This is a genomic window from Bacillus sp. UMB0893 (genome assembly GCF_002858905.1).
Taxonomy (GTDB): domain Bacteria; phylum Bacillota; class Bacilli; order Bacillales; family Bacillaceae; genus Bacillus_P.
Map to the genome: position 1 here is coordinate 864,602 of NZ_PKLB01000001.1, position 115,343 is coordinate 979,944.

At 39.8% G+C, this 115,343-nt stretch carries 118 protein-coding genes, 1 pseudogene and 1 riboswitch (1 of these 120 cut by a window edge); of the genes and pseudogenes, 112 read left to right on the forward strand and 7 right to left on the reverse strand.

Annotated elements, in window-relative coordinates; genetic code table 11:
* Positions 1-97: 97 nt before the first annotated feature.
* From CYJ36_RS04400 to pyrE, 8 genes are read left to right on the forward strand one after another with little or no spacing between them, the layout of a single operon-like run.
* A complete protein-coding gene (locus CYJ36_RS04400) occupies positions 98-1,018 on the forward strand; it encodes an aspartate carbamoyltransferase catalytic subunit (protein ID WP_142382675.1) in 921 nt (306 codons plus the stop codon).
* On the forward strand, positions 1,002-2,288 hold the full coding sequence (locus CYJ36_RS04405) for a dihydroorotase (RefSeq protein ID WP_101565152.1): 1,287 nt from the start codon (positions 1,002-1,004) through the stop codon (positions 2,286-2,288). The genes CYJ36_RS04400 and CYJ36_RS04405 overlap by 17 nt, the downstream gene beginning before the upstream one ends.
* On the forward strand, positions 2,285-3,385 hold the full coding sequence (locus CYJ36_RS04410) for a carbamoyl phosphate synthase small subunit (protein ID WP_101565155.1): 1,101 nt from the start codon (positions 2,285-2,287) through the stop codon (positions 3,383-3,385). Before CYJ36_RS04405 ends, CYJ36_RS04410 begins: the two co-directional genes overlap by 4 nt.
* Entirely contained in the window at positions 3,370-6,582 is a 3,213-nt protein-coding gene (gene carB, locus CYJ36_RS04415) for a carbamoyl-phosphate synthase large subunit (protein WP_101565157.1), read from the forward strand. The genes CYJ36_RS04410 and carB overlap by 16 nt, the downstream gene beginning before the upstream one ends.
* Positions 6,579-7,364 carry a dihydroorotate dehydrogenase electron transfer subunit gene (locus CYJ36_RS04420; protein ID WP_101565159.1) on the forward strand — a complete coding sequence of 262 codons (786 nt, stop codon included), beginning with the start codon at positions 6,579-6,581 and terminating at the stop codon, positions 7,362-7,364. Before carB ends, CYJ36_RS04420 begins: the two co-directional genes overlap by 4 nt.
* Entirely contained in the window at positions 7,358-8,293 is a 936-nt protein-coding gene (locus CYJ36_RS04425; protein ID WP_101565161.1) for a dihydroorotate dehydrogenase, read from the forward strand. The genes CYJ36_RS04420 and CYJ36_RS04425 overlap by 7 nt, the downstream gene beginning before the upstream one ends.
* Positions 8,262-8,981, forward strand: a complete 720-nt coding sequence (gene pyrF / locus CYJ36_RS04430) for an orotidine-5'-phosphate decarboxylase (protein WP_101565163.1) — start codon at positions 8,262-8,264, stop codon at positions 8,979-8,981. The genes CYJ36_RS04425 and pyrF overlap by 32 nt, the downstream gene beginning before the upstream one ends.
* Positions 8,978-9,610 carry an orotate phosphoribosyltransferase gene (gene pyrE / locus CYJ36_RS04435; RefSeq protein ID WP_101565165.1) on the forward strand — a complete coding sequence of 211 codons (633 nt, stop codon included), beginning with the start codon at positions 8,978-8,980 and terminating at the stop codon, positions 9,608-9,610. The genes pyrF and pyrE overlap by 4 nt, the downstream gene beginning before the upstream one ends.
* A gap of 33 nt (positions 9,611-9,643) precedes the next feature.
* Here pyrE and CYJ36_RS04440 read toward each other — a convergent pair whose 3' ends face one another.
* The 5 genes and pseudogenes from CYJ36_RS04440 to CYJ36_RS04455 all read right to left on the reverse strand — a co-directional run bounded on the left by CYJ36_RS04440 (position 9,644) and on the right by CYJ36_RS04455 (position 10,998).
* Positions 9,644-9,928 carry a hypothetical protein gene (locus CYJ36_RS04440; RefSeq protein ID WP_101565167.1) on the reverse strand — a complete coding sequence of 95 codons (285 nt, stop codon included), beginning with the start codon at positions 9,926-9,928 and terminating at the stop codon, positions 9,644-9,646.
* Positions 9,929-10,002: 74 nt separating this feature from the next.
* Entirely contained in the window at positions 10,003-10,155 is a 153-nt protein-coding gene (locus tag CYJ36_RS24015; RefSeq protein ID WP_219621065.1) for a hypothetical protein, read from the reverse strand.
* A 46-nt stretch (positions 10,156-10,201) separates the two neighbouring features.
* Positions 10,202-10,522 carry a hypothetical protein gene (locus tag CYJ36_RS24020; protein WP_101565171.1) on the reverse strand — a complete coding sequence of 107 codons (321 nt, stop codon included), beginning with the start codon at positions 10,520-10,522 and terminating at the stop codon, positions 10,202-10,204.
* A 19-nt stretch (positions 10,523-10,541) separates the two neighbouring features.
* Positions 10,542-10,667, reverse strand: coding sequence for a hypothetical protein (locus CYJ36_RS24290; protein ID WP_257962389.1), 126 nt, complete (start codon positions 10,665-10,667; stop codon positions 10,542-10,544).
* Positions 10,668-10,998 (reverse strand): annotated as a pseudogene (locus tag CYJ36_RS04455) (PadR family transcriptional regulator).
* Positions 10,999-11,187: 189 nt separating this feature from the next.
* Positions 11,188-11,293, forward strand: a riboswitch (SAM riboswitch).
* Between the two features lie 110 nt (positions 11,294-11,403).
* On the opposite strand from CYJ36_RS04455, the gene CYJ36_RS04460 reads away from it, so the two are divergent.
* The 8 genes from CYJ36_RS04460 to CYJ36_RS04495 all read left to right on the forward strand — a co-directional run bounded on the left by CYJ36_RS04460 (position 11,404) and on the right by CYJ36_RS04495 (position 17,863).
* Positions 11,404-11,547 (forward strand): YezD family protein, encoded by a 144-nt coding sequence (locus CYJ36_RS04460; RefSeq protein ID WP_101565173.1) that lies wholly within the window; start codon positions 11,404-11,406, stop codon positions 11,545-11,547.
* Between the two features lie 235 nt (positions 11,548-11,782).
* Positions 11,783-12,484, forward strand: a complete 702-nt coding sequence (locus CYJ36_RS04465; protein ID WP_101565175.1) for a phosphoadenylyl-sulfate reductase — start codon at positions 11,783-11,785, stop codon at positions 12,482-12,484.
* A gap of 24 nt (positions 12,485-12,508) precedes the next feature.
* Complete coding sequence (locus tag CYJ36_RS04470) at positions 12,509-13,561, forward strand: inorganic phosphate transporter (RefSeq protein ID WP_101565684.1); 1,053 nt, start codon at positions 12,509-12,511, stop codon at positions 13,559-13,561.
* A gap of 43 nt (positions 13,562-13,604) precedes the next feature.
* Positions 13,605-14,744, forward strand: coding sequence for a sulfate adenylyltransferase (sat, locus tag CYJ36_RS04475; protein ID WP_101565177.1), 1,140 nt, complete (start codon positions 13,605-13,607; stop codon positions 14,742-14,744).
* 16 nt (positions 14,745-14,760) lie between these two features.
* Complete coding sequence (cysC, locus tag CYJ36_RS04480) at positions 14,761-15,354, forward strand: adenylyl-sulfate kinase (RefSeq protein ID WP_101565179.1); 594 nt, start codon at positions 14,761-14,763, stop codon at positions 15,352-15,354.
* A gap of 405 nt (positions 15,355-15,759) precedes the next feature.
* Positions 15,760-16,536 (forward strand): uroporphyrinogen-III C-methyltransferase, encoded by a 777-nt coding sequence (gene cobA / locus CYJ36_RS04485; protein WP_101565181.1) that lies wholly within the window; start codon positions 15,760-15,762, stop codon positions 16,534-16,536.
* Positions 16,537-17,322 carry a sirohydrochlorin chelatase gene (locus CYJ36_RS04490; protein ID WP_142382677.1) on the forward strand — a complete coding sequence of 262 codons (786 nt, stop codon included), beginning with the start codon at positions 16,537-16,539 and terminating at the stop codon, positions 17,320-17,322.
* On the forward strand, positions 17,303-17,863 hold the full coding sequence (locus tag CYJ36_RS04495) for an NAD(P)-dependent oxidoreductase (RefSeq protein ID WP_180850068.1): 561 nt from the start codon (positions 17,303-17,305) through the stop codon (positions 17,861-17,863). Before CYJ36_RS04490 ends, CYJ36_RS04495 begins: the two co-directional genes overlap by 20 nt.
* Before the next feature lie 5 nt (positions 17,864-17,868).
* Here the strand turns inward: CYJ36_RS04495 and CYJ36_RS04500 are convergent, their stop codons facing one another.
* A complete protein-coding gene (locus CYJ36_RS04500) occupies positions 17,869-19,575 on the reverse strand; it encodes an Rqc2 family fibronectin-binding protein (RefSeq protein ID WP_180850070.1) in 1,707 nt (568 codons plus the stop codon).
* Positions 19,576-19,718: 143 nt separating this feature from the next.
* Here CYJ36_RS04500 and CYJ36_RS04505 point away from each other — a divergent pair, with 143 nt between their 5' ends.
* The 17 genes from CYJ36_RS04505 (at position 19,719) to spoVM (ending at position 38,039) form a co-directional block, all read left to right on the forward strand.
* Complete coding sequence (locus tag CYJ36_RS04505) at positions 19,719-22,430, forward strand: calcium-translocating P-type ATPase, SERCA-type (RefSeq protein ID WP_101565187.1); 2,712 nt, start codon at positions 19,719-19,721, stop codon at positions 22,428-22,430.
* Between the two features lie 236 nt (positions 22,431-22,666).
* The gene (locus tag CYJ36_RS04510) at positions 22,667-23,530 is read left to right on the forward strand and encodes a YicC/YloC family endoribonuclease (protein WP_219621066.1); all 864 of its coding nucleotides are present in this window, start codon (positions 22,667-22,669) and stop codon (positions 23,528-23,530) included.
* 244 nt (positions 23,531-23,774) lie between these two features.
* Entirely contained in the window at positions 23,775-24,038 is a 264-nt protein-coding gene (gene remA / locus CYJ36_RS04515; protein WP_029281439.1) for an extracellular matrix/biofilm regulator RemA, read from the forward strand.
* A 14-nt stretch (positions 24,039-24,052) separates the two neighbouring features.
* Positions 24,053-24,667, forward strand: a complete 615-nt coding sequence (gene gmk, locus CYJ36_RS04520; RefSeq protein WP_101565191.1) for a guanylate kinase — start codon at positions 24,053-24,055, stop codon at positions 24,665-24,667.
* A 5-nt stretch (positions 24,668-24,672) separates the two neighbouring features.
* Positions 24,673-24,870: a DNA-directed RNA polymerase subunit omega gene (rpoZ, locus tag CYJ36_RS04525; RefSeq protein WP_101565193.1), complete on the forward strand. Its 198-nt coding sequence runs from the start codon at positions 24,673-24,675 to the stop codon at positions 24,868-24,870.
* Between the two features lie 109 nt (positions 24,871-24,979).
* Positions 24,980-26,182 (forward strand): bifunctional phosphopantothenoylcysteine decarboxylase/phosphopantothenate--cysteine ligase CoaBC, encoded by a 1,203-nt coding sequence (coaBC, locus tag CYJ36_RS04530; RefSeq protein ID WP_101565195.1) that lies wholly within the window; start codon positions 24,980-24,982, stop codon positions 26,180-26,182.
* A gap of 3 nt (positions 26,183-26,185) precedes the next feature.
* Positions 26,186-28,603, forward strand: a complete 2,418-nt coding sequence (priA, locus tag CYJ36_RS04535; RefSeq protein ID WP_101565196.1) for a primosomal protein N' — start codon at positions 26,186-26,188, stop codon at positions 28,601-28,603.
* Positions 28,604-28,666: 63 nt separating this feature from the next.
* Positions 28,667-29,149 carry a peptide deformylase gene (def, locus tag CYJ36_RS04540; RefSeq protein WP_101565198.1) on the forward strand — a complete coding sequence of 161 codons (483 nt, stop codon included), beginning with the start codon at positions 28,667-28,669 and terminating at the stop codon, positions 29,147-29,149.
* A 5-nt stretch (positions 29,150-29,154) separates the two neighbouring features.
* Positions 29,155-30,111, forward strand: a complete 957-nt coding sequence (gene fmt / locus CYJ36_RS04545; protein ID WP_101565686.1) for a methionyl-tRNA formyltransferase — start codon at positions 29,155-29,157, stop codon at positions 30,109-30,111.
* The gene (rsmB, locus tag CYJ36_RS04550; protein ID WP_101565200.1) at positions 30,095-31,441 is read left to right on the forward strand and encodes a 16S rRNA (cytosine(967)-C(5))-methyltransferase RsmB; all 1,347 of its coding nucleotides are present in this window, start codon (positions 30,095-30,097) and stop codon (positions 31,439-31,441) included. Before fmt ends, rsmB begins: the two co-directional genes overlap by 17 nt.
* 2 nt (positions 31,442-31,443) lie before the next feature.
* Positions 31,444-32,535, forward strand: a complete 1,092-nt coding sequence (gene rlmN, locus CYJ36_RS04555) for a 23S rRNA (adenine(2503)-C(2))-methyltransferase RlmN (RefSeq protein WP_101565201.1) — start codon at positions 31,444-31,446, stop codon at positions 32,533-32,535.
* A 4-nt stretch (positions 32,536-32,539) separates the two neighbouring features.
* Positions 32,540-33,301 carry a Stp1/IreP family PP2C-type Ser/Thr phosphatase gene (locus CYJ36_RS04560; RefSeq protein WP_101565203.1) on the forward strand — a complete coding sequence of 254 codons (762 nt, stop codon included), beginning with the start codon at positions 32,540-32,542 and terminating at the stop codon, positions 33,299-33,301.
* Entirely contained in the window at positions 33,295-35,277 is a 1,983-nt protein-coding gene (gene pknB / locus CYJ36_RS04565) for a Stk1 family PASTA domain-containing Ser/Thr kinase (protein ID WP_101565205.1), read from the forward strand. Before CYJ36_RS04560 ends, pknB begins: the two co-directional genes overlap by 7 nt.
* 22 nt (positions 35,278-35,299) lie before the next feature.
* The gene (rsgA, locus tag CYJ36_RS04570) at positions 35,300-36,184 is read left to right on the forward strand and encodes a ribosome small subunit-dependent GTPase A (protein ID WP_101565207.1); all 885 of its coding nucleotides are present in this window, start codon (positions 35,300-35,302) and stop codon (positions 36,182-36,184) included.
* A 2-nt stretch (positions 36,185-36,186) separates the two neighbouring features.
* Positions 36,187-36,834, forward strand: coding sequence for a ribulose-phosphate 3-epimerase (gene rpe, locus CYJ36_RS04575; RefSeq protein WP_101565209.1), 648 nt, complete (start codon positions 36,187-36,189; stop codon positions 36,832-36,834).
* A 185-nt stretch (positions 36,835-37,019) separates the two neighbouring features.
* Complete coding sequence (locus CYJ36_RS04580; RefSeq protein WP_101565211.1) at positions 37,020-37,661, forward strand: thiamine diphosphokinase; 642 nt, start codon at positions 37,020-37,022, stop codon at positions 37,659-37,661.
* Positions 37,662-37,958: 297 nt separating this feature from the next.
* Positions 37,959-38,039 (forward strand): stage V sporulation protein SpoVM, encoded by an 81-nt coding sequence (gene spoVM, locus CYJ36_RS04585; protein WP_101565213.1) that lies wholly within the window; start codon positions 37,959-37,961, stop codon positions 38,037-38,039.
* A gap of 189 nt (positions 38,040-38,228) precedes the next feature.
* Here spoVM and rpmB read toward each other — a convergent pair whose 3' ends face one another.
* Positions 38,229-38,417, reverse strand: a complete 189-nt coding sequence (gene rpmB / locus CYJ36_RS04590) for a 50S ribosomal protein L28 (protein WP_101565215.1) — start codon at positions 38,415-38,417, stop codon at positions 38,229-38,231.
* A 276-nt stretch (positions 38,418-38,693) separates the two neighbouring features.
* Here rpmB and CYJ36_RS04595 point away from each other — a divergent pair, with 276 nt between their 5' ends.
* The 79 genes from CYJ36_RS04595 to CYJ36_RS04985 all read left to right on the forward strand — a co-directional run.
* A complete protein-coding gene (locus CYJ36_RS04595; RefSeq protein ID WP_070879137.1) occupies positions 38,694-39,056 on the forward strand; it encodes an Asp23/Gls24 family envelope stress response protein in 363 nt (120 codons plus the stop codon).
* A gap of 17 nt (positions 39,057-39,073) precedes the next feature.
* Positions 39,074-40,750: a DAK2 domain-containing protein gene (locus tag CYJ36_RS04600; protein WP_101565217.1), complete on the forward strand. Its 1,677-nt coding sequence runs from the start codon at positions 39,074-39,076 to the stop codon at positions 40,748-40,750.
* Between the two features lie 404 nt (positions 40,751-41,154).
* The gene (sdaAB, locus tag CYJ36_RS04605; RefSeq protein ID WP_101565219.1) at positions 41,155-41,817 is read left to right on the forward strand and encodes an L-serine ammonia-lyase, iron-sulfur-dependent subunit beta; all 663 of its coding nucleotides are present in this window, start codon (positions 41,155-41,157) and stop codon (positions 41,815-41,817) included.
* Between the two features lie 35 nt (positions 41,818-41,852).
* The gene (sdaAA, locus tag CYJ36_RS04610) at positions 41,853-42,740 is read left to right on the forward strand and encodes an L-serine ammonia-lyase, iron-sulfur-dependent, subunit alpha (RefSeq protein WP_101565221.1); all 888 of its coding nucleotides are present in this window, start codon (positions 41,853-41,855) and stop codon (positions 42,738-42,740) included.
* Positions 42,733-44,781, forward strand: a complete 2,049-nt coding sequence (gene recG / locus CYJ36_RS04615) for an ATP-dependent DNA helicase RecG (RefSeq protein WP_101565688.1) — start codon at positions 42,733-42,735, stop codon at positions 44,779-44,781. The genes sdaAA and recG overlap by 8 nt, the downstream gene beginning before the upstream one ends.
* Before the next feature lie 113 nt (positions 44,782-44,894).
* Positions 44,895-45,494, forward strand: a complete 600-nt coding sequence (fapR, locus tag CYJ36_RS04620) for a transcription factor FapR (RefSeq protein ID WP_101565690.1) — start codon at positions 44,895-44,897, stop codon at positions 45,492-45,494.
* On the forward strand, positions 45,478-46,476 hold the full coding sequence (plsX, locus tag CYJ36_RS04625; RefSeq protein WP_101565223.1) for a phosphate acyltransferase PlsX: 999 nt from the start codon (positions 45,478-45,480) through the stop codon (positions 46,474-46,476). Before fapR ends, plsX begins: the two co-directional genes overlap by 17 nt.
* 13 nt (positions 46,477-46,489) lie before the next feature.
* Positions 46,490-47,434 (forward strand): ACP S-malonyltransferase, encoded by a 945-nt coding sequence (gene fabD / locus CYJ36_RS04630; protein WP_101565225.1) that lies wholly within the window; start codon positions 46,490-46,492, stop codon positions 47,432-47,434.
* The gene (fabG, locus tag CYJ36_RS04635) at positions 47,434-48,174 is read left to right on the forward strand and encodes a 3-oxoacyl-[acyl-carrier-protein] reductase (protein ID WP_101565227.1); all 741 of its coding nucleotides are present in this window, start codon (positions 47,434-47,436) and stop codon (positions 48,172-48,174) included. The genes fabD and fabG overlap by 1 nt, the downstream gene beginning before the upstream one ends.
* A gap of 95 nt (positions 48,175-48,269) precedes the next feature.
* The gene (gene acpP, locus CYJ36_RS04640; protein ID WP_070879146.1) at positions 48,270-48,503 is read left to right on the forward strand and encodes an acyl carrier protein; all 234 of its coding nucleotides are present in this window, start codon (positions 48,270-48,272) and stop codon (positions 48,501-48,503) included.
* 108 nt (positions 48,504-48,611) lie between these two features.
* Positions 48,612-49,343 carry a ribonuclease III gene (gene rnc, locus CYJ36_RS04645; RefSeq protein WP_101565229.1) on the forward strand — a complete coding sequence of 244 codons (732 nt, stop codon included), beginning with the start codon at positions 48,612-48,614 and terminating at the stop codon, positions 49,341-49,343.
* A 119-nt stretch (positions 49,344-49,462) separates the two neighbouring features.
* Positions 49,463-53,029, forward strand: coding sequence for a chromosome segregation protein SMC (gene smc / locus CYJ36_RS04650; RefSeq protein WP_101565231.1), 3,567 nt, complete (start codon positions 49,463-49,465; stop codon positions 53,027-53,029).
* Between the two features lie 14 nt (positions 53,030-53,043).
* Positions 53,044-54,033: a signal recognition particle-docking protein FtsY gene (gene ftsY / locus CYJ36_RS04655; protein WP_101565233.1), complete on the forward strand. Its 990-nt coding sequence runs from the start codon at positions 53,044-53,046 to the stop codon at positions 54,031-54,033.
* 548 nt (positions 54,034-54,581) lie between these two features.
* Positions 54,582-54,911 carry a putative DNA-binding protein gene (locus tag CYJ36_RS04665; protein WP_101565692.1) on the forward strand — a complete coding sequence of 110 codons (330 nt, stop codon included), beginning with the start codon at positions 54,582-54,584 and terminating at the stop codon, positions 54,909-54,911.
* Between the two features lie 12 nt (positions 54,912-54,923).
* On the forward strand, positions 54,924-56,267 hold the full coding sequence (gene ffh, locus CYJ36_RS04670) for a signal recognition particle protein (protein ID WP_101565237.1): 1,344 nt from the start codon (positions 54,924-54,926) through the stop codon (positions 56,265-56,267).
* Between the two features lie 94 nt (positions 56,268-56,361).
* Positions 56,362-56,634, forward strand: coding sequence for a 30S ribosomal protein S16 (gene rpsP, locus CYJ36_RS04675; RefSeq protein WP_070877225.1), 273 nt, complete (start codon positions 56,362-56,364; stop codon positions 56,632-56,634).
* 10 nt (positions 56,635-56,644) lie between these two features.
* Complete coding sequence (locus tag CYJ36_RS04680) at positions 56,645-56,875, forward strand: KH domain-containing protein (RefSeq protein ID WP_101565239.1); 231 nt, start codon at positions 56,645-56,647, stop codon at positions 56,873-56,875.
* A gap of 92 nt (positions 56,876-56,967) precedes the next feature.
* A complete protein-coding gene (locus tag CYJ36_RS04685) occupies positions 56,968-57,348 on the forward strand; it encodes a YlqD family protein (protein WP_101565241.1) in 381 nt (126 codons plus the stop codon).
* An 11-nt stretch (positions 57,349-57,359) separates the two neighbouring features.
* Positions 57,360-57,884, forward strand: coding sequence for a ribosome maturation factor RimM (gene rimM, locus CYJ36_RS04690; RefSeq protein WP_101565243.1), 525 nt, complete (start codon positions 57,360-57,362; stop codon positions 57,882-57,884).
* Positions 57,881-58,612, forward strand: coding sequence for a tRNA (guanosine(37)-N1)-methyltransferase TrmD (gene trmD / locus CYJ36_RS04695; RefSeq protein ID WP_101565245.1), 732 nt, complete (start codon positions 57,881-57,883; stop codon positions 58,610-58,612). The genes rimM and trmD overlap by 4 nt, the downstream gene beginning before the upstream one ends.
* 167 nt (positions 58,613-58,779) lie before the next feature.
* Positions 58,780-59,124, forward strand: coding sequence for a 50S ribosomal protein L19 (rplS, locus tag CYJ36_RS04700; protein WP_029281375.1), 345 nt, complete (start codon positions 58,780-58,782; stop codon positions 59,122-59,124).
* A gap of 98 nt (positions 59,125-59,222) precedes the next feature.
* Positions 59,223-59,756, forward strand: coding sequence for a signal peptidase I (gene lepB, locus CYJ36_RS04705; protein WP_101565248.1), 534 nt, complete (start codon positions 59,223-59,225; stop codon positions 59,754-59,756).
* A gap of 21 nt (positions 59,757-59,777) precedes the next feature.
* Positions 59,778-60,635, forward strand: coding sequence for a ribosome biogenesis GTPase YlqF (gene ylqF, locus CYJ36_RS04710; RefSeq protein WP_101565250.1), 858 nt, complete (start codon positions 59,778-59,780; stop codon positions 60,633-60,635).
* 307 nt (positions 60,636-60,942) lie between these two features.
* Positions 60,943-61,719 carry a ribonuclease HII gene (locus CYJ36_RS04715; protein ID WP_101565251.1) on the forward strand — a complete coding sequence of 259 codons (777 nt, stop codon included), beginning with the start codon at positions 60,943-60,945 and terminating at the stop codon, positions 61,717-61,719.
* A gap of 12 nt (positions 61,720-61,731) precedes the next feature.
* Positions 61,732-63,039 carry a hypothetical protein gene (locus tag CYJ36_RS04720; protein ID WP_101565253.1) on the forward strand — a complete coding sequence of 436 codons (1,308 nt, stop codon included), beginning with the start codon at positions 61,732-61,734 and terminating at the stop codon, positions 63,037-63,039.
* The gene (locus CYJ36_RS04725; protein WP_101565255.1) at positions 63,036-63,317 is read left to right on the forward strand and encodes an EscU/YscU/HrcU family type III secretion system export apparatus switch protein; all 282 of its coding nucleotides are present in this window, start codon (positions 63,036-63,038) and stop codon (positions 63,315-63,317) included. The genes CYJ36_RS04720 and CYJ36_RS04725 overlap by 4 nt, the downstream gene beginning before the upstream one ends.
* 167 nt (positions 63,318-63,484) lie before the next feature.
* Complete coding sequence (gene sucC / locus CYJ36_RS04730) at positions 63,485-64,645, forward strand: ADP-forming succinate--CoA ligase subunit beta (protein ID WP_101565257.1); 1,161 nt, start codon at positions 63,485-63,487, stop codon at positions 64,643-64,645.
* Between the two features lie 18 nt (positions 64,646-64,663).
* Positions 64,664-65,566, forward strand: coding sequence for a succinate--CoA ligase subunit alpha (gene sucD, locus CYJ36_RS04735; RefSeq protein ID WP_101565258.1), 903 nt, complete (start codon positions 64,664-64,666; stop codon positions 65,564-65,566).
* A gap of 33 nt (positions 65,567-65,599) precedes the next feature.
* The gene (locus tag CYJ36_RS24025; protein ID WP_219621067.1) at positions 65,600-65,740 is read left to right on the forward strand and encodes a hypothetical protein; all 141 of its coding nucleotides are present in this window, start codon (positions 65,600-65,602) and stop codon (positions 65,738-65,740) included.
* Between the two features lie 119 nt (positions 65,741-65,859).
* Positions 65,860-66,687, forward strand: coding sequence for a DNA-processing protein DprA (gene dprA / locus CYJ36_RS04740; RefSeq protein WP_224773299.1), 828 nt, complete (start codon positions 65,860-65,862; stop codon positions 66,685-66,687).
* Between the two features lie 240 nt (positions 66,688-66,927).
* A complete protein-coding gene (topA, locus tag CYJ36_RS04745; RefSeq protein WP_101565262.1) occupies positions 66,928-69,003 on the forward strand; it encodes a type I DNA topoisomerase in 2,076 nt (691 codons plus the stop codon).
* A 57-nt stretch (positions 69,004-69,060) separates the two neighbouring features.
* Entirely contained in the window at positions 69,061-70,368 is a 1,308-nt protein-coding gene (trmFO, locus tag CYJ36_RS04750) for an FADH(2)-oxidizing methylenetetrahydrofolate--tRNA-(uracil(54)-C(5))-methyltransferase TrmFO (protein WP_101565264.1), read from the forward strand.
* A 62-nt stretch (positions 70,369-70,430) separates the two neighbouring features.
* A complete protein-coding gene (gene xerC, locus CYJ36_RS04755; RefSeq protein WP_101565266.1) occupies positions 70,431-71,339 on the forward strand; it encodes a tyrosine recombinase XerC in 909 nt (302 codons plus the stop codon).
* A 144-nt stretch (positions 71,340-71,483) separates the two neighbouring features.
* Positions 71,484-72,026, forward strand: a complete 543-nt coding sequence (gene hslV / locus CYJ36_RS04760; RefSeq protein ID WP_101565268.1) for an ATP-dependent protease subunit HslV — start codon at positions 71,484-71,486, stop codon at positions 72,024-72,026.
* 18 nt (positions 72,027-72,044) lie between these two features.
* Positions 72,045-73,445: an HslU--HslV peptidase ATPase subunit gene (gene hslU / locus CYJ36_RS04765; RefSeq protein ID WP_101565270.1), complete on the forward strand. Its 1,401-nt coding sequence runs from the start codon at positions 72,045-72,047 to the stop codon at positions 73,443-73,445.
* Between the two features lie 29 nt (positions 73,446-73,474).
* Positions 73,475-74,254 (forward strand): GTP-sensing pleiotropic transcriptional regulator CodY, encoded by a 780-nt coding sequence (codY, locus tag CYJ36_RS04770; RefSeq protein WP_101565272.1) that lies wholly within the window; start codon positions 73,475-73,477, stop codon positions 74,252-74,254.
* Between the two features lie 284 nt (positions 74,255-74,538).
* Entirely contained in the window at positions 74,539-74,928 is a 390-nt protein-coding gene (gene flgB, locus CYJ36_RS04775; RefSeq protein WP_101565274.1) for a flagellar basal body rod protein FlgB, read from the forward strand.
* Position 74,929: 1 nt separating this feature from the next.
* Complete coding sequence (gene flgC / locus CYJ36_RS04780) at positions 74,930-75,382, forward strand: flagellar basal body rod protein FlgC (protein WP_101565276.1); 453 nt, start codon at positions 74,930-74,932, stop codon at positions 75,380-75,382.
* Between the two features lie 12 nt (positions 75,383-75,394).
* The gene (gene fliE / locus CYJ36_RS04785) at positions 75,395-75,700 is read left to right on the forward strand and encodes a flagellar hook-basal body complex protein FliE (protein WP_101565278.1); all 306 of its coding nucleotides are present in this window, start codon (positions 75,395-75,397) and stop codon (positions 75,698-75,700) included.
* An 80-nt stretch (positions 75,701-75,780) separates the two neighbouring features.
* Complete coding sequence (gene fliF, locus CYJ36_RS04790) at positions 75,781-77,373, forward strand: flagellar basal-body MS-ring/collar protein FliF (protein ID WP_101565280.1); 1,593 nt, start codon at positions 75,781-75,783, stop codon at positions 77,371-77,373.
* Positions 77,374-77,384: 11 nt separating this feature from the next.
* Entirely contained in the window at positions 77,385-78,404 is a 1,020-nt protein-coding gene (fliG, locus tag CYJ36_RS04795) for a flagellar motor switch protein FliG (protein ID WP_101565282.1), read from the forward strand.
* A complete protein-coding gene (fliH, locus tag CYJ36_RS04800; protein ID WP_180850075.1) occupies positions 78,397-79,155 on the forward strand; it encodes a flagellar assembly protein FliH in 759 nt (252 codons plus the stop codon). The genes fliG and fliH overlap by 8 nt, the downstream gene beginning before the upstream one ends.
* Positions 79,156-79,162: 7 nt before the next feature.
* The gene (fliI, locus tag CYJ36_RS04805) at positions 79,163-80,485 is read left to right on the forward strand and encodes a flagellar protein export ATPase FliI (protein WP_101565286.1); all 1,323 of its coding nucleotides are present in this window, start codon (positions 79,163-79,165) and stop codon (positions 80,483-80,485) included.
* Entirely contained in the window at positions 80,482-80,925 is a 444-nt protein-coding gene (gene fliJ / locus CYJ36_RS04810) for a flagellar export protein FliJ (protein WP_101565288.1), read from the forward strand. The genes fliI and fliJ overlap by 4 nt, the downstream gene beginning before the upstream one ends.
* 11 nt (positions 80,926-80,936) lie before the next feature.
* Entirely contained in the window at positions 80,937-81,530 is a 594-nt protein-coding gene (locus CYJ36_RS04815) for a MotE family protein (RefSeq protein ID WP_101565290.1), read from the forward strand.
* A 29-nt stretch (positions 81,531-81,559) separates the two neighbouring features.
* Positions 81,560-82,945 carry a flagellar hook-length control protein FliK gene (locus CYJ36_RS04820; RefSeq protein WP_101565292.1) on the forward strand — a complete coding sequence of 462 codons (1,386 nt, stop codon included), beginning with the start codon at positions 81,560-81,562 and terminating at the stop codon, positions 82,943-82,945.
* A gap of 12 nt (positions 82,946-82,957) precedes the next feature.
* The gene (gene flgD / locus CYJ36_RS04825) at positions 82,958-83,428 is read left to right on the forward strand and encodes a flagellar hook assembly protein FlgD (protein WP_101565294.1); all 471 of its coding nucleotides are present in this window, start codon (positions 82,958-82,960) and stop codon (positions 83,426-83,428) included.
* Positions 83,429-83,440: 12 nt separating this feature from the next.
* Complete coding sequence (locus CYJ36_RS04830) at positions 83,441-83,812, forward strand: TIGR02530 family flagellar biosynthesis protein (RefSeq protein ID WP_101565296.1); 372 nt, start codon at positions 83,441-83,443, stop codon at positions 83,810-83,812.
* A gap of 78 nt (positions 83,813-83,890) precedes the next feature.
* Positions 83,891-85,396, forward strand: coding sequence for a flagellar hook-basal body complex protein (locus CYJ36_RS04835; RefSeq protein WP_101565694.1), 1,506 nt, complete (start codon positions 83,891-83,893; stop codon positions 85,394-85,396).
* 44 nt (positions 85,397-85,440) lie between these two features.
* Positions 85,441-85,662 (forward strand): flagellar FlbD family protein, encoded by a 222-nt coding sequence (locus tag CYJ36_RS04840; RefSeq protein ID WP_101565299.1) that lies wholly within the window; start codon positions 85,441-85,443, stop codon positions 85,660-85,662.
* Positions 85,655-86,089 carry a flagellar basal body-associated protein FliL gene (gene fliL / locus CYJ36_RS04845; RefSeq protein WP_101565301.1) on the forward strand — a complete coding sequence of 145 codons (435 nt, stop codon included), beginning with the start codon at positions 85,655-85,657 and terminating at the stop codon, positions 86,087-86,089. The genes CYJ36_RS04840 and fliL overlap by 8 nt, the downstream gene beginning before the upstream one ends.
* A 34-nt stretch (positions 86,090-86,123) precedes the next feature.
* Positions 86,124-87,122 (forward strand): flagellar motor switch protein FliM, encoded by a 999-nt coding sequence (gene fliM / locus CYJ36_RS04850; RefSeq protein WP_101565302.1) that lies wholly within the window; start codon positions 86,124-86,126, stop codon positions 87,120-87,122.
* Positions 87,112-88,272, forward strand: coding sequence for a flagellar motor switch phosphatase FliY (gene fliY / locus CYJ36_RS04855; protein ID WP_101565304.1), 1,161 nt, complete (start codon positions 87,112-87,114; stop codon positions 88,270-88,272). Before fliM ends, fliY begins: the two co-directional genes overlap by 11 nt.
* Before the next feature lie 21 nt (positions 88,273-88,293).
* The gene (locus CYJ36_RS04860) at positions 88,294-88,656 is read left to right on the forward strand and encodes a response regulator (RefSeq protein WP_101565306.1); all 363 of its coding nucleotides are present in this window, start codon (positions 88,294-88,296) and stop codon (positions 88,654-88,656) included.
* Positions 88,657-88,677: 21 nt separating this feature from the next.
* Positions 88,678-89,325: a flagellar biosynthetic protein FliO gene (gene fliO / locus CYJ36_RS04865; RefSeq protein ID WP_224773434.1), complete on the forward strand. Its 648-nt coding sequence runs from the start codon at positions 88,678-88,680 to the stop codon at positions 89,323-89,325.
* 6 nt (positions 89,326-89,331) lie between these two features.
* The gene (fliP, locus tag CYJ36_RS04870; RefSeq protein ID WP_101565308.1) at positions 89,332-89,997 is read left to right on the forward strand and encodes a flagellar type III secretion system pore protein FliP; all 666 of its coding nucleotides are present in this window, start codon (positions 89,332-89,334) and stop codon (positions 89,995-89,997) included.
* A 16-nt stretch (positions 89,998-90,013) separates the two neighbouring features.
* Entirely contained in the window at positions 90,014-90,283 is a 270-nt protein-coding gene (gene fliQ, locus CYJ36_RS04875) for a flagellar biosynthesis protein FliQ (protein WP_101565310.1), read from the forward strand.
* 3 nt (positions 90,284-90,286) lie between these two features.
* Entirely contained in the window at positions 90,287-91,072 is a 786-nt protein-coding gene (gene fliR / locus CYJ36_RS04880; protein WP_101565312.1) for a flagellar biosynthetic protein FliR, read from the forward strand.
* Entirely contained in the window at positions 91,059-92,141 is a 1,083-nt protein-coding gene (gene flhB / locus CYJ36_RS04885) for a flagellar biosynthesis protein FlhB (RefSeq protein ID WP_101565315.1), read from the forward strand. The genes fliR and flhB overlap by 14 nt, the downstream gene beginning before the upstream one ends.
* A gap of 38 nt (positions 92,142-92,179) precedes the next feature.
* Positions 92,180-94,213: a flagellar biosynthesis protein FlhA gene (gene flhA / locus CYJ36_RS04890; protein WP_101565317.1), complete on the forward strand. Its 2,034-nt coding sequence runs from the start codon at positions 92,180-92,182 to the stop codon at positions 94,211-94,213.
* Positions 94,210-95,319 carry a flagellar biosynthesis protein FlhF gene (gene flhF, locus CYJ36_RS04895; protein WP_101565319.1) on the forward strand — a complete coding sequence of 370 codons (1,110 nt, stop codon included), beginning with the start codon at positions 94,210-94,212 and terminating at the stop codon, positions 95,317-95,319. The genes flhA and flhF overlap by 4 nt, the downstream gene beginning before the upstream one ends.
* A gap of 4 nt (positions 95,320-95,323) precedes the next feature.
* The gene (locus CYJ36_RS04900; protein WP_101565321.1) at positions 95,324-96,202 is read left to right on the forward strand and encodes a MinD/ParA family protein; all 879 of its coding nucleotides are present in this window, start codon (positions 95,324-95,326) and stop codon (positions 96,200-96,202) included.
* Positions 96,195-97,262 (forward strand): protein-glutamate methylesterase/protein-glutamine glutaminase, encoded by a 1,068-nt coding sequence (locus tag CYJ36_RS04905; RefSeq protein WP_101565323.1) that lies wholly within the window; start codon positions 96,195-96,197, stop codon positions 97,260-97,262. The genes CYJ36_RS04900 and CYJ36_RS04905 overlap by 8 nt, the downstream gene beginning before the upstream one ends.
* A gap of 6 nt (positions 97,263-97,268) precedes the next feature.
* Complete coding sequence (locus CYJ36_RS04910; protein WP_101565325.1) at positions 97,269-99,275, forward strand: chemotaxis protein CheA; 2,007 nt, start codon at positions 97,269-97,271, stop codon at positions 99,273-99,275.
* A 22-nt stretch (positions 99,276-99,297) separates the two neighbouring features.
* The gene (locus CYJ36_RS04915; RefSeq protein ID WP_101565327.1) at positions 99,298-99,759 is read left to right on the forward strand and encodes a chemotaxis protein CheW; all 462 of its coding nucleotides are present in this window, start codon (positions 99,298-99,300) and stop codon (positions 99,757-99,759) included.
* A 9-nt stretch (positions 99,760-99,768) separates the two neighbouring features.
* The gene (locus CYJ36_RS04920) at positions 99,769-100,401 is read left to right on the forward strand and encodes a chemotaxis protein CheC (protein ID WP_101565329.1); all 633 of its coding nucleotides are present in this window, start codon (positions 99,769-99,771) and stop codon (positions 100,399-100,401) included.
* Positions 100,401-100,898: a chemotaxis protein CheD gene (locus CYJ36_RS04925; protein WP_101565331.1), complete on the forward strand. Its 498-nt coding sequence runs from the start codon at positions 100,401-100,403 to the stop codon at positions 100,896-100,898. The genes CYJ36_RS04920 and CYJ36_RS04925 overlap by 1 nt, the downstream gene beginning before the upstream one ends.
* A 49-nt stretch (positions 100,899-100,947) precedes the next feature.
* Positions 100,948-101,715 (forward strand): FliA/WhiG family RNA polymerase sigma factor, encoded by a 768-nt coding sequence (locus tag CYJ36_RS04930; RefSeq protein ID WP_101565699.1) that lies wholly within the window; start codon positions 100,948-100,950, stop codon positions 101,713-101,715.
* Between the two features lie 117 nt (positions 101,716-101,832).
* Positions 101,833-102,312 (forward strand): DUF6115 domain-containing protein, encoded by a 480-nt coding sequence (locus CYJ36_RS04935; protein ID WP_101565333.1) that lies wholly within the window; start codon positions 101,833-101,835, stop codon positions 102,310-102,312.
* Positions 102,313-102,463: 151 nt separating this feature from the next.
* Complete coding sequence (gene rpsB, locus CYJ36_RS04940) at positions 102,464-103,162, forward strand: 30S ribosomal protein S2 (RefSeq protein WP_101565335.1); 699 nt, start codon at positions 102,464-102,466, stop codon at positions 103,160-103,162.
* Between the two features lie 115 nt (positions 103,163-103,277).
* A complete protein-coding gene (gene tsf / locus CYJ36_RS04945; RefSeq protein WP_101565337.1) occupies positions 103,278-104,159 on the forward strand; it encodes a translation elongation factor Ts in 882 nt (293 codons plus the stop codon).
* A gap of 277 nt (positions 104,160-104,436) precedes the next feature.
* Positions 104,437-105,159: a UMP kinase gene (gene pyrH, locus CYJ36_RS04950; protein WP_101565339.1), complete on the forward strand. Its 723-nt coding sequence runs from the start codon at positions 104,437-104,439 to the stop codon at positions 105,157-105,159.
* Between the two features lie 2 nt (positions 105,160-105,161).
* Positions 105,162-105,719, forward strand: a complete 558-nt coding sequence (frr, locus tag CYJ36_RS04955) for a ribosome recycling factor (protein ID WP_101565341.1) — start codon at positions 105,162-105,164, stop codon at positions 105,717-105,719.
* 131 nt (positions 105,720-105,850) lie between these two features.
* A complete protein-coding gene (locus tag CYJ36_RS04960; protein ID WP_101565343.1) occupies positions 105,851-106,630 on the forward strand; it encodes an isoprenyl transferase in 780 nt (259 codons plus the stop codon).
* 15 nt (positions 106,631-106,645) lie between these two features.
* Positions 106,646-107,440, forward strand: a complete 795-nt coding sequence (locus tag CYJ36_RS04965) for a phosphatidate cytidylyltransferase (protein ID WP_101565345.1) — start codon at positions 106,646-106,648, stop codon at positions 107,438-107,440.
* Positions 107,441-107,546: 106 nt separating this feature from the next.
* Positions 107,547-108,692: a 1-deoxy-D-xylulose-5-phosphate reductoisomerase gene (gene dxr / locus CYJ36_RS04970; protein ID WP_101565347.1), complete on the forward strand. Its 1,146-nt coding sequence runs from the start codon at positions 107,547-107,549 to the stop codon at positions 108,690-108,692.
* Positions 108,693-108,707: 15 nt separating this feature from the next.
* Positions 108,708-109,970 (forward strand): RIP metalloprotease RseP, encoded by a 1,263-nt coding sequence (rseP, locus tag CYJ36_RS04975; RefSeq protein ID WP_101565349.1) that lies wholly within the window; start codon positions 108,708-108,710, stop codon positions 109,968-109,970.
* Positions 109,971-110,070: 100 nt separating this feature from the next.
* Positions 110,071-111,789, forward strand: coding sequence for a proline--tRNA ligase (locus CYJ36_RS04980; protein ID WP_101565351.1), 1,719 nt, complete (start codon positions 110,071-110,073; stop codon positions 111,787-111,789).
* Positions 111,790-111,908: 119 nt separating this feature from the next.
* Positions 111,909-115,343, forward strand: the 5' portion of a protein-coding gene (locus CYJ36_RS04985; protein WP_101565353.1) for a PolC-type DNA polymerase III. 870 nt of this gene lie beyond the right edge of the window; only the first 3,435 of its 4,305 coding nucleotides appear in the window; its start codon is at positions 111,909-111,911; the stop codon falls past the right edge of the window.

The following is a 115,343-nucleotide window of genomic DNA, read 5'->3' on the forward strand; positions in this document are numbered from 1 at the left end:
TTGGCAAATCAGCTTGTTGATTTGTCATGCTTCCTCACACCCTGAATCTAATAATCAGGGTGTTTTTTTGCAGAAAAAAAGATGGGGAGAGATGACTTTGAGGCACTTACTAAGAATGAATGATATTCCTGCAGATGAAATCATGAAGATATTAAAAGATGCGGAACGATTTAAAACCGGAAAGACGATGCTGCAGGAGACACCGAAATTTGTTGCTAATCTGTTTTTTGAACCTAGCACACGAACAAGATTCAGCTTTGAAGTAGCAGAAAAAAGACTGGGCCTGAATGTATTGAATTTTGACGCATCTCACTCAAGTGTTCAAAAAGGAGAGACGTTATATGATACTGTCCGTACGCTTGAAGCAATAGGGACAAACGCAGTTGTTATCAGACATCCAGAGAATGAGTATTTTACAGATCTGCAAGAGAAAGTAAGCATTCCGATATTGAATGCCGGTGACGGATGCGGTCATCACCCAACACAATCTTTGCTTGATCTTCTTACGATTCAGCAGGAGTTTAATCATTTCGAAGGGCTGACAATCTCCATTCATGGTGATATCAAACATAGCCGTGTAGCAAGGTCTAATGCAGAGGCGCTTAACCGTCTTGGAGCAAACGTATTACTTTCAGGGCCAGAGGAATGGAGAGATCCATCCAGCGAGGTTGGACAGTATGTGTCGACAGATGAAGCCATACAGACATCTGATGTGGTTATGCTGCTTCGGATTCAGCATGAGAGACACCATGGTAATAATGAGGAGCTTTCAGATTATCATCGCCGGTTCGGTTTAACTCTTGAAAGAGAAAAAGCCATGAAGCAGAGCGCTATTATCATGCACCCTGCACCGGTTAATCGCGGAGTTGAAATTGCAAACGAGCTTGTTGAAAGCAGAAGATCAAGGATTTTCAAGCAAATGGAAAACGGTGTTTATGTCAGAATGGCTGTACTGAAACGGGCGTTTGAAAGTGCGAGATTAATTGAGGGGGAAAATACTTATGAATTTTATCATTAAAAATGGACGTATTTTAGATTCCAGCGGCGCAGATAAAAAAGCAGATATTCTGATTCAGGACGGGATCATCACTCAAATAGAAGAAAATATCCAGAAGGAAACGGCACAGATTATTGATGCCAAAGGCAATCTTGTGTCCCCTGGATTTGTCGATTTACATATCCATCTGAGAGAACCAGGCGGAGAGCATAAAGAAACGATTGAAACAGGCACAAAAGCTGCTGCCGCTGGAGGATTTACAACTGTTGCTGCGATGCCGAACACTAAACCAGTGCCAGACAACCCTGAGCAAATGAACTGGCTTCAAAACCGAATAAAAGAAACGGCGTCTGTACGCGTTCTGCCGTATGCTTCTATTACAACAAGGCAGGCTGGCAAAGAGCTCACAGACTTCGAAAGCCTAAAACAGGCAGGTGCTTTTGCTTTTACAGATGATGGTGTAGGAGTTCAATCTGCTGGAATGATGTTTGAAGCAATGAAAAAAGCAGCAGGAATTGGAGCAAGCATTGTTGCACACTGTGAAGATAACTCGCTGATTTATAAGGGGGCTTTGCATGACGGGGAATTTGCAAAAAGAAATGGAATAAACGGTATTCCCTCTATTTGCGAGGCTGTGCAGATTGCAAGAGATGTTTTGCTTGCAGAAGCAGCAGGCTGCCATTATCACGTCTGTCACATCAGTACAAAGGAATCTGTCAGAGTAGTAAGAGATGCAAAGAAGGCAGGCATAAACGTTACGGCTGAAGTAACTCCTCATCACCTTTTATTATGCGATGTGGAAATTCCTGAATTGGATACGAACTACAAAATGAATCCTCCTTTGCGAGGCAGTGATGATAAACGGGCTTTAATTGATGGATTGCTAGATGGGACCATCGATTTTATTGCCACAGATCATGCTCCACATACTGAGGAAGAAAAAGCAGAATCAATCAACCTTGCCCCTTTTGGAATAGTAGGATTGGAAACAGCGTTCCCGCTGCTGTATACACGATTTGTAGAATCAAACGAATGGACACTGAAGCAGCTTATCGACTATCTGACGATTAAGCCGTGTGAAGCTTTTAACCTTCCATTTGGAAAATTAGAAGTTGGAAGTCCGGCAGACCTTACAATCATTGACTTAGAAGAAGTAAAAGAAATTGAGCCAGAAGCATTCCTTTCAAAAGGCAAGAACACGCCGTTTGGAGGATGGAAATGCAAGGGATGGCCAATTGCAACAATCGCACAAGGACAGCTAGTTTGGGAAAAGGAGAGAGTAAACTCATGAACAGACATCTAATTCTCGAAGACGGAACCATTTTCACAGGACATGGATTTGGCAGCGAAGAAGATAAAATTGGAGAAATTGTATTTCATACAGGAATGACAGGTTATCAGGAAATCTTATCTGATCCATCTTATTGCGGGCAAATCGTAACTCTTACTTATCCGCTAATCGGAAACTATGGAATCAACCGTGATGATTTTGAAACAATCTCACCCTTCATAAATGGGTTTATCGTAAAAGAATTATGTGAAGTGCCATCAAACTTCAGAAGCGAGTATTCACTGGATGAATATTTTAAACTCAAAAAAATACCGGGATTAGCAGGAATCGACACTCGCAAACTGACAAGGATTATCCGGACATATGGAACATTAAAAGGTGCATTTTGTTCAGAAAATGCAGATACGGATGCAGTGCTTGCAAAATTAAGAGCAGCAAACTTGCCGACAAATCAAGTAGAAACCGTTTCAACGAAAACATCTTATCCGAGCCCTGGACGAGGCTGCAGAGTTGCTCTAGTAGACTTTGGGATGAAGCATGGTATTTTGCGCGAACTCAATAAGCGCGATTGTGACGTCGTCGTTGTTCCTCACACAACAACAGCAGAAGAAATTCTTCAATTAAATCCAGACGGCATTATGCTATCAAACGGACCTGGGGATCCAAAAGATGTGCCGCATGCACTTGATATGATTAAAGGAGTGCTCGGAAAAATTCCGTTATTCGGAATTTGCCTTGGCCACCAGCTTTTCGCACTTGCGGGAGGTGCTAACACAGAAAAAATGAAATTCGGACATCGCGGTTCAAATCATCCTGTGAAAGATTTAGCAACAGGAAAAATTGCGATTACCTCTCAAAATCACGGCTACACCGTTACACTTGATTCGGTTGACTCAACTGATCTTGAAGTAACTCATATTGCGCTAAATGATGGGTCAGTAGAAGGCCTTAAACATAAAGAACTTCCTGCATTTACCGTTCAGTATCATCCAGAAGCATCACCAGGACCGGAAGATGCAAACGGACTTTTTGATCAATTTATCGACATGATTGAAACTCACAAGAAAGAAGGGATCAAAGTATGCCAAAACGCGTAGATATTCAAAAAATCCTAGTAATTGGTTCAGGTCCGATTATTATTGGCCAGGCTGCAGAGTTTGATTATGCAGGCACACAAGCTTGCCTTGCTTTAAAAGAAGAAGGCTACGAGGTCATACTTGTAAACTCCAATCCAGCAACGATAATGACGGATACGGAGATGGCGGATAAAGTCTATATTGAACCATTAACTGTTGAATTTTTAACAAAAATTATCCGCAAAGAACGCCCGGATGCCCTTCTTCCTACACTTGGCGGACAAACTGGATTAAATATGGCAGTGGAACTTGCAAATGCAGGTGTGCTTGAAGAGTGCAATGTGGAAATCTTAGGAACAAAGCTCAGTGCCATTCAAAAAGCGGAAGACCGTGAATTATTCCGTCAGTTAATGAATGAGCTTGGTGAGCCTGTCCCAGAGAGCGACATCGTTCATAACCTTCAAGAAGCGTTTACTTTTGTCGGTAAAGTCGGCTATCCCGTCATTGTTAGACCAGCTTATACACTTGGCGGAACAGGCGGAGGTATTTGTGCGAACGAGGAAGAATTGATTGAGATTGTAACAAGCGGATTGAAATACAGCCCGGTGACCCAATGCCTGCTTGAGAAAAGCATCGCAGGCTTTAAAGAGATTGAATATGAAGTGATGCGTGATAAAAACGACAGTGCAATAGTGGTCTGCAACATGGAAAACATCGATCCAGTAGGAATTCACACAGGCGACTCAATTGTCGTTGCGCCAAGTCAGACATTAAGTGACCGTGAGTATCAAATGCTTCGAAATGTATCGCTGAAAATTATCCGTGCCCTTCAAATTGAAGGCGGCTGCAACGTTCAGCTTGCACTTGACCCTAACAGTTTTCAATACTATATCATTGAAGTAAATCCCCGTGTCAGCAGATCCTCTGCTCTAGCATCAAAAGCAACAGGCTATCCAATTGCGAAGCTTGCTGCAAAGATTGCTGTCGGACTAACGCTTGATGAAATGATGAACCCGGTTACAGGCAAAACATATGCTTGCTTCGAACCGGCACTGGATTATATTGTAACAAAAATTCCGAGATGGCCTTTTGACAAGTTTGAATCAGCAAACCGGAGACTTGGTACACAAATGAAGGCGACTGGTGAAGTCATGGCAATTGGCAGAACATTTGAAGAATCATTGCTGAAAGCTGTCCGCTCTCTTGAAGCTGACGAGTTTCATATTGATTTGAAAAATGCAGAAGATTTCAGTGATGAATTGATTGAAAAGAGAATCCGCAAAGCTGGGGATGAGCGTCTTTTCTATCTTTCAGAAGCGATCAGAAGAGGGGTAAGAATTGAAACGATTCACGAATGGAGTGCCATTGATCTCTTTTTCTTAGTCAAAATTGAAAAAATCATTAAGTTCGAAAAAGTGCTGAAAGAAGCTAAACTTGATCAAGAAATTCTGAAGAAAGCGAAAAAAATGGGCTTCTCAGATATCACTATTGCAAGACTCTGGAACATGACTGAACGTGAAGTCTATGATTTCAGAAAAAAACTGAACCTAGTGCCTGTTTTTAAAACAGTTGATACATGTGCAGCTGAGTTTGAATCAGAAACACCTTATTTCTACGGTACGTATGAAGATGAAAACGAATCAGTTGTCACGTCGAAAGAAAGTGTCATCGTCCTTGGGTCTGGTCCGATCCGAATCGGACAGGGAGTTGAATTTGATTATGCAACAGTACACTCTGTTTGGGCCATTAAAGAGGCTGGATTTGAGGCCATTATTATCAACAATAATCCAGAGACCGTTTCTACGGATTTCAGTATTTCGGATAAGCTTTATTTTGAACCGCTGACAGTAGAAGATGTCATGCATATCGTGGAACTCGAGAAGCCCCGGGGAGTAGTCGTGCAGTTTGGAGGCCAAACGGCTATCAATCTTGCAGAAGAGCTTCAGGCGAGAGGCGTTCAAATCCTTGGCACATCACTTGAAGATTTGGATCGCGCTGAAAACAGAGACAAATTTGAGTACGCATTAGGCAAGCTGGGCATTCCGCAGCCACTTGGAAAAACAGCAACTTCTGTAGAGGCAGCTGTTAAAATTGCTGCAGAAATCCGCTACCCTGTATTAGTCAGACCATCTTATGTTCTTGGCGGCCGGGCGATGGAAATTGTATATGAAGAGAAAGAGCTGCTGCATTACATGAAAAATGCAGTTCGAGTGAATCCGCAGCACCCAGTTCTGATCGACAAATACTTAATAGGAAAAGAAATTGAAGTGGATGCCATTTCAGACGGCGAAACAGTCTTTATCCCGGGAATTATGGAGCATATTGAACGGGCAGGGGTTCACTCAGGTGATTCAATTGCCGTGTATCCTCCACAGACACTATCTGCAGAAGTGAAGCAAACGATAGTGGAAAGAACAATTGCACTGGCAAAAGGTTTAAATATTAAAGGCCTGCTGAATATCCAGTTCGTCCTATATAAAAACGAAGTATATGTACTCGAAGTAAACCCAAGATCAAGCCGCACAGTCCCATTTTTGAGCAAGATTACTGGAGTTCCAATGGCAAACTTGGCTACAAAAGTAATCTTAGGCAAAACATTAAACAAGCTTGGTTATTCAACAGGTATTCAGCCTGAAAGCGACGGCGTGTATGTAAAAGTCCCGGTATTCTCCTTCGAAAAACTGCGAAGAGTTGATATTACTCTCGGACCTGAAATGAAATCAACTGGTGAAGTAATGGGCAAAGATACGACGCTTGAAAAAGCACTGTACAAAGGCCTAATTGCATCAGGCATGAAAATAAAGAACTATGGTCAGGTTTTGCTGACAATTGCAGACAAAGATAAAGAAGAAGGGCTTGAAGTTGCGAGACGCTTTAGTGCAATCGGCTACCAAATCATGGCGACCAGCGGAACTGCGGATTATCTTCATGAAAATGGTGTTTATGCAAAAGTAGTGAATAAGATTGGCAGCGAGGCACCGAATATGCTTGACATCATCCGCACAAGCGAAGCACAATTTGTCATCAACACCTTGACGAAAGGCAAACAGCCGCAGCGTGACGGATTCAGAATCCGCCGTGAATCAGTTGAAAATGGAATTCCTTGTTTAACTTCGCTTGATACAGCTAAAGCGATATTAAGTGTCCTTGAGTCTATGACTTTTTCAACGGACGAAATGCCAAAACGTGAATTCAGTCAAGAGGTGACATACGCGTGATACAAAAAGAATGGATGATGATTGCAGATCATAAGGAACTGGCAGCAGGTATATATGAGCTTACTTTAAAAGGAAGCTTAGTAGATCACATGAATCAGCCAGGACAGTTTGTACATTTAAAAGTGTCTGAGACGGCCTCTCCTCTGTTAAGGAGACCGATCAGCATAGCAAAAATAAACAAAGAAAAACAAGAATTCACCATGATTTACAGAGCAGAAGGAGCTGGCACTAAGCACCTTTCTGCCAGAGCAAAAGGTGAGCTCGTTGATGTATTGGGACCGCTCGGAAATGGATTTGATCCATCTCAGCTGCATGCAGGTGATACTGCGCTGCTGGTTGGCGGCGGAATCGGAGTACCTCCTTTATATGAATTATCCAGGCAACTTGTCAAAAGAGGGGTCTTCGTCAAACACGTACTCGGCTTTCAGTCAATTGAACACGTATTTTATGAGAGAGAGTTTCAAAAGCTTGGGGATACGTATGTAACAACTGTAGATGGATCTCATGGAATGAAAGGCTTTGTAACGGATTTAATTAAAGAATATGAACTTTCATTTGATGCACTGTTTTCTTGCGGGCCAACTCCAATGCTTGCAAACATTGAAAGACTTTTTCCTGACAAGCCTGTATTCCTCTCGTTAGAAGAGCGAATGGGGTGCGGAATTGGAGCATGTTTTGCATGTGTGTGCCACACTGCTGATGACCCAGAAGGCACTTCTTATAAAAAAGTATGCAGCGATGGACCAGTATTTAAAGCAGGGGAGGTGCTTCTATCATGTTAAACATCGAATTGCCTGGTTTATCTTTGAAAAATCCGGTTATGCCAGCTTCAGGATGTTTTGGATTCGGAAAAGAATATGCGGACCTGTATGATCTCAGCAAACTTGGTGCCATCATGATCAAAGCCACAACATCGGAGCCTCGATTTGGGAATCCGACACCAAGAGTTGCCGAAACGGAATCTGGAATGCTGAATGCGATTGGATTGCAGAATCCAGGGCTAAAGGGAGTGCTTGAAAATGAACTTCCATGGCTTGAGTCATTTGACGTTCCGATCATAGCCAATGTCGCAGGCTCCATGCAGGAGGATTACGCTGAAGTTACAAAAGCGATCAGCAAAGCGAAAAATGTTCACGCGATCGAATTGAATATTTCATGTCCGAATGTAAAAACGGGCGGAATCGCATTCGGCACAAACCCTGAGATTGCAGCTTCTTTAACTAAAGCTGTGAAAGAAGTTTCAGAAGTACCGGTTTATGTAAAGCTTTCTCCAAATGTAAGCAATATTGTTGAAATCGCAAAAGCAATTGAAAACGCTGGTGCTGATGGCTTAACAATGATCAATACACTCTTAGGTATGAGATTGAATATGAGAACGGCAAAGCCTATCCTTGCCAATCGCTCCGGAGGTTTATCGGGTCCTGCAATTAAACCTGTAGCGATTCGAATGGTTTACGAAGTCAGCCAAGCTGTTTCCATTCCGATTATCGGCATGGGCGGAGTGCAGACAGCTGAGGACGTTATTGAGTTTATGTATGCGGGGGCAAGTGCAGTGGCAGTCGGAACAGCAAACTTTGTGAATCCGTTTGTATGTCCTGAAATCATTGAACAATTACCGGAAACATTAAAAGAATATGGATTTGAGCATATTTCAGAATGCATCGGAAGGAGCTGGAAGAATGAACGAGAGACCGCTTATTATCGCGCTTGATTTTCCAACCGGAAAAGAAGTCAGCCGATTTTTAGACATGCTTCCTGAGGAAAAACTCTATGTAAAAGTAGGAATGGAGCTGTTTTATCAGGAAGGTCCCGAGATTGTTCATCAGCTTAAGTCAAACGGTCATCAAATTTTCTTGGATTTGAAGCTGCATGATATTCCTCAAACAGTGAAGCAGTCTATGAGAGGTCTTGCAAGGCTTGAGGTAGATCTCGTGAATGTGCATGCTGCAGGCGGAAGTGCAATGATGCAGGCAGCCATCGAAGGCTTAGAAGCAGGCACTCCAGCTGGCAATAAACGGCCTGATTGTATAGCTGTGACTCAATTAACGAGTACTTCTGAGACTATGCTGAAAGAAGATCTGCTGAATGAAAAGGGATTGAATGAGACCGTACTGCACTATGCCAAACGTGCTTATGAAAATGGTCTTGACGGAGTTGTATGTTCAACGCTTGAAGTTCCGGAAATCTATAAGCATATGGACCGTACCTTCCTTACGATAACACCTGGCATCCGTATGGCCAGTGATTCACTTGATGATCAAGTCAGAGTAGCGACGCCTGAGAAAGCAAGAGGGCTTGGATCAAGCGCCATCGTAGTCGGAAGAAGCATTACGAAAGCTGAAAATCCTCATAAAGCATACTTGGAAATGAAAAACGCCTGGGAGGTTCTATCTGTATGAAACATCAAATTGCTGAACAGCTGCTGAAAATTGAAGCCGTCTTTTTAAGTCCGAATAATCCATTTACGTGGTCAAGCGGGCTTAAAGCACCAATCTATTGCGACAACCGTTTAACTTTATCCTATCCAGAGGTAAGAAATCAGATTGCAGCAGGCTTAACAAAGCTCATTCAAGAACATTATCCCGATGCTGAAATGATTGCAGGCACTGCAACAGCAGGTATTCCGCATGCTGCTTGGGTGAGTGATCTGCTTAATCTGCCGATGTGCTATGTCAGAAGCAAGCCAAAAGGCCATGGAAAAGGCAATCAAATCGAAGGAAAAGTACATGAAGGACAAAAGGTTGTAGTCGTTGAAGATTTAATTTCCACTGGCGGCAGTGTTGTTAAAGCTGTTCAGGCTTTAAGAGAGGCTGGGTGCGAGGTTGCTGGTGTTGTTTCAATCTTTACATATGAACTGCAAAAAGGAGCAGAGCAGCTTGCACACGAAAAAATAAATTCTGTCTCTTTAACCGATTATTCTGCATTGATCGAAGTAGCTTTAAACAATGGATCCATTGAAAAAGAGGATCATGAAAAACTAAAAAAATGGCGTGATAACCCGGCAACGGAAGAGTGGATGACTCTATAAAACAGTAAAAGCAAAGTCGCTGACTTTGCTTTTTTAATTGATCCAGATCATGATTGAGCTTGTAAATGCCGCCATACCTAATAGCAGGTATCCGGATCTGAACACCTTTTCCTTCCATTGTTCAGAAAAGACCTTGCTGCAAAACGACAAGCTAATGCTGCCAATCCATCCAAACAGATAAAACAGACCTGTCTGTTCTTCTTTTATTGAATGAAAACAGCCATGATCAACTTGTTTAATAAGAGCATAAGCAAGAGAGTAAGCACCTGCAATGAGACTGCAAATTGTAATGACAAAAGGAAATAGGATACAGATCACCTCAGAATAGTTTATAAATCTAGGCTGTTTTCACATTGATTGTAGTTTTTAGCAATATAAGTTTTCAGGTTATATTATGCATCTCTTAAATTGAAAATCCAGGCAAAAGACATGGCTATTAGCACGACTTCAGTCATGACGTATATCCATTGAGGCATAGGCGGGTTGGAAACAGCTGGGAAGTCAATAGCCGCAAAAAGAAAAACAGGAATCGTTATTACCAGCATACTTAATGCCAGCGGGAAAAGAATCATTTTCACTTTGCCATTTTTCTTAAATACAAAATGCTTGAATAAGAAAAAGATTGCTGTTGTAGCCATATGTTATAAAAAACAGAAAAGCAACAGAAAGTAAATTAGTTTCACCAATCATTTCAAGAAAGAATGGCAGGAACAGTCCATTTAGAATACCTTGTGTTAGAGAAAAAAATCTCACTGCTCCCATTCCAAAGAAAACAAAATCAAGTAATTTCAATTTCAGGTCAGGTTTTGTCATGTTTGAAATTAATTCCTTGCAGCAGGCTTCAAGATTGTCTTCAAATACGTCATTTGCTGACTTTCCATCCCTTTGTGCAAGAACTAAATGCTCAAGCAATTCTAATAATAGGTCCTTTTTATCTCTTTTTAGAACGTGAACTTGCTGAAATAAATAGGGACATATTTTCAAAAGCTGTTTTATTATCTTTTGTAAGCTTTTGCTGCAGAAGAGCCATTCTTTGTCTCATTTCCATTGTAGTCATTTATTCCTCCCCTTTTTGAAATAGCAAATTTGTAACAGGTTTCCTAATGTCAAGCCAGTCTTTTCTGATTGTTTTCAGCGAAGATCTCCCATCGTCAGTCAAAAAATAATACTTGCGGTTTGGTCCGTATCGGATTTTCTCATTTCACCTTGAATAAGCTTTTCCTATTGAAGACGCAGAAGCAGAGGATATATGCTTCCTTCACTAACAAATATAAAACCATGCTGTTCGAGCTTTTGCATTAATTCATAGCCATACACGTCTCTTTTTCATTGATGGCTAGGATACATCCCTCGAGGATGCCCTTTAAGAGCTGACTTGTAGTTGACAATCAATCACATCCTTTAATGGGTTGTATTGCAAAGCAGGTAATTTCAGCATTAGGAATAACGGAATTAATGTCAACACAAAATTTTCCATTTTGTTGTTTTTTAATGAAAAAATGAAATATTTTAATTCCTATCGAAAAACTAGGGTTGACATATAAAACAATTGTGATAAAATTTAGAAAAATATAATAAACTTATCCAGAGAGGCGAAGGGATCTGGCCCTGTGAAGCCCGGCAACCTGCTGAATGCAAGGTGCTAAATCCAGCAAAATGAAATCCCATTTTGGAAGATAAGGTAATCATGCCTGAACAGTCTTTCAAGTTGGAAGGCTTTTTTTATTTCTCAGATAATGATGCATTTCTCTGAAAACAAAACTAGCGGATAAGAAAAGAAGTGGGGGACTGCAATGGGAAATGAAGATCATCTTGAAGTCGTAATGGAAAGATTGCGTGAAATGCTGAAAACAATGAATTATGGTTCTGTTACCTTGATTGTACAGGATGGGAAAGTGATTCAGCTTGAGAAGAATGAAAAAGTAAGAATTAAATAGGCTCTTTTTGTAAACTTTGTTCTTTCATTAGTCCAGTTGGAATTGGGACTAAATTGATTCTGTATCTGCTTACTTGAAAAGAGCTGCGTCAACAAAAATCTTTTCGATCAAAAAAAGTAAATAATGTGCTGACTAGACAAACTAGAGGCATTTTAACAAAGCAGGGAATAAGGCCACTTGTTAAAATGCCTCTTTTTGCTTTGGCAGGACGTGTTATATAGAAGGGAAGTGTATTATGCTTACGTATGAAACATGGCAGGAGCCAACTATTGAGTTCGAGGTTGATGAAACATATAAAGCTGCTTTAAACGTTTTAAAATGGAGCTATGATCATTATGGCGAAGATATCGTTTATGCATGCAGCTTTGGCATTGAGGGCATTGTACTGGTGGATTTAATATCAAAGGTCCGGCCTGATGCTACAATCGTTTTCCTGGATACAGACGTTCATTTCAAAGAAACGTATGAAACGATAGATCGTGTAAAGGAAAAGTATCCTGAATTGAATATCATCATGAAAAAGCCCAGCCTCACCCTGGAAGAGCAGGCAGCAGAATTTGGAGATAAATTATGGGAAAGCAATCCAAATCAATGCTGTCAAATCAGAAAACTTACACCTCTGAATGAAACGCTATCAGAGTCAGAAGCATGGATCTCAGGACTGCGCCGCGAACAATCTGAAACAAGGAAGAATGTACAATTTATTAACCGGGATGACAAATTTAAATCCGTTAAAATATGTCCGTTAATCCATTGGACATGGAAAGATGTTTGGCGGTATGCACACAAGAATGATCTGCCATACAACCCACTTCATGACAATGGCTATCCTAGCATAGGCTGCTCACATTGCACTGCACCAGCGTTCAATGCCGATGATCTGCGTTCTGGAAGATGGAGCGGGCAAGGTAAAACAGAGTGCGGATTACATGGATAAGGAGTCTGCCTCGTGCTTGAAATAATGGCTCTTGTCATTAGTCTCTTTTTTGCAATGAATATCGGTGCAAGCGGTGCTGCAGCCTCAATGGGAGTTGCTTATGGGTCAGGTGCAGTCCCAAAAGCACGGTATGCACTTTTAATATGTGCAGCCGGCGTCTTTTTAGGAGCTGTCCTCGGAGGAGGAGAGGTCGTAAAAACGATCAGCTCCGGCATCATTCCGCAGGATATCATTAATGTAAAAATTGTGCTGATAATCATTGTTTCCGCAACAAGTTCATTGTTTTTTGCAAACTTGCTCGGCATACCGCTTTCTACCAGTGAGGTAACAGTTGGTGCGGTTGTGGGAGTAGGAATTGCCTATCAGGTTTTATATGTAAATTCATTGCTGGTCATCATGCTTTTTTGGATTATTGTTCCAGTTGCTGCATTTTGCTTAGCCTGGCTATTCGGAAAAGGGTTATATGTTATACAGAATAAGGGATTTTTGCATGATCACCCCAGGCTTACAATTGTTTTAATTCTTGCCGGCTTTTTAGAAGCATTTTCAGCGGGGATGAACAATGTTGCAAACGCAGTAGGACCTCTTGTAGGGGCAGGGATGATTTCAGTAACAAAAGGAATTTGGATAGGCGGGGCATTTGTTGCATTAGGAGCCATTTTCCTTGGAAAAAAAGTATTGGAAACAAATGGGAAGAAAATAACGAGATACTCAAAGCCGGAAGGAATATTGATTTCGGGTACGGGTGCTGCACTAGTTATTGTAAGTTCAATATTTGGATTGCCAGTTCCCCTTACTCAAGTTACATCTTCAGCTATCATTGGACTTGGCATGGCAAAGAACGGCAGTGAGATTCTTCATAAGCATATCGTGAAGAAGATTATCCGGATCTGGATTGTCTCTCCGTTATTTTCTCTTGCAATCTCTTATTTTTTAGTTAAATTATTTTTAGAAAGTGACATCTATTCAATTGTAGTCCTTGTAAGTGTCATGCTTGCAACCTTGGGAGCCATTAGCTTGATGAGGGCAATGAGGGATGAAAAGCGGGCAGTACACGAAGAAGGCGGAGGAATTTAGCATTAAAACCAATTAAAATGGTATGTTTAGGAGGAAAAAAGAAATGAGTTTACAGCCGCACGGAGGTTTATTAATACAAGCGTATTACCCAGAAGAACAATCTCAGGAGATTCATAAAGAAATTGAAATCGATGCAATGGCACTAAGTGATCTGGAATTAATCGGGATCGGAGCATACAGCCCGCTTGAAGGTTTTCTTACAAAAAAAGATTATGAGCAGGTCGTAGAGAATATGAGGCTTGCCTCAGGGACGGTTTGGAGCATCCCAATCACATTGCCTGTTTCAAGAGAAACCAGTAAGCAATTAATATCAGGGGAAAAGGTCAAGCTCAATTACAAAGGTGAAATTTATGGGCTCATCCAGGTTGAAGATGTATATGAACCGGATAAAGAAAAAGAAGCCATTAATGTATATGGAACATCAGATATTGCACATCCAGGTGTGAAAAAAATGCACGAAAGGAATGAAGTCTATGTAGGCGGGAAAATCACTCTGCTAAAAAGACCTGAAAAGCCTTTTAAACAATACACGTTTGACCCAATCGAAATGAGAGAAATCTTTAAAAGCAAGGGCTGGAAAACTGTTGTCGGGTTCCAGACAAGAAATCCTGTGCACAGAGCACATGAATATATCCAGAAATCAGCACTTGAAACAGTAGATGGCTTATTTTTAAATCCGCTTGTCGGCGAAACAAAGTCAGACGATATATCAGCTGAAATCAGGATGGAAAGCTATGAGGTTCTTCTGCGGAATTACTATCCGGAAGATCGGGTTGAGCTTGGCGTCTTCCCGGCTGCAATGAGATATGCAGGACCGAGAGAAGCTATCTTTCATGCTCTTGTCAGAAAAAATTACGGCTGCACTCACTTTATTGTCGGAAGAGACCATGCTGGGGTTGGTGATTATTACGGAACATATGATGCTCAAAAAATATTTGATCAATTTGAGGAAGATGAACTTGGAATCAAGCCATTAAAATTTGATCATAGCTTCTACTGCAGCAAATGCGAAGGGATGGCTACAACGAAAACATGCCCGCATGACAGCTCGGATCACATCATTCTGTCAGGAACAAAAGTAAGACAAATGCTAAGAAACGGAGAGGTGCCGCCAAGCACATTCAGCCGTCCGGAAGTAATTGAAGTATTAATAAATGGACTTCGAAAAGAAGTTGTTTCATAAAAAGGAGCGAACAGAGATGAGCAGCAATATTGTATGGCATGAAGCCTCGATTTCAAAAAAAGAGAGAAGAGAAAAGAATAAGCATCAAAGCTTTATTCTCTGGTTTACAGGATTATCGGCATCCGGCAAATCTTCTGTTGCAAATGCATTTGCACGCACGTTATTTGAACGCGGAACCCAGGCATTTGTTCTTGACGGTGATAATGTCCGCCATGGCTTAAATAATGATTTAGGATTTGGTGAGGATGACCGCAAGGAAAACATAAGACGGATTGGTGAAGTTTCCAAGCTTTTCGTCGAGAGCGGACAAATTGTATTAACGGCTTTTATATCTCCTTATAGAACTGATCGCGATCTTGTCAGAGGATTAGTTGAAAAAGATGAATTTCTGGAAGTATTTGTTAAATGCTCGATTGAAGAATGTGAAAAACGCGATCCGAAAGGTCTTTACAAAAAGGCACGAAATGAGGAGATCAAACATTTTACAGGCATAAGTGCTCCATATGAGGAGCCTCTGAATCCTGAGATTATCCTCGATACCGAGACGTATTCGGTAGAAGAGTGCGTCAAACAATTGACAAAAGCCCTTATCGAAAAGGGATTAATTTAATAGGCTCTTTTCGTAAACATTGCTGCTATAGCTATTTACTGGGTTCTGAATAGTCTGTATCTTTAAAATTTGAGAAAAACTATGGGAACACAGCCATTTTATTAATTCAGGCAAGTATTGCTTGAGATAATTCATGCAATACTTGTCTTGATCCGTTCTCAGGGATAAATCGAGATGAATTTTTTGATACAATAGATGATAAAGAATTGTTTGACGGCTTCTTTTATAAAAGGGTTCTCAAACCTTCCGGAAAAATAAAGTTCAAATCCCTCAAATGATAAAATTGAACTGGGAAATATTTTGGAAAGCTAAAGAATAATGAACTGTCACTCTAAAAAAAACGAAATATCCGCAGGAATACGGAATAAACATTTCGCTAATATAAAAAGGAGGGAGAGTTTAAGCGTGGGAAAAGTTTATTTAGTAGGTGCAGGGCCAGGGGATCCAGAGCTGATCACATTAAAAGCCTTAAAATGCATACAGCAGGCAGACGTTATTTTATATGACCGTCTTGTCAATAAAGAACTGCTCACTTATGCGAAAAAGGGAGCTGAACTCATTTATTGCGGAAAGCTGCCTGATTTTCATTTGATGAAACAGGAGACCATCAATCATTTTCTCATTCGCTATGCAAAAAACGGAAAAGTTGTCACAAGATTAAAAGGCGGCGATCCATTTGTATTCGGACGCGGCGGGGAAGAAGCTGAAGCTCTCGCTAAGCAAAAAATACCGTTTGAAATCGTCCCTGGAATTACTTCGGGCATAGCGGCAGCTGCTTATGCAGGCATTCCTGTTACACATCGTGAATTAAGTTCAAGTGTGGCGTTTGTAACGGGTCATCATAAAAACGATGCTAAAGAAGATGAGAAGTGGGAAAGCCTTGCAAAAGGGATTGATACATTAGCCATTTATATGGGTGTAAACAACCTTCCTTATATAAAGGAGCAGCTTCTTAAATACGGCAAAAAGGAAGACACTCCTGTTGCACTTGTTCACTGGGGAACGACAGAGGTTCAAAAAACGGTTACAGGCACTCTTTCAACTATATTAGATATCGCAAAAGAAGAAAAAATTCAAAATCCAAGTATGATTATTATTGGGGAGGTTGTTCGCTGCCGCGAGAAAATAAAGTGGTTTGAGGAAAAACTGCAGCAATCTTCTCCAATCAGCGAGGCTCTGTAAATGAAACAAGCTGTGCTTTATGTATGTCATGGAAGCAGGGTGAAAAAAGCTTGCGCGGAAGCAATCGCTTTTATTAAAAGATGTCAGCAGCATATTGAGGCAGATATCCAAGAGATTTGCTTTTTAGAGCTTGCATCCCCTTCTATTGAACAAGGATTTGCATCCTGTGTGAAGCAAGGAGCCACACATATTGCAGTCGTGCCTTTACTATTGCTGACTGCAGTTCATGCAAAAGAAGATATTCCATGTGAAGTGAAAATAGCTTTAAAAAAACATCCGAATGTTAAAGTGACATATGGGAAACCGATTGGCGTTCATGAAAAGATGGCTTCAAGCGTGCTGGAGCGTGTATCTGAACAAGGGGGAGCAGATGCGGATTCAGTGATTATCCTGATCGGCAGAGGAAGCTCTGATCCTGATGTCATCAGAGATTTACAGGCAATTGGAGAGCTAGTCAAAGATAAATCTGGTATAAAAGATATCCGAACCTGTTATTTGACTGCTGCCAAACCAAGTTTTGATGAAATGCTGGACTCTCTTTCTTCCGTAAAAGATAAAACGATCTTTATTGTTCCTTATTTGCTGTTTACAGGGCTGCTTATGCAGGAAATTGAAGCAAAGGTAACCGGAAACTGTCAGGGGAATTTAACATTATGCCGTTATTTAGGCTATGATTCAAAGGTTGAACAAGTCTTTACAGAGCGAATTATCGAAGCAGTTGATAATAAAGGGTCTTTTTTCTCATTTCAAGAAAGGGAAGATAACCATGCTGCCGTTAATGATTGATGTAAAGAATAAACCGATTGTCGTTATTGGAGGCGGGAAAATCGCTTTCAGGAGAATTTCTGTTTTCTTAACGCAAGGTGCTCTCATTGAGGTTGTCAGTCCTTCAGTTATTGATGAGATAAAGTTGCTGTCAGAAGACAAGCAGCTTAATTGGATACAAAAAGAAGCTGACAAGGAAGACTTAGCAGGAGCATTTCTAATTGTCGCAGCAACTGATAATAAAGATGTAAATGAATGGGCTGCCAAAACTGCACACCAAAATCAGCTAGTGAACATTGCCGGGCAGGCCGAACTTGGGAACGTTCAGATGCCATCCTTTCATCAGAAGGGCAGACTTACAGTTGCCGTGTCAACGGAAGGGGCAAGCCCAACGCTTGCGAAAGATCTTTGTCAGCAGTTCTTTGATCCATTTGATAATGAATTTATTTCAAAGCTGGATGAATTATTCAACGAGCGGCAGCAAATAAAAGCAAGCCCTCTTAGTCAGGATGAAAAGAAGGAGTTCCTTTCGCGTCTAGCAAGAAAAAGCATAAACTCATAACGAGTTTATGCTTTTCTTAAATTAATCACTAAATCCGGATCTGGAGTAACATAGACGGTTTGCTGATTATCATAAATGACAAATCCCGGCTTTGAACCATTTGGTTTTTTGACATGCCGGATCTTCGTATAATCAACGGGTACAGAGCTTGAACTTTTTGCTTTGCTGAAGTATGCAGCAAGATTGGCGGCTTCTAATATCGTATCGGCACTGGGTGAGGAATTCCGAATGACAACATGTGAACCAGGGATATCTTTTGTATGCAGCCATACATCATCTCTTGCAGCCGTTCGGTTTGTCAGATATTCATTTTGTTTATTGTTTTTACCGACTAAAATCTCAGTGCCGTCACTGGATACATATTTTTCAAGAACGACTTTTGCAGGTTTATTTTTCTTATTGCCTTTAGCCTGTTTTTTCTTAATATATCCGCCATCCATCAGTTCTTCCCTTATTTCTTCAATATCCTTGGGAGAGGCAGATTCAATTTGCTGATAAACATTCTCGAAATAAACAATTTCGTTTTTAGCCAAAGATATTTGCTCCTCAACGAAAGCAACAGATTTTTTCGCTTTGTTGTATTTCTGAAAATACGACTGTGCATTTTCAGAAGGTGTTTTTTGTGGATTCAAGGTGATATTGATCATCTCACCGTCATAATAATTTATGACCTCTGCTATCTTATCTCCGCGCTTGATCGTATACAGATTGGCTGTGACGAGTTCGCCCTGAAGTTTATATTTTTCAGCTTTTTCAGCGTCCTTTAACGTTGCCTCAAGCTTTTTAATTTTTGTTTTATTTTTTTTGAGTTCATTTTGAACAAATCGCTCTAAGTCATTTCCTTGCTGCTTGACACGGTCTCTTGCTGCTTTACCGTAGTAGTAGCGATCAAGAAGCATAGAAATAGAGGGAAATACCTTCTCAGTCCCTTTTAAATGGGAAAGTGGAAGGATGTAAAAGTATTCCTTTGCTTCACTTTCAATCATAGTAGGTGAAATCTGATTGTTTTTGATTTTAGATACTAAGTTCAAAAATGAAGCCGGCAGTGTTGATCGATTGGCTAAACCAGATTGAAAAAGGATTTCACTCGCAAATAAAGGAGAGATTCCGGCAAATTGCTGCATGATCTGCTGATCCAATTTCCCTGAATTGAAATCGATTTTCTTCAGGATGGTTTCTTCTTCTGCTTCAAACGGGTTCAGCTTGTTTTGTTCAGGAGGAAGAACATATTCCTGCCCGGGCATGATTGTCCGGTGACGGTTAACGGCAGGAGAAATGTGTTTAATGCTGTCTAAGATCATGTTTCTGTCCCGGTCAATCAAAATAATGTTGCTGTGTCTTCCCATTACTTCAATGATCAGGCGTTTATAGGTGACATCCCCAATTTCATTTCTTCCTTTTACATCAATATAGATAATCCGCTCTAACTCAATTTGCTCTATCTTTTCGATGACCGCGCCTTCGAGGTGCTTTCTGAGAAGCATACAGAACATCGGAGGCTCACTTGGATTTTCATAGCTTTCAGTTGTTAAGTGAATTCTTGCGTAGCTTGGATGAGCTGAAAGCAAGAGACGATGATTTCCTCCATTTGCCCGAATGACAAAAATGAGTTCGTTTTTATATGGCTGATGGATTTTTGAGATTCTTCCATTTTCCAGCTCTTTCTTTAGTTCTTCTGTTATTGCATATGTAAACATGCCATCAAAGGACATCGCAAACACCCTTTTCTATAGGTAAGTTGGATCAAATCTCCACATTCAAATTATTATAGCATTTTTTGGGACGGGGCTGAATAAATTGACATTATAAGAGATTGTCCTACTAATCCATGTATTGAGAGGTGTAAAAATAATTCATGAAATGGCATGAAATTGGACCGGAAGAAGTACTTCAGTCAATTAATACGAGCAGGGAAAACGGATTATCTGAAAAAGATGTCCTAAAAAGGGTCAAAAATCACGGATTTAATGAACTAAAGGAAGCTGAGAAACCGTCAGCGCTTTTATTATTTTTGGAGCAGTTTAAAGATTTTATGGTTCTCGTTTTATTAGCGGCCACTTTGATTTCAGGCTTGCTCGGCGAATATATCGATGCGATTGCGATTATTGCTATCGTCTTGATAAATGGAATTCTGGGATTCTTTCAAGAGCGTCGTGCTGAAAAGTCACTTGAAGCATTAAAAGAGATGTCAGCGCCTCAAGTACAGGTTCTTCGGGAAGGCGAATGGACAAGGCTTCAATCGAAGGAGCTTGTTCCAGGTGACATCGTTAAATTTACAAGCGGTGATAGGATTGGAGCAGACGTGCGTTTAATTGAAGCAAAAAGCTTAGAGATTGAAGAATCAGCTTTAACAGGAGAGTCTCTCCCTGTGTCTAAATTTACGAATGCACTCACAGAAACTCATGCGGGTATTGGCGATCTAACCAATATGGCTTTTATGGGAACTCTTGTTACTCGCGGAAATGGTGTAGGAGCTGTTGTCGCAACTGGTATGAATACAGCGATGGGACAAATCGCAGACTTGCTTCAATCAGCAGAAACAATGGAAACGCCGCTGCAAAGAAGGCTTGAGCAGCTTGGCAAAATTCTCATTGTGGTTGCACTTGCCTTAACCTGTTTAGTCGTAGCGGCAGGTGTTCTGCAGGGCCACCAGCTTTATGATATGTTTTTAGCCGGTGTTTCGCTTGCAGTTGCAGCAATTCCAGAAGGATTGCCAGCTATTGTAACGGTTGCTCTATCACTTGGCGTTCAAAGGATGATTAAGCAGAGATCGATTGTAAGGAAGCTGCCGGCGGTTGAAACACTCGGCTGTGCATCTGTCATTTGTTCAGACAAGACAGGGACAATGACTCAAAATAAAATGACAGTAACGCATATTTGGTCAGGAGGTAAAGAATGGCATTTAAGCGGAACGGGATATCAGCCAAAAGGCGAATTTTTCATGAACGATCAAAAGATACTGGTAAAGGAAAATAAATCACTTCAGCAAATTCTTACTTTTGGCATGCTTTGCAATACAGCAAATGTTTATGAAAGAGATGATGACTATATTTTGGACGGAGATCCAACGGAAGGAGCCTTAGTCGTCGCTGCAATGAAAGCGGGATTGTCGAGGGACACATTATCAGGTCAATTTAAGATTGTTGAGGAATTTCCATTTGATTCTATCAGAAAAATGATGAGCGTGATCATTGAGGATAAAACCGGCAAACGCTTTGTCGTTACAAAAGGTGCACCTGATATCTTGCTGAAACAAATAGATTTTGTATTATGGGACGAAAGACAGCACTATTTTTCTTCTAAATATGAAACGAAAATAAAGGAAGCAATTGACAAGCTGGCTTCTCAAGCATTAAGAACCATCGCAGTCGCGTTTAAGCCTATATCCGTTCAATCGGTATACCACCAGCATGAAGCTGAGAAAAACTTAGTTTTCTTAGGATTGCAGGGAATGATCGATCCGCCGCGTCCAGAAGTGAAACAAGCTGTCAAAGAATGCAGACAAGCGGGAATTAAGACGGTCATGATAACTGGTGACCATGTTAATACTGCAAGAGCGATTGCGCAGCAGCTTGATTTATTGCCTGTGAATGGAAAGGTAATCGATGGTGCGGCACTTGAGGCCATGTCAAATGAAGAACTTGTCGATGTTGTGGATGATGTCTATGTATTCGCAAGGGTATCGCCTGAACATAAACTGAAAATCGTAAAAGCGCTTCAGAGCAGAGGACATATTGTTGCAATGACAGGTGATGGGGTAAATGATGCACCCGCCATTAAAGCTGCTGATATTGGCATTTCAATGGGGATTACTGGAACAGATGTCGCGAAAGAAGCTTCAGCTCTTGTATTAGTAGATGATAACTTTGCAACTATTAAACTCGCCATAAAAGAAGGACGCAACATCTATGAAAACATCCGCAAGTTTATCCGGTACCTGCTAGCATCTAATGTTGGGGAAATATTAGTGATGCTCTTTGCTATGATTCTCGCTCTTCCGCTTCCTCTTGTTCCTATCCAGATTCTCTGGGTAAATTTAGTTACAGATGGGCTGCCGGCGATGGCGCTTGGATTAGATCAGCCTGAAGGAGATTTAATGCAAAGAAAGCCAAGACATCCTAAAGAAGGAGTTTTTGCACGGGGACTTGGATGGAAGGTCATTTCGCGAGGCTTCCTGATTGGGATCGTCACGCTTGCAGCCTTTATGATTGTCTATAACCGGAATCCTGAAGACTTAATCTACGCACAGACAATCGCTTTTGCTACATTGGTTATGGCACAATTAATCCATGTTTTTGATTGCAGAAGCGAGCGCTCCGTGTTTTTAAGAAACCCATTTGAGAACCTTTATTTAGTAGGAGCCGTGATTTCTTCAGTGCTTTTAATGCTCGCCGTCATCTATTTTGAGCCAATGCAGCCGATCTTTCATACGGTGCCAATCCAGACAAGAGACTGGCTGCTTGTGCTTGGATTATCCGCCATTCCTACTTTCTTACTGGCAGGTTCATTTCTAAGTACAAAAGCGCAGGCAGGAAGAAAAGGAGCTGACAAAAAAGTGCAGTTTTGACGTTACTGGCAGATCCGTTCTGACCAAGGAGCTTGACGTAAATAACTTTATATCATGATCCAAAACATTTTTACTTGATTAATTTCCTAAACGACAAGAAATAAGAGTAAAAATATGCTATAATTCGAAAGGTAATAGCTCAGTCTATTACCTTTTCTTTTGTCAGGTGTTTTTTAAATCCGCATTACAGATTGATTTGTACATAGAATTGGATGTGAAAACAAATGGTTTGCAGTATGACTGGATATGGGAGATCATCGATTGGAAACGAAAATCTGACAATTACGACTGAAATGAAATCGGTTAATCACCGTTTTTTTGAAATAAACGTAAGAATGCCTAGACAATTGATGTCCATTGAGGATAAAATCAAAAAAGTGGTTTCTTCTGTCATTCACAGGGGCCGCGTAGAATTATACATAACAGTTGATGGCGGAGCATTGGCAGACCAAGTTATCGAGGTAGACTGGAAGCTGCTTGATCAGTACGTTCATGCTGCCAAAGAAATGGAATCCCGGTATGGATTGAGGAATGGGCTGCAGGTGTCTGATCTAATAAAGCTTGACAATATAATAAATATTGGTGAACAAACAAAGGGACATGAAGAAATTCATTCCTTACTCTTTGCTTCTATCCAAGATGCCACACAAAAGCTTAAAGAGATGAGGATAGCAGAAGGCGGCCATCTGAAAAAAGATTTGCTGAAACTGCTGACAGAAATGGAATCTTATGTATCCGGGATTGAAAAACAAGCTCCTCAAGTGGTAATTCGCTACAAAAGCAGGCTAGAAAAAAAGATTGCGGAATTATCGGACGGGATGATTGATGATAGCAGAATCGTAGCAGAAGCTGCTCTTTTTGCAGATAGATCGGACATTACAGAAGAGATTGCGAGAATCCGCAGCCACCTCTTACAATTCCGAGAAACGCTGCAAATGAAAGGATCAATCGGAAGAAAATTAGATTTCATCGTTCAAGAGCTTAACAGAGAAGCTAATACGATTGGCTCAAAGGCCAATGATCAGGAAATATCCAAGGCTACAGTAGAAATGAAAAGCATTATAGAAAAATTGAAAGAGCAAGTCCAGAACATAGAATAAATTGACTTTTTTCTAAAATATTGCTGATTTTCATTCACATATAGTGTATTCAATCGTTATTTACGGAAAAGCTTCAAGTGTATTTTTAGCAAGCAGTTCGAATTCCTAATGATAGACGGGAAAAAGTCGAATTGCGAGAAACTACAATCTATTCGAACACAAAGCAATAAATAGCAGTTAAATCGTTTATAATGGGCCATTTAGGGCAAAAATAGTTTTGTCGTTTACTAGGGGGAGCGAACAGATGAGTATTAAGTTAATCAATATTGGCTTCGGCAATATCGTCTCTGCCAATCGCATTATTTCCATTGTAAGTCCTGAATCAGCTCCAATTAAAAGAATCATTCAAGACGCCCGTGACCGCGCAATGCTAATTGATGCGACTTATGGACGCAGAACTAGAGCAGTGGTCATCATGGACAGTGATCATATAATACTATCTGCGGTTCAGCCTGAAACGGTTGCCCACAGGCTTTCAAATAAAGACGAGTTAACGGATGAAGGGTAGGGAAAGTTCTGAACATGAAAGAAAGAGGATTACTCATCGTACTTTCGGGTCCTTCTGGTGTTGGTAAGGGTACTGTGCGAAAGGCTATATTTTCACAAAATGACACAGATTTTCAATATTCCATCAGCATGACGACGCGCAAGCCGCGTGAAGGTGAAGTTGACGGGGTTGATTACTTCTTTAAATCAAGAGAAGAATTTGAACAATTGATTAAAGAAGAACGATTATTGGAATGGGCAGAATTCGTTGGCAATTACTATGGAACACCGGTTGACTACGTGGAGAAAACATTAAGTGAAGGAAGAGATGTCTTCCTTGAAATTGAAGTTCAAGGTGCGCTGCAAGTCCGAAAATCGTTTCCCGAAGGATTATTCATTTTCTTAATGCCTCCAAGTCTCAGCGAATTAAAAAATCGGATTGTGACGCGCGGAACGGAATCACAGGATATTATCAATAATCGAATGAAGGTTGCAAAAGAAGAAATTGAAATGATGGATGCGTACGATTATGTCGTCGAAAATGACCAGGTGGACTTAGCCTGCGGCCGTATTCGGGCGATAGTCACAGCAGAACATTGCAGACGTGATCGCATTGCACTTCGTTATAAGAAAATGCTGGAGGTTGAATAAATAATATGTTATATCCATCTATTGATAAACTCATGAACAAACTTGACTCTAAATATACACTCGTAACGGTAGCGGCAAGACGCGCCCGTGAAATGCAGGAAAATCACGATCAGCAAATTGTGAAGCCAGTTTCTTATAAATATGTCGGCAAGGCGCTTGAGGAAATTAATTCAGGTCTGCTGGATTATGAAAAACAAGACTAATTAAATTCATCTGAAAAATAACAACCTGCAGCAGCTTGGGTTGTTATTTTTTCATTCTTAATCATTCACTGGTAAAATAGGAGCAATGACTATCGTGGGGGAATGTGAAATGAAAGGTAAAAAAATTCTGCTATGCGTGAGCGGTGGAATTGCCGTTTATAAAGCAGCTGCTTTAACAAGCAAAATCATCCAAACTGGAGCCGAAATTAAGGTGATTATGACTAATTCAGCACGTGAATTTGTTGCACCGCTTACCTTTCAGGCTCTATCGAGAAATGAAGTTTACGTTGATACGTTTGAAGAAAAAAATCCTGCTGTTATCTCACACATAGATTTAGCAGATTGGGCTGATTTGGTTGTAGTCGCACCTGCAACTGCCAATGTCATCGGCAAATTAGCAAATGGAATAGCAGATGATATGCTGACGACGACATTGCTTGCGACAACTGCCCCTGTATGGATTGCACCTGCAATGAATGTTCATATGTACGATCATCCTGCAGTTCAAAAAAACATTCTCACATTGTCCCAATATGGGTATCAATATATTGAACCAAGTGAAGGGTATTTAGCCTGCGGATATGTAGGAAAAGGAAGGCTTGAAGAACCTGAGAGAATCGTTGCGTTAATAAAAACTTATTTCTCTGAACAAGAAAATCAGCCATTAAAGGACAAACATGTGATGATCACAGCAGGCCCGACTCGTGAAAAAGTGGATCCTGTCCGCTATTTTACTAATCATTCTTCAGGAAAGATGGGCTATGCGATTGCTGAAGCGGCAAAACAAATGGGAGCAAAGGTTACATTGATTTCAGGTCCTGTTAATCTAATTCCACCGGCAGGAGTGACAACGATTTTTACTGAATCAGCGGAAGAAATGTATGGAGAGGTACTTAACAGATACGGTGAGGCGGATATTGTCATCAAATCTGCAGCTGTTGCCGATTATCGACCGAGCAAGGCTTTAGATCAAAAAATGAAAAAACAGGATGGATCATTAACGATTAAAATGGAACGAACAAAAGATATATTAAAAGAGCTTGGGCAACGAAAAGAACAGCAGATTCTAGTAGGATTTGCAGCTGAGACGGAAAATGTCGAAGAGTATGCCATAAGCAAGCTGCAAAAAAAGAATCTGGACATGATTGTCGCAAACAATGTGACCCAAGAGGGAGCAGGTTTTGGCACAGATACAAACATTGTCACCATGTATAAAAAAGATGGAGAAAAAATTGAGCTGCCTGTTCTTTCAAAGCAAGAAGTAGCGAAGCAAATATTAAAAGAGATTGTTCGTCTCACAAAAGGAGTTTAAAACATGAAGTTTGCTAGCGTAATCGTCGATGTGAAAGCGATGCAAACAGACAGGGCATTCGATTATCGTATACCAGATAAATGGACAGGTTTCATAAAACCCGGAATGCGAGTGATTGTGCCGTTCGGACCCCGCAAAGTACAAGGTTTTGTCATTGGACTGAAGAATGACTGTGATTTTGATCGCGTTAAACCAATCGCTGAAGTAATGGATATTACACCAGCTTTAACAGAAGAATTGCTTGATATTGGGCATTGGCTTACCGAAAAAACGTTATGTTTTAAAATTTCTGCTTTTCAGGCGATGCTTCCAGCTGCAATGAAAGCAAAGTATGAAAAGGAAATCGTGCTTGTTTCAGAAGAAGACAAATTCAAGCTAAGCCATAAAGTCCTTCCTTGGTTTCAAAGCAAGAGAAGTGTTTATTGGACAGACATAGAAAAAAGTGATTCTGTAAAAGAGTTTCAAAAGGAAATCGAACGAGGATTGCTTGAAGTCATTTATCAGGTGAAACAAAAAAATAGAAAGAAGACGATTAAGCACATCACACCAGCTGTTTCAATCGAGGAATTGAGAAAAGAATCAGAGTTATGCACAGCTCAAGCTGCAAAACAAAAACAAGTTCTTGATTTTTTTATAGAGAATAAAGTCGGATCTGTCCCGATGCAAGATCTCTTGACACAATTGGATTTGACGGATTCTCCAGTAAAAACGCTTATTAAAAAGAAACTCTTAAGTGTAAAAGAAGTAGAAGTGTATCGGGACCCTTATGAAAATCGATCATTCCAAAAAACCGCTTCACTCGCTTTAACAGCTGAACAACAAACTGCGATCGCTCCTATATTGAATGCTGTTGAAAAAAATCAGCATGAAGTGTTTTTGATGTACGGGGTAACAGGAAGCGGGAAAACGGAAGTTTATCTTCAGTCTATAGAATCTGTTCTTAAGCAGGGAAAAGAAGCGATTGTGCTCGTTCCAGAGATTTCCCTCACTCCTCAGATGGTTCATCGATTTAAAGGCCGGTTTGGTTCCCAGGTTGCCGTTTTGCACAGCGGACTTTCTGTTGGTGAAAAGTATGACGAATGGAGAAAAATACATCGCGGTGAAGTGAAATTAGTTGTTGGTGCAAGATCAGCTGTATTTGCACCTTTTAGGAACCTTGGAATGATTATTATTGACGAAGAGCATGAGGGGAGTTATAAGCAAGAAGAAAATCCGCGCTATCACGCAAGAGATGTCGCAATATACCGCGCAGAATTTCATCAATGCCCTGTCGTTCTAGGAAGTGCCACACCTTCGCTTGAGTCGTTTGCAAGAGCCGGAAAAAAGGTTTATCAGCTCCTCTCACTTAAAGAACGCGTCAATCAGCGTCCTTTGCCTGAAGTTGAAGTGATTGATATGAGAGAAGAGCTTAGAAACGGAAATCGGACGATGTTCTCTGCGTCGCTGCTTGAAAAGCTGCAAGAGCGCATCTCAAAAAGCGAGCAATCCGTCCTGTTTTTAAACAAACGAGGATATTCGTCATTTGTGATGTGCAGAGATTGCGGGTGTGTTACTGGGTGTCCGCACTGTGATATCTCTTTGACGTACCATAAACAAGGGTCACAGCTTAAATGCCATTATTGCGGTCATGAAGAACCTATGCCAAGCAAGTGTCCTGAATGCAGCAGCGAACATATCCGTTTCTTTGGAACAGGAACACAGCGTGTAGAAGAAGAGCTTGCAAAAGTATTGCCTGAGGCAAGAATCATCCGGATGGATGTTGATACAACAAGCCGCAAGGGATCACACGAAAAACTGCTCACACAGTTCGGCAATAAAGATGCAGATATTCTCCTTGGGACACAAATGATCGCAAAGGGATTGGATTTTCCGGATGTGACTCTTGTCGGTGTGTTAACGGCGGATACAATGCTGCATTTGCCTGATTTCAGATCAACCGAAAAGACGTTTCAGCTCCTGACACAAGTGAGCGGAAGAGCTGGAAGACATGAGTTGCCGGGTGAAGTTGTCGTCCAATCCTATTCACCCGAGCATTACAGTATTCAGCTTGCAAGTCATCATGATTATGACTCTTTTTACAATCAGGAGATGCTCACCAGAAAACAGCATGCCTATCCGCCTTTTTATTACCTTGCATTAGTAACGGTGTCACATCCCGATCTTCTTAAAGTCGTTTCTGTAACTGAGAAAATTTCGAAGCATCTTTATCAAAGACTTTCTGATACTGTTCAAATCCTGGGTCCGGTGGCGTCTCCCATCCCTAGGATTAACGATAGATATCGCTATCAATGCATGATAAAATACAAGCGTGAAGACAATCTTTACGACACTTTAAAGAAGGTAATTGAACACTATCAGCAGGATATGAATCAAAATCAATTATCAATTTCCATCGATTTAAATCCAAATACACTAATGTAGGTTTAGAAGCAGGAACGGCGTCTAAACTAAGTAAAATAGAGACAAACTTGGAGGAAGGTTTCATTGGCTATTAAATCTATTGTTTTGCATCCAGCGGAAGTGCTGGAAAAAGAATGTGAACCTGTCACTGTTTTTGACAGGAAACTTTCAAAGTTATTGAAAGATATGTATGATACAATGATTGAATTGGATGGAGTAGGATTAGCAGCTCCGCAGATAGGTCTTCCCGTTCAAATTGCTGTTGTTGATATAGACGACCATCATGGAACAATTGAACTGATTAATCCAGTTATAATAGAAGAGCAAGGCACACAAAATGGTCCAGAAGGGTGTTTAAGCTTTCCTGGGTTATATGGGGAAGTAGAGCGCAGCGACTTTGTGAAAGTCAAAGCACTTAATCGAAAAGGCAAACCATTTGTCATTGAAGCAAATGGTTTTTTAGCTAGAGCAATCCAGCATGAAATTGATCACCTGCACGGTATTTTGTTTACATCTAAAGTAACTAAATATCTGAAGGAAGAAGAGGTAGAAGAATCGGAAGGATGATTGGCATGACAAGAATAGTTTTTATGGGAACGCCGGATTTTTCAGTGCCTGTTTTGAAGAGACTGATAACAGACGGATATGAAGTTGTGGGAGTTGTCACCCAGCCTGACCGCCCAAAGGGAAGGAAGAAAACATTAACACCGCCGCCTGTAAAAGTAGAGGCAGAAAAACATAACATTCCTGTTCTCCAGCCGGAAAAAATCAGAGATAAAAAAGAGCTTGAGCAAGTCTTGGCGCTTAAACCAGATTTGGTCGTAACGGCTGCTTTCGGACAAATTTTACCGAATGAATTATTAGAAGCTCCAAAATTCGGCTGTATTAATGTTCACGCTTCCCTGCTTCCAGAGCTTAGAGGCGGTGCCCCTATTCATTATTCAATCCTGCAAGGCAAAAAGAAAACGGGGATTACCATTATGTATATGGTTGAAAAGCTTGATGCGGGTGATATACTGACTCAGTCTGAAGTCGCAATAGAAGAGCGTGATCATGTTGGAACTCTGCACGATAAATTGAGTGCTGCAGGTGCAGATCTTTTATCAAAAACGCTGCCTGAACTGCTTCAAGGAAAGCTGACGCCGTGCAAGCAGAATAATGAAGAAGCGACGTTCGCAGCGAACATTAAACGTGAACAGGAGAAAATTGATTGGACAAAAACCGGTCAAGAAATCTATGACCATATTCGAGGACTGCATCCATGGCCAGTTGCCTATACCCATCTAAATGACCAAGTTGTTAAAGTATGGTGGGGAGAAAAAATGCCAAATAAGAATATGTCGGTCCCAGGAACAGTGATTGGGATTGACTCTGATGGATTTGTTGTTGCCACCGGTGACAGCACGGCAATCAAAATAACAGAGCTCCAGCCTTCGGGCAAGAAAAAAATGAGCGGCGAAGATTTCTTAAGAGGCACTCAAATGCAAGCAGGCGATAAGTTGGGAGAACAAAATGAAGAAAACGAATAATGTACGCGAGGTTGCATTAGAAACCTTGCTGACAATTGAAAAAGATCAAGCGTACAGTCATCTTCTATTAAATTCAATGATTAAAAAAAATCAGGTGAAAGAGATAGATATTCCGCTGCTGACTGAAATCGTTTATGGAACACTGCAGCGCAAGGATACGATCGACTTTTACTTAGCGCCATTCATGAAAAAAGCAAAAAAGACTGAGCAATGGGTTTTGAACTTACTGCGCCTTTCAGTTTATCAAATGGTTTATCTCGATCGTGTCCCTGAAAGAGCCGTTTTATTTGAAGCGGTGGAAATTGCTAAATCACGCGGACACAAAGGAATTGCATCCTATGTTAACGGTATATTACGCTCACTTCAGCGCTCAGGAGTGCCTTCTTTTGACTCCATTCATGATGAAGCAGAACGGCTGGCTGTTGAGATGAGCCATCCTCTTTGGCTTGTTAAGCGATGGATTGATCAGCTTGGAATTGATGAAACAAGAAAAATGTGCGCTGAAAATTTAACAGCGCCCAGCCAGACTGCCCGTGTGAATCAGATGAAGCATTCAGCTGATGAACTCATTCAATTCCTTGAAAGCAGAGGCATTAAGGCAGAACAAGGTGACCTTACACCTGACGCCATTAAAAGTGTGAAAGGAAACCTTGTTCAGACTGAGGCATTTAAAGAAGGCCTTTTAACGATTCAAGATGAAAGCTCTATGCTTGTTGCAAGAACTCTCGGATTGAAAAAGGGTGATTATGTATTAGATGCATGTGCAGCACCGGGAGGCAAATCTACTCATATTGCAGAGATTCTTGAAAATACTGGATCTGTGCATTCGCTTGATTTGCATGATCATAAAGTGAAATTAATCCGTGAGCAGGCAGAACGTCTCGGTTTATCAAATATTCACACCGAGGCTTTAGACAGCCGAAAAGCCCATCTGCGTTTTAATAAGGAACAATTCGATAAAATATTAGTGGATGCCCCTTGCTCAGGTTTTGGCGTTATTCGCAGAAAACCGGATATTAAATATTCAAAATCTGAACAAGACGTAACCCGTCTTTCAGAGATTCAGCTGGGAATTCTTTCTTCTGTCGCGCCTTTATTGAAAAAAGGTGGTACACTAATCTATAGTACGTGTACAATTGACCTTGAAGAAAATGGCCATGTTGTAAAACAATTTTTAGAAAACCATCCTGAATTTGAGATGGACCAAGCAATTACGGACCGTTTGCCTGAAAAAGCAAAACCATATGCAGAAAATGGACAGCTGCAAATACTGCCCCATTACTTTGGAACAGACGGATTTTATATAGCAAGCTTAAGAAAGAAGGTGTAAAAATGGAAGAAGTCAAACGAACTAAAAAAGCAGTCATCCAAGAAAAAAGTAACCCTTCCATTTATTCTCTCGAGCTGGGAGAATTACAAGACTGGTTAGCAGAGAAGGGTGAGAAGCCTTTCAGAGCTGCGCAAATTTTTGACTGGTTATATACGAAACGGATAAACTCGTTTGAAGAAATGTCAAACGTGTCAAAATCATTGAGAAACTTGCTAGAGGAAAACTTCGTGCTGACAACTTTAAAAACAATTATTCAGCAAACATCTACCGATGGAACGATGAAGTTTTTATTTGAGCTCCATGATGGCTACTCCATTGAAACAGTACTTATGCGCCATGAATATGGAAACTCCGTTTGTGTAACAACACAAGTTGGCTGCAGAATCGGCTGTACATTCTGCGCATCAACACTTGGCGGATTAAAACGGAATTTAGAAGCAGGAGAAATTGTTGCTCAAGTCGTAAAAGTACAGAAGGCACTTGATGAGCTGGGAGAACGTGTCAGTCATGTAGTCATTATGGGTATTGGCGAACCATTTGATAACTATGATGAAATGATGGGATTCTTAAAAATCATCAACCATAACGATGGGTTAAATATCGGCGCCCGTCATATCACAGTTTCGACCAGCGGAATCATTCCAAAAATATATAAATTTGCAGATGAACAATTGCAAATAAACTTTGCGGTTTCTCTTCATGCTCCTAATACAGAGCTAAGAAGCCGTTTAATGCCAATTAATAAAGCGTACAAGCTTCCAGAACTGATGGAAGCCATTGAGTATTATGTGAATAAAACAGGCCGAAGAGTAAGCTTTGAATATGGTTTATTCGGAGGAGTCAATGATCAGGTAGAGCACGCTGAAGAGCTCGCAAAGCTTATTAAGCATCTGAAATGTCATGTAAACCTGATTCCTGTCAACTACGTGCCCGAAAGAGACTATGTCAGGACTCCAAGAGAACAAATTGATCTGTTTGAAAAGACATTGAAAAATCGCGGCATCAACGTTACGACAAGACGTGAACAGGGACATGACATCGATGCAGCATGTGGTCAGCTAAGAGCGAAGGAGCGCAAAGAAGAGACGAGGTGACTTCATGGAAACGGTTATTGTGACAGACAGGGGTAAAGTTAGGCAGCACAATGAAGACAGTGTAGGCGTCTTTAAGAATGAAGACGGAGATATTTTGGCTATAGTAGCAGATGGTATGGGAGGTCATTTAGCTGGCGATGTTGCAAGCCAAATGACAATTGAGGCACTTAAAGGAATGTGGGAGACTGCATCCCTCATTTCTTCTCCCGATCTTGCCATGCAATGGCTTAAAACTCATATTGAAAAGGTAAACTCCATTCTATTGGAGCATGCCTTGACACACCCTGATTGCCAAGGTATGGGAACAACGATTGTAGCAGCGATCTGTACGGATGGTTTTGCTACAATCGGCCATATTGGAGACAGCAGGGGATACTTATGCAACAGCAGCGGATTTAAGCAAATAACTGAAGACCATTCACTGGTAAATGAGCTCGTCCGATCCGGACAGATTTCAAAGGAAGATGCTGAGCATCATCCGCGAAAAAATGTACTGGTCCGTGCTTTAGGAACAGAAGAGCATGTGGAATTAGACACTAGATCCATTTGCCTTGAAGAATCAGACATTCTTCTTTTATGCTCAGATGGTCTTTCCAATAAAGTTTTAGAGAATGATATGATGAAAACCTTAAAATCTCAGAAGTCATTACATGACATCGCATTGTCTTTAGTTAATCAAGCGAATGATAATGGAGGAGAGGATAATATTTCATTAGTCATCGTCAAACAGCCGTCTGAAATCAAAGAGGGTGATCAGACGTGTTAATTGGCAAGCGCTTAAGCGGCAGATATAAAATTCTTAAGGTCATTGGCGGCGGCGGAATGGCAAACGTATATTTGGCGCGGGATATGATCCTCGATCGTGATGTTGCGATCAAAGTGCTCAGATTCGATTTCTCAAATGACGAAGAATTTATTAAACGCTTTAGGCGGGAAGCACAATCGGCAACAAGTCTTGCCCATCCGAACATCGTCAGTATTTATGATGTTGGGGAGGAAGATGAGATTTATTATATCGTCATGGAATATGTCGAAGGCAAAACGTTAAAACAATACATACAGCAATATGCGCCGCTCCACCCAAGAGAAGCTTTGAATATTATGGAACAAATCGTTTCAGCGATTGCACATGCCCATGAAAATCATATCGTCCATCGGGATATTAAACCTCATAACATTTTAATTGATCCTCACGGCAATGTAAAAGTAACCGATTTTGGGATTGCGATGGCATTAAGTTCTACGACGATCACCCAGACAAATTCTGTTTTAGGCTCGGTTCATTATTTATCACCCGAACAGGCTCGCGGGGGAATGGCCAATAAAAAATCAGATATTTACTCCCTTGGCATCGTCTTATTTGAGCTGCTGACAGGCAGACTGCCATTTGACGGGGAATCTGCAATCTCCATTGCACTTAAACATTTGCAGTCTGAAACCCCATCTGCTAAGCGATGGAATTCTACTGTGCCGCAAAGTGTTGAAAATATCATATTGAAGGCAATGGCTAAGGATACCTTTCATAGGTATGATTCTGCTGAAGACATGGAAGAAGATATTACAACAGCATTAAGACCAGATAGACTGAGTGAAAAAAAATTCATCATTCCAGAAGATAATGAAGCAACAAAAGCGATTCCGATCATAACGAACGAGGACATGTTCGGAAAAGCAGACGAAACGCTTGTTCGTGCACCTGATAATAATCAAACAGAAATTGAGAAGCAGAAACAGCCAGCAAAGGAAGCGCCTAAGAAGGTCAAAAAAGAAAAAAAGAAAAAAAGCAAGATTGGTGTTATTCTGCTGACAACTTTCTTTCTTCTACTCATTGCAGGAATCGGATCTGTAACCCTTATACCAAAATTATTAATGCCGGATGAAATCGAAATTCCGGACTTAAAAGGAATGAAATATGAAGATGCTCTAGAACAGCTGGTAGAAGAAGGATTCGATGTTGGCGACCCTGTTTTAATTGAAGACGAAGAGATTCAGGAAGGTCATGTTGTAAAAACTAAGCCTGAGGCAGGAACTGTCGTAAATGAAGGTGATTCAATCATCATCTATGAAAGTTCTGGAAAAGAAAAACTGGAGCTAGATGATTATGTCGACCGCGATATAAGCAGAGTCCGTGATCTTCTTGAACGAAAAGGGTTAACTAAAATTATCGTTGAAGAAGAATTTAACGAAGCTGCAGCAGGTACGATTTTAGAGCAGGATCCAGATCCTGGAGAAGAAATCATACCTAGTGAAGATGAGCTTGTCCTAACGGTAAGCAAAGGTCCAGAAGCGTTTGAACTTCAGGACTTGTCAGGCTATTCCGAGGAAGCGCTGAACGCATATATAGAAGAAACTGGTTTGAATGTTGTCAGAAAAGAAGAACATTCTGAAACTGTCAGTCAAGGAGAAGTAATCACTCAATCCCCTTCACCATCTTCAAAAGTTCTTCCGGGGGGGACGGTGGAAGTAACGATATCACTTGGTCCTGAACAAAAACCGATCCAAAAAGTAAAGAAAATAATTGAAGTGCCGTATCCTCCGGAAAAGGCAGGACAACCTGTAGAGGTACGTATATTAATTGATGATGAAACACGTTCAATTTCAGATGTGTATGATACGTTTACAACATTCGAATCGACAACCAGGGAAGTCGAATTTTCAATCGCACCCGGTAATAAAGCTTACTATCAAGTCAGTATTGACAATCTCGTAGTAGAATCAAATACGATTCCGTATCCTGAGTAATCAGGCATCAAGGAGGAAATCTATGCCTAAAGGCAAAATTATTAAAGCGTTAAGCGGTTTTTATTATTGTCTTGACGGAGACCGGACGATTCAATGCCGCGGCCGTGGAGTTTTCCGAAAAAATAAAGTAACTCCACTTGTAGGCGACGAAGTAGTTTATGAGTATGAAAATGAACGAGAAGGTACAATTTTGGAGGTGTTTGAGCGCAAAAATGAGCTCGTTCGCCCTCCTATTGCAAATGTTGATCAGGCAATTCTTGTGTTTTCAGCCCTTGAACCTGATTTCAGCACCGTCCTGCTTGATCGATTTCTAGTATTAATCGAGTCAAAAGATATTGAACCAATCATTTGCATCAGCAAAACAGATCTAATTGAAGATGAAAAACAAAAAAATGAAATTGTTCAGTTTGCAGAAGATTACCGCAAAATAGGTTATGAAGTGCGCTTAACATCAACTCTGGATTCGGTTGGGATAACTGAGCTTCTACCCTTATTAAATGACCGGATTTCAGTATTTGCAGGTCAGTCAGGTGTAGGGAAATCATCCCTATTAAATGTGCTTCGACCTGAGCTGGAGCTGAAAACAAGCGGCATTTCATCTCATTTGGGCCGAGGCAAGCATACGACAAGACATGTTGAGCTCATTCCTGTCGGATCAGGACTTGTAGCAGACACACCAGGCTTCAGTTCACTTGAGTTCATGTCAATTGAGGCTGAAGAATTATCCTATTGTTTTCCCGAAATGAAGGAAAGAAGCGATCAATGCAAATTCAGAGCCTGCACACATGTTTCAGAGCCGAAATGTGCGATTAAAACCGCAGTTGAACAAGGAGAAATTCCTAAATACCGTTATGAACATTATTTGAGTTTCATCGAAGAAATAAAGGATAGAAAGCCGAGGTACTAAACATGATTAAAATTGCACCATCGATTCTTTCAGCAGACTTTGCACGGCTTGGGGCAGACATTGAAGATGTTGAAAGAGGAGGAGCTGATTACATTCATGTTGATGTCATGGATGGACATTTTGTGCCTAATATCACAATTGGTCCTCTTATTGTCGAAGCAATAAGACCAGTCACGAACCTTCCTCTAGATGTACATTTAATGATTGAGAATCCGGACGCTTTCATTGGAACCTTTGCCAAAATGGGCGCTGACATCATATCTGTTCATGTCGAAGCGTGTCCCCACTTACATCGGACGATTCAGCAGATTAAGTCAGAAGGTGTAAAGGCTGGTGTTGTCCTAAATCCGCATACACCAGCAAACATGATAAAAGAAGTTTTGGATGAGGTCGATCTAGTTCTGCTTATGACTGTCAATCCAGGATTCGGCGGGCAATCCTTTATCCATTCTGTTCTTCCTAAAATTAAAGAAGTTTCAGATATGGTAAAAGAACGCGGCCTGCAAGTCGAGATTGAAGTTGATGGAGGAGTCAACGAGGAAACAGCGAAGCTCTGTATAGAAGCTGGAGCAAATGTCCTTGTTGCAGGATCAGCCATATACAATCAAACTGACCGCACGAAAGCGATTCAAAGAATCAGAAATGCTTAAGAACCGCTTTTGCGGTTCTTTTTGTCTATATGAAAAAACCTCACAGGTAAGAGGGATGGCATAAAAGGGAGCTGCTGCAGTCTAAATCTGCTGCATTTTGCCGTAAAAAAAGATTAACAACTTTAAGAACTATAATATTATTATGTAAACTAATTCGATATTCTTATTCAGCAAGGGTGACTAAAATGAAATCAATACATATTGTAGCAGGAGGACCAAAAAGATATATTCCTGCGTTGAATACCCATCACCGTGAAGATGTGTGCTGGATTGGAGTCGACCGTGGAGTAATTTATATGCAGGAAGCAGGTATTGCTCCAGTTCGGGCTTTTGGGGATTTTGATTCAATAACGATTGACGAACGGGAGAAATTGAATAAATCCTCAGTGCATTTGGATCTTTTCCCTGCTGAAAAAGATAAGACAGATACCGAAATAGCGATTGAGTGGGCGATTCTTCAGAATCCGGATGAAATCCTTTTATTTGGATCAACTGGAGGGAGACTTGATCATTTTCTGGCAAATACACAGCTTCTTGCTAAATACTCAAATGCAAGAATCAAGATTATTGATCAGACAAATGAAATTTCGGTTTTTCTGCCTGGAGTGCATAAAGTCCAAATGGATAACAGGTTTCCGTACGTCTCTTTTCTGCCTGTTAGCGAAGAGGTAATTGGAATAACGCTGGATGGTTTTAAATATCCGCTCTTAAATTGTCATATAAAGCTTGGATCAACACTATGTATTAGTAATGAACTTATTCATTCATCCGGTACTTTTTCGTTTGAGAATGGCATATTATTGATGGTAAGAAGTACTGATGAATAGCTTCTGGCATGATGCCCTAACGCGATCTTAAAAAAAGGCTGTTTTCACAAAGATTGTTGTTTGTCGTTTTAGGGCTCATTCTGGTCTGTTAGCAGGGTGTCGTGCTCTTTTCTAATAAAATTCATTTCAACCCTTAAATAACGATCAGACGCTCTAAAAATGATTGAAAGGCAACAATGTTTTAGAAAAGAGGCTAAAAAAATAATCGAGGCAGCTTGTGTCTCGCATATGATGGAGACGAGGAGAAAGATAATTCTTTTCATCATCATTTTGAACGAATGGCTGAGGAGGGAAAGTATGAAATTTTATACGATCAAATTACCGAAGTTTTTAGGCGGCATTATCCGGGCAATGCTGGGCTCGTTTAAAAAAGACTAAGCTTCAATAATGAATCTTGAACTTGACTCAAGAAATCTTGTTTCCTTATCCGTACTTCAGCAGTTTTGCAGTATCCAAAAAAATGAAAAAAGCACCGCATAAGCGGTGCTTTTTCGTATGTTTTTAAATCCCGTCCGAAGTTCTTCATAAATCTATAGAAATGAACGGGTCAAAAGCGAATGCTTTTGATTAAACACGCTCAACTTTACCAGATTTTAAAGCGCGAGCAGATACATATACGCGTTTTGGTTTGCCATCAACTAAGATACGTACTTTTTGAAGGTTAGCACCCCAAGTACGTTTTGAAGCGTTCATTGCGTGAGAACGTGCGTTTCCAGAACGTGTTTTTTTACCAGTGATTACGCATTTACGTGCCATCGTATTCCCTCCTAACTGCAAAAAACCTTTCCAATTCAAACATATTAGTCCTGTTTGTCATGAGATACTTTAATAATTTATCACAACTGCTTTCGGAATGCAATAGTTCTTGCTTTTGCTTTCAAGAATTTTTCCTTGACATACATGAATATTTCAGGCTGAATAATACTATAGTGTAAGATATCCCATGACTGGGCAGGGAATGACTTTTAAAAATCGTTTGTATATAGTAAAATAGCTTTAGCCTATGCGAACAATTCCAAAGGGGGAACAATCATGTCCATCGAAATGAAAACAAAGTACGGACAAATTGACATATCCAATGAAGTTATTGCAACCGTTGCAGGCGGTGCAGCTATTGATTGCTATGGTATTGTCGGTATGGCATCAAAAAATCAAATTAAAGACGGCATCACTGAGATTTTAAGAAAAGAAAATTTCAGCAGGGGAGTTATTGTCCGTCAAGAAGAAGATCATATCAATATTGATATGTACATTATCGTCAGCTACGGAACTAAAATCTCTGAAGTGGCTCATAATGTTCAAACGAAAGTGAAGTACACACTGGATAAAACAGTTGGACTAGCTGTTGATTCAGTCAATATTTTTGTTCAGAGTGTTCGTGTAACGAACCCGTAGTAAGGAGGAAAAAGTCCGTGTCAATTACAATCTTAGATGGGAAACGTTTCGCTGAAATGATTATGCAGGGTGCAGGTCATCTGTCAAACAATGCAAAATACGTTGATGCCTTAAACGTTTTTCCAGTTCCGGATGGAGATACTGGAACGAACATGAATCTTTCGATGACATCTGGTGCGAAAGAGGTAGGAAACAATGTTTCTGACCATATCGGAAAGGTCGGTGCAGCTCTTTCAAAAGGTCTATTAATGGGTGCACGCGGAAATTCCGGTGTTATTCTTTCTCAATTATTCAGAGGTTTTTCGAAAGCTATTGAAATGAAAAGCACAATAAAAAGCGTTGATTTCGCCAACGCATTACAGGCTGGAGTCGACACCGCCTATAAAGCAGTAATGAAGCCTGTTGAAGGAACAATATTGACAGTTGCGAAGGACTCTGCAAAGAAAGCAGTTGCTGCAATTGAAGCAGACTCTTCCATTTCATTAGATAAATTAATGGAAGCTGTTTTAACAGAAGCAAAAGCATCATTAGAAAGAACACCGGATTTATTGCCAGTTTTGAAAGAAGTTGGTGTTGTCGATAGCGGCGGACAGGGTCTTGTATTTGTATACGAGGGCTTCTTAGCAGAACTTAAAGGCGAAAAGGTATCTTCTATCCCAGTCTCTGCTTCAATGACAGATCTTGTTAGTGCAGAGCATCATAAGAACGTAGCATCTCACATCAACACAGAAGATATTGAGTTTGGATACTGTACCGAATTTATGGTTCGTTTTGAAGATGACAAAGATGCATTTTCGGAAGACCAATTCAGACAAGATCTCAGTGAGCATGGCGATTCCTTATTGGTAATAGCTGATGATGAGATTGTAAAAGTACATATTCATGCTGAGTATCCTGGTAAAGTACTTACATATGGGCAGCGCTATGGCAGTCTGATCAACATGAAAATCGAAAACATGCGCCAGCAGCATACAAGCTTGCTTGTCGATGCTCCTCAGGCTCCTGTGAAAAACGCTGCACCAAAAAAGAAAGAGAAGCAAAAATATGGCGTCGTTACTGTAACAATGGGAAAAGGAATCGCTAATCTTTTCAGAAGCATAGGTTCACATTCCGTTATTGAAGGCGGACAAACGATGAATCCTAGCACAGAAGACATCGTCCAGGCAATAAAAGATGTAAATGCCGAAAATGTTATTATCTTGCCTAACAATTCGAATATTGTCATGGCAGCACAGCAGGCAGCCTCAGTAGTCGATGAAAAGGTCCTTGTTATTCCTTCTAAAACGGTGCCTCAAGGGATGGCAGCTTTGCTTGCTTTTAATCCGACTGCTGCTCCAGAAGAGAACGAAGAAATCATGAAGGATGCACTAAGCACTGTAAAGACAGGTCAAATTACGTATGCGGTTCGCGATACGAATATTGATGGTCTTGATATCGCAAAAGGCGACTTCATGGGTATCTCAAATGGCAAAATAGTTACAAAGGACACTCAGCAGTTAGCTGCTGCAAAAAAACTTCTTGAAACAATGATTTCAAAAGATGATGAAATTTTGACCGTTCTTCAAGGTGAAGATGCTGCTGACGAAGAAATGAAAGATTTGGTGCAATTCATTGAAGAAACGTACGAAGATGTTGAAGTGGAAGTTCATAAAGGTGAACAGCCATTATACTCCTACATTTTCTCAATTGAATAATTCATAGGAATAGAAGGGTGACCCCCTTCTATTTCTTATGTTTCCTGGAATAATTAATAGAGTAAAAATATAGTTTTTTTGCAGAAAGTGTTCTTTCCTTTTAACGGTATTCTTCACCATAAAACTTGCTGTGGAAAAGACAATTGTCCAAAATACAAAAAATGGGTTATCTGAGAAGTATTTATATATGATTGCGTTTTCGCAAATCTTACTTTTCTGTTAAACTGAGATTTGCAGGGGAGAGTTAAAAATAATATTGCTTATTCATGTCTAGCGCAAGCAACTAGCTCCTCGGTCAAAACGGATCTGCCATTAAAGTCAAACCCGGACTTTACTGTCGGATCCTTATCTGCCTGTATGCGCTAATCAATGTGCTTGCACTTTTCAAAATTTAGGGGGATTTTATGAAATATAGAAGTGTATTTGATATTATCGGACCGATTATGATTGGTCCTTCGAGTTCACATACGGCAGGTGCTGCCCGAATAGGGAGAGTAGCGAGAAGCTTATTCGGAAGAGAGCCGAAGTGGGCAGCCATTTCATTCTATGGTTCGTTTGCAAAAACATATAAAGGGCATGGCACTGATGTTGCGATTATTGGCGGTTTGCTGGATTTCGATACCTATGATGAAAGAATTAAAACGTCCCTTTTGATTGCCGATGAAAAAGGGATAAAAGTGACCTTCACAGAAGAAGATGCGTTAACCGATCATCCTAACACAGTGCGTGTCATTATTGGAGATGATCAAGGTCAGCTTGAGCTTGTCGGGATCTCGATTGGCGGAGGGAAAATTGAGATAACAGAGCTTAATGGGTTTGAACTGAAATTATCAGGAAACCACCCTGCAATTTTGGTTGTGCACAATGACCGTTTTGGCGCAATTGCTGCCGTTGCCAATGTTCTTGCGAAACATGCTATCAATATCGGACATATGAATGTTGCCCGCAAGGAAAAAGGAAAGCTTGCACTAATGACAATCGAAGTGGATCAAAATATAGATGAAACTGTTTTGAATGAATTAAAAACGCTGCCGAACATACTGCAAGTAACGAAAATAGCAGATTAATTCATAGAGATAGTAATGTGATTGGGGGAACTATCATGTTTCGTAATGTAGCGGAACTAATCGAACTTGCTGAGAGCAAGGGAGTTAAAATAGCGGAAATAATGATTCAGCAGGAAATGGAAATGACCGGAAGAACAAGGGAGCAGATCATTTCGATGATGGATCAAAATTTAACTGTGATGGAACAAGCGGTTGAAAAAGGGCTGTCAGGCGTGCGATCTCATTCAGGACTGACTGGCGGAGATGCTGTTCTCATGCAGGCTTATATCCAGAAAGGGAACTTTCTCTCTGGAGAAATCATTTTGGATGCTGTCAGCAAAGCGGTCGCCACGAATGAAGTGAATGCTGCGATGGGCACTATCTGCGCAACGCCCACTGCAGGTTCTGCCGGTGTAGTTCCTGGTACTCTTTTTGCGGTAAAGGCTAAATTAAACCCAAGCAGAGATGAAATGATTGATTTTCTGTTTACATCTGGTGCATTTGGTTTTGTTGTGGCCAATAATGCATCTATTTCTGGAGCTGCCGGAGGATGTCAGGCTGAAGTGGGGTCTGCATCAGGAATGGCAGCTGCTGCTATTACAGAAATGGCCGGAGGCACACCAAGCCAGGCTGCCGAGGCAATGGCGATTACGCTTAAAAATATGCTTGGACTTGTATGTGATCCTGTAGCTGGATTAGTAGAGGTTCCATGTGTAAAACGAAATGCAATGGGCGCAGCAAATGCAATGATAGCAGCTGACATGGCATTAGCAGGAATTACGAGCCGCATACCTTGTGATGAAGTGATCGACGCCATGTTCAGAATCGGTCAATCGATGCCGACTGCCCTTAAAGAAACAGCGCAGGGAGGCTTAGCGGCAACACCGACAGGCCGTGAGCTGGAAGCAAAAATATTTGGGATAAAGCTTGATGACAGTGAATGATAGCCTCATGCAAAGTGTGACTGCCGTTAAAGGGATCGGCGCTGAATCAGAAGAGATTTTAAATGAAATGGGCATTTTTTCTGTAAAAGATTTAATTGAATATTTGCCATATCGTTATGAAGATTATCGCCTGAAAGACTTAGCGGAAGTACAGCATGATGAACGTGTGACAGTCGAGGGGAAGGTTCATAGTGAACCTTCTCTTGCCTTTTTCGGTAAAAAGAAGTCAAGGCTGACGGTACGTGTTCTGGTCGGCAGATATTTAATAAGTGCCGTATTTTTTAATCGCCCCTATTACAAAAAGAAACTTGAACTTCAGTCGATTGTTACGATCTCAGGGAAATGGGACAAGCATCGGCAAACCATTTCAGTAAGTGAAATTACATTTGGCCCGCAAACAAAGCAGCATGAAATAGAACCGGTGTATTCCGTCAAAGAAAAAATAACGGTAAAAACAATGAGGAAATTCATTAATCATGCTCTAAGTCAATTTGGATCTGAAATTATGGATATGATTCCGGAGCCTTTGATGAAAGCCTATCGTCTCCCTGCAAAAAAAGATGCAATTTTAACGATGCATCATCCGCTGAAACATGAGGATTTAAAGCATGCAAGAAGATATTTTGTTTATGAGGAATTTCTATTGTTTCAGCTGAAAATGCAAGCTTTGCGTAAATTCCAGCGTGAGCAATCAGAAGGAATCGTTCATAAAGTTAATAACATTCAATTGCAGGCCTTTATTGATTCCCTTCCTTTTCCGCTTACGAACGCTCAGCAGAGGGTGATTGGTGAGATTTTGAATGATATGAAATCAAATTACCGAATGAACCGGCTGCTCCAAGGTGATGTAGGATCTGGGAAAACGGTTGTGGCGGCAATTGCTTTGTATGCGGCTTTCCTATCAGGCTATCAAGGCGCTTTAATGGTGCCGACTGAAATTTTAGCTGAGCAGCATACTGAGTCACTAGCGAAAACGTTCAGCAATTTTCCGGTTTCGGTTGCTCTGCTGACGAGCTCAGTTAAAGGCAAAAAAAGAAGAGAACTGCTTGAACGCGTCGCGCAGGGGGAAATCCAATTCGTGATCGGCACCCATGCACTTATACAGCAGGATGTTCACTTTTCAAAGCTTGGTTTAGTCATTACTGATGAGCAGCATCGTTTTGGTGTTGAACAAAGAAAAGTTCTTCGTGAAAAAGGAGAAAATCCAGATGTACTGTTCATGACGGCTACTCCAATCCCGAGAACGCTCGCAATCACTGCATTCGGTGAAATGGATGTTTCTGTTATAGATGAACTGCCTGCAGGGCGCAAACAAATTGAAACATATTGGGTGAAACATGATATGCTTGACCGCATTCTCAGGTTTATTCATAAAGAACTGCAAGCGGGAAGACAAGCCTATGTGATCTGCCCTCTCATTGAGGAATCAGACAAGCTCGATGTTCAGAATGCGATCGATGTACATAGCACACTCGTTCACTTTTACAAAGACAAATGGAATGTGGGGCTGATGCATGGCAGACTGAACAGTGCAGAAAAAGATGAAGTGATGAGAGAATTCAGTGAAAATAAAATTCAAATTCTAGTATCGACAACAGTTGTTGAGGTTGGCGTGAATGTTCCTAATGCAACAGTTATGATGATTTATGATGCAGAGCGTTTCGGTTTATCACAGCTGCACCAATTGCGCGGCCGGGTTGGCAGAGGCATTGATCAATCCTATTGCATCCTGCTTGCTGATCCGAAATCAGAAACAGGGAAAGAAAGAATGAGGGTTATGACAGAAACAACGGATGGGTTCGAGCTCTCAGAAAAAGATTTGGAACTTAGGGGTCCTGGTGACTTTTTTGGAAGAAAGCAAAGCGGAATGCCTGAGTTCAAGGTTGCAGATATGGTACATGATTACCGTGCTCTTGAAACAGCCAGAAATGATGCAGCGAGATTGGTTCAGTCTGAATCATTTTGGCATGCAGATGACTATTCAATGCTTCGGTTATATTTGCAAAGCACTGGAATCATAAATGGCGGCAAGCTAGATTAATAGTGTAGAAGACTTGTTAAAAGCAGAATGCAATTGGACCTTGCATTCTGCTTTATTTGATTATATACTACTATTAGTACCTAGTCTTAAGAGTGCGGACGGTGTCGAAATTAATGAGAAAAACAAAAAAAGAGCGGCAATCAATGCTGCAGCAGACTATAACAGAAACACCATTTATTACAGATGAAGAGCTAGCAGATAAATTTAACGTCAGTATACAGACGATTAGGCTTGACCGCTTAGAACTTTCGATTCCAGAGCTGCGCGAGCGCATTAAGCATGTAGCTGTAAAACAGCTTGAAGATGAGGTGCGGTCACTTCCTCTTGAAGAAGTGATCGGCGAAATTATTGATCTTGATCTTGATTCATCGGCAATCTCCATTTTTGAAGTAAAGAAAGAGCATGTTTTTGTGCGAAATCAAATAGCCCGGGGACATCATTTATTCGCTCAGGCAAACTCACTTGCAGTAGCAGTTATTGATGATGAGCTTGCCTTAACTGCAAAAGCGAATATTCGTTTTACAAGGCAAGTGAAAGAGAAAGAGAGAGTCGTTGCAAAAGCGAAAGTAACAAAAGTAGACAGTGATAATGGAAGAACGACGGTTGAAGTGAACAGCTATGTAGGAAACGAAGTTGTCTTCTCCGGTACATTTGAAATGTATCGATCAAAAACAATGAAAAAGGCAGGTTTCAGCAATGAAAATCGCAATTGATGCAATGGGCGGAGACAATGCCCCTAAAGCAATCGTAGAAGGTGCAATGAAAGCTGTCTCTCTTTTTAAAGATATTGAGATTACGTTATACGGAAAAGAAAATTTGATCAAGGAACATCTTTCTAATAAAGAAAGAATTTCGATCGTACATACAGATACAGTGATTGAAGCGACAGATGAGCCTGTCAGAGCAGTCCGAAGAAAAAAAGATGCTTCAATGGTGCTGATGGCGAATGCTGTAAAGGACGGTCAAGCTGATGCATGTATATCTGCCGGAAACACGGGTGCGTTAATGACCGCTGGATTATTTATTGTCGGCAGAATTGAGGGAATTGAACGGCCGGCTCTATCTCCTACGCTGCCGACATTAGATGGAACAGGGTTTTTAATGCTGGATGTAGGCGCTAACGTTGATGCAAAACCGGAACATTTGCTGCAATATGGAATGATGGGATCCATTTATGTTGAAAAAGTCCGCGGTGTGCAAAACCCCCGTGTAGGCTTGCTTAATGTCGGGACAGAGGACAAAAAGGGGAATGAGCTTACAAAACAGGCTTTTCAATTGTTAAAAGACTCAGATTTAAACTTTGTCGGGAACGTAGAAGCGAGAGATCTTCTGGAGGGAATCGCCGATGTTGTCGTGACCGACGGTTTTACAGGAAATGTAGCTTTGAAAACAATTGAAGGCACAGCCCTTTCTGTTTTTAAAATGCTTAAATCAGCCTTATATAGCAATCTGCAATCTAAACTGGCAGCTGCTGTACTTAAGCCTAAGCTGAAAGAAATTAAAGTGAAAATGGATTACTCAGAATATGGCGGAGCAGGATTATTTGGCTTAAAAGCTCCTGTCATCAAAGCGCATGGCTCTTCAGATCCGAATGCCGTTTACAACGCTATTCGACAGGCGCGTGAAATGGTGAGCAATGATGTGCCGCAAACGATTCAGAAAACAGTCGATAAATCAAACTCAGTTAAAGCGTGAGAGGAGAAAGATAATGAGTAAACTAGCCTTTATTTTTCCAGGACAAGGATCCCAAACTGTAGGAATGGGAAAAGATTTATTTGATGGAGTTGAAGCTTCACGCAAGGTTTTTAACAGCGCGGATGAAAAACTTGGGTTCAGTCTTTCACAATTAATATTTGAAGGGCCTCAGGATACATTGACTCTCACTTACAATGCTCAGCCAGCATTGATGACAGCGAGTATTGCTGTTCTGGAAAAATTTAAAGAAACCGGAATTCAGCCTGATTTTGTTGCTGGGCACAGTCTTGGAGAGTATACAGCTTTAGTTGCAGGCGGAGTACTTTCCTTTGAAGATGCAGTCTATGCTGTCAGAAAACGCGGAGAATATATGAATGAAGCAGTTCCTGCCGGCGTTGGTGCAATGGCAGCGATTTTAGGCATGAGTGCCGGGGATCTTCTCGAGGTAACTGAAAAAATCACAATGGATGGGTTTTCCGTTCAGCTTGCGAATTTAAATTGCCCTGGACAAATTGTTATTTCAGGAACGGCTGAAGGTGTTGAAAAGGCCTCTTCCCTAGCAAAAGAAAAGGGTGCAAAAAGAGCGATTCCTCTTGATGTGAGCGGCCCATTTCACTCTGAGCTGATGAAGCCTGCTGCAGATAAGCTGAAACGTGTTCTTGATGAAGTGGAACTTCATGATGCAGCCATTCCAGTTGTAGCAAACGTAACCGCTAAGCAAGTAAATGACAGTAATCAAATCAAGGATTTGCTGGTCGAGCAATTATATTCACCTGTTCAATGGGAGCAGTCGATTAACGAAATGATCGCAAATGGTGTAACAACTTTCGTAGAAATTGGACCAGGTAAAGTACTTTCCGGTTTAGTGAAAAAAATCGATCGCAAAGCAACAGTAATTGCAGTATCTGATTTGGAATCAATAGAAGCTGCAATCGAAAAGCTTAAGGAGGTCAAATAATGGTTGAAGGCAAAGTGGCGTTAGTTACTGGTGCATCAAGGGGCATTGGACGTGCAATTGCGCTTGATCTGGCAAGAAATGGCGCAAACGTGGCAGTGAATTACGCAGGCAGTGAAGCGAAAGCAAATGAAGTGGTTGATGAAATTAAAGCTCTTGGAAGAGAAGCGTTTGCCATTCAAGCTGATGTGAGCGACAGCGTGGCTGTTGCCGCAATGGTTAAAGAAACTGTAGAGCGATTTGGAAGACTGGATATTTTAATAAATAATGCAGGTATTACAAAAGATAATCTTCTGATGAGAATGAAGGATTCAGAATGGGACGATGTTATCAATATTAATCTTAAGGGCGTTTTTCTCACAACGAAAGCAGCGACGCGGCAAATGATGAAACAGCGCTATGGCCGCATTATTAATATTGCTTCAATCGTTGGAGTCAGCGGCAACGCAGGCCAGGCAAATTACGTGGCAGCAAAAGCTGGTGTCATTGGACTAACGAAAACAGCTGCTAAAGAGCTTTCCTCTAGAAATATTACAGTAAATGCGCTTGCTCCAGGGTTTATTACAACTGATATGACGGATAAACTGACAGAAGAAGTGAAAGCAGAGATGCTGAAGCAGATTCCTCTGGCAAGATTAGGAGAACCTGATGATATCGCAAACGCAGCCACGTTTTTAGCCTCTGATAAAAGCAGCTATATAACGGGGCAAACAATCCATATTGATGGCGGAATGGTCATGTAAAAAAAGATTTTCGTACATGCTCTCTAATCACTGTTTTTTCGGCTAGTTTTTTAAGCGGATATACACTATAATACTTTGAGGGGAGGTGAAATGTTATGGCAGATGTACTAGCTCGCGTAACGAAAATTATCGTTGACCGTCTTGGTGTTGACGAAGCTGAAGTAAAAATGGAAGCTTCTTTTAAAGACGATTTAGGTGCGGATTCCCTTGATGTAGTAGAACTTGTAATGGAACTTGAAGATGAGTTCGACATGGAGATTTCTGATGAAGATGCAGAAACAATTGCAACAGTGGGTGACGCTGTGAACTACATACAAAGTCAACAGTAATGTTGCATTTAAAGTCCCGTTTAGAAACGGGGCTTTATCCCTTTTACTCACATTGAAAGGGGAAACAATTAATATGAAGATGCGGTTGTTTAAGTGATGGAGGTACCTATGCCGAAGATGAATTACAGAGAGAGAAGATCGTTTGTTAAAAAAGCAGAATTCAAACAATTTCAAGAACAGATTGGCCATACGTTCCAAAATGAAAGACTTTTGTATCAAGCCTTCACACATTCATCCTATGTGAATGAGCATCGCAAAAAGCCTTACGAGGACAATGAAAGACTGGAATTTTTAGGAGATGCGGTTTTAGAATTAACGATTTCTCAATTCTTATTTAAAAAATATCCGACAATGAGCGAAGGCGATTTAACAAAGGTTCGGGCAGCGATTGTCTGTGAACCATCGCTTGTGGCATTTGCAAATGAATTATCATTTGGAAAGCTTGTGCTGCTCGGTAAGGGTGAAGAAATGACAGGCGGAAGAGCAAGACCGGCTCTTTTGGCAGATGTATTTGAAGCTTTTATCGGCGCTTTATATTTGGATTCAGGACTGGATCCTGTCGTGTCTTTTCTAGAAAAATGCGTTTTTCCTAAAATTAATGATGGTGCTTTTTCTCATGTGATGGATTTCAAAAGTCAGCTTCAGGAATTTGTTCAAAGAGACAGTAAAGGTTCTTTAGAATATAAAATTCTTCATGAGAAAGGCCCTGCTCACAATCGTGAGTTTGTGGCAACTGTCTCTCTTAATGGAGAAGTACTTGGCACAGGAAACGGCAAATCAAAAAAGGCGGCTGAACAGCATGCCGCACAAGAAGCATTAACAAAATTAAAACCTCATTAAACTCATTGACCCCCGATATCAAGGGGGTTCTCTTTATGTTTGCAAATAAATGCTAATAGCAGAAGCTAAATTATGATAGAATATGGTTGATTTCAAAGAATAGCAGGGGAGGATCCTAAATGTTCCTCAAACGTTTGGATATAGTAGGATTTAAATCATTCGCAGAGCGTGTGAACGTAGACTTTGTAAAAGGTGTTACCGCTGTAGTCGGGCCGAACGGAAGCGGAAAAAGCAATATAACAGACGCAATCCGGTGGGTGCTTGGCGAGCAATCAGCAAAATCACTTCGCGGAACGAAAATGGAAGACATTATTTTTGCGGGCAGTGATTCCAGAAAAGGCGTCAATATGGCGGAAGTTACGTTAACACTTGATAACGAGGATCAATTTTTGCCGATCGATTATCATGAAGTATCTGTAACAAGAAGGGTATACCGATCAGGCGACAGTGATTTTTACATTAATAATCAATCATGCCGTCTAAAAGACATCGTTGATCTTTTTATGGATTCCGGTCTTGGCAAAGAAGCTTTCTCGATCATCAGCCAAGGAAAAGTAGAAGAAATACTCAGCAGCAAAGCGGAAGAAAGACGCAGTATCTTTGAAGAAGCAGCTGGTGTTCTAAAATATAAAACCCGCAAGAAAAAAGCAGAGTTCAAATTAGCTGAAACACAGGAAAACCTCAATCGGGTTCAAGATATCCTTCATGAACTTGAAGGGCAAGTAGAGCCGCTAAAAATTCAGGCGTCTATTGCAAAAGATTTTCTTGAGAAAAAAGAAGAGCTGGAGCAGATTGAAGTAGCACTGACCGTCTATGAAATTGAGGAACTACATAAAAAATGGGAGTCTTTATCAAAGACAGTTGAAAACGGCAAACTGCAAGAAAGCGGCTTAGCTGCAGCTGTTCAAAAAAAAGAAGCAGAAATCGAACAGACCAGAGATCAGTCTCTCGCTTTAGATGAATCAATAAATGATCTTCAGCAAGTGCTGCTGCTGGTAAGCGAGGACCTCGAAAAGCTTGAAGGCCGCAAAGAAGTCCTGAAAGAGCGTAAAAAAAATGCTCATCAAAATAAAGCTCAGCTTCAAAAAGTGATTGAAGAAGCTTCAGAACGCACAGCATTGCTTGAGGAAGAAAAAAAGATTCAGTCAGCATTACTTGAAACACTTGAGCAGGAAGTCAGCCATATTAAGCAGCAGCTTCAAGAAAAGCAAACGCTCCTTTCTTCATATGACCAAAATATTGAAGAAAAGATTGAATCTCTTAAAAGCGAATATTTCGAGCTGTTAAATGGACAGGCTCAAGCAAGAAATGAAATATCGTACATAGATGATCAAATTCAGCAGCAATCAAGAAAAAACGGACGCCTTAAAGAAGCAAATCAAAAGTATCTAACCGAGAGAAATGAGATTGAAGAGAAAAAACGGAGACTTGAAGCTAAGCTGTCTCTATTAGAATCTCAACTAGATGACCAAATCAAAACATTCCGTGCCGGACAGTCGAAACTGGAAAAAGATAAAGCGGCCTATCAAAAAAGAGAGACTGCACTCTATCAGGCGTATCAATATTTACAGCAGACAAAATCGCGCAAAGAAATGCTCGAAACCATGCAAGAGGATTATGCCGGATTCTTTCAGGGAGTTAAAGAAGTGCTTAAACAGCGTAATCAGCTTGAAGGCATTCATGGTGCAATTGCTGAGCTGATATCGACTGAAAAACAGTATGAGACGGCAATTGAAATTGCTCTCGGTGGCGCTGCACAGCATGTCGTCACAGAAGATGAACAAGCTGCCAGAACAGCTATTTCTTATTTGAAAAAGAATGCATTTGGGCGCGCAACATTTTTGCCTCTAACAGTTATGAAGGAGCGGACAGTCTCTGCCCATGATCTGCAAATGCTAAGGAATCACAGGGCATTTAAAGGGATAGCCTCAGATCTTGTTTCCTTTAACCCGCGTTATCGCAAAGCTGTATTTAATTTGCTCGGGACGGTCGTTGTCACTGAGGATTTAAAAGGGGCAAACGAGCTGGCTAAACTTCTCAACTACCGGTTTCGTTTCGTAACGATTGGCGGGGATGTTGTTAATCCCGGCGGTTCAATGACTGGCGGTGCTGTAAAGCAAAAAAATAATTCCCTTTTGAGCCGCAGCCGTGAATTGGAAACGATTGAACATCAATTTAAAGAGATGAGCGAAAAAACAAGGCTGCTTGAAGAAGATGTGAAAACGCTCAAAGGTTCCATTTCAAGCCAGGAGCTGCTCATTGATCAGCTCAGAGGAAAAGGTGAACAGCTAAGAATTGACACGCAATCTGTCCGCTCTGAACTAAGAGAAATGGAAATGAACGAGAAGAATGTGAATGATCATCTTACCTTATATGATGCCGAAAGAGAATCATATCATGATGAACAGGCCAGAATGTTAAAGCGGAAAGAAGATCTGACTGTTCAGCTTGACAAGACACAGGTAAACATGCAAAAGCTTGATATTGCTATTGCAGATTTATCTGCCCAAAAAACAGCCCAGCAATCTTCAAAAGAAGAAGTACAGCATGCTATCACTGACTTGAAGGTTGTCTTGGCAAGCAAGAAACAATCGCTTGAAAATCAGAAGGAAAAAGCAGAACGTACAGCGTTTGAACTTTCAGATCAGCAAAAGAAGCTGACTGAAGCAAGTGAAGATCTGAATTTCCTCCATGGCGAGATGGATTCAAATTTTTCAGGAGAAGAAAAACTTGAAGAATCCGCACGTAAAAAACGGGAAGATAAAAATAAAACAATTGAACTTATCTCTGTCAGACGAAATCACCGCTTAAAGCTGCAGGATCAATTAGAGATTTCTGAAAGAGAAGTGAAGGAATTAAAAAGACAGCATAAGCAGATTTCAGATTTATTAAAAGATGAAGAGGTAAGGTTAAATCGTTTTGATGTTGAACTGGACAATCGGCTGAATCATTTGCGGGAGGAATACCTTCTGACATTTGAAGCGGCAAAAGAGAAATACATTCTTCACACTGACGTAAATGATGCACGCAAGCGAGTAAAGCTTATTAAGCTTGCGATTGAAGAGCTGGGTACTGTAAACTTGGGAGCAATTGATGAATATGAAAGGGTTTCTGAGAGATTTTATTTCCTGACTGATCAGCGGAATGATCTGCAAGAGGCCAAGGATACACTTTATCAGGTCATTGGCGAAATGGATGAAGAAATGAAAAAGAGATTTCACCATACGTTTACCCAGATACGCTCCCATTTTGAATCGGTCTTCCAATCTTTATTTGGCGGCGGACGAGCAGAACTCAGATTGACAGACCCAGCTGATCTGCTGAATACCGGCGTTGATATTGTTGCTCAGCCACCCGGAAAAAAACTTCAAAACCTTGGACTTTTATCTGGCGGAGAACGAGCTCTGACTGCTATCGCGTTACTGTTCTCGATATTAAAAGTGCGTCCTGTTCCATTTTGTGTTCTTGATGAAGTAGAGGCAGCACTGGATGAAGCGAATGTTCACAGATTTTCACAGTATCTAAAGAAATTCAGCAAAGATACACAATTCATTGTCATTACACACCGTAAAGGAACGATGGAAGATGCAGATGTTCTGTATGGTGTGACGATGCAGGAATCTGGCGTCTCCAAAATGGTATCAGTGCGCCTGGAAGAAACGAAAGAGTTTGTTCAATCTGGATGAGAGGAAGAAGCTGAATGAGTTTTTTTAAAAAATTGAAAGATAAATTTTCACAGCAGCAGCAACCGGATTCATCGCCGGAAAAGTTTAAGGAAGGGTTATCAAAAACGAGAATCTCGATTTCTGAGCGAGTGAATAACCTTGTCGCCCGCTACCGTAAAGTAGATGAGGATTTTTTTGAAGAGCTTGAGGAAGTCTTGATTGGTGCAGATGTTGGCGTCTCAACCGTTATGGAATTGATTGATGAGTTGAAAACTGAAGTAAAACGCCGCAACATTCAGGATTCAAAAGAAGTGCAATCCGTTATTTCAGAAAAACTAGTTGAAATTTATCAAGGTGAAGACGCTGAATCTCCAAAGATTGACCTCCAAGAAGGCCGCCTGAACGTTATTCTGTTTGTAGGAGTAAACGGCGTAGGGAAAACAACGACAATCGGAAAACTTGCTCATAAGCTAAAGAGCGAAGGCAAATCCGTTCTTATGGCTGCAGGTGACACATTCCGGGCAGGAGCAATTGAACAGCTTGAGGTTTGGAGTGAGAGAGTCGGCGTTGACGTGATTAAACAATCTGCCGGCTCTGATCCAGCAGCTGTAATGTTTGATGCTGTTCAGGCAGCAAAGGCGAGAAAAGTGGATGTATTATTATGTGATACAGCCGGACGCTTGCAAAATAAGGTCAATCTAATGAAAGAACTGGAAAAAGTAAAGCGTGTGATCGAGCGTGAAATTCCTGGTGCTCCTCACGAAGTCATGCTTGTTCTTGATGCGACAACAGGACAAAATGCAATGAGTCAGGCGAAACAATTTTCACAGGCCACAGAAGTAACCGGCATTGTCTTAACTAAGCTTGATGGTACAGCAAAAGGCGGTATAGTTCTTGCGATTCGCAATGAGCTGAGTATCCCTGTTAAATTCGTGGGACTTGGTGAAAAAATGGATGACCTAATGGAATTTGATGCCGAACAATATGTGTACGGTTTGTTTGCTGATTTAGTAGAGGAAGCATAGAAGAGAACAATGCAGGAAATCCTGCATTGTTCTCTTTGTATTGCGAGATGGTGTTTTCTTCAGATTACCTCTGATCTGCCAAATGGTGTTGTCCAGCTCCACCTCCTAGCCCCTCGGTCAGAACAAATTCCCCCAAAAAGTCAAACCCGGACTTTCTGGGTGAATTCTTATCTGTCTGTCGGGTCTGATCAGTCGGTTCCGCTTTTCGGTGTTGTCCAGCTCCACCTCCTAGCCCCTCGGTCAGAACAAATTCCCCCAAAAAGTCAAACCCGGACTTTCTGGGTGAATTCTTATCTGTCTGTCGGGTCTGATCAGTCGGTTCCGCTTTTCGGTGTTGTCCAGCTCCATCGCCTAACTCCTCGGTCACAACGGCTCTGCCAGTAAAGGCAAGCCCGGCCTTTTCTGTCAGATCCTTTTGTGCCTGTCGGAGCTAAACAGGCGATTCCGCTTTTCGGTGTGACAAGAAAAAAACTTGACATCAAATTAAATAACTTGTAAACTAATGACTTGTAAAGGCAATTCCCTTAACAAAGGAGAGAAGCTGAGTGATGCTTGAAAAAACAACGAGAGTAAATTATCTGTTTGACTTTTATCAATCGTTGTTGACACCAAAGCAAAAAAGCTATATGTCGCTTTATTATCTTGATGATTACTCCTTAGGTGAAATTGCTGAAGAGTACGATATTAGCCGGCAGGCTGTTTATGACAATATTAAACGCACTGAGGCTATGTTAGAGCAATATGAAAATAAATTATTGCTTTTTCAAAAATTTCAAGAACGTCAACGTTTGATTGAACAATTAAAAGCTGCAGCGTTCGAGACAGATCAGGGACGTTCCCTTTTGACGCTGCTTGAGGCGCTGGAGAAATTAGATTAGGAGGCGGCATGTATGGCGTTTGAAGGATTAGCCGACCGACTGCAGAATACAATCGCAAAAATCCGCGGCAAAGGCAAAGTGTCGGAATCTGATGTAAAAGAAATGATGCGTGAAGTACGCTTAGCACTCCTTGAAGCAGACGTTAACTTCAAAGTCGTAAAAGACTTTGTGAAAAAGGTGAGTGAAAGGGCTGTTGGACAGGAAGTAATGTCAAGCTTAACTCCGGGTCAGCAAGTCATTAAAGTTGTTAAAGAAGAATTAACAGCTTTAATGGGCGGTGAACAGAGTAAGATTGCGGTTGCAAATCGTCCTCCTACTGTCATTATGATGGTGGGGCTGCAGGGTGCGGGTAAAACAACGACTTCAGGAAAGCTTGCGAACCTGCTCCGTAAGAAACATAATCGCAGCCCATTGCTAGTAGCTGCTGATATTTACCGTCCTGCTGCGATTAAGCAGCTTGAGACACTTGGCAAACAGCTAAACATGCCTGTCTTTTCTCTTGGAGATCAAGTGAGTCCAGTTGAGATTGCCAAACAGGCAATTGAGCATGCCAAGCAGGAGCACCTTGATTATGTGCTGATTGATACAGCTGGCCGCCTTCACATTGATGAGACGCTAATGGATGAGCTTCAGCAGGTCAAAGAACTTTCAAAGCCTGATGAAATCTTCCTTGTTGTTGATTCAATGACAGGCCAGGATGCTGTGAATGTCGCTCAAAGCTTCAATGATCAGCTTGGATTAACCGGTGTGGTTTTAACAAAGCTTGACGGAGATACAAGGGGTGGTGCGGCGCTGTCGATCAGGGCTGTTACGCAGACTCCAATAAAATTTGTCGGCCTTGGCGAAAAACTTGATGCAATCGAGGCATTTCACCCTGAGAGAATGGCTTCACGCATACTAGGCATGGGTGATGTGCTGACATTGATTGAAAAAGCTCAAGCGAATGTAGATGCCGATAAAGCAAAAGAACTTGAGCAGAAAATGAGGACTGCGTCGTTTACATTTGACGATTTCCTTGAACAGCTGGGGCAAGTCCGCAATATGGGACCGCTTGATGAACTCTTGGGAATGATACCCGGCGCCAGCAAAATGAAGGGTTTAAAAAATGCTCAAGTCGATGAAAAACAGATCGGCTCTGTTGAAGCTATCATCCGTTCGATGACAAAGGAAGAGAAACAGCATCCAGAAATCATCAACTCAGGCCGAAGAAAGAGAATTGCAAAAGGAAGCGGAACAACCGTACCGGAAGTAAACCGTTTACTCAAGCAATTTGAAGACATGAAAAAGATGATGAAACAGATGACGAGCATGTCAAAAGGAAAGAAAAAAGGCGGAATGAAGTTTCCGTTTATGTAACAATTTTTAGGTGTTAAGAAAAAACACTTTACAAAGTGGATTTTCATTGATATCATACTATCTTGTTGAAATATTTTCGGAGGTGCTATTTAAAATGGCAGTAAAAATTCGTTTAAAACGCATGGGAGCTAATAAATCTCCTTTCTATCGTATCGTAGTTGCAGATTCTCGTTCACCACGTGATGGACGCTTCATCGAAACAGTTGGAACTTACAATCCAGTTGCTAACCCGGCAATCGTTGACATCAACGAAGAGCTTGCTCTTAAATGGATGCAAAATGGTGCAAAACCATCTGACACAGTTCGCAACTTGTTCTCAAACCAAGGCATTATGGAAAAATTCCATAACGCTAAGCACAGCAAGTAAGGGCTAAGAGATGAAAGAGTTAATCGAGTCGATCGTGAAGCCGCTTGTTGACCATCCTGAAGATGTGACTGTTGTGGAAAATGAACGTGAACATCAAATTGTCTACGAGTTATCCTTACATCAAGATGATATCGGCAAGGTGATTGGAAAACATGGTCGAATAGCGAAAGCGATTCGAACTGTTGTATACGCAGCAGGATCTAACTCTAGAAAAAGAGTTCAGCTGGAAATTAATGATTAAGGAAAAAAGGGGAGGTTATACCTCCTCTTTTTTTGTACAATGAAGGGGAAGACAATCGGCTGTGAGCACACTGGCTTAATGGGGGAATGGCGATGGAAATATTCCAAACAGTGACTGTCAAACAAATTTTGACAGAAACAAGCAAGGAAAAGCTATTAAATCATTTCTTACAAAACAAACAGCAGCTAGAACGGGAAATTGATCAGCTCACCTTTCAATTAAAGAAAAAAGAAAAAACAATGCAAACAGAAGAAATGCGCAAACAATATCAGCGCGAAATTTCGAAACGAATGGATAAAATAAAAATAGCCGACTTTCAAATACAGCAAGTACATACTTTGCCGCTTGGCAGCGAAATGAAAGAAAAAGAGATCGGGGCTATTCTGGAGGTAAATGTCGGGGACCGCTGGGATGAGCTGATGAAAGAAAAAACAATCGTTATCAGAGACGGCATTGTTGAAGAAATACGCTAGAGGTGATTGTAATGGAAGAAAAATGGTTTAATGTGGGCAAAATTGTGAATACTCATGGAGTAAAAGGGGAAGTCAGAGTATTATCTACGACTGATTTTCCTGAGGAAAGATATCAAGTCGGTAACATTCTGTATCTTTTTCAGAATGAAAAAAGCAAGCCTATCGAAGTAAAAATAAAGACACACCGTTTTCATAAAACATTTGATCTGCTTAGTTTTGAGGGCTTAGGATCTATCAATGATGTTGAAAAGTACAAAAACTATGTGATAAGGGTTCCGGAAAATCAGCTGACAGATCTTGATGAAGGAGAATACTATTTTCATGAAATTATCGGCTGTTTTGTTGTAACAGATCAAGGTGATGAACTCGGAACGATTACCGAAATTCTTGAAACGGGAGCGAATGATGTCTGGATTGTAAAACGGAAAAACAAAAAAGATGCTTTAATTCCGTTTATTGATGATGTTGTCAAAGAAATTGATGTTGAAGAAAAGCGAATTGTTATTTCATTAATGGAAGGACTTATTGACGAATGAGAATTGACTTTTTAACTCTTTTTCCCGAAATGTTTCATGGTGTTATCGGAAATTCCATCTTGAAGAAAGCAGAGGAAAAGGGAGCAGTCAGCTTCAAAGTTACCAATTTCAGAGATTATTCAGATCATAAGCATGCAATCGTAGATGATTATCCATATGGAGGCGGGGCAGGCATGGTATTAAAACCTCAGCCTATTTTTGATGCTGTAGAAGATATTCAAAAAGAGACAGCTGCCGCACCTAAAATCATTCTTGTATGTCCACAAGGCGAAACATATACCCAGCGAAAAGCAGAAGAGCTTGCAAAGGAAGACCACATAGTTTTCATTTGCGGTCATTATGAAGGATATGACGAAAGAATAAGAGAGCATTTAGTGACCGATGAAATATCAATTGGTGATTTTATTTTGACTGGAGGAGAGCTTGCTTCAATGGTCATTGCTGACAGTGTCGTCAGACTGCTTCCTGATGTACTTGGCAATGAAGACTCTCCTGTTCTTGACTCATTCAGCACGGGGCTTCTAGAACATCCTCATTACACACGTCCATCTGAATTTCGCGGAATGAAGGTACCAGATGTATTAATCTCAGGAAATCATGCAAAAATTGACGAGTGGCGTGAGAAAGAATCTTTAAAACGAACGTTCGAAAGAAGACCTGACTTGCTGAGATCATATGATTTATCAGACAAACAAAAAAGCTGGATAGAAGAATTTAAAAAACAGTAGAAGCAGTATTGCAAGAGAAGTTGCGATGTGATATGATGTTTCTTGTGATTTGTTTACCTATAAAGTGTTTTTCCTTGAAAGGCATAAAGGCAATCGTCACATTAAAACGGTGTTCCGCTGCATGCATATTTCTTGTAATGAGCATCTGTTGGAAGGAGTTGAAAACGATGCAAAAACTAATTGAAGATATCACTAAAGAACAACTTAGATCTGATCTTCCTGCTTTCCGTCCTGGAGACACTGTACGTGTACACGTTAAAGTTGTTGAGGGAACTCGTGAGCGTATTCAGATTTTTGAAGGTGTTGTCATTAAGCGTCGTGGTGGTGGAATTAGCGAAACTTTCACAGTTCGCAAAATTTCTTATGGGGTAGGCGTAGAACGTACATTCCCAGTTCACACACCTAAAATCGCACAGTTAGAAGTTATCCGTCGCGGTAAAGTACGCCGTGCGAAACTTTACTACTTGCGCGAATTACGCGGTAAAGCGGCTCGTATTAAAGAAATTCGATAATCGAAGTACCAAAAAGGGCTTGTTTACTTACAACAAGCCCTTTTTTCTTAATATATTATTTTTGTGACTAAAATGTGTATGAGAAGGTGAGCTCTAAGATGACTCGAAAAAAGAGCGAGTTGTTTGAATGGATCAAAGCACTTGCAATTGCAGTAATACTCGCAGCTGTTATCCGATATTTCTTTTTTGCGCCAATTGTTGTAGATGGTCTATCCATGATGCCGACCTTACAGGATCAAGACCGGATGATTGTCAATAAAATTGGTTATAAAATAGGTGAACCAGATCGTTTTGATATTGTTGTCTTCCATGCTACAGAAGAAAAAGATTACATTAAAAGAGTCATCGGCTTACCCGGAGACCGTGTTGAGTACCGTGATGATACACTGTATATTAATGGGAAAGCATACGAAGAGCCATATTTAGAAGAGTATAAAAAAGATTTAATAGACGGACCTTTAACAGAGCCGTTTACAATTGAGGAAGTTCCGGAAGGCAAGTTATTTGTAATGGGCGATAATCGCCGTTACAGCAAAGACAGCAGACATATAGGCCCTGTGTCCCAAAAAGAGGTTATGGGACAAACCAGCCTTATCTATTGGCCATTAAATGATATTCGTGTCATTGAGTAAGAAATAAAGCAGGTGTAAAGAATGACAATTCAATGGTTTCCCGGCCATATGGCCAAAGCAAGGCGTCAAGTGACAGAAAAACTAAAATTAATTGACATTGTTTTTGAACTGGTTGATGCAAGAATTCCTGTTTCGTCCAGAAATCCGATGATTGATGAAATTATCTCAAGCAAACCGAGAATTGTACTTCTAAATAAAGCGGACATGGCCGATCCAAAAGCAACACAGCAATGGCTTGCTTATTTTAAAGAACAAGGCATACATGCACTGCCAATAGATGCAAAAACCGGTACGGGCATGAAGCAGATTGTTTCTATGTCTAAGGAAGTGCTTAAAGAGAAGTTCGACCGGCTGGCAGCAAAAGGTGTTAGGCCTAGAGCAATCAGGGCGTTGATTATCGGCATACCAAACGTCGGAAAATCGACGCTCATCAATCGATTAGCTAAGAAAAACATGGCAAAAACAGGGGATCGTCCCGGCGTTACAACTGCCCAGCAATGGGTAAAAGTAGGCAAAGAGTTAGAATTGCTCGATACCCCTGGTATACTGTGGCCTAAATTTGAAGATGAACTGGTTGGATTAAAGCTTGCAACAACCGGAGCTATTAAAGATGCCATTTTAAATCTTCAGGAAGTCGCATTATATGCGCTGAAATTTTTAAGTGAACAGTATCCAAACCGATTAAAAGAAAGATATGCTTTGGAGGAAATTCCAGAGGATGCTGTCGAGCTATTTGATGCTGTGGCGAAAAAAAGAGGATGCATCATGTCAGGCGGCTGGGTGGATTATGATAAAACATCTGAGCTGCTGTTAAGAGAAATACGTTCTGAAAAATTAGGGCGTTTAAGTTTTGAAACAACGGACAGTATACAACAGTAAGATAAGAAGACCCGCATTTTGCGTGTCTTTATTTTTTTGTTTTGGCTCTTTTCGTAAAGTTTGTTGTTTTTTAAAAAAATGCTTAAAACCTTTAGTGGATTGTAGCGGAAGGCACTTGACTCCTGCGGAAATAGAGGCTCCCTCCTCGCGGAAAGCAAGTGACTGCAGCGGAATCCACGGGTAAAATTTATAACCAAAAACAACAATCAATGCGAAAACAGCCTTTGTTTTAATACATAAAATGATTAAGCAAACCTACATTCTCGAACAATACATACCGATAAAAAGCTATGAGGCAGTGATATGGATGAAAAAACAAACAACCGAGCAGATCAGACAAAAATTAAGTCACATCGAAAAAGAAGATGATCCATTTATTCTTGAATGTCAAAGAGATGACCGTGTAAGCGTGCAGAAATTGGTTTCAAAATGGATAAGAGAATACGAACTTCAGAAAAAGAATAGGCAAATGTTTGAAGAGATGATGACATTTGAGCGCAAAGCAAAAAAGAATGGCTGTCAGTTTATTTGCGGAATCGATGAAGTTGGCCGCGGGCCGCTTGCCGGTCCAGTAGTTGCTGCAGCTGTTATTTTGCCTGATGAATTTTACTTGCCTGGTTTAACTGATTCAAAGAAATTGTCTGAAGAGAAAAGGGAACATTTTTACGAGATTATAATAAAAGAAGCGATTACATATGGGGTCGGGATGATCTCTCCAAAACAGATTGATGATTTAAACATTTATCAAGCTTCAAAAGCAGCAATGATTGAAGCGGTTGAACAGCTGTCTGTGAAGCCTGACTGTCTTCTGATAGACGCTATGGAACTATCGCTGCCAATCCCTCAAGAGTCATTGATTAAGGGGGATTCAAGAAGTGTGAGCATTGCTGCAAGTTCTGTTGTAGCGAAAGTTACACGAGACAGACTCATGAAACAACTTGCTATTGAATGGCCACAATACGGCTTTGACCAGAATATGGGATATGGAACAAAAAGGCACATTGAAGCTTTAAACAATTATGGTGTCACTGTCCATCACCGCAAAAGCTTTTCACCAGTGAAGGAATTGGCATCAAAAGGATAAGGAGTCAAGGCGATGAATACAATCTCATCTTTCCAAACAGGTATTTTGCGGCAAATAAGCGGAGGAAAGGCAGAATTCAGGAAAAACGATATCGTCTATGGGAAAATCATTGATATCACAGGCGATCGAAAAGCTGTCATTCAAATTGGAGGATATAAGCTGAATGCTGTAATGGATGCCCCAATTCATGAATCAGGTCAGTATTGGTTTCAAGTCAAGAGCTTCAATCTGCATGATTCGATGCAGCTAAAAGTGCTTCAAAAAGCGGAAGAGCAGGCAGAGACATCTGCTCCTCCTCGTTTCCTGTTCGATATACTGAAGGAGGCGGGAATAAACCAAACAAAAAACAATGTGAATCACTTGTATCGTTTGCTTCAGGAGCAACCGGGCATCTCACGCGAAAATCTCCAGCACACATTGCAGTATTTAGCTGGAAACAGTGAAAAAAATGACGAAAAAATGATGTCTTCAATTGATTTTGCTCTAAAGAATAAGCTGCCATTAACTCCGGTGATACTTGGTTCACTTTATGAGGTTCAAGACAATGAAACCTTATTTGTTCAGTTTAAACAGCTGTTAAAAATGATATCGCCTCTCGGTGAAGAACATCCGCTGCAGTCTTTGAAAGCAGCCTTATCTTCATTTATCACTCTAGATTTTTCAAGAGAATCATCCAGCCTTGGAGAAAGTTTATCCATTCTCCAAAAAAGACTGGGACTGAAGGGGGAAATCTCCTTTCTCCAGCAGCTGGGTAAAGGAAACGAGTCGCATGGCAATCTGCCTAATCACGAAGAAAACTTGAAGCTATTACTGCTTTCAGCAAGTGCCAATCAATCTGATTCAGCGGTAAAAGAAAAAATTGATCAGCTTGTTTTAAAGCTGAATGGCCAGGCCTTATTGGATGCAAACCAAGGTCTGACTCAGCATCAATTTATGCAATTTCCTCTGAATTACGGACAATTTCAATCTGACCTGAGCATAGGATGGACAAGTAAAAAGAAGGAAAATGGCGGGATTGATCCAGATTACTGCAGAGTTCTCTTTTATTTAAAAATGAATGTGCTGAAAGATACTATGATTGATTTGCATATCCAAAATAGGATTATGTCCCTTACGATTTATAATCAGTTTGAGCGATATGACTCCCTGATTCAAAAGTATGGAGAAACGTTAAAAGAAACATTGAAGCATCAAAATTATGTCTTAAGTTCTCTGAGAATTGAGCGTTTTCATAGTGCTGAAAACCAGCATTCTCAATTTTTGAGCCAAGTCATGAACAGAAAGCATGGTGCCATGCAAGGGGTTGATATAAAGATATGAAAGAGGAACCAGTTCAAAAAAAAGCAGTGGCCCTGCGCTATCAAGAAAAAAAGGAAACAGCACCTCGTGTTATCGCCAAAGGCAAAGGTATTCTTGCAGACTCAATAATTGAAGCGGCCAGAAAAAATGAAATCCCGGTGCAGGAGGATCCATCATTGATTGAGGTTCTCCATAAAATGGAAGTTAACGAGCAAATCCCGGAAGAATTGTATTTAGCAGTTGCTGTAATTTTTTCATTTATTTATCAAGTGGATAAACAGGCTGAGAATGAAAAATAATCCAGTTTTTTAATATTTTATATTACTAGAAAACTATTTTTTGAGAAAAACTCAGAAAAAAATAAAGGATTCGACGAATTTCTGCAGAATAGTAGACAAGGAATCAACTATTTTATAAAATGAAAGCGCAGTCTATTTTTTTCGTACATAAGTTAGGAGGATGGGAAATGAATATCCATGAGTATCAAGGAAAAGAAATCCTTAGAAAATATGGAGTAGCAGTGCCAAACGGCAAAGTTGCCTTTACAGTTGAAGAAGCTGTGTCAGCAGCAAAAGAATTAGGTACTGAAGTAGTTGTCGTAAAAGCTCAGATACATGCAGGCGGCCGCGGAAAAGCTGGCGGGGTAAAAGTTGCAAAGAATATTGAAGAAGTAGAAACTTATGCGAAAGAAATTTTAGGGAAAACATTAGTTACCCACCAGACAGGCCCAGAAGGAAAAGAAGTAAAACGCTTGCTTATTGAAGAAGGCTGCGATATTAAGAAAGAATATTATATCGGACTTGTTCTTGACCGAGCGACTTCACGTGTTGTATTAATGGCATCTGAAGAAGGCGGAACTGAAATTGAAGAAGTTGCAGAAGCAACTCCGGAAAAGATTTTCAAAGAAGTAATTGATCCTGCTGTAGGTTTACAAGCTTACCAGGCTCGCAGAATTGCTTTTAATATTAATATTCAAAAAGAATTAGTTGGACAAGCTGTTAAATTCATGATGAGCTTGTACAAAGCTTTCACTGAAAAAGACTGTTCTATTGCAGAAATCAATCCTCTTGTCGTTACAGGAGACGGAAAAGTAATGGCGCTTGATGCAAAATTAAATTTTGACTCAAATGCGCTGTACCGCAGAAAAGATATTCTTGAGTACCGTGACCTTGACGAAGAAGATTCAAAAGAAATCGAAGCATCTAAATATGACTTGAGCTATATTTCACTTGATGGAAATATTGGCTGTATGGTAAACGGAGCTGGTCTCGCTATGGCAACGATGGATATTATCAAGTACTACGGTGGGGATCCCGCTAACTTCCTGGATGTTGGGGGCGGTGCGACGGCAGAAAAGGTAACAGAAGCATTTAAAATTATCCTTTCTGACCAAAACGTTAAAGGCATATTTGTTAACATTTTCGGCGGAATCATGAAATGTGACATTATTGCTCAAGGTGTTGTCGAGGCAACGAAACAAGTCGGCCTTGAAATTCCATTGGTTGTTCGTTTAGAGGGAACTAACGTAGAACTTGGCAAACAAATCTTAAATGAATCCGGTTTAAATATCACATCTGCAGAATCAATGGCTGATGGCGCACAAAAAATCGTATCTTTAGTAGGGTAAGAAAGGCAGGGGACTAGGATGAGCGTATTTATTAATAAAGATACTAAAGTTATTGTACAGGGTATTACAGGATCGACTGCTCTATTTCATACAAAGCAAATGCTTGAGTACGGCACAAAAATAGTAGGCGGAGTAACACCGGGAAAAGGAAATACCGAAGTAGAAGGTGTTCCTGTCTTTAATACAGTTGAAGATGCTGTCAAAGAAACAGGTGCAAATGCTTCAGTCATTTATGTGCCTGCACCATTCGCTGCAGATGCAATCATGGAAGCGGTTGATGCTGAATTGGATCTTGTAATCTGTATTACAGAACATATTCCAGTTCTTGACATGGTAAATGTGAAACGCTACATGGAAGGCAAGAAAACTCGCCTTGTTGGACCGAACTGCCCAGGTGTTATTACACCTGATGAGTGCAAAATTGGCATTATGCCTGGCTATATTCATACAAAAGGACATGTTGGAGTTGTATCACGTTCTGGAACATTAACGTATGAGGCTGTTCATCAGCTTACTCAGGCTGGAATTGGACAATCTACAGCTGTCGGCATCGGAGGAGACCCGGTTAACGGAACAAACTTCATCGATGTGCTTAAAGCTTTTAATGAAGACGAGGACACTTATGCTGTCATCATGATTGGTGAGATCGGCGGAACTGCAGAAGAAGAAGCGGCACTATGGATTAAAGAAAACATGACAAAACCAGTTGTCGGCTTCATCGGCGGACAAACGGCACCTCCAGGAAAGCGTATGGGCCATGCTGGTGCGATTATTTCAGGCGGTAAGGGTACTGCGGCTGAAAAGATCAAAACAATGAATGAGTGCGGCATAAAAGTAGCTGACACGCCTTCAGTTATGGGTGAAACACTGATTGAAGCCCTTAAAGAAAATGGTCTGCTTGAAAAATGTAAAACACATTAATAAGAAAAGCGCAAGCGTCCGTTTAGCGCAGGCATGACAGAAAAGATTCCGGCAGAAAAGTCCGGTTTTGACTTTTCATGCGGATTTGTTCTGGCCGAGAAGTTGGGCGATTCCGCCCGCCATCAATGCGCAAAAATAGGTACTTTCTTATTTCTCAAAAAGAGCAGGGAATAGCTTCTAATTGCTATTCCCTTCTTTCTATATAAATTAAATATAATAGTAGAAAGGAATTTCATATGCCCAAAATTGAAAAAACTCTTATCCATTTATCACACTGCCGGGGTTTTCGTCATTTGAGCTTGTTGAAGCTGCTGAAAATAGACAGCTCTCTCGAATCCATATATCGTTTATCAGATAAAGAAATTCAAATGTTATTTCACCTCTCCGAACACTCTCTCATCCTTTTCCTTAAAGATTTCCATTCATTCAATTTTTCAAAAGTAATGACTCAGTATACTGAAGAAAATACCCGTGTACTTACTCTTTTTGATGAAAAATACCCTATACTGCTGAAAGAAATTCCTGATCCTCCACCAATTTTGTTTTATAAAGGAAACATAACCCTATTAAATACAATGAAAATGGTCAGTATTGTCGGGACTAGAAACCCTACTTCATATGGCGCTTATGCCTTGAAAAAGATTGTCCCTCCTATTACTAAAGAGGGGTGGACTATTGTCAGCGGACTTGCAAAAGGAATTGACGCTTTAGCTCATCAGGCTGCATTGAGGGAAAAAGGGTTTACTGTAGGAGTGATTGCAGGCGGTTTTAACCAATTTTATCCTAAGGAAAATAAACCTTTATTTGAAACGATGTGCATAAATCACCTTGTTCTCTCAGAGTATCCTCCCGACACAAAGCCTCAAAAATGGCAATTTCCGCAACGAAATCGGATAATCAGCGGTCTTAGTCTTGGGACAGTAGTCCTGCAGGCGAAAGAAAAAAGCGGTTCCTTGATTACTGCACATATGGCTTTAGAACAGGGAAGACAAGTATATGCTGTGCCTGGTTCTATAGTAGAAGAGGAATCGGCAGGAGCGAATCAGCTGATTAAGCAGGGCGCGTATCTTGCAGAAAACGGATATGATATTATAAATGATCTTATATTGCAGGTGAAATGAAGTGAAAATTGATTTAATAATTATGGACCTGAACAATTACTGTTTGACAAACCGCACAACTATATTTAATAATAGTGGAGATTTAACCTGTTTAAGTAAAACTTGGAATATAAACGATTCTAATTTATTGGAAAGCAGGAATATAAATTCATTTAAACGATAAAATCCATTAAATAATGAAATGAAAAATTGAAAGTATGAAAATAAAGAGAGAGAACACCTCTTTAAGGAGGATAACGTATGTCGGAATTTCTAGTGATTGTTGAGTCGCCTGCAAAAGCGAAAACAATTGAACGATATTTAGGAAAGAAATATAAAGTAAAAGCATCGATGGGGCATGTCCGTGATCTTCCAAGAAGTCAGATTGGCGTCGACACTGAAGGGAATTTTGAACCAAAATACATTACGATTCGCGGTAAAGGTCCAGTATTAAAGGATTTAAAAACGGCAGCCAAGAAAGCAAAAAAAGTTTATCTCGCAGCTGACCCGGATCGCGAAGGGGAAGCAATTGCATGGCATTTGGCTCATAGTCTTGATGTTGACATCTTATCTGACTGCCGTGTTGTGTTTAATGAGATTACAAAGGATGCTATTAAAGAATCTTTTAAACATCCAAGACCGATTAATATGGATCTTGTTGATGCACAGCAGGCAAGACGTATTCTGGACAGATTGGTAGGGTATAAAATCAGCCCGATCCTCTGGAAGAAAGTAAAAAAAGGATTAAGTGCAGGGCGTGTACAATCTGTTGCAGTCCGTTTGATCATCGACCGCGAAAAAGAAATTAAAGCATTTATTCCCGAAGAATACTGGACAATCGACAGTCAATTTTTAAAAGACAAAGATCTATTTGACGGTACTTTTTACGGTATAAATGGGAAAAAAGCGGAATTAAAAACTGAAAAAGACGTAAAAGATGTATTAAGCAAAATAAAAGGAAACAACTTTACGGTAACAAATGTATCAAAGAAAGAAAGAAAGCGAAATCCGGCAGTACCGTTTACTACATCTACTCTTCAGCAGGAAGCTGCAAGGAAATTAAATTTCCGTGCGAAAAAAACAATGATGATCGCTCAGCAATTATATGAAGGGATGGACCTGGGTAAAGAAGGCACAGTCGGTCTGATCACATATATGCGTACAGATTCTACAAGAATATCTGATACAGCACAGCAAGAAGCATTCTCATATATTGAACAGAAGTATGGAAAAGAATATACGAATCCAGCTAAAAAAGCCGTAAAGAAAAATTCAAATACCCAGGACGCCCATGAAGCCATTCGTCCGACATCAACGCTTAAAGATCCAGGCTCATTAAAGGAATATTTAAGCCGTGATCAGCTAAGATTATATAAATTGATCTGGGAACGATTTGTAGCCAGTCAAATGGCGTCGGCAGTACTGGATACTATGAGTGTTGATTTAAATAATAATGATATTATTTTTAGAGCAAACGGTTCGAAAATTAAGTTTGCAGGTTTTATGAAGGTATATGTTGAAGGAAACGATGACGGAATTGAAGAAAAAGACCGTATGCTGCCTGATCTTCAAAATGGAGATGTCGTCTATTCCAAAGATATTGAACCTGCTCAGCATTTTACACAGCCGCCTCCGCGCTATACAGAGGCTAGACTTGTAAAAACATTGGAAGAGCTCGGTATAGGCAGACCGTCAACCTATGCACCAACTCTCGATACAATTCAAAAACGAGGTTATGTTGCACTTGATAATAAAAGATTCATTCCGACAGAGCTTGGAGAAATTGTTCTTGAACTGATCATGGAGTTTTTCCCGGAAATCATCAACGTAGAGTTCACTGCAAAAATGGAAAACAGTCTGGATGAGATTGAAGATGGAAATGTTCAATGGGTTAATATTATCGACGATTTTTATAAAGATTTCGCTAAACGCTTAGAAATAGCTGAAAATGAAATGGAAGAAATCGAGATTAAAGATGAGCCTGCAGGCGTTGACTGTGAAGAGTGCGGCAATCCAATGGTATTTAAAATGGGCCGCTTCGGAAAATTCATGGCTTGCTCAAACTTTCCTGACTGCCGCAATACAAAACCAATCGTAAAAGAAATCGGAGTTCCTTGTCCGAAATGCGAAAAAGGCAATATTGTGGAAAGAAAATCGAAGAAACGCCGCATTTTCTATGGCTGTGATCAATTTCCAGAATGTGACTTCCTTTCTTGGGATAAACCGATTGCAAGATCTTGTCCTAAATGTGATAATATGCTAGTTGAGAAAAAGCTTAAAAAGGGCATACAGGTTCAATGTGTAAACTGTGACTATAAAGAAGAACAGCAAAAGTAAAGGTGAGTGAAGTCTTGCTCACCTTCTTTATGTGTATAAATGATGGAGGATTAATAAATGAATGAAAAAACGGTAAATGTTATCGGTGCCGGTCTTGCAGGAAGTGAAGCAGCCTGGCAGCTTGCAAAAAGAGGAATTAAAGTAAATCTATTTGAAATGCGGCCAGTAAAACAAACACCTGCTCATCATACTGATCAATTTGCAGAACTTGTCTGCAGCAACTCGCTTCGTGCGAACGGATTGACGAATGCAGTCGGCGTATTAAAAGAAGAAATGCGGATGTTTGATTCTGTTATCATTAAATCTGCAGATGACTGTGCAGTTCCGGCTGGAGGAGCACTTGCAGTTGACCGTCATGAATTTGCGGCAAAAGTAACAGAACGAGTCAAGGGTCACCCAAACGTTACTGTCATTCTAGATGAGGTTACTGAAATACCAAGCGGTCCGACAATTATTGCCACTGGTCCGCTTACTTCAAAAGCCTTATCAGATCAATTAAAGTCTCTGACAGGGGAAGAATACTTATACTTTTATGATGCAGCAGCTCCGATTCTTGAAAAAGACAGCATCGATATGGACAAAGTATACTTGAAATCCCGGTATGATAAAGGGGAAGCAGCATATTTGAACTGTCCGATGACTGAGGAAGAGTTTGACCGCTTTTATGATGCGCTCGTTGAGGCCGAAACGGTACCGCTTAAAGAATTTGAAAAAGAAATCTTTTTTGAAGGATGCATGCCGATCGAAGTGATGGCTAAACGCGGGAAAAAGACGATGCTCTTCGGACCTTTGAAACCTGTCGGACTGGAAGATCCTAAGACAGGAAAAAGACCTTTCGCAGTTGTGCAGCTAAGACAAGATGATGCAGCCGGAACATTATATAACATTGTCGGTTTTCAGACACATTTAAAATGGGGTCCACAGAAAGAAGTTTTAAAGCTGATTCCCGGACTTGAGAATGCAGAGATTGTAAGATACGGAGTTATGCATAGAAATACTTTCATTAACTCTCCAAGAATGCTAAAGCCCACTTATCAGTATAAAGAAAGAGAAGACTTGTTTTTTGCAGGCCAGATGACAGGAGTAGAAGGCTATGTTGAGTCAGCTGCTTCAGGACTGCTGGCAGGCATCAATGCTGCGAATTACGTGCTCGGAGAAGATTTGCTTGTTCTTCCGCATGAAACAGCTATGGGCAGCATGGCAAGATATATTACTACAGCAAATCCTGACAATTTTCAGCCGATGAATGCGAATTTTGGGATATTTGCAGAGCTTCCAGAGCGTATAAAAAACAAAAAAGAACGCTACGAAAGATATGCAAATAGAGCGATTGAAACAATTCAAAAAATTTCGAAAAAATCATAGAAATCATTTGCAAGGGCTACTTGATGTGTGATAACATTTAGTAGCCCTTGTGAGGTGTTAAGATGGAAAATGTTAAGAATTCTTTAAGTTTGTTCATAGAATATTTACAAATTGAGAAAAACTATTCACAATATACAATTGTGAATTATGTTGCTGATTTAGAAGATTTTTTTATATTTATGAAGGAACAATCGATGGTTGATCTTCAGCTCATTACATATTCTGATACAAGATTATACTTAACTCTGCTGCATCAAAAAAATTTTGCCAGAAAAACAATTTCAAGAAAAATTTCAGCATTGCGAAGCTTTTACCGATTCCTTAATAGGGAGAAACTAGTAAAAGAAAACCCTTTTGCAAGTGTATCTCTCCCCAAGAAGGAGCAGCGCCTTCCGCAGTATTTTTTTGAAGAAGAACTTGAAAAATTGTTTACACTCTCAAATACATCTGAACCGATAGGCCAAAGAAACCAGGCTTTGATAGAAGTTCTATATGGAACTGGAATCAGGGTAAGTGAATTATGCCAAATAAAACTTTCCGACCTGGATTTGCATATTGGCACTGTGCTTGTAAACGGAAAGGGTGGAAAGCAGCGGTATGTGCCATTTGGGAGCTTTGCGCAAGATACACTTGAGCAGTTTATTTCAGCCGGCAGAAAGCAGCTTCTTTTAAAAGACAAACAAAATCGTGACCATGACACTCTATTTGTCAATCATCGCGGAGGTCCGCTGACTGTTAGAGGCGTTAGGCATATTTTGAATGAAATGATTAAGAAAACGTCTTTAACCATGAATATCAGCCCTCATATGTTCAGGCATACATTTGCAACGCATCTTCTGAATGAAGGTGCTGATATGAGAAGTGTTCAAGAGCTTTTAGGTCATGCTCATCTTTCTTCTACACAAATTTATACTCATGTAACAAAAGATCATTTGCGAAATATTTACATGTCTCATCATCCTCGTGCTTAAAGAATAGTTGTTTTCGCATAGATTGTTGTTTTTCGTAATAATTTTCATTAACGTCTGTTTCGTGCTCTTTTCTACTGAAACCGCTTGAAATAAAGCAGCTATGTTATAGAAAAGAGGTAAAGAAAAGAATATGGAGGTATATCTATGTCTCAATTTCATGCAACGACCATTTTTGGAATTCAGCACAACGGCAAATGTGCGATGGCAGGCGATGGTCAGGTAACATTCGGCAATGCTGTAGTGATGAAGCACACCGCCAAAAAAGTGAGAAAGTTATTTAACGGGAAAGTTATTGCAGGATTTGCAGGTTCAGTTGCAGATGCGTTCACTTTGTTTGAAATGTTTGAAGGAAAGCTTGAGGAATATAACGGAAACCTCCAAAGAGCAGCCGTAGAACTAGCAAAAGAATGGCGCAGTGATAAAGTACTTCGAAAATTAGAAGCTATGCTTATTGTCATGAACGAGGAATATATTCTTCTTATTTCCGGAACAGGTGAAGTAATTGAACCAGATGATGGAATATTAGCGATAGGGTCTGGCGGGAATTACGCTCTGTCAGCCGGAAGAGCTCTTAAAAGATACTCCGGTGAGTCATTATCCGCGAAAGAAATTGCAGAAGCAGCTCTCCAGATGGCTGGGGAAATATGTGTATATACAAATCTGAATATAACAGTAGAAGAGTTATAAGAGAGGAGTAATGATCAGATGAAAGAATTGACGCCTAGACAAATCGTAGAACGTTTAGATCAGTATATTGTTGGTCAGAAAGACGCAAAAAAAGCAGTAGCAGTAGCTTTGAGAAACCGATACCGCCGCAGCCTGCTTGCAGAAAATCTGCGTGATGAGGTCGTTCCTAAAAATATTTTAATGATCGGGCCGACCGGCGTAGGGAAAACAGAAATTGCAAGAAGAATTGCTAAGCTTGTCGGAGCGCCTTTTATCAAAGTAGAAGCTACAAAATTCACTGAGGTCGGATATGTAGGACGGGACGTAGAGTCAATGGTTCGCGATCTGGTTGAAACATCCGTCCGTTTAGTAAAAGAAGAAAAAATGGCTGAAGTGAAATCTTTTGCTGAGGAAAATGCCAATAGAAGAATTGTAGAATTGCTGGTGCCCGGAAAGAAAAAACAGACATCTTATAAAAACCCTTTGGAAATGCTGTTCGGCGGAGCCCAAGGTACCTCACAGGAGCAAGATGATTACTCACAGGAAGAGCAATCTGTTGATGAGAAAAGACGTAAAATGGCACATCAGCTTGCATTAGGCGAACTTGAGGACCATCATGTCACAGTAGAAGTTGAAGAGCAGCATGCTTCAATGTTTGATATGCTGCAAGGTTCGGGTATGGAACAAATGGGTATGAATATGCAGGATGCATTAAGCAGTTTTATGCCAAAAAAGAAGAAAAAACGCAAGCTTACGGTAAGGGAAGCAAGAAAAGTTCTTACTAGTGAAGAGGCACAGAAACTGATTGATATGGATGATGTGACTCAGAATGCCATCTTCCGTGCAGAACAAATGGGAATTATTTTTGTCGATGAGATTGATAAAATTGCCAAAAAAAGCGGAGCTGGATCTTCTGCGGATGTTTCAAGAGAAGGCGTTCAGCGCGACATACTGCCAATTGTTGAGGGATCGACGATTGTCACGAAGTATGGCTCAGTAAAAACAGACCATGTCCTTTTCATAGCAGCAGGAGCTTTCCATATAGCGAAGCCATCTGATTTAATCCCGGAGCTACAAGGCAGATTTCCAATTCGTGTAGAATTGACAAAGTTGAATGTAGAAGATTTTGTCCGGATTTTAACCGAACCTGATAATGCCCTTCTTAAGCAATATGTTGCTTTATTGGAAACAGAAGGTATACAACTTGAATTTTCTGACGATGCTATTCGTAAGATTGCGGAAGTGGCATTTCAAGTCAATCAGGACACAGATAACATTGGGGCAAGAAGACTTCATACGATTTTGGAACGGCTTTTAGAAGATCTCTCATTTGAAGCTCCAGAAATTACATTAGATAAAATTGCGATCACTCCTCAGTATGTAGAGGATAAACTAAGCAGAATTGCTAAAAACAAAGACTTAAGTCAATTTATTTTATAATATTACATATTTCCAGGAGGAACTTAATAATGGCTTTATTGCAAAAAACAAGAAAAATCAATGCGATGCTGCAAAAAGCAGCCGGCAAACCAGTTAATTTTAAAGAAATGTCTGAAACACTCAGTGATGTCATTGAAGCTAATATTTTTGTTGTCAGCCGCCGCGGCAAGCTTTTAGGATTTGCCATCAATCAGCAAATCGAGAATGAACGTATGATTCAAATGCTTGAAGACAGACAATTTCCTGAAGAATACACAAAAAATTTATTCAACGTAAATGAAACATCTTCAAACCTTGACGTATACAGTGAATACACGGCTTTTCCAGTAGAAAATCGTGATCTTTTCAAAAGCGGTCTGACAACAATTGTGCCGATTATCGGCGGAGGCGAGCGTCTTGGAACACTTATCTTAGCCCGTTTGCAAGCGCAATTTGAGGATGATGATTTAATCCTTGCTGAATATGGTGCGACTGTCGTCGGTATGGAAATTCTTCGTGAAAAAGCTGAAGAAATTGAAGATGAAGCTAGAAGTAAAGCTGTTGTACAGATGGCAATCAGTTCACTTTCTTATAGTGAATTAGAAGCAATTGAGCACATCTTTGAAGAATTAAATGGGAATGAAGGTCTATTAGTAGCAAGTAAAATTGCCGATAGAGTTGGAATTACACGTTCAGTGATTGTTAATGCACTTAGAAAACTTGAAAGTGCTGGTGTAATTGAATCACGTTCTCTAGGGATGAAGGGAACTTATATTAAAGTCTTGAATGATAAATTCTTGCTGGAGTTAGAAAAATTAAAAACAAATTAATAATTTGTTTACAGAAAACCACTTCTTTTGAAGTGGTTTTTTGTTTTGGCTGCTTATTATCAGTGGATTTAGTGTAAAGTTCCTATGACATTTAAACCTGAGTGGGTATTAGTGTAAAAAGTATAGGTAAAAAGTACCTATTTAAAAATAGACACAAATTCCGACCTTTTTTTACAAAACCTTCATAGACTTTAAGACTATTTTTTCTTACAATTACAGTATGGATTTAACATAATTCGACAATATACCATTCGAAAGGTATAAGGCTTTTGTGAGGGGACACTATGAAAATTTTTTCTGGAACAATACAATCGCTTGAATCAGCTGTAAATCAAACAACGATGAAGCAAAATGTAATTAGTCAAAATATTGCTAATGTAGATACACCGAATTATAAAGCGAAACAAGTCAGCTTTAAACAATCGCTCAATTCAGAAATCAGCGGGCTCCAAGCAAACCGGACAGATCAGCGGCATTTTTCTTTCGGATCAATGCAAGAATCATACACGATTAAATCGAAGACGAACACTTCCTATCAAGCTAATGGCAATAATGTGGACATTGATAGTGAAATGTCTGATATGGCCAAAAATCAAATTTATTACAACGCATTGATGGACCGCCTCGGCAGTAAATTTAATTCATTAAAAACAGTAATTAGAGGAGGCAGTTAATTTGAACATTTTCAGTCAATTAAATACCACCGCCTCTGCCCTTACAGCACAAAGACTAAGAATGGATGTAATATCATCCAATATGGCTAATGTGGATACCACAAGAGCGAAGCTTGAAAACGGCGAATGGCAGGCATACAGACGCAAAACCGTTGTCACAGAGCCAAATGGCAATACGTTTTCATCTCTTTTACATAAAGCACAAAACAATCAAACAGATAACTTATCAGGTGTAAAAGTAACCGGGATTAAAGAAGATACAACTCCTTTCAAGGTAGTATTTGATCCAGAACATCCTGATGCAAATGATCAGGGGTATGTTGAGCTTCCCAATGTTGATCCGTTAAAAGAAATGGTGGATTTGATCAGCAGCACCCGTTCATATGAAGCAAACGTTACGGTGTTCAATGCGTCTAAAGACATGCTGATGAAGGCACTTGAATTAGGAAAGTAGGAGGACGTGTAAATGATTAATGCGATATCACCTTTTCAGCCGCAAAGCATTCAGGCGAGTCAGCCCTTAAATAGCCAAAGTATTCAAAATACACAGCAAACAAATTTTTCACAATTACTAAAACAATCGATTGAAGAAGTAAATTCGATGCAAATCAAATCAGACGAAATGACCTCTGCTCTGGCAGCAGGAAAAAATGTTGAATTGCAGGATGTTATGATTGCTGCTGAAAAAGCAAGTGTCACTTTGCTTACAACGATTGAAATAAGGAATAAAGCTGTTGAAGCATATCAGGAAATGATGAGAATGCAAATTTAAAGATAGTTTCATAACACTTGCGATGAATGCACTCTTCATTTTTCAGCATTCATGCCGTCATTATCGGGGGATTTCTAGGAATGAATCAAAAGTTAATGGAATTTAGAAATAAGCTAAAGCAAGTTTGGTCTGAACGCTCTAAAGTTCAAAAAGGATTTATTATTGGCGGAATTATTGCTTTGTTTCTTCTGATCGGAATCAGTTCATATGCTGCATCTAAACCAAGTTTAGTTCCGCTCTATAAAGATCTTTCGCCGCAAGAAACAGGTCAAATAAAGGAAACGTTAGATTCCCAAGGAGTACAGTCAAAAATTGCTGACAATGGCGCAACAATAATGGTACCTGCGGAAATGGTAGATACCCTAAAAGTCGAGCTTGCCGCAGAAGGAATTCCAAACAGCGGAGTCATTGACTATTCGTTTTTTGGCCAGAATATTGGATTTGGAATGACAGATAATGAATTTGATGTCTTAAAACTTAAAGCAACACAAACGGAATTGTCGAACTTAATGAAAGGGATAGAAGGTGTTCATGATGCAAATGTCATGATTAATCTTCCAAAAGAATCTGTTTTCGTAAATGAAGACAATGGTGCTTCTACAGCTTCCATTGTTTTAAATATGGAGCCCGGCAATCAGCTTGACCAAACGAAAGTAAACGCCCTTTACCATCTCGTTTCAAAAAGTGTGCCTGGTCTATCTGCTGATAATATCGTCATCATGGATCAGAATTTTGAGTACTATGACCTAAAAAATGCAGAAAATATTCCTGTTGTAGAAAATATTACCACTCAGCATGATTTAAAAACGAAAATTGAGCGGGATATCCAGCGACAAGTTCAAAAAATGCTTGGGACCATGATGGGACAGGATAAAGTAGTTGTGTCTGTAACCGCAGATTTAGACTTTACCCAAGAAAACAGAGAAGAAAACATCGTAGAGCCTGTTGATGAAGAAAATATGGAAGGGCTGGCAGTCAGTGTAGAAAGAATCACGGAAACTTACACTGGTGAAGGAGCACCTGTTGGCGGTGTCACAGGCGTAGGAGAAGACGATGTGCCTGGATACGAAGCTGTTCAGGGAGAAGGCAATGGAGATTACGAAAAAATTGAAGAGCGAATTAACAATGAAGTAAACCGTGTAAAAAAAGAAATTGTTGAAAGTCCTTACAAAGTTCGCGATTTAGGTATTCAAGTCATGGTAGAACCTCCAACTGCAGATGATCCGGACTCGCTTCCAGCTGACAGCGTGGATGACATCGAACAGCTGTTATCAGCGATTGTAAGAACTTCAATCAACAAGGATGAAACAGCAGAACCTCTGACTGATGAGGAAATTGAAGAAAAGATTTCAGTTTCTGTTCAACCGTTTGCAGGCAAGATGGAACTTGCTGAACAAGAAGCAGCTTCAATCCCGTTATGGTTATACATTGTAGGCGGAATCTTACTTATCATTATTATCATTCTCTTGTTCTTATTATTCAGAAGAAGCCGTAAAGAAGAAGATGTGGAATATGAAGAAGAAATGATTGTTCAGGAAAAAATTATCATGCCTGATGTAAATGATGAAGTAGAAAATGAAACAACTGTCCGCAAAAAACAATTAGAACAAATGGCGAAAGAGAAACCTGAAGATTTTGCAAAGCTGCTCAGATCTTGGTTAACGGAAGAATAGGGGGTTAAATGATGGTAAGAAAAGCGAAAAATGGAACACTTACTGGCAAGCAAAAAGCTGCCATCCTTCTTATATCCCTCGGTCCGGATGTAGCTGCTTCAGTTTATAAGCATTTATCAGAAGAAGAGATAGAGAGATTAACACTGGAAATCTCAGGGGTAAGAAAAGTAGATTCCCAGAATAAAGAAGATATTATTGAAGAATTTCATCAAATTGCAATTGCGCAGGAATTCATCTCTCAAGGTGGTATTTCTTACGCTAAGCAAATTCTTGAAAAGGCACTTGGAGAAGAACGTGCATCTAGCATTATCCACCGTCTAACCTCCTCTTTGCAGGTTAAACCATTTGATTTTGCAAGAAAAGCAGATCCCTCCCAGATCTTTAATTTCATTCAAAATGAACACCCGCAAACAATTGCACTGATTTTATCTTATCTTGATCCAGTCCAATCAGGACAAATTTTATCAGGGCTGCCGCATCAGCAGCAGGCTGATATCGCAAGAAGGATTGCAAAGATGGACCGGACTTCACCTGAAATCATTAATGAAGTTGAACAGATTCTTGAGCGAAAATTATCATCAACTGTAACACAGGATTACACGCAAACTGGAGGAGTAGAGGCTGTAGTCGAAGTGCTTAATGGAGTTGACCGCAGTACGGAGAAAACGATTCTCGATTCTCTCGAGATACAAGATCCTGAACTTGCTGAAGAAATTAAAAAACGGATGTTTGTATTTGAAGACATTGTCACGCTTGACAGCAGAGCGATCCAGCGTGTGATTCGCGATGTCGAGAACGAGGACTTGATGCTTTCGCTTAAGGTTGCAAGTGAAGAAGTTAAGGAAGTTGTCTTTAAAAACATGTCTAAGAGAATGGCAGATACATTTAAAGAGGAAATGGAATTTATGGGCCCTGTCAGACTTCGTGACGTAGAAGAAGCCCAATCCCGGATTGTTGCAGTAATCCGCAGGCTGGAAGATGCAGGCGAAATCGTAATCGCGCGCGGCGGAGGAGATGATATCATTGTCTAAATTAATAAAGTCAGCACATGCTCTCCATCATGAAGAAAACAAAAAATCAATTGCATTGCAGACAATAGACATCATATCTCCTACTGATGAAATACAAGAACCAGGTTTATCATCTAAAGCAAAAATTCTGATTCAGAAGGCAAATCAAGAAGCTGATGGAATCATACAATCCGCTAAAGCTGAAGCTGAACAAATTCGAAGAAGCATCTTTGAAGAACAGCAGGCGTGGCTTACAGAACGGGAAATGCAGAAAGAAGAAGCAAGACAAGAAGGGTTTTTAACGGGACTTGATGCTGGTAAAGAAGAAGGTTTAAAGCAATACAGTGCAGGTTTATCAGAAGCCAGGGCAATTGTTGCCCAATCAAAAGAGGATTACATCGAAAAGGTCGTTTCATCGGAAGAAACAGTCGTAAAGCTTGCAGCTAAGCTTGCTGAAAAGCTGATATTTATTCAATTAGAAGAACATCCTGAATGGTTTTTGGAACTTGTTCAAAAAGCATTGAGAGAGGTAAGGGAATATCCCGATATCAAGATTTTCGTCCATCCCATCCATTACCCTCACCTTCTGAATCATAAAAATGAATTAGAAAACGTGCTGATGTCCAAAACTGATCTGTATATTTTCCCTGACGAATCGTTGCCAGAAGGCAGCTGCCAGATTGAATCGCCTTTTGGCAAAATGGATGCGGGAATTGATACACAGCTTCAACAGCTGAAGCTTCAGATGCTTGAATTAGTCGGAGAGGAATGAACACCGTTTGAAAGCTGAAGGTTTGATTCAAAAAATAGATTCATTAGATTCATATAAACGTTATGGAAAAGTGAAAAAAGTGATTGGTCTGATGATTGAATCAAGAGGACCTGAAAGTTCAATCGGCGATTTATGCTATATCTATACAGGGACTGCAAAAAAATCTAAAATTCCTGCAGAGGTTGTCGGGTTCAAAGATGAATATGTCCTATTAATGCCATTTGAACAGCTAACAGAAATTTCTCCAGGAAGTATAGTTGAAGCAACGGATGATTCTCTCAAAATTAAGGTAGGGTCAAGCTTAATAGGAAAGGTGGTAGACGCATTTGGTCACCCCCTTGATCAATCGATCTTGCCAAAGGGACTATCACCGATATCTGCCGAACAAAGTCCCCCTAATCCAATGAAAAGACCACCCATCCATGAACCGATGGAAGTGGGAGTTCGAGTCATTGACAGTCTTCTTTCGGTTGGAAAGGGACAGCGCGTTGGCATATTCGCAGGAAGCGGTGTAGGTAAAAGTACACTTATGGGAATGATTGCAAGAAATACAAAAGCTGATCTGAATGTCATCGCATTAGTAGGTGAACGCGGACGAGAGGTTAGGGAGTTTATCGAAAAGGATTTGGGAGAAGAAGGATTGAGACGTTCAATTGTAGTGGTTGCAACCTCCGATCAGCCGGCCTTAATGAGAATGAAAGCATCTTACACAGCAACAGCCATTGCTGAATATTTCCGCGATAAAGGCATGGATGTCATGTTTATGATGGATTCTGTTACAAGGGTTGCAATGGCGCAAAGGGAAATTGGACTTGCAGTAGGGGAACCTCCAACAACCAAAGGATATACGCCAAGTGTTTTTGCGATCTTGCCTAAGTTATTAGAACGGACTGGGACGAATGAAAAAGGTACGATTACTGCTTTTTATACAGTCCTGGTCGATGGTGATGATATGAACGAACCTATTGCAGATACAGTTCGGGGAATCCTGGATGGGCATATTGTGCTGGATCGGAATCTCGCAAACAAAGGCCAATTTCCAGCGGTAAATGTTTTAAAAAGCATTAGCCGGGTCATGAGTCAAATCGTTTCGGAACCGCAAAAAAAGAATGCATCGAAACTTAGAGATTTACTTGCTACTTATATAAATTCAGAAGACTTAATCAACATTGGAGCATACAAGAGGGGTTCCAGCAGAGAAATTGATGATGCGATTCGATTTTATCCAAAAATCATTGCTTTTTTAAAGCAGGATGTACACGATAAAATTTCTTTTGAAGAAAGTGCAGCTTCATTGGAATTATTGATTGAAAAAGGTGAGAATTTTTGACATATACATACCGGTTTCAAAAAGTCCTTGAACTAAAAGAAAATGAAAAAGAAAAATCTCTTGAAGATTACAACCGCTCTGTTGCGGAGTTCGAAAACGTGGCAGAAAAACTCTTTGACTGCCTGAAGAAAAAAGAAGTCCTTGAAGAGAGGACTATCAATCAGCTGAATACAGGAATGCCAGTACAGGAAATTCGCCACTTTCAGCAGTTTGTCACCAATCTTGAGAAAACAATTACTCATTATCAGCGATTAGTTTTAATTACAAGAAACAACATGAATGAAAAGCAAATGCTGCTTACAGAAAAAAATATAGAAGTAAAAAAGTATGAAAAAATGAAAGAAAAGCATTTTGAAGTCCATCTCGAACATGTGAAAGCATCAGAATCGAAATTAATGGATGATCTATCGATTCAAACCTACATGCTTCGGGGAAATTAGGTGAACGTCTTATGAAAAACAATGAAAAAGATTCTGGAAAGCTTCAATGGGTGTTTTTTGTCATCATAATCCCCATTCTATTCACAGTAACCTTTATCGTTGTCATTCTTTCAGTTGCAGGAATAGATGTACTCGGAAAAATGAAAGAGACAATTTCTCATATACCAGGAACAGCACAAATACTGAATGACGACGAAAAGAAGGCTGAGACTGATCCGGCTGATGAACAAACCAAGAAGCTAAAGGAAGAAAATAAACAGCAAAAAAGCACAATTGAAAAGCAAAATCTTGATATTTCTGCATTGGAAAATGATGCCGATCTAAAAGAAAAGGAAATTCAGGAGCTTAGCCAAGAAGTAAAATCACTCAAAGATCAGCTGCAGCTATCAAAGGAATCAAAAGAAGAAACGGAAGAAAGCAAAGATATAGCAAAGCTCTATGAAAATATGTCCAGCAAAAAAGCGGCAGAGATTATTCCCTTTCTAACTGATGAGGAAGCCGTGCTTATCTTAAGTAAAATCAAAGACGATCAAGTGATTGCAGTATTGGAAAAAATGTCGGCTGAAGATGCAGCCAGATATACGAAAATGCTGGCCAGACAATAAGAAATTTAAAGTAGAAAGGGGGTGGGAATTTGAAGATTATTCCAAGCAATCAGATCTTACTTACAAAAGAAATAGGAATTGAAGAATTAGCCGGTAGTTCACTTAAAAGTATATTTAAAGATTTAATTGCTTCAAATCTAAATGTTCCAAATGAGGAAACTCAAGCAGTAGAAATAACTGAAATCCCTAAAGAAGCAAATCTTATGGATAAAGAAAAGTTACATGATGAGATCCAGATGATTATTTCAGAAGTGAAAGAAATTTTGCAAGGAATTCCTGCATCAGAAGGTTTTTTTATACAGAGTCCACAGTTTTACTCCTCATTAAATCAAACGCTAGATTTGATACAAGGAGAAGCACAGATAATAGTTAAGGATATAATCAGTCAAGCGATATCGATTGAAGATATTTTGTCTTCAGATGAAATAACGTCAGATCAGGTAAATCAGGTAACACTCCTAAATCTGCTTACAGGACTTTCCAAGCTCGAGAAAACAGGACTTCAGCCATTCGAGAAAATCTTAGCAAGAATGAATGATATTATTGCTGAGAACTTTCAAGGATATGAACCGCCTAAGAAATTAGAGGCTCCTGATATTCTTAAATCCTTCATTAATGCGTTTAACTTGTCAGAGGACAAATCTGCAAATGATAAAGAACTAAAAGGTATAAGTGCTGATAATGAAATTTCATTCTTAACGATAAATAGCATCCCTCTACTAAAGCAAAAAGATAAAGGCTCAGTAATGATTGCCAATTTTCAATTTTTACAAGATGAAGCATCAGTAAAGACAGGAGATAAAGTAACATTACAATCAGCCTTAAATCATGACAAAATTGACCAATTGCCATTTGCTCTAAGTTCTCATTTAACGAATGCAGATCAAAAGGTAATGACAGAAAATGAGACAGAACCAAAAAGTCAGAATTTAACTGCAGATGTTTCAAAAACAATTAAACTCGAGCAAAATATTCCTCCACTTAAGGAAAAGACAGCATTGTCAGAGGGAAAAACTTTTATCAATCAATTATATGAAGGATTTAAAAAAATTAATATTGGTCAGTTTTCAAATGGTTTAACGAAAATGACATTGAGGTTAACTCCAGAACATCTTGGCATGCTAACAATCAAGCTTCAGCAGCAAAACGGAGAAATGGTAGCAAGGATTGTGACCTCAACACAATCTGCCAAAGAACTTGTTGATCAAAATTTGCATCATCTTAAGCAGGTTTTGCCCAATATTTCAATTCAAGTTGATCGTTTCGAGGTTTTTACAGATCATCCAAGCGAGAATACTCATCAAGAACATCATTCAAAAGAAGAGGATGAACAAAACCAGCATAAGAATTCTCAAGAATCAGCAGAAAAAACAACTGGAGAATCTTTTAAAGATATATTAAACATAACTATTTAAAGGAGGTATATGATGTCTCAAACTGCAATCGATACAAGTTTATTATTATCAAATCAGCATACTGTACGCACAGGCAGCTCCAATCTTGGAAAAGATGATTTTTTAAAAATATTAATTGCCCAGCTGCAGAATCAAGATCCTTTAAATCCGATGGAAGATAAGGAATTCATCTCACAGATGGCAAACTTTTCATCATTAGAACAAATGACAAACATGAATAAGCAAATTGAATTGTTTGTTCAATCGCAAATGGGTGAAGGGATTTTGAAGTATTCTGAAATGATTTCTAAAGAAGTTGAATGGAATGAAGTGGAAAAAACTGAAAATCAGGATGGTACAACTGAATTAATAAATATAGGAAAAGGAATTGTAAAGTCGATTAAACAGTCTGGGTCTGTAATAATTTTGGAAATGCAGGATGGAAAAGAAATTCCGAGTTATTTAATTACAAAAGTAAGTGAACCCAAAAATGAAGAAATATAAGATGCAGTATGTATGAATATCAATATTAATCCATTAAATCACCAATTGACATTAAAACATGCGAACACAAAGAAGGAAAATTTCAAACCGCATACCTTTCAGGAATTACTCAAAAATCATACAAAATCAACAATAAAAATAAGTAAGCATGCCAATCAAAGATTAATCGAACGCAACATTTCAATTCCTGACTATCAATGGAAGGAAATTCAGGGAAAGATGCAAGAAGCACGAAAAAAGGGGATTAAAGATTCGTTAATCCTTACATCAAATGCAGCTTTAATTGTAAATATTGATCATAATATGGTCGTGACCGCAATGAATAGAAAAGAAGCTTCTTCTCATATTTTCACAAATATAAATGGAACTATCATTATGGACTAAATTGGCTGGACCTTTTTGGAGGCCATCGGCTGTGAATGGACAGAAGCAGCCTATATCAAAAATAAAGGGAGAAATGAAATGTTACGCTCTATGTACTCTGGTATTAGCGGAATGAAAAATTTCCAAGTGAAATTAGATGTAATCGGAAATAATATTGCGAATGTTAACACTTATGGATTTAAAAAAGGTCGAGTTACTTTTAAAGATTTAGTAAATCAGCAAATTTCAGGAGCCAGTGCAGCGACTCAAACCACTAGCGGCATGAATGCCAAGCAGGTTGGTCTTGGCTCTGCATTAAGCTCAATTGATACCATTCACACAACTGGTTCCAATCAAACAACGTCAAGAACGCTGGATGTATCACTTGCTGGAGATGGATTTTTCCCTGTAGCTACTATTAAGGATCTTCAACGTGTGAACATCGATCTTGGAAATCAGCTTGGAGATAACAAAATTAATGGTTCTATCGACAGAGGAATGGACTTAAGCTACACGCGAGCAGGTAACTTTTATTTGGATGACCGGGGATATTTAGTAACAAGTGATGGAATGTTTCTCCTAGGCGAAACAGGCGAGAAATCAATACCGACTGACGCAGCTATAACTAAATCGAATGCAGCCTTAAATGCCATTACAAACTTTAATACACCCTTTAAAAATATGAACGATTCACTAAAGCTTGCTACTAAGAGTGCGAATGACCTAATGAACGCATATAACCAATACAGTGATGCATTCAGCGTGTGGGAAAAAGAAGGAAAACCAGCGACTGGTTCATCATTTCTAGCAAAGGAAAATGCAAGCGCCGCTCTTGAAACGACAAGAGGACAATTCACTTCTAATGTTGCAGCATTTGATAATGTTCTAGGGGATTTCAATACTTCATTAACTAGCTTAAATGGTGATATTGGCTCTTATAACGTTGCAGCTCCAATAAATGATATTTTGAGTCAAATGAGTACATCACTGTCTGTTTTGACTGGACAATATCCTAATGGCGTTCAAGATAAAACTCAGCCTGTCTCTACAACGGATCAAGCAAGCATGAATGATCTTGTTTCGGCTCTTTCTTCATACAGCCTGGACATGGAAAAAATAGGTCAAGCAGTTGTAGGATTCGAAAATTCGGCTGAGTCCCTGCAATCCCCTAACTGGTCAAACAGCTTAAGCGGAGAGGCCGGATTAATTCAAATTCCTCTATCTGCAAAAAGCTTTAATATCGGACCAGATGGTAAAGTGAACTTTGTTGATGAGGGCGGTCAATTGCGCATAGCCGGTCAAATCAGAATAGCTAACTTTGCGAATGAGGGAGGTCTTGAAAAAGTCGGAGGGAATTTATTTAAAGCTTCCAGCAATTCTGGATCTTTAGATCGCAATAACAATGGTATTGAGTTAAACGAATTATTTGCGCCTGGTTCTGATGGTGTGGGCTCGCTTATTTCAGGAACATTGGAAATGTCTAATGTGGATTTGGCAGAAGAATTTACTGAGATGATTGTTGCACAAAGAGGATTTCAGTCAAATACAAAAATTATTTCTACTTCAGATGAAATCTTACAAGAATTAGTTAATTTAAAACGATAGATTAGGAGGAAGGGGGTTCTTCTGCTCAGAGCCCCTGACACATTTTGATTGAGTTGACCCGCCTGAATGGAAAAGGCTTTACTCTAAATGCACTATTTATTGAGCAAGTAGAATCTTTTCCAGATACAACAATTACTTTAACGAATGGCAAAAAATTTGTTGTAAAAGAATCTGAGCAGCAAGTTAGCAAGCTTGTTCAGAGCTTTTATAAAAAAGCCAACCTTTTAGGATTTCCAAAAGGAATGGAGGCTGATGAATATGAATAAAAAATTATTGAGCATTATGCTGGTCATTATTACCTCTATTTCTTTAATCGGAGTAACTGCACTTTTCATAATTACCAATTTTATGACTGATAAAGCAAACGCAAAAGAAAAAGAACCATCCATTGATGAGGTTATCGAGTATTCATTTGATCTTCCGGAAATCACTACGAATCTAGCAAGCGACAATATTGTCCGGTTGTCTTTCAAATTAGAAACCGACAGCAAGAAAGCAAAAGAAGAGCTTGAAAAAAGAGAATTTCAAGTTAGAGATATTATTATTTCAGAGCTTTCGAATATCTCAGCAGAGCAATTGGATGGGAAAGATGGCATGAATGCTTTTAAAGAGACAGTGAAACAGCGTGCAAACAATTTGATGCAAAAAGGCAAAATCCAGAAGGTCTACACAACCTCCTATATCATTCAATAATTTATACATATTATCTTGTTCAGGAGGTGAACGTATGTCCAGTGAGATTCTGTCTCAAAATGAAATCGACGCCCTGCTGTCAGCGATTTCTTCAGGTGAAATGGATGCTGAAGAATTAAAAAAAGAAGAGACAGAGCGAAAAGTAAAAGTTTACGACTTTAAAAGAGCACTTCGTTTCTCAAAAGATCAAATCAGAAGCTTAACGAGAATACATGAAAATTTTGCTAGATTGTTAACAACTTATTTTTCTGCACAGCTGAGGACCTATGTTCAGATAAGTGTAGGATCCGTTGACCAGCTTCCATATGAAGAATTTATTCGATCCATACCTAAAATGACGATTCTTAATGTTTTTGAAGTACACCCGTTAAGCGGACGGATTTTAATGGAAGTGAACCCAAATGTCGCATATGCCATGATGGACAGGCTTTTGGGCGGACTTGGAACAGGTGTAAATAAGGCGGATTCGCTGACTGAAATTGAAAGCAAAATTATGTCAGGTTTGTTTGAAAAATCACTTGAGAACTATCAAGAGGCTTGGAGTTCAATTTATGAAATTGAACCAATCATGAATAATCTTGAAGTAAATCCGCAGTTTTTACAAATGGTTTCACCGAATGAAACAGTTGTTGTTATTTCACTGAATACACAAATTGGAGAAACAAGCGGGATGATTAATTTATGTATTCCTCATGTGATCTTAGAACCGATCATCCCTCGTTTAAGTGTCCATTATTGGATGCAATCTGAAAGAAAAGAACCAAAGCAAAGTGAAGTAGAGGTTTTACAGAGGAAAATTCACTCAGCAGAACTTGAGGTCATAGCAGAATTAGGAAAATCAGAGATTACGATTCAAGAATTTTTAGATATTCAGCCAGGAGATGTCATACAGCTGGAAAAAGCCATTGATCAGCCATTGGTGGTCAAAGTAGGAGACAAACCTAAATTTTTTGGTCAGCCGGGAAAACTAAAGAGAAAAGCAGCTGTGCAAGTCATTGGCCAATATAAGAGGGGGCAAGAAGATGGTGAGTAGCGGAATGTTATCTCAAGATGAGATTGATGCCCTTTTAAAGGGAACAGATTCAAACGATGAAGAAGAGATTACAATACAAACTGATGATTATTTAGACTTAATGGAAAAAGACGCAATTGGAGAAATTGGCAATATCTCTTTTGGAAGTTCAGCAACAGCTCTTTCTACACTTCTTCATCAAAAAGTAGAAATTACTACTCCTACGGTCTCGGTTATTCAAAGGAAAAAACTGTCCGATGAATTCCCGCACCCATATGTAGCTATTGAAGTGAATTACACCGAAGGCTTTATCGGCAGCAACTTACTTGTAATCAAACAAAGTGATGCTGCAATAATTGCTGATTTAATGATGGGCGGAACTGGTGAAATTACGGATTCTTCTCTGGACGAAATCATGATAAGCGCCGTTCAGGAAGCGATGAATCAAATGATGGGATCAGCAGCAACTTCAATGTCTACGATTTTCAACAAGAAAGTAGATATATCTCCTCCTTCAGTTGAACTGTTAGATGTTAAAGAAGGAGAAGGTACTGAAGCGTTTCCTAAAGATGAACTTTTCTTGAAAGTGGCTTTCAGACTGAAAATCGGAGTTTTGATAGATTCAGAAATTATGCAGCTTCTGCCGCTGCAGTTTGCCAAGGACCTTGTTGATGAGCTGATGAATCCGAAGGAACAGGCAGCAGCCGTTGAAGCGGTTAAAGAAGAAGTCCGCGTTGAGCCTTCGAATGCTTATACAGAAACCCGGCATTCAAATGCTGCTCCAGTTCATGCAGAAACTCATCATTCATATTTCGCAGAGCCTGAGCAGACCAGATCTCAGAGACCGGCAGTCGATGTGAAGCCAGCAGAATTTTCATCTTTTGAACCCGTACCGACGTATCAAAAAGAAATGAAAAATCTTGATATGCTGCTTGATATTCCGCTTCAGGTAACAGTCGAACTTGGCCGTACAAAGCGTTCGGTAAAAGAAATTCTCGAGCTGTCATCTGGTTCAATCATTGAACTAGATAAACTTGCAGGCGAACCTGTTGATATCCTTATCAACAATAAAATCGTAGCGCAAGGGGAAGTTGTTGTAATTGAAGAAAATTTCGGGGTTCGCGTTACTGATATTTTAAGTCAGTCTGAGCGTTTAAATAAATTAAAGTAATCATTCATAGGAGAGAAGAAAATGGCACATAAAATTATGATAGTGGACGACGCAGCATTTATGAGAATGATGATTAAAGATATCTTAACGAAAAATGGATTTGATGTCGTTGCAGAAGCTGCAGATGGCGCTCAAGCAGTTGAAAAATACAAAGAGCATCAGCCGGACCTAGTAACAATGGATATTACAATGCCTGAGATGGATGGCATCACAGCACTTAAAGAAATTAAGAAAATGAACGCTCATGCAAAAGTCATCATGTGTTCAGCGATGGGCCAGCAGGCGATGGTTATCGATGCGATCCAGGCAGGAGCTAAAGACTTTATTGTAAAGCCTTTTCAGGCAGACAGAGTTCTCGAAGCCATTAATAAAACATTAAGCTAAAAGGAGTCTTTTCATTTGCAAGTGAAAATTAAATTGATTGGAATCCTATTGTTTCTGGCACTTTTCCTGATCCCGCATGGCGGTTCATTTGTTCATGCGGAGCAGGAGAATAAATCAGTAACAGACTGGGTTGAATCAAATGAAAAAACGGCAGACAGCCAGAATGACAAAACAGAAAGCAAAGAAAGCAGTGACATCCCTGTAAATGAAACATCTGTTTCAGCATGGGATTTCATTAAAATGATTTTAGCAACCGCCTTCGTTGTTTTTTTGATTTACGTGCTGCTGAAGTTTGTTAATAAAAAAAATAAATTTGGATCTACATCACGCTACATTGAAAATCTTGGCGGAACAAACGTAGGACAAAATCGCTCCATTCAACTTGTAAAGGTGGGAAAAAGAATTTTTGTAGTAGGTGTTTCAGACTCAGTTCAGCTCTTGAAAGAAATAGAAGATGAAGACGAATATCGGGAAATTCTTGAAGAACATGAGAAGCGAATATCTCCTGCTATCGAACCTAAAGATTGGGTGAAGAGCATATCAGGTTCTATCCTTAAATATAAAAAAAGTGAACTCCATCAACAGCCCTCGTTTTCATTTAAAGAGCAGCTCGATAAGCTGAAAAATGAAAGACGCAGCAAAATAGATGATTTAAATAGAAAGGATTAGCACAAAATGAATGAATTTGTGGAAATATTCAGCAATAGCGATGCCGCTAACGTAAGCACTTCTGTCAGGCTGCTGTTATTGTTGACTGTCCTTTCTCTTGCACCGAGTATTTTAATCTTAATGACTTGTTTTACACGGATAATCATTGTTTTATCTTTTGTAAGAACATCCCTTGCTACACAGCAAATGCCGCCGAATCAAGTGCTGATCGGTCTTGCGCTGTTTCTGACCTTTTTCATCATGGCACCAACCTTTTCTGAAATAAATGAAAAGGCACTGACGCCATTATTTAATGAAGAAATCGGTTTAGAAGTAGCGTATGATAAGGCGTCATTGCCTCTTAAGGAGTTCATGAGCAAGCATACAAGGCAGAAGGATTTAGCCCTCTTTCTTGATTACGCAAAAATGGAAAAACCTGAGTCTGTTGAAGATATTCCGCTGACCGCACTTGTTCCTGCTTTTGCAATCAGTGAAATAAAAACGGCATTTCAAATCGGCTTTATGATCTTTATACCATTTTTAGTCATCGATATGGTTGTTGCCAGCATCTTAATGTCCATGGGGATGATGATGCTGCCGCCGGTTATGATCTCATTGCCATTTAAAATCCTGTTATTTGTACTCGTAGACGGATGGTACTTAGTAGTTAAATCGCTGCTTCAAAGCTTTTAGGTAGGTGAAAACACATATGAGTTCAGAATTTGTCATTTCTATTGCAGAAAAAGCCATCTATACAACATTGATCATTTGCGGTCCTCTTTTGGTTATTGCTCTAGTCGTCGGATTAGTGGTCAGTGTGTTTCAGGCAACTACTCAAATCCAGGAACAAACACTCGCTTTTGTTCCAAAAATTGTTGGCGTGCTTATCGGTCTCGTCTTTTTTGGACCGTGGATGCTTTCAACAATGATTTCATATGCACAGGATATTTTCGGTAATCTTAATAGATTTGTAGGTTAAAAAATGAATGTTATTGAAAGCTTTCCGGCTTTTTTACTCATATTTGCAAGAATGAGCGCATTTTTTGTTACACTGCCGCTTTTCTCATATCGAACGATCCCGGCTTCACATAAAATTGGATTTTCATTTTTTCTTTCTTTAATCGTTTTTTCGGCTATTGATCCATCTGGAATGGAACTGAACGGAGCTTTTATCCTTCTCGCTATAAAAGAGGTCATGGTTGGTTTATTACTTGGTTTTTCAGCTTATCTTATCCTCTCCGCCGTTCAAATAGCCGGAAGTCTTATCGACTTTCAGATGGGCTTTGCCATCGCAAACATCATTGACCCGCAGACCGGGGCGCAAAGTCCGCTGATTGGTCAATTCTTAAATGTATTGGCATTACTGCTGATGTTAAGTTTAAATGCGCATCACTTATTACTAGATGGTGTTTTTTACAGTTATCAATACATCCATTTAGATGATGGATTTCCGTTCGGTAATGGAAATATTGCAGAAATGGTAACCAACGCCTTTAATACGGCGTTTCTGATTGCCTTTCAAATGTCATTCCCTGTTGTGGCTTCCTTATTCTTAGTGGATTTGGCACTTGGAATTGTAGCCCGTACAGTTCCGCAGCTAAATATTTTTGTGGTGGGATTGCCGCTTAAAATCGGCGTCAGCTTCATCATGCTGATTTTAGTGATGGGTGCCATGTTTGCACTTATGCAGCATGTATTTGAAACGATGCTATACACGATGAGGGAATTAATGGAATTATTCGGAGGAGCAGGCAATGGAATTTCTTAAACTTGATTTGCAATTCTTTTCAGGTGAAAAAACCGAAAAAGCAACACCGCGAAAACGGGATGATGTCCGTAAAAAAGGTCAGGTAGCCAAAAGTGCTGATGTTAATACAGCTATCAGTCTCCTTGCTATTTTCTTATCACTCCTCTTTATTGGACCATTTATGCTTGAACGGATACTCGGAATGATGCATTCATCTTTGCAAGAAACACTTTTAATGAATGTATCAGAAAAAAATGTACATGAATTGATGGTTGATATGCTGATTGAATCAGCTTATATTATCGCACCGATTATGGGTGTTGCTCTAGTGGCAGGAGTGGCTGGAAACTATATGCAGGTAGGCTTCCTTTTTTCAACTGAGGCCATTCAGATGAAGCTTGAAAAAATCAATCCTCTTCAAGGTTTTAAACGCATTTATTCCTTGAGGGCAATTGTCGAACTCTTTAAGTCAATTTTGAAAATATCATTTGTTGGAGCCATAACTTTTTCGGTAATCTGGTTTAAAATGCCAGAGATTCTCTCTCTTTCAAAATTAACAGTCGAAGAAGCGTTCATCTTTATTGCAAATTTAACCTTTCAAATGGGACTCTTTGCATCAATTGCACTTTTGTTTTTAGCGCTCCTTGACTATTTTTATCAGAAATTTGATTTTGAAAAGAATATCCGGATGTCGAAACAAGATTTGAAAGATGAGTATAAAAAGTCAGAAGGCGATCCTTTAATAAAATCACGAATTAAACAAAGGCAGAGAGAAATGGCAACTCGCAGAATGATGCAGGATGTTCCTCAGGCAGATGTCGTTATTACGAATCCGACTCATTTTGCCATCGCTTTAAAATATGATGAAAACAAAATGGATGCACCGTTCGTTGTCGCTAAAGGAGTCGATTTTGTTGCACAAAAAATTAAAGAGACTGCAAAGGCTAATGATGTGACAATGGTTGAAAATCGGCCTTTAGCTAGAGCGCTTTACGATCAAGTCGAGATTGGAAAAGCAGTGCCTGAAGAATTTTTTAAAGCAATTGCTGAAATATTGGCTTATGTCTATCAGCTGAAAAATAAAATTTGATTTTTTGATGTATGTTTCGATTGAAAGAGAGGTTTACCATGTCAGCTAGAGATTTATCTGTTCTTTTGAGTGTCATTTTAATTGTAGCGATGCTTATTATTCCTTTTCCTACATGGCTTCTGAGCTTGCTTATTATGTTAAATATCACGCTTGCCCTGTTAGTGCTTTTAACAACTATGAATATGAGAGAGCCGCTTGATTTTGCTATTTTTCCATCTCTTTTACTTTTATTGACTCTCTTTCGTCTTGGATTAAATGTTTCAACGACGCGAGCCATTCTTTCACATGGAGAAGCGGGCGGGGTTGTTGAAACGTTTGGAACGTTTGTTGTTGGCGGAAATGTTCTTGTAGGTTTTGTTGTTTTCCTGATTTTAATCATCATTCAGTTTGTGGTTATTACCAAGGGTTCTGAAAGGGTATCAGAAGTTGCTGCGAGGTTCACCCTTGATGCAATGCCAGGAAAACAAATGAGCATCGATGCTGATTTGAACGCAGGTGTCATTTCTGAACAGCAGGCTCGCACACGCCGGGATAAAGTCTCAAGAGAAGCTGATTTTTACGGAGCGATGGACGGAGCCAGCAAGTTTGTAAAAGGGGATGCAATTGCCGGTATTATCATTGTCATTATTAACATGATTTTTGGAATCATTATCGGCATGATGCAGCTGGGAATGGGCTTTGGAGATGCAGCTTCTCACTTCACAATGTTAACGGTTGGAGACGGGATCGTAAGCCAAATACCGGCTCTTCTCATATCAACAGCGACTGGGATTGTTGTAACTAGAGCTGCATCAGATGGAAATTTAGGAACCGATATTACGGGTCAATTATTCGCTTATCCAAAGATGATGTACGTGGCTGCAGGTACAATTCTTATGCTAGGTTTGTTTACACCAATTGGATTGTTGGTATCGGGACCAATTGCAGCCGCTTTTGGTTTTGGAGGGTATTTTATCTCTAAATCTCAGGATGCTCAGCAAAAAACGGAAGAAATCATCGAGGAAGAAGTAGAAATTGATGAAATGAAAACGCCTGAGAGTGTTGTTCAGCTGCTGAATGTAGATCCAATTGAATTTGAATTTGGATATGGTCTCATTCCGCTTGCAGATACAAATCAGGGCGGTGATCTGCTCGATCGGATTGTGATGATTCGCAGGCAGCTTGCGATTGAGCTCGGAATGGTCATTCCGGTAGTACGCATTCGTGACAACATCCAGCTGCAGCCAAACGAATATAGACTTAAGCTAAAAGGAAACGAAGTGGCCAAGGGTGAAATTCTCTTAGATCATTATCTGGCGATGGCACCGGGAATTGAAGATGATTCAATTGAAGGAATTGATACAATTGAACCATCGTTTGGATTGCCGGCCAAGTGGATCAATGAAGAAAATAAGGATTCAGCGGAAATGTTTGGCTACACAGTTGTCGATCCTCCTTCTGTTGTTTCAACCCATATTACTGAAACAATTAAACAAAATGCACATGAATTACTTGGACGTCAGGAAACGAAGCAGCTCATTGATCATTTAAAAGAATCATATCCGATCCTGGCAGATGAGGTTACGCCATCTCCGCTTTCCATCGGAGATGTTCAAAAAGTGCTAGCCAAGCTGCTGAAGGAAAAAGTGTCGATTCGGAATTTGCCGGTTATTTTCGAATCATTGGCAGACTACGGAAAACTGACAACTGATACCGAGCTGCTAGGCGAATATGTCAGACAGGCTCTTGCAAAACAAATAACCAGTCAGTATACCACAAGTGAAACATTAAAAGTTGTGACCCTATCAGGAAGAGTAGAGAAAGCAGTAGCAGAAGGTGTTCAGCAAACGGAGCATGGAAATTATTTATCTCTTGAACCTGATATCTCTCAGGCTATTATTGAATCCATTGCAAAAGAAATGGAGCAATTAACTCTTCAGGAGCAATCACCGATTCTTTTATGTTCCCCTGCAGTAAGAATGTATGTCAGACAGCTGATCGACCGCTACTTTCCTCTGCTGCCGGTGCTTTCCTATAACGAGCTTGAAGCAAATGTAGAAGTTCAAAGTGTTGGGGTGGTGAATATAGCATGAAGGTAAAAAAATACATCGCTCCGAATATGCAGGAAGCGATGAAGAAAATTAAAAGCGAGTTAGGACAAGATGCCGTTATTTTAAACTCAAAAGTTGTGCATACAGGTGGTGTGCTCGGTCTTTTTATGAAAAAAAAGATTGAGGTAATTGCTGCATTGGACCCTGATCCGATAGTGAGTAAAAAAAGCAGCAAATCAGACAATATACCTTTTATTACAACACATGCACAAGAAGATAAGGAGCCTGCTGAAAAAGATCATTCATCTTTGCTATCAGAAGTCCGCGAACTGAAAAACTTGGTAAAATCGCTCAGCGTGGATGAAAAGCAAATGCAATTGCCTGTTGCCGTTAAAAAGATGAACCAGCTGCTCCTTGAAAAAGAAATAGATTCTGTCCGCAGAGCTGAAATAATATCTGAAGTGATGTTTGATCCTGCAGAAAAGTCCTTATCGGAACTGAACGAAGAATTGTCGAAGGTAATGGAGATCAAAATGAAACACCTGGATTTCGGCGGGATTTCATATCAGAAAAAATACATTAACGTTGTTGGTCCAACAGGTGTTGGAAAAACGACAACTTTGGCTAAGCTTGCTGCAGAAAGCATGCTTCAAAAACAAAAAAAGATTGCTTTTATTACGACTGACACTTATCGGATTGCGGCAATCGAACAGCTGAAAACATACGCTAAGATATTAGATGCACCGCTTGAAGTCTGCTATTCTCCTGAAGATTTTCAGCATGCGAAAGAAAAATTCAAAGATATGGATATGGTTTTTATTGATACGGCAGGCAGGAATTTCAGAAATCAGCAATTCGTTCATGATTTAGAAAAGTTGATTGATTTCACTGAAGAAGTGGAAACATTCTTAGTTTTGTCTGTTACTTCTAAATTGAAAGACATGCTTGAAATCTATGAAAATTTCTCACGGATGGAGATTGATAAAATCATCTTTACAAAGCTGGATGAAACGAAAACAAAAGGTACGATGTTTGATTTTATTCTTTCAGTTAACAAAGGTGTAGCCTATATGACAAATGGCCAAAATGTGCCGGATGATATCATGGCTGCCACCCCAAAACAGACAGCAGCAGAAATCATGAGGTAACAAAATGGATCAAGCAGAGAAGCTAAGAAAGCACTTGCAAAAGTTAAAAAACAGTTCTGCAAAAACAATTGCGGTCCTAAGCGGAAAAGGCGGAGTAGGAAAATCAAACGTATCACTGAACCTTGCATTAGGTTTGATTAACAGTCAAAAACGTGTTTTGTTATTTGATTTAGATATTGGTTATGGAAACATTGACATTTTAATTGGACAATCGAGCAGGTATTCGATTGTTGATTTTTTCGAAAATAACAAGCAAATTGACGATGTTATCAATAATGGGCCAAATGGTCTCGATTATATCTCAGGAGGTACAGGGCTGTCGTATTTGTTCAGAATGAAGCAGGAGCAATTTGATGACTTTTCCGCGCAGCTAGAGACAGTGTTCGACCATTATGATTTTATTATTTTTGATATGGGAGCCGGTATGTCAGGCGATAGCCTGAAGTTTATGCTTTCTGTCGAGGAAATGATAGTTGTGACCACACCTGAGCCTACCTCGATAACAGATGCTTATTCTGCAATAAAGTATATTAGTATGCATGAACAGAGTATTTCAATTTCAATTATTGTAAATCGTGCAGCCAGCAGAAAAGCAGCTCATATGTCATATATGCGAATGCAAACAGCGATTGAGCAATTTCTTGCATTGAAAGCTTCATTTGCAGGTTGGTTGCCTGATGACCGCCGGGTATCAGAAGCGGTTATCAGACAAACTCCCTTTACACTGCTTTTTCCAAAAAGTGATGCAGCAAGAGCTATGCAAGACATTGTAAATGACTGTTTAGTTCGCAGCGAAGGAAAGAATCTTAATCTCGTTAATCAATCTTCATTTATGAAAAAAATGTCACATTTTTTCACGAAAGGCAGGATTTCAAATGAGTAAAATTACCGTCCTTGTGGTTGACGACTCTGCCTTTATGAGAAAGCTAATTACAGATTTCCTTCAGGAAAGCGGGCAAATTGAAGTTGTTGCAACAGCACGTAATGGAGCAGATGCCCTTTCAAAAATCAGCCAATTTAATCCTGATGTTGTGACCCTTGATATTGAGATGCCAGTAATCGACGGGCTTCAAACATTGAGGTTGATCATGGCTGAATGTCCAAGGCCTGTGATCATGCTCTCCAGTACGACGAAAGAAGGCACTGACAATACAATTTTATCCCTGCAGCTTGGAGCGATTGATTTTATTCCAAAGCCTTCGGGTGCGATATCGTTAGATCTTCATAAAGTGAAAGAAGAATTAATTCAAAAAATACATATCGCAAGCAAATCAAACCAGAACCAGAAAAAATTCATTTCTGAAATAACAGGACCAATCCGGCTGAACAACGAGATTTTCAGAAAAAAGAAAGAATACCTTCATCATTTGATTTGCATTGGCACATCCACTGGCGGTCCAAGAGCATTACAGCAAGTCTTGCCGAAATTACCTAAAAATATTGAAGCGCCAATTTTTGTCGTTCAGCATATGCCAGAAGGTTTTACACAATCATTGGCAGCAAGGCTGAATGCACTCTCAGAAATCTCCGTGAAAGAGGCAGAGGATGGAGAAACCGCAAAAAACGGCACAGCTTACATAGCACCTGGGGGTTACCATTTGAAGGTTGTAAGGTCAGCAAACCGCCTTGTCATGACATTGGATAAAGAAGAACAGCGCAAAGGTCACAGGCCATCTGTTGACACAATGTTCGAATCAATAAGCAAGCTAAAAGATATACATAAAGTGGCTGTGATTATGACAGGCATGGGTGCTGACGGGATGGAAGGGTTAAAGAAACTGAAGCAATCAGGAGATCTTCATGCCATCTCAGAATCTGAAAAAACTTCTATTGTTTTTGGAATGCCTAAAATGGCAATCCAGTCAAATGCCATTGATGTAGTTGAAGATGTACAGAACATCGCTGCTTCTATTATGAAATTTATTCGAGGCAAAGGGGAGTAAACCAATATGGATATGAATCAATACTTAGAGGTTTTCATTGAAGAAAGTAAAGAACATTTGCAATCTTGTAATGAAAAGCTGTTAGAGCTGGAAAAGAACCCGGCAGACTTGTCGATTGTAAATGAAATTTTCCGTTCAGCCCATACGCTAAAAGGCATGAGTGCTACTATGGGATACGAAGATTTAGCTAACTTGACACATCACATGGAAAATGTGCTTGATGCCATTCGCCATGAAAAACTATCAATAACGGATGCAATGCTTGATGTCGTATTTCTGGCTGTTGATGACCTAGAAGAAATGGTTTTATCCATCGCAGAAGGCGGAAACGGAAAAAAAGATGTTACTGCAGTCATTAGTCAATTAAAAAAGATTGAATCAGGCGAAGAGATTTCCATTGAAGCTGCGGAAGAAATACCAAATGAGTCTCAAATGAATCAATTTGATGATTTTGAACTTACTGTTTTGCATCAATCGAAAGAGCAGGGTTTTCATACATACGAAGTTACAATTAAGCTAAGAGAAGATTGTTTATTAAAAGCAGCTCGTGTTTTTATGGTATTTGAAATCGCGGAGAAACTTGGTGAAATTATTAAATCAGTACCATCTGTTGACTTGCTGGAAGAAGAGAAATTTGATCATCAGTTTCAATTAGCCTTTGTGACAAAGGAAACAGCAGATGAAATCCAGAGACAAATTATGAAAGTTTCTGAGATTCAGACTGTGACTGTATCTCCACTCACCATAGATAAAAAAATGATAGATCAAGAGGCTAAGCAGGAAGTTGCTGAACAAGCTTACGAAGAACTGATTTCAGCAAAAGAAGAAGCAGCCCCCTCAGCTTCAAAAGGTTCTGCACCTGCAAGTTCAAAAACCATTAGGGTAAACATTGACAGACTGGATAGTCTAATGAACCTCTTTGAAGAGCTTGTCATCGATAGAGGGAGATTGGAGCAAATTTCAAAGCACTTGAATAATGGAGAATTGAATGAAACGGTTGAGCATATGTCACGTATTTCAGGTGATCTCCAAACAATCATTTTAAATATGAGAATGGTTCCTGTTGAGACGGTTTTCAATCGATTCCCGCGGATGATCAGACAACTTGCGAAGGATTTGAATAAAAAAATCAATCTTGAGATTGCAGGTGCTGAAACAGAACTTGATCGGACGGTTATTGATGAAATAGGTGATCCGCTCGTTCACTTATTAAGAAATGCAATTGATCATGGGATTGAAACACCTGAAACACGATTGAAGAACGGAAAACGGGAAGAAGGAAAGGTTGTCCTGAGAGCCTATCACAGCGGAAATTACGTTTTCATAGAGATTGAAGATGATGGAGCGGGCATCAGCAGGGAACGAGTATTGAAAAAAGCCATCGACAGAGGAATTGTATCTGAAAAACTAGCAGAAACGTTAACAGATAAGCAAGTATTTGAATTGATTTTCTCATCAGGATTTTCAACAGCAGAAACGATTTCAGATATTTCAGGCAGAGGAGTGGGCCTTGATGTTGTAAAGAATAAGATCGAAGCACTTGGCGGCTCCATCTCAATTGATTCAAGTGAAGGACACGGATCTTTATTTTCCATTCAGCTTCCGCTGACACTATCCATTATTTCAGTCATGCTCGTGAAGCTTGCAAATGAAACATTCGCCCTTCCGATTTCTTCTATTATTGAAACAGCTGTTATTCAAAAAGATGAAATAATGAATGCACATAATCAGAAAGTGATTGATTTTAGAGGCAAAATTGTTCCTCTAATTTCATTAACTGATGTATTTGAAGTGCCTTCTAATGATAGTGAAGATTCACACCTTGCGATAGTTATCGTGAAAAAAGGCGATAAAACGGCTGCTTTAGTAGTGGACTCTTTTATTGGACAGCAGGAAATTGTTTTAAAATCCCTCGGAAATTACTTAAATGCCGTTTTTGCAGTTTCAGGTGCAACGATATTAGGTGACGGACAAGTAGCTTTGATAATAGATTGCAATGCCCTCATAAAATAGCTGTTAAAAAGGAGATTTAAACATGACGGATTCTATCGTTAATCATATTAAAATGATTGTTTTTCAATTAAACCATGAAGAATACGGAATCTCAGTTGATAAGGTCCGCTCGATTGAAAAAATACAAGGTTTCACGAGGGTGCCTGGTACTGAGCCATTTGTCAAAGGGGTTATAAATCTAAGAGGAATCGTAACGCCCATTATTGATTTGCGCACCAGATTTGAAATGGAGCAGCAAAGCTACACTGACAGCACACGAATTATTATTGCCTCATTAGAGCAATTTGAAGTCGGTTTAATTGTAGATGCTGCCAACGATGTCATTGATATTTCGCTTGATGAAATCGAACCTCCTCCGGAAGTTGTAGGTGCAGTTGAAGGTGATTATGTAGAAGGCGTAGCAAAGATTGATAAAAGACTTATCATTATTCTTGAATTAAATAAAGTTTTGTCAGCAGATAAAAAGCTGATCATGCAATCATAGGACTCTATTATGCATTTTATGAATCAGTTAAACTCTGCACATTTAGACATTTTAAAAGAGGTCGGAAACATCGGAGCCGGACATTCAGCGACAGCTCTTTCAACGCTTTTAAACAAAAAGATAGAAATGAAAATCCCTGATGTCAAAATGCTGTCATTTAACGAATTGACTGAAAAATTAGGCGGACCTGAAATGGCTGTGGCCAGTCTCTTTTTAAGAATAGAAGGAGATCTTCCGGGATCGATGTACTTTATTTTATCAATTGAACAAGCTGAAAGGTTCGTTCAAAAATTGACGGCAGATCCTTCTTTTCAAATTGGCAGCATTGAGAAGGAAGAAATGGGTATATCTGCCTTTAAAGAGCTTGGGAATATTTTGATGGGATCTTATTTAACAGCCTTGGCAGATTTAACAGGTCTTACACTTTACCCTACAGTTCCGGGGCTATCAATTGATATGTTTGCTGCTGTTATTACACATGGTTTGACCGAGCTGTCTCATGTCAGCGATTATGCCATTGTAATCGATACTGCGATTGAAGAAAGCGGTCTGGAGCGCTCAGAAGTCATTCAAGGACATTTTTTCCTTCTGCCGGATCCGGATTCTTTTGAAAAACTCTTCCTTTCTATAGGTATGAAATGATGACAGATGCAGTTGAAATTGTAAAAGTAGGAATTGCCGAAGGAAATATAGTAGAACCTCCAAAATGGATTCGTACATCTGGACTAGGTTCGTGTGTAGGGCTCGTCATCTATGATGAAATAAAAAAAATAGCAGGCTTGGTGCATGTTATGCTTCCCGATTCAGCACTTGCTAAAGCAGATGTGCTAAATCCGTCAAAATATGCAGATACAGCTGTAAAAGAATTGATCAGACAAATCGTGGCCTGCGGAGGCCGGCGCAGCATTTTAAAAGCAAAGCTTGCAGGAGGAGCGCAAATGTTTCAATTTCAGTCATCGAACAGCATGATGCGCATTGGACCCAGAAATGTTGAAGCGATCCTCGATCAGCTGCACCTTTTGCACATACCTATTGTCAGTATGGACGTTGGCGGAAGCAGCGGAAGAACGATTGAATTTGATCCATCTACAAGCAATATGCATATCAGAACAGTTAACCAGGGTTCCAAAACAATCTAATAGAAAACTCTGTATGAACTAAAATCACATGCAGAAGGGGAGAAAAATGATACAGGCAGCAAAATTTGAAGAGCAAATGTATTGGGATAAATGGATTCTGTGCCGCGACAATGATGCTGGTGATGCACTTATCAAGAGATACATGCCGCTAGTTAGCTATCATGTTCAGCGTATCTCTGTAAGTCTGCCAAAATCAGTGAGTAAGGATGATTTAAAAAGTATCGGTATGGTTGGGTTATATGACGCACTTGAAAAATTTGATCATAAGCGGGAATTGAAATTTGAAACGTATGCCTCATTCCGAATCAGGGGAGCCATATTAGACGGACTCAGAAAAGAAGACTGGCTGCCGCGAAGTTCAAGAGAAAAGGCCAAAAAAGTAGAGGCGGCGATCGAACGGCTTGAGCAAAAGTACTTACGCAATGTATTGCCAGCAGAGGTTGCAAAAGATCTGGAAATGACAGAAGTTGAAGTGACCAACATTATGAATGAGGGCTTCTTTGCGAATGTTTTGTCCATAGATGATCAAAACAGCGACAACGATGATCAAGAACATCATTCAAAATTGGTTCTTAAAGATGAAAAGTCAGTAACTCCTGAAGAAAAAATGGTGAAGGACGAACTCATTCAGCAATTGAGCAAAGTAATTGTTGATCTTTCAGAAAAAGAACAAATGGTAGTCAGTTTGTTTTATAAAGAAGAACTGACTCTGACAGAAATCGGACAAGTTATGAACCTGTCAACGTCCCGTATTTCTCAGATCCATTCAAAAGCTCTTTTCAAATTAAGGAACTTATTGGAGAAGATTATTCATTAATTTTTAAAAGAAGGCTATTTTCTTAATATCCAAAATGGTATTAATTGTTGAAAAAACGCCTTAATAAACCATGCTTATGAAATATATCTGAACAAAGATAAGTGAGTGAACATAGTAATGACAACTTTATTATTGATCATCAGCCTGATTTTACATGCTGCAGGATTTTATTTCATTACGCTCCTTTTTATGAAATATCAATCTGTTAAACAAATTGAGGAACGTCAAGCGGCAATGCTTGCTGAAACAGAACAGTCTCTGACAGCTTATTTAATTGAATTGAAGGATGAGAATGAAAAGCTGATTACAGAAATGAAGGATATGCAGCAATCAGAGCATAAATGGAAAGAAAGCATTGCACCTAAAAAGTCTGATGCTTCATTTCCAGTGGAGGAAGCTGATTTTCCTGTTCCTTCAATTATTCATGAAGACCGGGTAGAGATATCCGCCCGAAAACCGGAAACAATACGTCCTAAAACAATTGAAGATAAGGTTTTTCACCTTAATCAAAAAGGATTTTCTGCTGAAGAGATCGCAAAGCAATTAAACAAAGGGATAACAGAAATAGAGCTGATGCTTAAATTTCGTCAAAACTAGTCGATTTGTGCTTGCGTATGGCCACTCGTTGTGATATATTAATTTTTGGTGTTAATACACACGCCATAGATTTGGGCATTGGTGCTGTTTAGACAGTTTTGCCTAAAGATGATATGTGCGGAGGAGCAAAAACCATTTAGGAGGAAATATCATGTCAGTCATTTCAATGAAACAACTACTTGAAGCTGGTGTTCACTTCGGTCATCAAACACGCCGCTGGAACCCAAAAATGAAGCGTTACATCTTCACAGAGCGTAACGGCATTTACATCATCGACCTTCAAAAAACAGTTAAAAAGGTTGAAGAAGCATACCAATTCACGAAAGAACTTGCTGCAAACGGCGGCACAATTCTTTTCGTAGGTACAAAAAAACAAGCTCAAGATTCTGTTAAAGAAGAAGCTGAGCGTTCAGGCATGTACTTTGTTAATCAACGCTGGTTAGGCGGAACATTAACAAACTTTGAAACAATTCAAAAGCGTATCAAACGTCTGAAAGACATTGAAAGAATGCAAGAAGACGGTACTTTTGAAGTACTTCCAAAGAAAGAAGTTGTTCAGCTTAACAAAGAGCTTGAGCGTCTTGAAAAATTCTTGGGCGGAATCAAAGATATGAAAGGTTTGCCTGATGCATTGTTTATCATCGATCCTCGTAAAGAGCGCATCGCTGTTGCAGAAGCTCGCAAATTAAACATCCCGATCGTAGGTATCGTTGATACAAACTGTGATCCAGATGAAATTGATTATGTAATTCCTGCAAACGATGATGCAATTCGTGCAGTTAAACTTTTAACTTCTAAAATTGCTGATGCAATCATTGAAACAAAACAAGGCGAAGAAACAACTGCTTAATTAGCAAAAGGTGATAAGAGGGGAATGCCTTTTATCACCTTTTTTAAAGAAAAATTCTTATGAATATAAGATACATAACGCCGTTTACGGCCTCAAAATAAGGAGGAAAACTCTCATGGCAATTACTGCTCAAATGGTAAAAGAATTACGTGAAAAAACTGGTGCAGGTATGATGGACTGCAAAAAAGCTTTAACAGAAACAAACGGTGACATGGAAAAAGCAATCGACTTCCTACGTGAAAAAGGGATCGCTTCTGCTTCTAAAAAAGCAGATCGTGTTGCTGCAGAAGGTTTAGCTCTAGTTAAATCAGAAGGCAACGAAGCTGTAATCCTTGAAGTGAACTCTGAAACAGACTTCGTAGCTAAAAACGAAAGTTTCATTGAATTACTGGACGTTTTAGCTTCTCACTTATTAGCTAAAAAACCTGCAAGCCTTGACGAAGCAATGACACAAACAATGGATAATGGTTCAACTGTTAATGACTTTATTAATTCTGCTATCGCTAAAATCGGTGAGAAAATCACACTTCGCCGTTTTGAAATTGTTACAAAAACAGACAGCGACGCTTTTGGTGCTTATCTGCACATGGGCGGACGCATTGCTGTACTAACTGTACTTGAAGGTACAAATGATGAAGAAACAGCGAAAGATGTTGCAATGCACGTTGCTGCTGTTAACCCTAAATATATCGGTCGCGACGCTGTTAGCGAAGAAGAAGTTGCTCGTGAGCGCGAAGTATTATCTCAGCAAGCACTAAATGAAGGCAAGCCTGCTAACATCGTTGAGAAAATGGTTGAAGGCCGCCTTGGCAAATTCTTTGAAGATATTTGCTTAGTTGAGCAAAGCTTCGTTAAAAACCCTGATTTAAAAGTAAAACAATTTGTTGAATCAAAAGGTGCTTCAGTGAAGAGCTTCACTCGTTATGAAGTAGGCGAAGGCATTGAAAAACGCCAAGACAACTTTGCTGAAGAAGTTATGAACCAAGTTAAAAAATAATCAAGTCCAACTCCTACAGCTTTAATAAAGAAGCTGGCACAGAAGATAGGTAAATGATAGACAGGGAACACACATCTGTGTTCCCTCTTTTTAAAAGGCTGTGTTCGCATAGATTGTTGTTTCCTGTAGTTAGACTTATTCATGTCACTCATAGGCTTTCGTGCTCTTTTCTAAAAAAGCATTCTAGGAAACAACAATTATAATTCAGGTAACGTTTTCTTTTAAAAAATCATTTACAAAGTTACTTAGATCTAAAGGAAAAGACTTGGAGGTCACTATGAGCAAACCAAAATATAATCGTATTGTACTTAAACTCAGCGGAGAGGCATTGGCTGGAAATGACAGCTTTGGGATTAAGCCGGCTGTTATCCAATCCATTGCCAGACAAGTAAAAGAGATTGCAGAACTTGATGTAGAAGTAGCGGTTGTTGTTGGCGGAGGAAACATTTGGCGCGGCAAAATCGGAAGTGAAATGGGCATGGACCGAGCAACTGCAGATTATATGGGAATGCTTGCAACTGTCATGAACTCTCTCGCACTTCAAGATAGTCTTGAAACTTTTGGAATCCAGACACGCGTGCAAACATCGATTGAAATGCGTCAAGTAGCAGAACCGTACATAAGAAGAAAAGCAATCAGACATCTTGAGAAGAAACGCGTTGTGATTTTTGCTGCTGGTACAGGGAATCCTTATTTTTCAACTGACACAACTGCGGCATTGCGTGCAGCGGAAATTGAAGCTGACGTTATTTTAATGGCTAAAAACAATGTAGATGGGGTATACACTGCTGATCCTAAAAAAGATGCAACAGCTGTTAAGTATGAAACACTTTCATATTTAGATGTATTAAAAGAAGGGCTGGAAGTAATGGATTCAACTGCTTCATCACTTTGCATGGATAATGATATTCCGTTAATTGTCTTCTCAGTTATGGAAGAAGGAAATATTAAACGTGCCGTATTAGGCGAAAATATTGGAACAATCGTAAGGGGGAAATAATCTTGGCTAAACAAGTGTTATCACAAGCAAAAGACAAAATGGAAAAAGCGGTTTCTGCATTTAACAGAGAGCTTTCGACTGTTCGTGCAGGCCGTGCTAATGCATCTTTACTGGATAAAATTGTTGTTGACTACTACGGTGCTCCAACACCTGTTAATCAATTAGCTTCTATTAATATTCCTGAAGCAAGATTGCTCGTTATTCAGCCTTATGATAAAACCGTTTTAGGTGAAATAGAGAAAGCGATTTTAAAATCAGACCTTGGTCTTAACCCGACAAATGACGGTTCATTAATTCGTCTCGCTATTCCTGCTCTTACAGAAGAACGACGCAAAGAGCTTGCTAAACTAGTGAAAAAATATGCTGAAGAAGCAAAGGTAGCAGTCCGAAATGTTCGCCGTGATGCAAACGATGATTTAAAAAAGCTTGAGAAAAACGGTGAAATCACAGAGGACGAACTTCGCACCAACAATGAAAGTGTACAAAAAGCAACAGACGATTTCATCAGCAAAATTGATGCAATTGCAAAAGATAAAGAAAAAGAAATCATGGAAGTTTAAGAAAAAACTCTGTACAATGGAATTGTGCTTAAAAGACCCTCTAATGTTTACAGGGGGTTTTTTTGTTAATACTGTTAACATCGTGAGCAGTATATGAGACCGCAGAATGATACGGGTGATGGAGGAATCACATGCTCAACATACTGAAAAAATGGAGAAATCCCGGCCAGCCGAACGAGCAGCTGGAATTCTCTAAAGAAGAAATTATGAAGAGAGAGATACCAGAGCATATTGCAATCATTATGGATGGAAATGGACGATGGGCTAATAAAAGAGCTCTGCCTAGAATTGCCGGGCATCATGAAGGAATGAAAGTTGTAAGGAAAATAACTAAGCTGTCAAATGAGCTTGGCGTAAAGGCGCTTACTTTATACGCGTTCTCAACTGAGAACTGGAAAAGACCGAAAGTGGAAGTCGATTATTTAATGAAGCTTCCCGAAGAGTTTTTAGGTACCTTCTTGCCAGAGTTAGTTGAAGAAAATGTTCAAGTACGCATCATGGGTGATGAATCAAAAATTCCGGAACATACGCTGCGCGCTGTGCTAAAAGCAAAGGAAGAAACAAAGAACAATACTGGACTTATATTAAATTTCGCATTGAATTATGGAAGCAGGGCTGAAATGATTCATGCTATTCAAGGCGTTGTAGAGGACGCTAAGAACGGAAAAGTCCAAACTGAGGATATAAATGAGGAATTATTTTCACAATATTTAATGACGAAAACGATGAGAGATCCTGATTTGCTCATTCGTACAAGCGGTGAAATCAGACTTAGCAATTTTATGCTGTGGCAGCTCGCTTATTCGGAATTTGTCTTTACAGATGTTCTTTGGCCAGACTTCAGTGAGGATGATTTAATTGCAGCAATTAGTGAATATCAGCATAGAGGTCGAAGGTTTGGCGGCTTATAGGAGTGATGACGTAACGTGAAACAAAGAATTTTAACTGCAGCTGTTGCTCTAGCCGTCTTTTTGCCTGCAGTTATTTATGGAAAGACCCCTTTTTCAATTTTCATATACTTATTAGCTTCTATAGCACTTTACGAACTTCTTAAAATGAAGCGGATTTCCATATACAGTATACCGGGACTGCTTAGTTTATTATTGCTATGGGTTCTATTAATACCCAGTAACTACATAAACTTGTTAGATGAGTATAACTTGTCAAAAATTGAATTTGCATTGCTGGGTGTTCTCTTATTTTTAAGTTACACTGTGGTGACAAAAAACAAATTTTCTTTTGATGATGTAGGATTTGCAATCTTGGCAACCATGTACATCGGGATAGGCTTTTTCTATTTTATTGAGATGAGAACGATTGGATTGCATCCTATATTTTATGCATTGATTATAATCTGGGCCACCGATTCTGGTGCATATTTTGTCGGGAAATCAGTTGGTAAAAAGAAGCTCTGGCCAGAAATCAGCCCAAATAAAACGGTTGAAGGATCCATTGGGGGTGTTTTATGTGCAGTTGCTGCCGCGTGGCTTTTTCAATATTTCACCGGTTTTGCACAGTCATATGTAAGCATTACTCTGATCACTATTTTATTATCCGTTTTTGGACAAATTGGGGACTTGGCTGAGTCGGCGCTAAAGCGTCACTACCAAGTAAAGGATTCAGGTCATATTTTACCTGGACATGGCGGTATACTTGATCGCTTTGACAGTCTGATTTTCGTATTGCCGATCATGCATTTCTTATTTTTGGTTTTTAACTAAGCTAATTTTATAAAACTTATTTTAATAAGAGCCTAACAGTTCAAGTCACACAAAATTTAAGGATAGAACCGTTCATTGTCTGTAACAAACGATTGGGAGTGACATGGTGAAGAAGATTAGTTTATTGGGTGCAACAGGTTCAATTGGTCAGCAAACGCTGGATGTTTTAAAACAGCACCCTGATCAATTTCAGCTTGCTTCCATGTCTTTTGGCAGCAACATAGAACTTGGGAGAAAGGCAATTGCTGATTTTTCTCCAAAGCTTGTTGCAGTAAATGATTTTGAAGCATACACACTATTAAAACAAGAATTTCCACAAGTTACATTTACATATGGAGTGGAAGGACTTATAGAGGCCGCAACTATTCCTGATGCTGAAATAGTTGTCAATGCAGTCGTTGGAAGTGTTGGACTGCTGCCTACTCTTAAAGCAATTGAATGCAAGAAGACGATTGCTCTTGCTAATAAGGAGACATTAGTCACTGCAGGGCATCTCGTAACAGAGCATGCAAAGAAATACGGAGTTGATCTGCTGCCGGTTGATAGTGAACATTCTGCTATCTTTCAGTGTCTTCAAGGAGAAAATGTTAAATCATTAGAGAGACTGATTGTAACTGCGTCCGGAGGCAGTTTCCGTGATAAGAAACGGGAAGAGTTAGCAGAAGTAACAGTTGAAGAAGCACTAAATCATCCAAATTGGTCGATGGGCGCAAAGATTACAATCGATTCTGCGACAATGATGAATAAAGGTCTTGAAGTCATTGAAGCCCATTGGCTGTTCGATCTTCCTTATGAAAAAATAGAGGTTTTGCTTCATAAAGAAAGCATTGTTCATTCTATGGCAGAATTTCATGATAGAAGTGTGATTGCACAGCTTGGTTCACCAGATATGAAAGTTCCAATTCAATATGCCTTATCCTATCCGGAGAGACTTCCGCTGCAATCGACAAAGCAATTAAATTTATGGGAAATCGGCGAACTGCATTTTGGAAAAGCTGACTTTGAAAGATATCGCTGCTTACAATTCGCTTACGATTCAGGTAAAATAGGCGGTACAATGCCAACCGTATTAAATGCTGCTAATGAAGAAGCTGTAGGGGCATTTTTAAAAGGACATATTAAGTTTCTCCAAATTGAGGATTTCATTGGGAATGCTTTGTCTAAACATAGTGTGATCCCAAATCCAGATTTGCAGATTATTCAAGAAGTAGACATTGAAACGAGACAATTTGTACAATCATTATATTCATAAAGGTGGTCATGAAACGTGAATACCGTTTTAGCGTTTGTTATTATTTTTGGGGCACTCGTTTTCTTTCACGAGCTGGGACATTTGGTTTTAGCAAAACGGGCAGGTATTTTATGCCGCGAATTTGCAATCGGGTTTGGACCTAAAATCTTTTCTTTTAAGAAAAATGAAACCGTCTATACCATCAGACTTCTTCCGCTTGGCGGATTTGTCCGCATGGCTGGCGAGGATCCAGAAATGATAGAAGTGAAGCCTGGATATAATGTAGGTTTGCTTTTTAATAAAGAAGATAAAGTTGAGAAGATCATTCTCAATAACAAGGAAAAATATCCGCGAGCAAGAGTAATTGAGGTTGAAAAGGCGGATCTTGAACATAAAATGTTCATCTCAGGCTATGAACAAGGTGAGGAAGACGAAATCCTCAAAAATTTTGAAGTTAGTGATCAATCCTTCTTCATCGTAGATGGTCAGGAAGTACAGATTGCACCTTTTAACCGTCAATTTGGATCAAAAACGCTCGGTCAGAGAACAGCTGCGATTATAGCTGGCCCGCTAATGAATTTCATCTTAGCTTTCGTGCTGTTATTTTCACTTGGATTTATCCAAGGTGCTCCAATCGATGAACCGATTCTCGGCAAGCTGACGCCAGATGGTTCGGCAGTTGAATCCGGCCTCAAGGAAGGCGATGAGATAACATCGATTGAAGGCAAGGTTATGTCTTCTTGGAAGCAGGTCGTCTCAGTTATTCAGTCAAATCCGGACAAAGAGCTGACATTTGGCATTAATCGTGATGGCCAAAACTTAGAAATTGAAGTTGTTCCAGAAGCCAGCAAAGTTGGAGAAGAAACAATCGGGAGGATTGGCGCGTATAATCCTGTTGAAAAATCGTTTTTTGGTTCTTTGGAATATGGAGTAACTGAAACATTTAACTGGACAAAGGAAATTTTGCTTGGTCTTGGAAAATTAGTTACAGGTCAATTTTCAATTGATATGCTGTCAGGTCCTGTAGGGATTTATGATATGACGGATCAAGTTGCTCAAACTGGCATCATTAACTTATTGAGCTGGGCAGCAATTTTAAGTATTAACTTAGGGATTGTAAACCTCCTTCCAATTCCGGCATTAGACGGAGGAAGACTATTATTCTTCCTTGTTGAGGCATTAAGGGGAAAACCGATTGACCGTCAAAAAGAAGGTGTTGTCCACTTTATCGGCTTTGCACTATTAATGCTCTTAATGCTGGTTGTGACATGGAACGATATTCAAAGATTCTTTTTATAAGCTCTGATATGACAGATTCAATGGTAAATAAATGTGTAATCTATAATTCATATGCGAAAACAATCTTTTATAATGTATAAATAGATAGAGGTGCTTGAAGATGAAACAGAGTATGACTTTTATTCCTACTTTAAGAGAAGTGCCTGCTGATGCAGATATTAAAAGCCATCAGCTTTTATTGCGTGCAGGCTACATGCGTCAAAATGCAAGCGGAATTTATAGTTATTTGCCGCTTGCTTCCATCGTTTTAAGGAAAATTGAACAAATTGTCCGTGAAGAAATGAATCGTGCAGGATCGGCCGAGCTCTTAATGCCGGCCATGCAGCAAGCTGAGCTCTGGCAGGAATCTGGCAGATGGTACACGTACGGACCAGAACTTATGCGTATGAAAGACCGTCACAGCCGTGAATTTGCTTTAGGCGCTACACATGAAGAAGTCATTACATCTTTACTGAGAGATGAAGTAAAATCATATAAAAGATTGCCTCTGAATCTATATCAGATTCAGTCTAAATTCAGAGATGAACAACGTCCTCGTTTCGGGCTCCTTCGCGGACGTGAATTTATTATGAAAGATGCATACTCTTTCCATGCTTCGTTCGATAGTCTTGATGAAGTGTATGAAAAAATGTTCCAGGCATACAGTAATATTTTTTCCCGCTGCGGATTAAACTTTCGTGCGGTGATTGCAGATTCTGGGGCTATGGGCGGGAAAGATACTCATGAATTTATGGTATTGTCTGATGTTGGGGAAGATACAATTGCCTATTCAGATACGTCTCAATATGCAGCAAACATTGAAATGGCACCTGTCATTAATAAATATGAAAAAAGCAGTGAAGCAGTTCACGTACTTGAAAAGGTTGAAACACCTAATCAAAAAACAATTGAAGAAGTTGCTTCTTACTTAAATACACCAAAAGAAAAACTAATCAAATCACTTCTTTTTAAAGCAGATGAGAAATTCGTATTAGTTTTAGTGCGCGGCGATCATGAAGTGAATGATATTAAAATCAAGAACCTGTTCGGAGCTTCCGTTGTTGAACTTGCATCAATAGAAGAGACAGCGCAAGCGATCGGAGTTGTTCCTGGATACGTTGGTCCAGTCGGAGTTAGCCCGGATGTGGAAGTTGTTGCAGATATAGCTGTACAAGCAATCGTCAATGGCGTATGCGGAGCTAACGAAGTGAATTATCATTACACAGGTGTAAATATTGAACGTGATGCACACATTTCACAATTTGCCGATGTGAGATTCATTGAAGAAGGCGATCTTTCACCAGATGGACAAGGGGTCATTCAATTTGCAAAAGGAATTGAAGTCGGTCACGTCTTCAAATTAGGTACTCGCTATAGTGAAGCGATGAACGCGACATATCTGGATGAAAACGGAAGAGCTCAGCCGATGATTATGGGCTGTTACGGTATTGGTGTTTCAAGAACACTCGCAGCCATTGTAGAACAATACAATGATGAAAAAGGAATTGTTTGGCCTTCTGCAGTTGCCCCGTTTCATGTTCATTTGATCAGTGCAAATGCAAAGAATGACGATCAAGCTCAATTAAGTGAAAAGATATATTCTGAACTGACCGAAGCAGGTTATGAAGTGCTGTATGATGACCGGAATGAACGTGCGGGTGTGAAATTTGCAGATTCTGATTTGATCGGTATTCCTGTGCGTGTTGTTATTGGAAAACAAGCAGCTGAAGGTATTGTCGAAGTGAAAATCCGCAAAACAGGAGAAGGAATGGAAGTCGCTGCATCAGAGCTAAATGCAACCATTCAAAATCTGCTTTCGGAGTTAGAAAAAATCATGTAGTACACTCTATTTTCGTGGTATGATAGATGTACTAAAATACACATTTAAAAGGTACCTCGCAAAAAAGCGAGGTACCTTCAATTATGAGGATCGATTATTGTCAGAAAGGACGGCCTGAAATGGAAGAACTTTCGAAAGCTCAAAAGGAGCGTTTTCAGCTGCTGCTGCAGCAAATTAATTTAACAGACGATGCCATTTTCAATCATTTCCAGAATGGTATGATCACGAAATTAACGGTCCATAAACAATCAAAGAAATGGGAATTTCAATTTTCATTTGAAAGGATTCTGCCGTTCGATGTGTACCGGATTTTTTATGCAAAGCTGACTAAAGCCTTTTCGCATATTGCAGAAGTTACCTTTACGATTGCTGTTTTGGATCAAACGTTTGATGAAAAACTAATTGCAGACTACTGGTCGGTTTGTATTCAGGAAATGCAGGGTATTTCACCGCCGATGCTGTCTTTATTAAATGAACAGATTCCGGAAGTACAGGGCTTAAAGCTGATTGTAAAGACAAGAAATGAAACAGAAGCAATGGCCATTAAGAAAAAGTACACTTCAATCCTTCAGGATAGCTTTGCACAATATGGTTTTCCGCTTATTCAGCTTGATACAGTCGTGAATATTTCACAAGAAGAAATTCAGAGATTCCAGGAGCAAAAGAAGCTGGAAGATCAAGAAAAAATGATGCTGGCGATTACTGAAATGGACAAGAAAGATCAAGATCAGCAGGAAGCACCTCAAGGTCCGCTGATGATAGGCTATGCCATTAAGAATGATGAAGAAATTAAGCAGCTTGATACAATTGAAGACGAAGAACGACGCATTACAATACAAGGGTATGTATTTGATGCTGAAACTAGAGAGCTTAGGAGCGGAAGAACGCTCAGCACATTCAAAGTCACAGATTATACAAACTCAATTATGGTGAAAATGTTTGCGAGAGATAAAGAGGATGCCGTCCTCTTGCAGACTCTTAAAAAAGGTATGTGGGTTAAAGTGCGGGGCAGCATTCAAAACGATACCTTTGTCAGAGATTTAGTGATGATTGCAAATGATATTAACGAAATAAAACCTGCAGTCCGTCAAGATACATCTCCTGAAAAAAGAATTGAACTTCATCTTCATACACCGATGAGCCAAATGGATGCAGTATCATCTGTCAGCTCCTTAGTCGGTCAAGCCAAAAAGTGGGGACATTCTGCAGTAGCCATAACCGACCATGCAGTGGCCCAGTCTTTTCCTGAAGCTTATTCGGCTGGTAAGAAAAATGACATCAAGGTTTTGTATGGCGTTGAAATTAATCTTGTTGATGATGGTGTTCCGATCGCATATAACGTTCAAGACCGATATTTGCCTGATGCAACATACGTGGTATTTGACGTTGAAACCACTGGCTTATCTGCTGTTTACGATACGATTATCGAGCTAGCGGCTGTGAAAATCAAAAATGGCGAAATTATCGACAGATTTGAATCGTTTGCAAATCCTCATCATCGGCTTTCAGCTACAACGATAGATTTAACAGGCATTACAGATGATATGGTAGCAAATGCTCCCAATGTAGATGAAGTGCTGCGCAATTTTAAAGATTGGGCAGAAGATGACATATTAGTTGCACATAATGCAAGCTTTGATATGGGCTTTCTGAATGTAGGCTATAAACAGCTGCTTGGCTCTGGGAAAGCAGTTAATCCTGTCATTGATACTCTTGAGCTTGGAAGATTTTTATATCCTGAAATGAAAAGCCATCGCTTAAATACACTGGCCAAAAAGTTTGATATCGAGCTGACACAGCATCACCGTGCTATTTTTGACGCAGAAGCTACAGGGTATCTTCTTCTCAGAATGCTGAAAGATGCCCAAGCCAAGGGCATAGAAAACCATAACCAGCTTAACGATAATATGGGCCAGGGAAATTCGTACCAGCGTGCACGCCCCTATCACGCAATTTTGCTTGCTCAAAACGAGACAGGCTTAAAAAACTTGTTTAAACTAGTCTCACTTTCTCACATCGATTATTTTTACCGTGTTCCCCGTGTGCCAAGATCACAGCTTATAAAGCATCGTGAAGGTATTCTCGTCGGCTCGGCCTGCGATCGCGGAGAGGTTTTTGAAGGGATGATGCAAAAATCTCCTGAGGAAGTAGAGGACATTGCAGCTTTCTATGATTATATCGAGGTTCAGCCTCCTGAAGTATACCGTCACTTAATTCAGCTTGATTATATTAAGGATGAAATTGCGCTGAAAGAAATCATTTCAAACTTGGTGAATCTTGGCGAGAAGCTAGAAAAACCTGTCGTTGCAACTGGAAATGTCCATTACCTGCAGCCGGAGGATAAAATCTACCGAAAGATTCTGGTAAACTCTCAAGGCGGAGCAAATCCTTTAAACCGTCATGAGCTTCCAAACGTTCATTTCAGACCTACGAATGAAATGCTGGATTGTTTTCAGTTTTTGGGTGAGGAGACAGCACGGAAAATTGTCATAGACAATACTCATCTTGTAGCAGATTTAATAGAAGAAATTAAACCGATCAAAGATGATCTCTATACTCCTAAAATTGAAGGAGCAGACGATGAAATCCGGGAAATGAGCTATAGCATGGCTAAAAGCATTTATGGAGATAATCTTCCGGAAATTGTCGAAGCCAGACTTGAAAAAGAATTGAAGAGTATTATCGGACATGGATTTGCTGTTATTTATCTCATTTCGCATAAGCTCGTTAAAAGATCTTTAGATGACGGATATCTTGTTGGATCAAGGGGATCGGTCGGTTCCTCCTTAGTAGCTACAATGACGGAAATAACCGAAGTTAATCCATTGCCGCCGCATTATGTATGTCCTGAATGCAAGCATTCAGAATTTTTTAATGATGGTTCGGTTGGATCAGGGTTTGATTTGCCGAATAAAGACTGTACCGAATGCGGAGCGAAATATCATAAAGATGGACATGATATCCCGTTTGAAACGTTTCTTGGTTTTAAAGGAGATAAAGTACCTGATATCGATTTGAATTTCTCAGGTGAATATCAGCCTAGGGCTCATAATTACACAAAAGATCTTTTCGGAGAAGATAATGTATTCCGGGCAGGCACCATTGGCACAGTTGCAGAAAAAACAGCTTATGGATATGTAAAAGGGTACGCAGCCGATAACAATCTCATGCTTAGAAATGCGGAAGTAGATCGTCTTGTTCAAGGCTGTACTGGAGTCAAGAGAAATACCGGACAGCATCCTGGCGGCATCATTGTTGTGCCAGATTATATGGATATTTATGATTTTTCGCCAATTCAGTACCCTGCTGATGCCACTGGATCTGAGTGGAAGACCACTCATTTTGACTTTCATTCGATTCATGATAACTTGTTGAAACTTGATATTTTGGGGCATGATGATCCAACTGTAATTCGGATGCTGCAGGATTTAAGCGGAATTGATCCAAAAACGATCCCGACTGATGATAAAGAAGTAATGAAAATCTTCAGCGGGACAGAATCGCTTGGTGTAACAGAAGAACAGATAATGTGCAAAACCGGAACACTTGGAATC

Coding starts and splice junctions, on each gene's coding strand:
- CYJ36_RS04405 (WP_101565152.1), top strand. CDS start 1,002: ATGAATTTTATCATTAAAAATGGACGTATTTTAGATTCCAGCGGCGCA.
- CYJ36_RS04410 (WP_101565155.1), top strand. CDS start 2,285: ATGAACAGACATCTAATTCTCGAAGACGGAACCATTTTCACAGGACAT.
- carB (WP_101565157.1), top strand. CDS start 3,370: ATGCCAAAACGCGTAGATATTCAAAAAATCCTAGTAATTGGTTCAGGT.
- CYJ36_RS04425 (WP_101565161.1), top strand. CDS start 7,358: ATGTTAAACATCGAATTGCCTGGTTTATCTTTGAAAAATCCGGTTATG.
- pyrF (WP_101565163.1), top strand. CDS start 8,262: ATGAACGAGAGACCGCTTATTATCGCGCTTGATTTTCCAACCGGAAAA.
- pyrE (WP_101565165.1), top strand. CDS start 8,978: ATGAAACATCAAATTGCTGAACAGCTGCTGAAAATTGAAGCCGTCTTT.
- CYJ36_RS24015 (WP_219621065.1), bottom strand. CDS start 10,155: ATGCTGGTAATAACGATTCCTGTTTTTCTTTTTGCGGCTATTGACTTC.
- CYJ36_RS24290 (WP_257962389.1), bottom strand. CDS start 10,667: ATGACTACAATGGAAATGAGACAAAGAATGGCTCTTCTGCAGCAAAAG.
- CYJ36_RS04460 (WP_101565173.1), top strand. CDS start 11,404: ATGGGAAATGAAGATCATCTTGAAGTCGTAATGGAAAGATTGCGTGAA.
- CYJ36_RS04465 (WP_101565175.1), top strand. CDS start 11,783: ATGCTTACGTATGAAACATGGCAGGAGCCAACTATTGAGTTCGAGGTT.
- CYJ36_RS04470 (WP_101565684.1), top strand. CDS start 12,509: ATGGCTCTTGTCATTAGTCTCTTTTTTGCAATGAATATCGGTGCAAGC.
- sat (WP_101565177.1), top strand. CDS start 13,605: ATGAGTTTACAGCCGCACGGAGGTTTATTAATACAAGCGTATTACCCA.
- cysC (WP_101565179.1), top strand. CDS start 14,761: ATGAGCAGCAATATTGTATGGCATGAAGCCTCGATTTCAAAAAAAGAG.
- CYJ36_RS04490 (WP_142382677.1), top strand. CDS start 16,537: ATGAAACAAGCTGTGCTTTATGTATGTCATGGAAGCAGGGTGAAAAAA.
- CYJ36_RS04495 (WP_180850068.1), top strand. CDS start 17,303: ATGCTGCCGTTAATGATTGATGTAAAGAATAAACCGATTGTCGTTATT.
- CYJ36_RS04500 (WP_180850070.1), bottom strand. CDS start 19,575: ATGTCCTTTGATGGCATGTTTACATATGCAATAACAGAAGAACTAAAG.
- CYJ36_RS04505 (WP_101565187.1), top strand. CDS start 19,719: ATGAAATGGCATGAAATTGGACCGGAAGAAGTACTTCAGTCAATTAAT.
- CYJ36_RS04510 (WP_219621066.1), top strand. CDS start 22,667: ATGACTGGATATGGGAGATCATCGATTGGAAACGAAAATCTGACAATT.
- remA (WP_029281439.1), top strand. CDS start 23,775: ATGAGTATTAAGTTAATCAATATTGGCTTCGGCAATATCGTCTCTGCC.
- gmk (WP_101565191.1), top strand. CDS start 24,053: ATGAAAGAAAGAGGATTACTCATCGTACTTTCGGGTCCTTCTGGTGTT.
- rpoZ (WP_101565193.1), top strand. CDS start 24,673: ATGTTATATCCATCTATTGATAAACTCATGAACAAACTTGACTCTAAA.
- coaBC (WP_101565195.1), top strand. CDS start 24,980: ATGAAAGGTAAAAAAATTCTGCTATGCGTGAGCGGTGGAATTGCCGTT.
- priA (WP_101565196.1), top strand. CDS start 26,186: ATGAAGTTTGCTAGCGTAATCGTCGATGTGAAAGCGATGCAAACAGAC.
- fmt (WP_101565686.1), top strand. CDS start 29,155: ATGACAAGAATAGTTTTTATGGGAACGCCGGATTTTTCAGTGCCTGTT.
- rsmB (WP_101565200.1), top strand. CDS start 30,095: ATGAAGAAAACGAATAATGTACGCGAGGTTGCATTAGAAACCTTGCTG.
- rlmN (WP_101565201.1), top strand. CDS start 31,444: ATGGAAGAAGTCAAACGAACTAAAAAAGCAGTCATCCAAGAAAAAAGT.
- CYJ36_RS04560 (WP_101565203.1), top strand. CDS start 32,540: ATGGAAACGGTTATTGTGACAGACAGGGGTAAAGTTAGGCAGCACAAT.
- rsgA (WP_101565207.1), top strand. CDS start 35,300: ATGCCTAAAGGCAAAATTATTAAAGCGTTAAGCGGTTTTTATTATTGT.
- rpe (WP_101565209.1), top strand. CDS start 36,187: ATGATTAAAATTGCACCATCGATTCTTTCAGCAGACTTTGCACGGCTT.
- CYJ36_RS04580 (WP_101565211.1), top strand. CDS start 37,020: ATGAAATCAATACATATTGTAGCAGGAGGACCAAAAAGATATATTCCT.
- spoVM (WP_101565213.1), top strand. CDS start 37,959: ATGAAATTTTATACGATCAAATTACCGAAGTTTTTAGGCGGCATTATC.
- rpmB (WP_101565215.1), bottom strand. CDS start 38,417: ATGGCACGTAAATGCGTAATCACTGGTAAAAAAACACGTTCTGGAAAC.
- CYJ36_RS04595 (WP_070879137.1), top strand. CDS start 38,694: ATGTCCATCGAAATGAAAACAAAGTACGGACAAATTGACATATCCAAT.
- sdaAB (WP_101565219.1), top strand. CDS start 41,155: ATGAAATATAGAAGTGTATTTGATATTATCGGACCGATTATGATTGGT.
- sdaAA (WP_101565221.1), top strand. CDS start 41,853: ATGTTTCGTAATGTAGCGGAACTAATCGAACTTGCTGAGAGCAAGGGA.
- fapR (WP_101565690.1), top strand. CDS start 44,895: ATGAGAAAAACAAAAAAAGAGCGGCAATCAATGCTGCAGCAGACTATA.
- plsX (WP_101565223.1), top strand. CDS start 45,478: ATGAAAATCGCAATTGATGCAATGGGCGGAGACAATGCCCCTAAAGCA.
- fabD (WP_101565225.1), top strand. CDS start 46,490: ATGAGTAAACTAGCCTTTATTTTTCCAGGACAAGGATCCCAAACTGTA.
- fabG (WP_101565227.1), top strand. CDS start 47,434: ATGGTTGAAGGCAAAGTGGCGTTAGTTACTGGTGCATCAAGGGGCATT.
- acpP (WP_070879146.1), top strand. CDS start 48,270: ATGGCAGATGTACTAGCTCGCGTAACGAAAATTATCGTTGACCGTCTT.
- rnc (WP_101565229.1), top strand. CDS start 48,612: ATGCCGAAGATGAATTACAGAGAGAGAAGATCGTTTGTTAAAAAAGCA.
- smc (WP_101565231.1), top strand. CDS start 49,463: ATGTTCCTCAAACGTTTGGATATAGTAGGATTTAAATCATTCGCAGAG.
- ftsY (WP_101565233.1), top strand. CDS start 53,044: ATGAGTTTTTTTAAAAAATTGAAAGATAAATTTTCACAGCAGCAGCAA.
- CYJ36_RS04665 (WP_101565692.1), top strand. CDS start 54,582: ATGCTTGAAAAAACAACGAGAGTAAATTATCTGTTTGACTTTTATCAA.
- ffh (WP_101565237.1), top strand. CDS start 54,924: ATGGCGTTTGAAGGATTAGCCGACCGACTGCAGAATACAATCGCAAAA.
- rpsP (WP_070877225.1), top strand. CDS start 56,362: ATGGCAGTAAAAATTCGTTTAAAACGCATGGGAGCTAATAAATCTCCT.
- CYJ36_RS04680 (WP_101565239.1), top strand. CDS start 56,645: ATGAAAGAGTTAATCGAGTCGATCGTGAAGCCGCTTGTTGACCATCCT.
- CYJ36_RS04685 (WP_101565241.1), top strand. CDS start 56,968: ATGGAAATATTCCAAACAGTGACTGTCAAACAAATTTTGACAGAAACA.
- rimM (WP_101565243.1), top strand. CDS start 57,360: ATGGAAGAAAAATGGTTTAATGTGGGCAAAATTGTGAATACTCATGGA.
- trmD (WP_101565245.1), top strand. CDS start 57,881: ATGAGAATTGACTTTTTAACTCTTTTTCCCGAAATGTTTCATGGTGTT.
- rplS (WP_029281375.1), top strand. CDS start 58,780: ATGCAAAAACTAATTGAAGATATCACTAAAGAACAACTTAGATCTGAT.
- lepB (WP_101565248.1), top strand. CDS start 59,223: ATGACTCGAAAAAAGAGCGAGTTGTTTGAATGGATCAAAGCACTTGCA.
- ylqF (WP_101565250.1), top strand. CDS start 59,778: ATGACAATTCAATGGTTTCCCGGCCATATGGCCAAAGCAAGGCGTCAA.
- CYJ36_RS04715 (WP_101565251.1), top strand. CDS start 60,943: ATGAAAAAACAAACAACCGAGCAGATCAGACAAAAATTAAGTCACATC.
- CYJ36_RS04720 (WP_101565253.1), top strand. CDS start 61,732: ATGAATACAATCTCATCTTTCCAAACAGGTATTTTGCGGCAAATAAGC.
- CYJ36_RS04725 (WP_101565255.1), top strand. CDS start 63,036: ATGAAAGAGGAACCAGTTCAAAAAAAAGCAGTGGCCCTGCGCTATCAA.
- sucC (WP_101565257.1), top strand. CDS start 63,485: ATGAATATCCATGAGTATCAAGGAAAAGAAATCCTTAGAAAATATGGA.
- sucD (WP_101565258.1), top strand. CDS start 64,664: ATGAGCGTATTTATTAATAAAGATACTAAAGTTATTGTACAGGGTATT.
- CYJ36_RS24025 (WP_219621067.1), top strand. CDS start 65,600: ATGACAGAAAAGATTCCGGCAGAAAAGTCCGGTTTTGACTTTTCATGC.
- topA (WP_101565262.1), top strand. CDS start 66,928: ATGTCGGAATTTCTAGTGATTGTTGAGTCGCCTGCAAAAGCGAAAACA.
- trmFO (WP_101565264.1), top strand. CDS start 69,061: ATGAATGAAAAAACGGTAAATGTTATCGGTGCCGGTCTTGCAGGAAGT.
- xerC (WP_101565266.1), top strand. CDS start 70,431: ATGGAAAATGTTAAGAATTCTTTAAGTTTGTTCATAGAATATTTACAA.
- hslV (WP_101565268.1), top strand. CDS start 71,484: ATGTCTCAATTTCATGCAACGACCATTTTTGGAATTCAGCACAACGGC.
- hslU (WP_101565270.1), top strand. CDS start 72,045: ATGAAAGAATTGACGCCTAGACAAATCGTAGAACGTTTAGATCAGTAT.
- codY (WP_101565272.1), top strand. CDS start 73,475: ATGGCTTTATTGCAAAAAACAAGAAAAATCAATGCGATGCTGCAAAAA.
- flgB (WP_101565274.1), top strand. CDS start 74,539: ATGAAAATTTTTTCTGGAACAATACAATCGCTTGAATCAGCTGTAAAT.
- fliE (WP_101565278.1), top strand. CDS start 75,395: ATGATTAATGCGATATCACCTTTTCAGCCGCAAAGCATTCAGGCGAGT.
- fliF (WP_101565280.1), top strand. CDS start 75,781: ATGAATCAAAAGTTAATGGAATTTAGAAATAAGCTAAAGCAAGTTTGG.
- fliG (WP_101565282.1), top strand. CDS start 77,385: ATGGTAAGAAAAGCGAAAAATGGAACACTTACTGGCAAGCAAAAAGCT.
- CYJ36_RS04815 (WP_101565290.1), top strand. CDS start 80,937: ATGAAAAACAATGAAAAAGATTCTGGAAAGCTTCAATGGGTGTTTTTT.
- flgD (WP_101565294.1), top strand. CDS start 82,958: ATGTCTCAAACTGCAATCGATACAAGTTTATTATTATCAAATCAGCAT.
- CYJ36_RS04830 (WP_101565296.1), top strand. CDS start 83,441: ATGAATATCAATATTAATCCATTAAATCACCAATTGACATTAAAACAT.
- CYJ36_RS04835 (WP_101565694.1), top strand. CDS start 83,891: ATGTTACGCTCTATGTACTCTGGTATTAGCGGAATGAAAAATTTCCAA.
- fliL (WP_101565301.1), top strand. CDS start 85,655: ATGAATAAAAAATTATTGAGCATTATGCTGGTCATTATTACCTCTATT.
- fliM (WP_101565302.1), top strand. CDS start 86,124: ATGTCCAGTGAGATTCTGTCTCAAAATGAAATCGACGCCCTGCTGTCA.
- fliY (WP_101565304.1), top strand. CDS start 87,112: ATGGTGAGTAGCGGAATGTTATCTCAAGATGAGATTGATGCCCTTTTA.
- CYJ36_RS04860 (WP_101565306.1), top strand. CDS start 88,294: ATGGCACATAAAATTATGATAGTGGACGACGCAGCATTTATGAGAATG.
- fliP (WP_101565308.1), top strand. CDS start 89,332: ATGAATGAATTTGTGGAAATATTCAGCAATAGCGATGCCGCTAACGTA.
- fliQ (WP_101565310.1), top strand. CDS start 90,014: ATGAGTTCAGAATTTGTCATTTCTATTGCAGAAAAAGCCATCTATACA.
- fliR (WP_101565312.1), top strand. CDS start 90,287: ATGAATGTTATTGAAAGCTTTCCGGCTTTTTTACTCATATTTGCAAGA.
- flhB (WP_101565315.1), top strand. CDS start 91,059: ATGGAATTTCTTAAACTTGATTTGCAATTCTTTTCAGGTGAAAAAACC.
- flhA (WP_101565317.1), top strand. CDS start 92,180: ATGTCAGCTAGAGATTTATCTGTTCTTTTGAGTGTCATTTTAATTGTA.
- flhF (WP_101565319.1), top strand. CDS start 94,210: ATGAAGGTAAAAAAATACATCGCTCCGAATATGCAGGAAGCGATGAAG.
- CYJ36_RS04900 (WP_101565321.1), top strand. CDS start 95,324: ATGGATCAAGCAGAGAAGCTAAGAAAGCACTTGCAAAAGTTAAAAAAC.
- CYJ36_RS04905 (WP_101565323.1), top strand. CDS start 96,195: ATGAGTAAAATTACCGTCCTTGTGGTTGACGACTCTGCCTTTATGAGA.
- CYJ36_RS04910 (WP_101565325.1), top strand. CDS start 97,269: ATGGATATGAATCAATACTTAGAGGTTTTCATTGAAGAAAGTAAAGAA.
- CYJ36_RS04915 (WP_101565327.1), top strand. CDS start 99,298: ATGACGGATTCTATCGTTAATCATATTAAAATGATTGTTTTTCAATTA.
- CYJ36_RS04920 (WP_101565329.1), top strand. CDS start 99,769: ATGCATTTTATGAATCAGTTAAACTCTGCACATTTAGACATTTTAAAA.
- CYJ36_RS04925 (WP_101565331.1), top strand. CDS start 100,401: ATGACAGATGCAGTTGAAATTGTAAAAGTAGGAATTGCCGAAGGAAAT.
- CYJ36_RS04935 (WP_101565333.1), top strand. CDS start 101,833: ATGACAACTTTATTATTGATCATCAGCCTGATTTTACATGCTGCAGGA.
- rpsB (WP_101565335.1), top strand. CDS start 102,464: ATGTCAGTCATTTCAATGAAACAACTACTTGAAGCTGGTGTTCACTTC.
- tsf (WP_101565337.1), top strand. CDS start 103,278: ATGGCAATTACTGCTCAAATGGTAAAAGAATTACGTGAAAAAACTGGT.
- pyrH (WP_101565339.1), top strand. CDS start 104,437: ATGAGCAAACCAAAATATAATCGTATTGTACTTAAACTCAGCGGAGAG.
- CYJ36_RS04960 (WP_101565343.1), top strand. CDS start 105,851: ATGCTCAACATACTGAAAAAATGGAGAAATCCCGGCCAGCCGAACGAG.
- CYJ36_RS04980 (WP_101565351.1), top strand. CDS start 110,071: ATGAAACAGAGTATGACTTTTATTCCTACTTTAAGAGAAGTGCCTGCT.